This window comes from Vagococcus sp. AM17-17, from assembly GCF_003471765.1.
Classification (GTDB): Bacteria; Bacillota; Bacilli; order Lactobacillales; family Vagococcaceae; genus Vagococcus; species Vagococcus teuberi.
Genome location: NZ_QRJY01000003.1, coordinates 115,343 through 230,685, shown reverse-complemented (window position 1 = coordinate 230,685; position 115,343 = coordinate 115,343). Strand labels below are relative to the sequence as shown.

Genomic DNA, 115,343 nt, shown 5'->3' with positions numbered 1-115,343 from the left:
GGATGTAATAAAGTTTCGCACGACGAACTTTACCATAACGGATTACTTCAATTTGAGCAACACGTGGTGTATGGATTGGAAAAGTACGTTCCACACCAACACCGTTAGAAATTTTACGTACAGTGTAAGTTTCGCTAATTCCAGCACCACGGCGTTTAATTACAACACCTTCAAATAACTGGATACGTTCACGACTACCCTCAACAACTTTAGCATGTACACGTACAGTATCACCAGGTCTAAAAGCTGGTATATCAGAGCGTAATTGTTCTTTTGTAATTTCTTCTATTAATGGATTCATGTCCACATTCTCCTTATTCTAAACACTCATATGCATCTGGCACAGCGGAATGTTGTAATAGATGAGCCATTTGACTCACTAAATTATAATAGCATAATTACTCTTTTCAGTAAAGGGCTAAATACTTTTTTCTTCCTTTTTCACTTCTTCAAGTAATTTTTCCATTTCTTTTGTCATTTCAAGTGATTCTAACATATCTGGTCGTCTTAAAAAAGTTCGTCTTAACGACTCTTTTAATTGCCATTCTGCAATTAATTTGTGGTTACCATTTGTCAGAACACGAGGGACTTCCATTCCTTCATAATTTGCCGGTCTTGTATATTGTGGGTGTTCTAAAAGTCCAGTTGAGTGGGAATCTGTTTTGGCAGACTCATCATTACCTAACACTTCAGGTAACAATCTAACTGTCGCATCAATCATCACCATCGCACCAAGCTCGCCACCTGTTAATACGTAATCACCAAGGGATACCTCATCTGTTACTAATGAACGAATTCTTTCATCGTATCCTTCATAATGACCACAAATAAACACTAAATGTTCTTCTTCGGAAAAATCTTCTGCCATCTCTTGATTAAATGGTTTTCCTGCTGGGTCTAGTAAAATGACGCGCGGCTGAGTCCGTGCCTCTTCTTTAATAAATGTTAAAGCATCATGAATTGGTTGAACTTTAAGTAACATTCCTGCTCCACCACCATAAGGATAGTCGTCTACTTGTTGATGTTTGTTGGTAGAAAAATCGCGAAAATTTCTAACATGAACATCTAGCAACCCTTTGCCGATTGCTTTACCTAAAATTGACTCTGTTAGTGGACCTTCAAACATTTTTGGAAAAAGAGTTAAGACATCAATTCTCATCGTCAATCAACCCTTCTGGAATTTCAACCGTAATCTTTTTATCTGTGACATTAACGTCTAACATGACTGACTCAATGTAAGGTAAAAGTATATCTTTTTTACCGTGTTGTTTGTGTTTTACTACCCATACATCATTAGCTCCAGGAGATAGAATTTCTTTCACTGTTCCTAACAATTCACCTGTTTCATCTACCACTTCACATCCGATTATTTCGTGATAATAAAAGGCATTTTCTTCTAACTGACCTACTTCGTCTTTTTTAACTTTTAAAATACCATCTCGATACTTTTCAACATCATTAATATTAGGATGATTTTCAAAGCTCACGATATCAAAGTTTTTATGCTTTCTATGTGATTTTATCGTTAGTTCTGCTACATCTTTTCCCTCTCGAAAGAGATATAAGACGTTTCCTTTTTCATATCGTTTTTCAGGAAAATCTGTTTGAGAAATTACTCTGACTTCACCTTTAATTCCTTGCGTATTCACAATTTTCCCAACATTTAAATACTCTGTCACCTTTATTCCCTCATTTCTCATATTCATTTTACTTATTGTAACATTTTGATTTACATTACGAAACATAAAAAAAAAAGCATTGACATGACTTGTCAAATACTTTTTGATATTAATTATCTTTAATTTGTACTGATTTAATTGAGGCTCCAGGGACTTGAGGTGGTATTGAATATGTCAATGCAGGTGTTTTGGTCAACGTAAACTCTACTAATGCGCCTTGCTTAAACTTTTCTTTGTGTTTTGTTTTATCAAATATTGTTTTATCTACATTCAATACTACACCATTTGAATCTAAAACGTCATGGATGGATTCAGGATCATTCACCGCATCAACTGACTCAAATGATAGAATGACTGCATTCTTATCTATCACTGGGTCACTGATTAATCTACCTTCAAAAATAGGATTGCTTTCATAGTTTATTTCATTCGTAGTAGACGTTGATATTTCAACTGTACGTTTAGTAGTTTGACCTTCACTTGCAGACGTGCTTAATCCAGAAGAACATCCAGATATGACAAACACACTACTAAGTAACATACTACCTATGACCATTTTTTTCATTTTACCCTCCCATAATAAACTAGTTTTTATAATACAATTCCATGATACATCTAAAATACATATTTTTTAATAATAAAGTATGAATTTTATGTTAACTTACTCTCTAAATATTTTTTTAACAAGACATCGAATTGTATAGAATATAGGAATTGCTAGGAGCATTAATGGTATATACACAACAGCTAATTTTATATTATATAAATTAACTAACGAAAAAATTCTATCAAAAAATGTAAAAAGACACAAGAAGAATAATAACAAAGCACTTAAAAGTACATTAATCTTCGTAGTAAGAGGTTTTGAAATTTCTCTTAAAACAATAAAACCAATAAACCCTGCTAATAAGACTGTCACGGTTGATTTTTCTTCATAACTCCAAGCAAATACATTTCCAAACACTTCAATAAGCAATGTTGTGATAACCACAGTCAACCCACTTGCTAAAGGTGGTTCAAAGACATTCTTTAAAAACATTCCTTTAATTGGTTGTGTATTTGGTCGCAACGCTAAGAAAAACGACGGTATTCCGACTGTTAAGGCATTTATTGGACTCAATTGAATTGGCTGGAACGGATAAGGTGAACTCACAAAAATAAAAATAGCAGCTAAAAATAATGAGTACACTGTTTTAGTTAAGTAAAGAGATGACACACGTTGAATATTGTTAATAACTTGTCTTCCCTCCAACACCACGTCAATCATGGAATCGAAATTAGAGTCTAATAAAACAAAATCAGCAATTCCCTTAGCTGCATCGCTACCATTAGCCATAACAATGCTACAATCAGCTTGTTTCAATGCTAAAATATCATTCACACCGTCTCCTGTCATTCCCACAACATGATGGTCATCTTGGAGTGCTATAACTAGTTTTTTCTTTTGTTCTGGTGAAACTCGCCCAAAAATGCGGTGAGTCTTCACTACTTCTGGAATTTTATCATCAGGTATTTTACTCATATCAATTGATTCCTCACCATGTGATACACCCGATCGCTTCGCAATTTGTGCTACCGTTTCAGGATGATCGCCAGAAATGATGCAGATATCTACTTTTTCTTGTTTAAAATACTCAAGTGTTTGCGGTGCTTCTGGTCTAATCTCATCTTCCAAATAAATAAACCCTAATAACTCTAAATCATTTGGTAAGACTGTTGTTGCCTCATCAACCTGACTACGTGTAATGGCAATGATACGCAATCCATGACTAAATGCTTCAGACATTTTAACTGATTGAGCTTCAGAAAAATCACCAAATAAATATTCAGGTGCTCCCATGAAATAAGTATAATCATTTTTAAACGTAATCGCACTCCATTTTCTAGCAGAAGAAAACGGAATTTGTTTTGATGGTATTAACTGCTCATCTACTTCATTAAAGTAGTGCATCAAAGCAAGGCCCGTTGCATTATCTTCATCCAGACCTTTAACCATCGATCCTATCATTGCTGAAAATGTTTCTTTCGATAAATGATTTTCATCAACTGTATCAAATTCTACCACTTTTAATTGTCCGCTTGTCAACGTTCCCGTTTTATCAAGGCACAATACATCTACTCTAGCAAGTGTTTCTATTGCCCCCATCGTTTGAACAAGAACCTTCCTACGACTTAACTTTATGACCCCAACAGCTAATGCAACAGTGGTAAGTAAAATTAATCCTTCTGGAATCATTCCCATAATAGCAGCCGTACTACCAAGTATCGCTTCGTTTAATTGCGTTCCGCTTGTTAGACTTGTAATCATTAGAATGGCACCAATTGGAATGATTACCATAGTAAGAAGACGAATCAGACGATTCATCATCATAATCAACTCACTATATATGCCTTTTGTTTGCTTTGCTTCTATACTCAATTTATAACTGTAACTATCTTTTCCAACATGTGTAGCTTGCATCAACCCACTACCACTCACAATGAAACTTCCAGAATAGACTTCTGAACCATTGGTTTTAATGATTGGGTCTGACTCACCTGTCAATTGAGATTCGTCACACTCCATGCCTTCAGTATCCAGCACTATACCATCAACAACAATTTGTTGTCCTCGTTTTATATTTATTAAATCATCCTTAACCACTTCATTTTGCGGAATCTCTAATACCTTATAGTTTCGTATAGCACTGACTTTCGATTCACTTAACAAACTTAATCGATCAATATTATTTTTTGCTTTAATTTCTTGATATACACCAACTAATGTATTTGTAATAATTACTCCAAGAAAAAGTAAATTTTTGTAACTACCTGTATATACGATAAAGCCTGCTATCACTAAGTTAATAAAATTAAATAATGTAAAACTATTTTCAAACACAATTTGTTTAAATGAACGTGTTGTCTTAGGGATTGCTTGATTTACTTCTCCTCTAGCTATCCTATTTAACACTTCTTCATCTGTCAGTCCTGGATAGGATTTTCTTTTTGACATATTATCCCACTCCTAACACTTGTTATACAATAAGAATACCATTAATTATCTTATCTGTCTGTTTACTAATTTAATTTTAAAAATCTTTACCTATATTTAAAAAAAGAGATGATTCTCTCATCCCTTTTACTTTACTTATTCATAATAATCTGTGTAATGCGTTGAATACAGAATGAGATACCATCTGTTGCCGCATCTTGTTTTGCTTCAGATAGATCAAACGCTTCACTATCAACCTTAGCGTTCTCAGCATCAATCGAATCAATCATTTCTTGACACCCTTCAACATACTCTTTAAATGCTTTTTCCAATTTTTTATGAATCCCTAAAACTCTAACAGGTGCTTTTAAGTGGCTCAAAGTGTTTTCCATTACTCTATATTCTTCTGTACCTTCAGAAAAATGGCTCTTAATATCTGTTAATTGTTCAACTGTCAAATCTGATAAATTTTCCTCATCAATTGCGTTACGAACAATTTCATATGATGGATTCATCTTTTCTCCAACGTTTTCAGATTCTGTGACAACTGCATTAATAACTTGCAAATATTGGCCAACATTTGGTTTTTTCAATGATATTCCCCTCTTTCATTAACTCTTATTTATTTTACCTTTTTTTAACATTTTTTTAAAGGATTGTCTGCCATATTTTTCTTCAAATTGCAACACATTAACTCCAATATTATAGATATACTCTTATTTTGTCAACATAAATGAAAAAACTATCCAAGAAAATATGGATAGTTTAAACATCCTATTTATAAATCGTTTTTCGTTGAATCCATTTAACAATTTCTACTATTGGTAGAATAGCAAATGAACCAATTAATACTGCCAACCATTGATGACCATCTAAGTGAGCTACTTTAAACAAATCATTAAATCCTGGTACAACGATTGTTGCTGCAAGTAAAACAAATGAAAGTAAAATCGCATAGTTAAAGATTTTATTTCTAAATGCCCCAACTTTAAAGATTGATTCATGAACAGATTTCACGTTAAATGCGTGAATCAATTGAATTAATCCAAGTGTTGCATAAGCCATCGTTAACGCATCTGCATGGATAGCATCATAGCTTGAGTGGACCGGGTTATTAATGGCATACATGTACACACCAAGTGTCAATCCTGCCTCTAAAATACCCTGATAGATAATACTACTCATAACACCACCTGAAAAGAAGTCTGAATCTCGACCACGTGGTTTGTGTTTCATAATACCTTTTTCAGCAGGTTCCAATCCTAAGGCAATCGCAGGGAATGTATCAGTTACTACGTTAATCCATAATAAGTGGACTGGTAATAATGTATCCCAACCGAGCATTGTCGCAATAAATAAGGTTAAAACTTCCCCTAAGTTTGCAGCAAGTAAGTATTGAACTGTTTTTTGAATGTTTGAGAAGACTTTACGTCCTTCTTCAACGGCAACGATAATAGTGGAGAAGTTATCATCAGCTAAGACCATATCACTTGCCCCTTTAGATACTTCCGTACCAGTAATACCCATACCTATACCAATATCAGCAGTTTTAAGAGCTGGTGCATCGTTTACTCCATCTCCAGTCATCGCGACTACTTTCCCATCTTTTTGCCATGCTTTAACAATACGTACTTTATGTTCAGGTGACACTCTAGCGTAAACGGAATATTGTTCAATAGAATTAGCTAGTTGCTCATCTGACATATTATTCAATTCGCCACCAGTAATAACAGCATCATGTTGACCTTCTTTTAAAATACCAAGACGCACAGCGATTGCTTCAGCTGTGTCTTTATGGTCACCAGTAATCATGATTGGACGAATACCGGCTTCTTTGGCAACACGTACAGCTTCAGCTGCTTCTTTACGTTCTGGGTCAATCATCCCGACTAAACCTGAGAAGATTAAATCCGCCTCAACATTTTCACTTGTTAATTCACTTGGAATCTCATCTACAATTTTATAAGCCATAGCAAGTACACGTAATGCCTGTGTCGCTAATTGTTTATTAGTCTTTAAAATCAAGTCTTCTTCTGATTTATCCATTGGTTTAATGTCGCCATTGACGTCATAGTTTGTACAACGTTTCAATAATTCATCAGGCGCACCTTTTACAGCTACAAAGAAACGACCGTCAGGTAATTTATGGAATGTCGACATTAATTTTCTATCAGAATCAAATGGCACTTCGGCTAATCGTGGTTCTTCTTTTAATTTTGATGCAATATCATAACCACGATCTTCACCATATTTAATTAAAGCAGTTTCTGTTGGGTCACCAATTAACGTGCCATCATCAGAAATTTTTGTATCATTACAAAATGTCATGATTTTTAAGGTTGTGTTATCTAATGGAATATCTTTTGAATCACGAATTGATTCATTGTTTGTAAACACTTCTTCCACTGTCATTTGGTTTAATGTCAATGTACCTGTTTTATCAGAACAGATAATATCTGTACTACCTAACGTTTCAACAGCCGGCAATTTTCTTACCAAAGCATTACGTTTAGCCATTTTTTGAGTTCCTAAGGCTAAAATAATCGTTACAATCGCAGGTAATCCTTCTGGAATTGCCGCAACGGCTAATGATACAGATGTTAATAACATTTCCATCCAATTATGTCCACCACGTAACATTCCCACTCCAAACATCACAATACAGATGAAAATAATCGCAATAGATAACACCTTACCTAATTTATTTAGATTTTCTTTTAATGGTGTATTTGTTTCGTCAGCCTGAGCTAACATGTTAGCAATCTTACCAACCTCAGTATTCATTCCTGTACCTGTTACCACACCAACACCACGACCATATGTGACATTACTGTTCATATAGGCCATATTGATGCGATCACCAATACCAATATCTTCTTTTTCTAAAACCACATCTTCTTTTTCAACTGGAACGGATTCACCAGTTAAGGCTGCTTCTTCAATTTTTAACGACGCTGTTTCAATCAAACGCATATCAGCTGGAATCACATCACCTGCTTCTAGCAACACAATATCACCAGGTACTAGATCTGTACTTCTAACTGTTTTAGTTGTGTTATCACGACGTACATTAGCATTTGGTGTTGACATATCTTTCAATGCTTCAATTGCTTCTTCAGCTTTTGCTTCTTGCACCACTCCAAAGATTGCCATAATAAATACTACGACAATAATCATAATCGCTTCAACTTGGTCTCCCATGAAAAATGATAGCACCGCTGCCGCAAGTAAAATGATAATCATAAAATCTTTGAATTGGTCTAAAAATTTACTAAATAAACTTTTTTTCTTTCCCTCATCCAATTGATTATGACCATACTCCTTAAGACGTTTTTCCGCCTCCTCAGTACTCAACCCATTAGGAGTTGATTGCAGTTTTTCTAGCACTTGTTTCTCATCTTCAACATAAAATGCATCATTCAACTGCTTCTTTTTTTGCTCTGACATCTCTTTTCCTCCTTTTATTTGTCGCTATACATAAGTCAAATAAAAAAAGACCTACGTATGCTTAACTACATACATAAGTCTCACTATTTAAGGCAACACCAGAAATACGTAATGATTTCGATTGGTGGCATTACCGCAGTATGTAGAACTGCCAGTTACTCCCTTATGAATAATCCCATTTGATTATATCATGAAAATTTTTAACTTACAATTAATTCACTATTTTCTTAAAAATTTCATATTATGTTTCGACATCAAACATCTTCTGACCATACTTTTTACCTGAAACCAAATCATAAACCATTAACTGATAGTCCTCATAGAGCTCTCTTTCTTCTTTAGTAAAAGATACTTCTTTTTCCCATTTTCCATTTACATAATACATTTGTTTTTCAAATGCTGGTAATACTTTCTGTAATTCAAGTAATAGAGCATTAAATCCTGTTTGTTCAACAGATGAAAAATGAGTAATCAAACTTGAAAAGTAAAACGGACTCATGACTTCTTCTTTATGTGATTCCTGAGACAATGTATCATAAATTAAATACTCTGTTAAATGAGTTGTAATTGGGTTGTTTTTTTCAACAATATCATCTGGATAGATAGACGGTAAGTGATCCCCCCAGAAAACCACAATTGTCTGTCTATCTAATTTATTAATGTCCTCAATAAATTGTTTCAATGCTTTTGATGTGTATGAAATATCTAACGCATAATTATCAATTGAGGAGCTAGATGCTGAGTTCGTCAATGTATAAGGTGAATCCGTGTATTTATTATTATATGGCATATGCGTTTGCATTGTCACAAGATGGACAAACGATGCTTTATCAGATTTCTCCATCACATCTAGTACTTCACTAAACGCTGAGGCATCTGAAATATAACCATTATTTGACAACCTTTCCTTATGAGTCATGGTATTTTCATCTAAAAACTGATTAAATCCAAGAACATTATAAACATCTTTGCGTTTATACATAGATGTATTGTAAGGATGGATAGCTACTGTTTGATAATCCTGTTGTTTTAAACTCGAGACAATCGATGGAAATTCCGTTTTCTTAGGTAACATCATAGTATATGGTGTCGTCATTTGAGGATTAAGTAATCCCATTGAAATTCCTGTCAATGCTTCAAATTCGATATTTGCTGTCCCACCACCATAGTTTTGCGACAACATCTCGCCAGAATAAACAGACTGGCGTGCCACACTCCTAAAATCAGTAATAGGATTTTTATTTAATTTAATGCCATCTAACTTTTCAGGATCAGAAAAACTTTCAGACATAATAAATACAACATTAGGTTTTTCTTTGTTTTTCTTTTTAGCATTATTCTCTTTTGCTTTTGTATCATATTTTTTGACGATTTTGTCGATTGTTTCTTTTGAATAGTTTTTTGGTTCATCCATGGCTTCAACTTTTAAATTATATAAAAAGCCACCCATAAAACCTGTATTATAGTAGTTCATTTTTTGACTATATGGAATCCATAGCGCAGTTTTATTGTACTCTTTTCGTAATAGATTGTTTGGTTGGTTAAATAAACTGGCATAAAATAGCCCTGTGATTGAGACAACAAAACATACTAAACGAATGATTTGTTGACGTTTACTTAAACGAATTGAGCGATATAAGGCGTAGACTAGTCCTGCTAATGCTAAAGATATCAGCACTAACGCTAAAATAAAATACGTATTTCCAATGATATCTTTCATCATCGTAAACTCAAAAATCATTTTTAAATCATCTGGGTAGATAGGTTCCATCCTCAATGCCATTTTCTGACTGTTAGCAATACCAAGTAACCCAATACTCGTGATATAAATGATATTTCCTATTAAAAACGACCCGCTTAAACTCATAAGAAACATATCTAAAAATAGCAATACTAGCGTCCCTAGTAGAAATTTCTCAACATGCCACTCCATAGCAAACTTCCACGCAAGCGAGAAGCTCCAAGTATTTTGACTTAGTTGTAAATAGAAATTACTTAAGTAAACAATAATTAAAGTTAGTAAGATTTTGGTAATTGGATTAGTAAAAATCCTTTTTAGCCATGATTTTTTTTGATTTTGCTCTACTCGTCTTTGAACCATTGATTCTATTTTACCCAAAATGTGTCTCCTAACGTAATCGGTAAATGACGTTTATGTTCTGACTTTTTATACCATCTCTCAATTGTTTCTCTATCTTTATCACTAACTTCTTTACCTTCTAAGTAATCATCAATTGCCTCATAAGTCACACCTAAAGCATCTTCATCAGCTATCATTGGTCTATTTTCTTCTAAATCAGCTGTTGGAATTTTCTCATACAATGATTTATCAGCACCCAGTTCTTTTAGCAAGGCTTTTCCTTGTCTTTTGTTTAGTCCAAATAAAGGTAAAATATCTGCTGCGCCATCACCAAATTTGGTGAAAAAACCTGTTATATTTTCAGCGGCATGATCTGTCCCAATTACCGCGCCACTTCTTTGACCGGCCACCGCATATTGCGATACCATTCTTTGACGAGCTTTAATATTTCCTTTATTAAAATCACTCACCACGATATTTGAACCTTCATTTAATTCTTTCACTAAAGCATCCACGCTAGATTTTATATTTATAACTAATGACTCATCTGGTTGAATAAAATTTAATGATTTTTGTGCGTCATCTTCATCTTTTTGAACGCCATAAGGCAAACGAACGGCAATAAATTTATAATCATTATCACCCGTTTCTTCGCGTAATTCACTGATTGCTAGCTGTGCTAGTTTACCGGCTAAAGTGGAGTCTTGTCCGCCGCTAATGCCTAAAACATATGTTTTTAAAAACGGATGTGCTAACATGTAGTCTTTTAAAAATTGCACACGTTTTATGATTTCTTCGTTTGCACTAATCTGAGGGGCTACTTGTAAGTTTTTGATAATAATTTGTTGTAATTCGCTCATTTCTATCTCTCCTTATAATTAACCTATATTTTACCACAAATTTATAAATCATATATAGTTATTCTATTTTTTTGTCATTTTAGATACCAGTTGAGATGATACAATTTCTTCTGCCTTACTAATCGGTAACCAATAAATAATTTGGCTATGTGTCAATTTTGGTAAAATCTCATCTTTTTTCAAGGAAGCTCTATATAGAAATAACGTTTCAGTTTGATTAAAATGTTCATGTGTCGTTTGTTCGATCAAATCAACAAAATTTACTACATCAAAATGTAAATCAAGAATTTCTTCCCCGTAACGTTCAATGGCTTCAAGAGTTGTTTCTGCATAATTTGGTGACACTTCTAATAACTGTTTTTCACCAGTTTTAGAAGTGGTAACTAATAGATGATTATTGTGCTCAATCCAAATAAGAATTCTGAATTGTTGATTCATTATACTCTCATTCCTTTCACAAAAAAAAGAGTCCTGATAAGATACCAGAACCCTGTTTAACACTGAGATTATTCTGCAGCGTTTTCGTCTTTGAGACCATATTTTTTGTTGAAACGATCCACACGTCCGTCTGCTTGTGTAAATTTTTGACGTCCTGTATAGAATGGATGTGAATCTGAAGTGACTTCCACACGGATGACTGGGTATGTGTTACCATCTTCCCATTCAACAGTTTCTTCAGATGTTTTAGTTGATCCAGATAAGAATTTGAACCCTGTTTGTGAGTCCATAAATACTACTGGATGATATTCTGGATGAATTCCTTGTTTCATATTTCTCTCTCCTTTGCCCTGATTCATTTGCTGAAACAGAGTTATTATTATAACGATACTATAGTAACATGTTCAAACTATTTTAGCAATTTATTTTTTTAAAAAAGAAACGTCTTTAAACGACTCAAAAAATGTCGTATTATTCTTTGTTTTCTTTAAAAAGTTTAATAGCTGGTTCGTTGAGTTAATTGAATCACCTTTCATATGACGACGTAATTTCCATATCTCTTCTAAATGTTCAGGTGACATTAACAATTCTTCACGCCTTGTACCAGATCGCTTGATATCAATCGCTGGAAATACTCGTCTTTCAGATAACTCTCTAGATAGATGAAGCTCCATATTACCAGTTCCTTTGAACTCTTCATAGATAACATCATCCATTCGACTTCCTGTATCAACTAAAGCGGTCGCCAGAATAGTTAAGCTACCGCCTTCTTCAATATTTCGTGCAGCTCCAAAGAAGCGTTTTGGTTTATAAAATGCTGCAGGATCAATCCCTCCACTTAGCGTGCGTCCACTTGGTGGGATAACTAAGTTGTATGCTCTGGCCAAACGCGTAATACTATCCATTAAAATCACAACATCACGTTTATCCTCAACTAACCTTAATGCTCTGTCAAGGACTAACTCAACGACACGTGTATGATTTTCAGGCATTTGATCAAAAGTAGAAGAAACTACTTCTCCATCAACACTTCTTTCAATGTCCGTTACTTCTTCAGGCCGTTCATCTATTAATAGCACAATCAATTCAACATCTGGATAATTTTTAGAAATACCATTCGCAATTTCCTTAATGACACTCGTTTTCCCTGCTTTTGGTGGTGCGACAATTAGACCTCTCTGGCCAAAACCAACCGGTGCGAATAGGTCTATCATTCGTGTAGAAAGATCTGTTTTAGTGGTTTCTAAAACAATTTGACTATCCGGATAAAGAGCTGTTAATGCAGGAAAATGTGGGCGTTGTTTTGCATCTTCTGGATTTCTTCCATTAACTGTTTCAACGTGCATTAATCCATAATAACGTTCCGACTCTTTTGGTGGTCTTGCTTTTCCTGATACTTTATCCCCATTACGTAAACCAAACCGTCTAATTTGTGAAGATGAAATGTAGATATCTTCTTTACTAGGCGTATAGTTAATCGGTCTTAAAAAACCATAACCATCATTCGATACAATGTCTAAGACACCTTCCACCATGAAAAAACCTTGTTTTTCAGCTTGTGCACGAATAACTGCTAAAGATAATTCTTTTTTATTCATTTGACTGTAATAAGGTATTTTAAAATCTTTTGCATAAGCATAAATTTCTTTTAGGGTCTTATGTTCTAACTCACCCATCGTTAAATAATCGCGCATATTATCCCTCTTTATCTGTGCCTTCTTCCATTCGAATATCAGCACCTAGATTTGTTAGTTTTTCAATAATGTTATCATACCCTCTTAAAATATTATCAACATTAGATATTCGTGTTGTCCCACTTGCCAGCAGTCCAGCAGTCACTAAACAAGCACCAGCTCGTAAATCACTCGCCGTAACGTCTGCTCCAACAAGTTCTAAATCTTCCTGTCCATTCAAGACAATCATTTTACCTTCCACACTAGCATCAGCGCCCATTCGAACTAATTCAGGAATGTGGTTTACTCGTTGCTCATATATGGTATCTGTCACGATACTTTTTCCATTGGCTTTTAATAATAGAGGTGTAATTGGTTGTTGTAAATCTGTGGCAAATCCTGGATACGGTACAGTGGTTACGTTAATTGGTTTTAACTGTTTAGCAGGATGGACTTCAATACTATCTTCACGAATCGTCATCGGTACCTCCATTTCATCTAATTTGGAAATAAAGCTCTCTAGATGTTCATAAATAACATTTTGCACGACAACACCTTCACCACATGCTGCGGCCATCGCTAAATATGTTCCGGCTTCAATTCGGTCTGGAATGATTGAATGACGACAACCTTTTAGTTCATCTACACCATCAATACGAATTTCATTTGTACCAGCTCCACGAATTTTTGCTCCCATATTATTAAGTAGAGTTGCCACATCAATAATTTCAGGTTCTCTAGCAGCATTTTCAATCACAGTGCGTCCTTTTGCTTTTACTGCCGCTAACATCACATTAATTGTTGCACCAATTGACACCATATCCATATAAATACGTGTGCCTTCTAAGCCATTTGGTGATTTTAAATAAGTTGCACCATGTTCAGTTGTTACAACAGCTCCCAGTGACTCAAATCCTTTGATATGTAAATCAATTGGTCTAGGACCTAAGTAACATCCTCCAGGTAATCCAACAACGCCTTCACCAAATTTTCCAAGCAAAGCACCCATAAAGTAATAAGATGCTCGCAAGCTATTGATTTTTCCACTTGGCATAGGAATTGATACCATATTTGTTGGATCAATTATCATCGTGTGATTTTCAAATGTCACTTTGACTCCCATAAGTTCTAATATTTCTTTTAATGAATGCACATCTTTAATATCAGGAACACCTTCTAAAATAACAGGTGAGTCAGCTAATATTGCAGCTGGAATTAATGCAACCGCACTATTTTTAGCCCCACTAATTGTTACAGTTCCTTTTAATTTTTTTCCACCATTTATAATTAATTTTTTCATTTTGTATTAATGACCTCACTTTAGTCTTGAAAAAAGCCGCTTATATTAAGCAGCCATATATAGTTTCATATTCACAATGTATAGTTGTATTCTATCATACTCTATAAATGAAAAAAAGTGATTGAAAAATTTATTTAATTACAAAAAAAGAGCGTCCAACATTTAGTCGGACACTCTTATCTTTTTACATCATTAAATTACGCTTTATCGTTTGATCCAAACCATTGGATACGTTCTTTAACTAACTCAGTTACTGCAGTAGTACCTGGAGCTAATAATTTACGAGGGTCAAAGCCTTTACCTTCTAAGTCTTTACCTTCTTCAATGTATTTACGTGTTGCAGCAGCAAATACTTCTTGACATTCCGTATTAACGTTAATTTTTGATACGCCTAAAGAGATTGCTTTTTGGATTTGATCTAATGGAATACCAGAACCACCATGTAATACCATTGGTTTACCGTCGATAACGTCAGCAATTTCAGCTAAACGATCAAAGCTTAAACCTGCCCAGTTTTCTGGATAAGAACCATGGATGTTACCAATACCTGCAGCTAAGAAATCAATACCTGTTTCAGACATTGCTTTACATTCAGCTGGGTCTGCTAATTCACCAGAACCGATAATTCCGTCTTCTTCTCCACCGATTGATCCAACTTCACACTCTACTGAAACACCTTTAGCATGAGCTTTAGCAACAACATCTTTTGCTTTTTCTAAGTTTTCTTCAAATGGTAAGTGAGAACCATCAAACATTACAGATGTGTAACCAATTTCGATACATTTTAATGCATCTTCGTATTCACCATGGTCTAAGTGTAATGCTACTGGAACTGTAATTCCCATTGAGTCAATTAAGTCTTTAACTAAATCGTAACATACTTGGTAGCCACCCATATATTTTGCAGCTCCCATAGAAGTTTGAATCATTACTGGAGAATTAGATTCTTGTGCACCTTGTAAGATAGCTTTAGTCCATTCTAAGTTGTTTGTGTTGAATGCACCTACTGCATATTTACCCTCTTTAGCTTTTTTTAACATTTCTGTTGCTGATACTAATGCCATAATTAAATTCCTCCTATTATGTTATCACTCTATTTGGTATAGGTGATACTTAACTAACACCATTATTTTAACACTCTTTAGTTATTTTTGCTAGTCAAATCACAATCTTTGATACTATTTTCAGAAAATTTTATTAAAGTCCTTTTTTAATAAAGATTGAATCCTGCTTCTTTTATGTCGATGTAAATATTTTTAAATTGACTATACGCATCAAGGATAGCTTTATGCGTCTCACGTCCTATACCAGATTTTTTATAGCCACCAAATGGCGCTCCAGCAGGAATTTGATTATAGGTATTGACCCAAATACGCCCTGTTTCAATACCACGACTCACTTTCAGTGCTGTATTGATATTCTTAGTCCAAACACCACCACCTAAACCGTATTCAGAATCATTTGCCATTTGGATTACTTCATCAATTGTTTTAAATTTAATCACTACTGCAACTGGACCAAAGATTTCTTCTTGAGCCACTTCCATATCATTAGTCACATCAGTTAATAAAGTTGGTGCCACATAACATCCTTTACCTAAATCACCATCAAGACGTTTTCCACCTGTTAAGATAGTTGCCCCCTCTTTACGTCCTACTTCAACTGCTTCTAAAATTTTGTTAACTTGGCTTTCGTTTACTTGAGCCCCCATTTGGACATTTTCATCCAATGCATCTCCAACAACAACAGCTTCAAATTTTTCTTTCAACTCAGAAACAAATTTGTCATAGATTCCCTCTTGAACAAAAATTCTAGAGCCTGCACAACATACTTGCCCTTGGTTAAATAAAATACCAAGTTGTGCTCCTTCAACTGCCTTTTCAAATGGCATATCATCAAAGAAAATATTTGCTGATTTTCCACCCAATTCAAGTGTTGCTGGAATTAATTTATCAGCTGCAGCTCGAGCAACTTTATATCCAACTTCAGTTGATCCAGTAAAGGCTAACTTGTTAAATCCTTCATGCCGTAACATGTAGTCTCCTGACTTAGAACCTTTACCTGTTATCACATTTAACACACCCTTTGGTAACATCGGACCAATCAACCTAGTTAATTCTAGTAAACTTAATGATGTTGAAGATGATGGATGAATGACAATTGTATTACCTGCAGCTAATGCTGGAGCTAATTTCCATGCTGCCATAAGAATTGGAAAATTCCATGGAATAATTTGTCCTACTACACCAATTGGTTCTCTTAAGATAAGTGTTAAGGTATCTTTATCTAACGCTTGTGCTGATCCTTCCTCACTGCGAATAACACCTGCAAAGTATCTAAAATGATCTGCACTAAGTGGCACATCAACCGTTTTAGTCTCACGAATTGGTTTGCCATTATCAATAGACTCTATATAGGCTAAATGCTCCATATTCTCATCAATAACATCTGCAATTTTTAATAATAAATTACTTCTATCCACAAGTGACCAATCGCGCCAAGCTGGCAATGCTTCTTGAGCAGCTTCTACCGCTGCATCAACATCTTCATCAACTGCATCCACGAATGTTCCAATTTTTTCACCGTTTACCGGTGAAAAACTATCAATTGTTTCACCCTTAACACCTTTTGTCCATTCACCATTAATAAACAACCTATATTCTTTGTATATGTCATTAATAACTGTCATAACAATTCTCCTTTAACATTTTTTTATTTTGGTATAGTTAAAATTGTATAGGTTTTCATTTTAAAACTCAAGTCTTATGCTCGACAAAAAAAGAAAGGGTTAATTTCCCCTTTCTCCTTTATGTGTTTGTTCAATTTCTTTCCCTAAGAAATATGATATAGCTGTGCGTATTACAACTATTCCTCCAAGAATGATAATATCTTGTGTCGATGGATTTAGAATTGTTTCAATAATATCTGAGGCTATAAGCACTTCTAAACTTAATAAAATATATGAGCCCAGATAACGTTTTATGCCATTGTTTCTAACTGAAATTTCTTCTCGAGTGCCACCACCAACTTCATTTTTAATAAAGTCAATAATTGCTTTGGCTACGCCGACTAATAAAATGATCACTGAAAAAGCATTTAGTACAAAAATAATCGCATCAACTACTTCATGTATCATGACTATTCTCCTCTTCTTTCATATATAAGTAAAAACAAGCAAAAAAGAGCATCAATCGACACTCTTTTTTTCTATAATTCTTCTTCTTCGTCACTTTCGTATAAATCATCTTCTTCAACGATAGTTAAATCTTCTTCTACACCTTCTGGCACATCGTCATCAACATCATTGTCAGCACCGATTTCTGATAAATCAGTTGTGTATTCTTTGATTTCTTTTGTTTCATCTTCTTCATCTTCATACAACTCATCATCTTCTTCATCATGATCAACTAAGTCTAAGTCTTCTGGATCATCATCGTTATAATCAATCGCATCATCGTCCATTCCGATAAATGCATTAACTTTTTTACGTTTTTTACGACGTGGTGTTTCTTCTTCATCTTCATCCACACCAGAAACTTCTTCGTCAATTGAATCGATTGGATACCAACTACGTAAGCCCCAACGATTGTCTCCTAAAGAAATGAAACTTCCGTCAATGTTTAAGTCTGTATAAAATTGCGGCAAAATGTCACGAATTTCACTATCTGCTTTTTCTAAGTAGTTTTGGATTTCATTTACTAAATCACTAAAATCAATGATGTCTCCGCGTTGATTTAAAATTGCATGTGCAACTTCAATCATCGACAATTCATCTTTATTTATGCCCTCAAAAGCTTTAATTTCCAACTGACACACGTCCTTTCACAGTCTATTCTTTATCATACAATAACTAGTGTTTCTTTGCAATTGAAAATTTTTGTAAAATATCATTTGGCTGTAAAATTTATAACCAAATGATACATTCCTAATTTTTCTTCCCCAGCAAACAAATCATAATCAATCGCAATATCACCTGAAGTCGGGTTATCTTTTAAACTGACATGTAAGTGATTAGTGAGAGTAAAAATACTCATCATGCCATATGGCGTTGAATAAGTGGTTTCTCTTCTTTGTTCAAAAGAAAAGTTCAATTTCATTTTTACTTCTCCAGACCTAATCAATGTCACATCACCATCTGGTAATACTTTGATCGTGACTGGCACTGGTTTGTCAACGCCTTCCAGTAGTTCGTCATATCGTAAATAAAGGACATCGTTTATCACAACCATGTGACCATTGACATCAATTAAAAATTCTTTGAATTCACCTTCTTGGGTTACTTCTGTTTTTACTAAAATATTAACTGGTGTTTTTTCTCGTTGAGACACACATGCCACCTCTTTGCTTTTTTATTTATTTTGGTCTTTTTCACGTAGTTTGTCAAACCTTTGTGATTATTCTTAAATCCTTTTCGTTTCACAAGAGAATCGGTATAATGAGAGAAGAATATAAAGGAGTTGTACATTATGTCTTCAAAACCACCTGTTGTTTTATTTGAACAACCTCAATTAACAAACGAAAAAAAATATGATCCATTTATATTTACTGATATATTGGCTGATTATTCAGGAAAACACCAAATTCCTATTATTCATTTTTGGACCATGACAAACGAATTAATCTTAGGTATGCAAGATACTAGGGTAACACACCTATCTGATGCGATACAATCTGTGAGAAAAAATGACTATCATCCAGTTGTTAGAAATTCCGGTGGTCTAGCTGTGGTAGCTGATGAAGGAATATTAAATTTTTCGATTATTCTACCACAAGAGTTTACTAATCAAACAAGTATTAATCATGGGTATGAAACGATGAAAGACATTATTTCAAATGCCCTATCTTCATGGGATGCTACTGTAGAATCTTTTGAAGTAACTGACTCATATTGTCCAGGTGAATTTGATTTAAGTATTAATCAAAAGAAATTTGCTGGTATTGCCCAACGTCGTATAAAAAAAGGATTGGGTATCATGATTTATATCAGTATCAATGGCAATCAAGAAAAACGTGGGGAATTAGTGAAAGAATTTTATTTATCAGGACTAAAAGAAGATTTCGGAAAAGATCCTTTCCCACCAGTAAATCCTGACTCAATGAAAAATTTATCCGACTTACTTTTAGAAGATCTATCTGTCGAACGAGTAAAATCACTTATAATAGGAGCAATCAGTCAAACCTTTGTTTTGGATAAAACGGCACAACAACAATTTGAAATGTTTTTAGACTCTGTTGAATTAAAAGAAACTTACGATAAAGGGTTTAAACGCATGGAGCAACGCAATGAAGGCATCACGACTATTTTAAAGGAGACTAATTAATTGATTGAAAAAGTATTTAGAGACCCTATTCATCATGATATAAAAGTGGAACACCCCATCATATTAGAATTAATCAATGCAAAAGAATTTCAACGTTTGAGACGAATCAAACAACTTGGAACGACTTCTTTAACATTCCATACAGCCGAGCATTCTCGCTTCGGGCATTCGCTTGGTGTGTATGAAATCACTCGTCGTATCTGTAATTACTTTAAGCGAAATTATGATGTGGCAGAGTTTGGTGAAGATGGCTGGGATGACTCTGAAAGACTCATCACGTTATGTGCGGCACTTTTACATGATGTAGGACATGGGCCTTACTCCCACACATTTGAATCAATCTTTAAAACAAATCATGAACAACTTACTGTTGATATCATCACATCTAGTGACACTGAAATCAACAAAATATTACGCCAAGTATCTGATGATTTTCCAGAAAAAGTAGCAAGTGTCATTGCAAAAACTTATCCAAATAAGCAAGTCGTCCAACTCATTTCAAGTCAAATAGATGCTGATAGAATGGATTACTTACTAAGAGATGCTTATTTCACTGGAACAGAATACGGAACCTTTGATTTAACTCGTATATTACGTGTCATCAGACCGCATAAAAGTGGAATTGTTTTTAAAGTTAGCGGAATGCATGCGGTTGAAGACTATATCGTTAGTCGATACCAAATGTATATGCAAATTTACTTTCATCCTGTTTCTCGTGGTATGGAAATGGTATTAGATCGTTTACTACAACGAGCGCAAGATCTGTATCAGGACAATAAACACTACTTTGTCAAAGCATCACCTCTACTCGTTCCTTTTCTGTCACATGAATTTAACCTAGAGGATTATTTAGCTTTAGATGATGGTGTGTTAACAACAGCCTTCCATCTTTGGAGTCAATCAGATGATGCTATTTTAAATGATTTATCAAAACGATTCTTAAACCGTGTACCATTCAAGTCAGCAACATTTTCAAAGGAAACTTTTATTCTATTACCTGAGTTACAAGAACTAGTAGAAAAAGTTGGCTTTGACGAAAGATATTACACAGCGATTAACTCGAGTTTTGATTTACCTTATGATTTTTATAAACCAGAAAAGTTGCAGAATAAAACACAGATTGAACTTATCTATCCTGATGGGCAATTGATTGAATTAGCTAGTGCGAGTGAACTTGTTAGAGCAATTGCTGGTGAATCTAAAGGTGATCAACGTTTTTATTTTCCTAATGAAATGCTTGCATCCAATTCGTTAGACAATTATACTTTATTTGAAGACTCTATTAATTTATTCAGCAACTCCATTAAAAATGGAGAAATAATCAAAAAGGACGTGTAATATTTGGGTATTAAAATGGTAACTATAGATATTGACGGAACATTGGTCAATTCAGAAAGAAAGTTAACACCAAAAGTGAAAGAAACAATCAAAAAAGCATCTGATTTAGGAATCGATATTGTCTTAACAACAGGACGTCCTTCGATTGGGGTTATTGATTTAGTAAAAGAATTAGGTCTTGAAAATGACCATAGTTTTATTATTACATACAATGGCGGCATGATTCAAAATGCCGGAACAAAAGAAGTCATTTTACGTCATTCATTATCATTAGAAGACTATCAAGATGTGGAGCTTTTATCTAGAAAACTCGGCGTGCATTTTCATACTCAAGATGCCGATACTATGTATACAGCTAACACTGACATTAGTCCCTATACTATTAATGAAGCAGTGATTACTGGTATTCCACTACAATATAAACCCGTAAATGACATGACAAAAGATATCAAACTTGTAAAAGCTATGATGATTGATCATGAAGATATTCTTGATGCCGCAATTAAAAAAATCCCTCAAGAGTATTATGACCGTTTTTCAATCGTTAAAAGCGCTCCTTACTACTTAGAAATACTTGACCCTAAAGCAACTAAAGGAGAATCAGTCAAAGAACTGGCTGAACATTTAAACATTAAACAAGAAGAAGTCATGGCCATTGGCGACAATGAAAATGACTTATCTATGATTGAATATGCTGGTATTGGGGTTGCAATGGGAAATGCGCTAGAGAGTGTAAAAAATATTGCAGATAAAATTACTAAAACAAATGATGAAGATGGTGTAGCACATGCTATTAACGAATGGGTGCTTAACGATAACTAAAAAAATCCAGTTACTATTTTTCTAGTAACTGGATTTTTAATATGCTTATTTATTTTCTTCACCATACCAATCATAATGGAACACGCCATCACGATCTTTACGTTCGTATGTATGAGCACCAAAGTAATCTCTTTGTGCTTGAATGATGTTAGCAGGTAAATCTTTTGTACGATAAGAATCGTAGTAAGAAATAGCTGATGAGAATGTTGGGACAGGCACACCTGTTTCAACAGCTAAGGCAACAACATCACGAACTGATTGTTGGTATTTTGTTGTGACATCTAAGAAATAATCATCTAAAATAAGATTTTTAATTTCTGGATTTCGTTCATAGGCATCCGTAATTTTTTGTAAGAATTGGGCACGAATAATACATCCAGCTCTAAAGATTTTCGCAATATTACCATAGTTTAAATCCCAGCCGTATTCTTCACTAGCCATACGCATTTGAGCAAATCCTTGTGCGTAACTCATGATTTTACTAAAGTATAATGCTTGACGAATTTTTTCTACAAATTCTTTTTTATCTCCAGTAAATTCTTTCACTGGTGGTGCAGGAATAATTTCACTTGCCGCTACACGTTCAGTTTTTAATGCTGATATGTAACGAGCAAAAACAGATTCTGTAATAAGTGGTAGTGGTGTTCCTAAATCAAGTGCGTTTTGACTTGTCCATTTACCAGTTCCTTTGTTACCAGCAGCATCTAAGATAACATCAACAATTGGTTTACCAGTTCCTAAATCATCTTTACGCGTTAAAATATCTGACGTGATTTCGATTAAGTAGCTATCTAACTCACCTGTATTCCATTCTTTAAAGATAGCAGCAACTTCTTCAACTGATAATCCTAAAACACGAGTTAAGATATCATATGATTCAGCAATTAATTGCATGTCTCCATACTCGATTCCATTATGTACCATTTTTACATAGTGACCAGCTCCATTTGGTCCAATATAAGTCACACATGGCTCACCATCTTCTGCTTTTGCTGCAATTTGTTCAAAGATTGGGGCTACTAATTCATACGCTTCTTTTTGTCCACCCGGCATCATAGAAGGTCCTTTTAACGCTCCCTCTTCTCCACCAGATACACCAGTACCAATAAAGTTAATACCAGAAGTTGCTAGTGCTTCATTACGACGGATAGTATCTTTGAAGTAAGTATTCCCACCATCGATTAACACATCACCTTCATCTAAAAATGGTAGTAAACTTTCGATTGTTAAATCAGTCGCTTTACCTGCTTTTACCATTAATAAAATTCGTCTTGGTGTCTCAAGAGAATTAACAAATTCTTCGATAGAATAAGTTGCAACTAAATTTTTATCAGGATGCTCTTTGATAACTTCCTCTGTTTTTGCTGATGTACGGTTAAAAATAGAAACAGTGTATCCTCTACTTTCTATATTTAACGCTAAGTTTTTACCCATGACTGCCATACCGACAACACCAATTTGTTGTTTAGACATACATCTTCCTCCAATTCTGTTTTCAAAAAATGATACTTTTTTATCTATATTATATCTTGTAAATAATTATAGCCTATTTTACCTAAAATATAAATAGACATGACCTTTCAAATTAAACATCACATCTAGACAATAGAAAAACAGCAAAAATAATCAATAACATACTGACTATCTCGATAGGTTTTAAAACCAACCCTAAAAATAAAACTGAAAATAAAGCTGAACTTAATGGTTCAAATGATGTTAATAAACTCGAAAACTGTGGTGGTATATATTCTGTACTTTTAAGTAAACAGATATATGAAAAAACGGTACCAATAATCACTATAACTAAAATTCCTAGTAACACACCAGGGGTAAAAGTAGGTACATCTTGCCAAATCGGTTGATAAACTTGAAAAGACATCCCACCTATTAACATACCCCAGCCTATAATAAGTGTTGTCCCATATTTTGCCATAAGTTTTCTTGGTTGAATAATATAAAAAGCGCCAAAAAATGCGGATAATAATCCCCAAAACAACCCATTCGGTGAAATAGCTAATTCATTTAGATTTCCTTTAGTTACTAATAAAAAAGTTCCCAATAATGATAGCACAATACTGACTACACTTAATTTATTGGGTAGCTCTTTTTTTTCGATAATAAAATAAACGACTAATAATATTGGTGATAAATATTGTAATATCGTTGCAGTCGCTGCATTACTAACTTGAATAGCCTTGAAAAAAGAATACTGTAACCCAAGTACTCCCAATACACTAAAAATAATTAATTGAATTAATTCAGTTTTATTTTTTAGAGGAGATAAGCTATCTTTATTCCCTTTTCCCATTTGATACATTAAAATTAAAAAACCTGCCACAATCATTTTAACAGCTACAAGCCAACTAGCTGATACGTGTTTTGTTGTCATCAAATATTCAGCCACTACTCCAGATGCACCCCAAAAAACGCCACCTAAAATAGCTAAAATCATACCCTTTAATTTACTACTTCTTTTTTCCATTTTTTCACCTCCCCTTGTCGCTTTATTCTACAGCTTTAAGGCCCATAAAAACAATAAAAACCTAGAAATATTCTAGGTTTCCATCGTTTATTTTATGGTTAATTTTAAGTGTTCCAAATTCGTATACATAACAGACAGATAATCTTCTCCCCCATCCATCTCTTTTTTAGTTAAACTCTCTAATGGATTAAGTTCTGAAAGTGTCGCTCCAGTTGCACTAGTAATGGTTTCGGCTACTTTTGATGACGCGCTACTTTCTGTATAAATCACTTTAATATTATCTTTTTTGACTAAGTCTTCAATATTTTTTAATTCTTTAGGTGTAGGTTCTTGATCAGGAGAAATGCCAGAAATTGCCACCTGTTTTAATCCATATTGTTTAGCTAAATATGAAAAGGCAGTGTGTTGTGTGACAAATGTTTTTTGCGTGGCATCTTTTGTTGCATCCACGTAAGCTTCATTTAATTTATTTAGTTTCTGTGTAAAGTCAGTTGAATTCTTTTCATAGATATCTTTATTTGGTGTATCAACTTCAACTAAGCCTTTTGTAATCGTCTCTACTTCTTTTTTAGCCAAAACAGGATCTAACCACACATGCGGATCTAATTGATGATCATGTGAGTCTTCTCCTTCATGCTCATGTTCTTCAGTTGCTTTCATCAAATCAATACCTTGGCTTGCTTCAATCACTTTCACTTTTTTCGTATCAATAGATGCAAGGACATCTCTTACCCATGTTTCCATCTCATTTGAATTATAAATAAATACATCAGCATTTTGAATTTTAGCTAAATCTTTTGCACTTGGCTCATAATCATGAGGTTCTACACCAGCTTCTGTTAAAACCGTCACCTCTGCTTTGTCTCCTGTTACTTTTTTCGCAAAATCATACATTGGATAAAAAGAGGTTACCACTTGTAGTTTATCTGCTTCTTTTTTATCTTTTTTTGCCGTATTACCGCATGCAACAAGTAAACTAGTCAAAGCCACACCTAAAATAATTTTGGTTAATCGTTTCATTAACTCATTCCCTACTTTCTTTTAAATCGTAAACATTACTATCTAATGATATATCATAAACGTTTTTGCAATTTATTTCAAGTAAAAATAAAAAAAGTAAAACAGCTAAACAGTTTTACTTTTTTTATTTACTTTATTTTTTCTTTTTCTTATGATTTGAGGAAAAAGCATCTTTCATTTTATCAAAGAAACCTTCTTCTTGCTCAACGGCTGCTTTTTCACCATTTAGTTCAGCAAATTGACGCAATAATTTCTTTTGATCTTCGTTTAGTTTTGTCGGTGTATCGACTGTTACAGTAACTTGTTGATCCCCGTTACCATTTCCACGAAGTTTAGGTGCTCCTTTACCTTTTAGTCTAAATGTTGTACCAGTTTGAGTTCCAGCTGGAATTTTTAATTTCACACGACCGTGAACTGTTGGTACCTCAATTTCATCTCCTAATGTTGCTTGAACAAAGGTAATGTGATGATCATAGTAAATTTCAGACCCATCTCTTTCAAAGATAGGGCTATCTTCCACACTGAAGACAACATATAAATCACCATAAGGTCCACCATTGTATCCTGCTTCTCCTTGTCCAGATAGACGCATTTGTTGTCCATCTTCAACACCAGCAGGAACTGTAACCTTAACAGAATGCGATTTAATCATGCGGCCTGCGCCATGACATGTTTCACATTTTTCTTTGATGATTTTTCCTGTTCCTTGACACTCATCACATGGTTGTTGACTCATCATACGACCAAGTGGCGTTTGTCTTTCAACATTGATGACACCAGAGCCATGGCATTTAGGACAATTTTCAGGATGTGTTCCTGGTTTTGCTCCAGTCCCATGACATGTCGCACACTCATCTTCACGATTGTAACGAATACTTTTTTCTAACCCGAAGATTGCTTCATTAAATGTTAAGTCTAATGTGTATTGTAAATCTGAACCTTGTCTTGGCGCATTAGGATTACTAGAACGTCCTCCACCGCCAAAGAATGATTCAAAGATATCTTCAAACCCTCCGAAACTACCACCAAAATCTTGGAAACCACCACCGCCAAAACCACCAGCACCAAAGTTTGGATCAGTACTTGCATGGCCATATTGGTCATAAGCCGCACGTTTTTGTGCATCGCTTAATACTTCAAATGCTTCAGATACTTCTTTAAACTTCTCTTCTGCATCGGCTTCTTTATTTATGTCTGGATGATATTTTTTGGATAGTTTTCGATAGGCTTTTTTAATCTCATCATCTGTTGCTGTTTTAGATACTCCTAAAACCTCATAATAATCTCTTTTGGCCATATATAACTAACCCTCCATTTTTCTAAAACGTCTAAATTCGTTTAAATCATACCACAAATCAATCAATTTTAGAATGCTTTATCGTGATAATCAAGAGAAAAAGCCAAAAGCACAATGCTTTGGCTTTTTTCTTGGCTCATCATTATTTCTCGTCGTCGTTGATTTCTTCAAAGTCCGCATCAACAACATCATCCGCGCCACTTTGTGCTGCTTCTGGATTTTCTTGTGCTTGTTGCGCTGCTGCTTGTTCATACAATTTTACAGTTAAAGATTGTACGATTTCATTTAATGCATCGCGTTTAGATTTCATATCTTCAATGTTATTAGCTTCTACAGCTGCTTTTAATTCATCACGAGCATCTTCTGCTTTTTTCACTTCGTCCGCATCAACTTTACCTTCTAACTCGCCTAAAGTTTTATCAACTGAGAATAATAATGCATCGATGTCGTTACGTAAATCAACTTCTTCTTTACGTTCTTTATCTGCTTCAGCATTTGCTTCAGCATCTTTTACCATACGTTCAATTTCTTCATCTGTTAAACCTGAAGATGATTTGATTGTAATAGTTTGTTCTTTTTGAGTACCTAAATCTTTTGCACTTACGTTAACAATACCGTTTTTATCGATATCAAATGATACTTCGATTTGTGGCACACCACGTGGAGCTGCAGGAATATCTGTTAATTGGAATCTTCCTAATGTTTTGTTGTCAGCTGCCATTGGACGTTCACCTTGTAAGACATGAATATCAACGGCTGGTTGGTTGTCTGCTGCTGTAGAGAAGACTTGTGATTTACTTGTTGGGATTGTTGTGTTACGGTCGATTAATTTAGTGAACACACCACCCATTGTTTCAATACCTAATGACAACGGTGTAACATCAAGTAAGACCACATCTTTCACATCACCAGTGATTACCCCACCTTGGATAGCAGCACCCATTGCGACTACTTCATCAGGGTTAACTGATTTGTTAGGTTCTTTTTTAGTTTCTTTTCTTACAGCTTCAACCACTGCAGGAATACGAGTTGATCCACCAACTAAGATAACTTCATCAATTTCTGAAGTTGAGATACCAGCATCTTTGATTGCTTGACGAACTGGAATTTTAGTTCTTTCAACCAAATCAGATGTTAATTCATCAAATTTCGCACGAGTTAAGTTTAACTCTAAGTGAAGTGGTCCAGCTTCTCCAGCAGTAATAAATGGTAAGCTAATTTGAGTGCTTGTTACACCTGATAAATCTTTTTTCGCTTTTTCAGCTGCATCTTTCAAACGTTGAACTGCCATTTTATCTTTAGATAAATCAATGCCATTTTCTTTTTTGAATTCTTCTACTAAATAGTCGATGATTTTTTCGTCAAAGTCATCCCCACCTAGGTTATTATCCCCTGCAGTTGATAATACATCAAATACGCCATCACCTAATTCAAGGATAGACACGTCAAATGTACCACCACCTAAGTCAAATACTAACACTTTTTCGTCACGGTCAGTTTTATCTAAACCATAAGCTAAAGCCGCTGCAGTTGGTTCATTGACAATACGTTCAACTTCTAAACCAGCAATTTTACCAGCATCTTTTGTTGCTTGACGTTGAGCATCGTTGAAGTAAGCTGGAACAGTAATAACTGCTTTATCAACTTTTTCTCCTAAATAATCTTCAGCAAATCCTTTGATGTATTGTAAAATCATTGCTGAAACTTCTTGTGGAGTATATGTTTTCCCTTCAACTTCTACTTTATATCCAGGTTCACCCATATGACGTTTAATAGAAGAAATTGTATTTGGGTTTGTTACTGCTTGACGTTTAGCAACTTCACCTACTTGAATTTCCCCATTTTTAAATGATACAACAGATGGTGTTGTACGGTTACCTTCTGGGTTAGTAATAATTTTTGCTTCTCCGCCTTCCAATACAGCTACTGCAGAGTTTGTTGTTCCTAAGTCAATACCAATTATTTTACTCATATTAAAAATCTCCTTTATCTAATTAATTTATTTTTAAATGTTAAATTTATATTATTGTGTCACAATAACCATTGAAGGTCTTAAGACACGGTCATGTAAGATGTATCCTTTTTGTAACACTTGAACAATTACATCTGAATCTTGTCCATCTTCAGCTGGGACTGTTTGAACAGCTTGATGTAAGTTTGGATCAAATACTTCACCTTGGGCTTTTATTTCCTCAATACCTGATTCCTTGAAGGCATGTAACATGCTTTCGCGAACCATCTCAATTCCTTTTTTCATTGCCTCACCGTGCTCGTCACTTACTTCAATCGCTAAGGCACGATCTAAGTTATCTAAAGCTGGCAACAATTCTTTTGCTAATTCCTGCGCGCGATATCTTGATGCTTCTTCACGCTCTTTTTTATGACGATTACGCATATTAGCAATTTCTGCTTGCGCTCTTAAGAATTGATCTTCCATTTTGTCCAACTCTTCTTGAAGTTTTTCTTCTAAATTTTCTTCTGTTTCGACGTTTTCTTCTGCTTCAACTACTTCTTCTACAGTTTCATTTGTTTTTACTGTCGATTCGTCTTTTTTTTCTTCTTCCTCATTAACTTTATCAACTGATTTATCTTTCTTCACTTATGTCAGTCTCCTTTCACTCTCCACTATTTTCCAAATGTCGATAATATGTTTCTAGATGCCTAGAAAGCTCATCTGTTAAAACATCCATTACTCCTAACAGTTTCGAATAGGACATGTTAGCAGGTCCTAAAACTGCGACTAAACCTTTACCTCGTTGAAAAACATCGTATGATCCTGTCACTAAACTCATGTTTTGCAACAATTCGTTGTTTAGCTCCTCTCCAATCTTGATATCAATCTTTTCATCTGTGTCTGAGATAAGTAATTCTGTTAGCTTATCTGTATCACTAATTAATGAATAAACCGATTGAAATTCGTTTGGATTAGTGATGGCTTCTGAACTTAATAAATTCATCCCACCACCAACATAGATTTGCTCATCAAATGCTTGATTGAACACATCCTCAAACAAGTACAAGATATTACTAGAATTACTAAAGTAACGTTGGAGTACTAAAGGAATCTCTGTTCGAAGTTTGTGGTAAACTGTCAAAAGTGTTTCTCCCAACAATCGATCATTGATTATTCGAATCATTTTTTCGATATCTTCAGTTGACACTGAATGTGGAATTGAAAACACTTGACTCTCAACATATCCTTGATCAATCACAATAATCGCCATTAACTGACGGGCATTCAATGGAACAATTTGAAAACCTGTAAGCCGTCTTTCTTTTACTTCTGGCCCTAACGAGAAAGCTGTGTAACTCGTCAACTCCGATAAAATATTCGCCGACCATTCAATAATTTCATTTGTCGCATTAAATTTGCGATTAAATAATCGTTTGATGTGTTGAACATCGGTAGAACTAACCTTACTAGGATCCATTAAATGATCCACATAATAGCGATAACCTTGCATTGAAGGGATTCTACCAGAAGACGTGTGCATTTTTTGAATAAGACCAAAATCTTCCAATTTAGATAACTCATTTCGAATGGTTGCTGAACTGACAGTAATGCCACTATTCATCAACGTCTTCGATCCAACAGGTTGCCCCGTCTCAGTATAGAGCTGAACTAATAGTTGTAAGATGTGTTCTTGTCTACTACTCAACATGCGAATCACCTTCCTTATTAGCACTCTTTCTTATTAAGTGCTAACTACATTATCAAATATATCAAGGATTAATTTTTTTGTCAACTAAAAGCACCTCTTTTTTAGCACTCTTTTATTAAGAGTGCTAAACCCAAACGCACAGATCTTAAAAACATTGATATATCAATGTTTTGACTCTATTATCCCATAATATTTTTTTAGCAATCACAAAAATTTGTCTGTTTATTTTGCCAAAAAAACGAGAATAACAAAAAAACAGCCTAAATTCTTCGCTTTAGACTGTTCTTTCTTATTTTTCTAATAAAAACTTCTCAAAAACATCATTCCCTAAAATCAACCCTTTATCTGTTAGAGAAATATATGAGTTTTTAATTTGTAGCATTTCTTCATCTATTAGTTGTTGTGCTATCTCACCATAGACTGAATCAAACTTTTGCCCAAACTTTTCTTCAAAGTTAGTTAATGATACACCTTGTTTTTTTCGAAGACCTAAAAACATTTCTTCTTCCATCTGATGTTTGATCGTTAAATTTTCAGTTGTGATAGTTGGCAACTTATCTTGTCGCAATGGTTCCAAATAATGTTGGATTGGCCCATGATTTTTATATCGTACATTACCTAAGTAACCACTTGCCCCTGCTCCTAAACCATAGTAGTGATCATTATTCCAATAAACCAGATTGTGCTGACTTTCTTTTCCAGGCTCACAAAAATTACTCACTTCATATTGGTGTTTACCAGCTAATGTCATACGCTCAATCGCTCGTTCAAACATATCTCCTTCAACATCAATCCCCGGAAGATGCAATCTACCTTGTCTTGCCCAATTATAAAACATCGTCTTATTTTCTAAAATAAGTGAATACATTGAATAATGTGGTAAATCAAGCCCGATTGCTTTATCTAATGTATCTTCAAAACTTTCCATTGTCTGATTTGGTAAAGCATATATTAAATCTATGCTGACATTTGAAAAAGCCGCTTTTTCTAAAAGAGTCATAGTATCAAATACATCTTGAGCAGTGTGTTTACGTCCGATTTTCTTTAATAACCTGTCGTCAAACGTTTGAACTCCCATAGACAAACGGTTCACACCATGAGTTTGCATGACCTTTATTTTATCGAGTGTTAAATCACCAGGGTTTGTTTCTACTGTAAATTCATCAGTTTGATTAAAAGGTAATAACTCCTTTACTCCACCAAGTAAACGATCTAGCTGTTTAGCCGATAAAGAAGTTGGTGTCCCTCCACCGATATAAATTGTTTCTGTTGTATCAGATGGATATAATTCTTTGGTTAATTTTATTTCTTTTAGTAGCGCTTCGATGTATTCATCGACAGGTTGTCCTTCAATAAATACTTTATTAAAATCACAATAAAAACAAATGTGCTCGCAAAAAGGAATATGAATATAAGCCGACGTCATACGAGCCCTCCTAAGTTATCAAAATATTCCCTTGTATCTTGTTCATCTTGTTTTAATTGCGCGATCAATCCGTCAACATTATCAAATTTTTTCTCGCCACGTAAAAAGTGTAGCCATTCCACACTGACTTGCTCTCCGTATATGTCATCAGAAAAATCTAAAATATTTACTTCAATCGTCATTGGGCGATTAGTTTCAAATGTAATATTGTAGCCAATTTGAGCCATACCCATATACCATTTGTCGGCAACTTTTATTTTTACTACATAAACACCCACTTTAGGCAATAATGAATACGATGGTGCTTTTATATTAGCCGTTGGGAAACCTAATAATCGTCCACGTTTATCGCCATGAACAACCACACCCGTTGTTTCATAAGCATAGCCTAATAATTGATTAGCCGCTCGCATGTCTCCGATTTTCATGCATTCACGTATTGCTGTCGAACTGACTTTCTCTTCTCTATCACTCAACTTTTGTACTTCGACAATTTCAAATCTGTCTTTAGCATATGTAGGTAATACGCTCATATTGGCAGTATCTTTTTTACCATATGTGTAATCAAATCCTGCCACAACGACTTTTGCATGTAAGCCAACCATGTACTCATCAACAAACTCTTGCGGTGATAATCCTGCAAAAGATGAGGTGAACTCAATGACATATAAATAATCGACACCTAAACGCGTCATACGTTCTTCTTTTTGTTCAATGGTTGTGATATATTTCATTTTTTTATGATCAATTTTTTGAAACACAACTGCTGGATGATGATTAAAGGTCATAACTGCTAACTTTAATCCTTTTTCATTCGCAATTTTTTTTGCTGTATTGATTACTTCTTGATGTCCTCTGTGAACACCATCAAAAAAACCTAATGCCAATACAACATCATCTTGTGGTAATTTTTCTGGGTCATATGGATGATGAATGTTAATAATTTGCATAACAAAATACTCCTTTAATCATTTCGTATTACTTTGATTGGTTTGAACATCCCTGGTTTACTTGGATGTTTACCATATAAACTAACTACTTGCTCATTAAAAAATAAAGCAATTGGTTGCACTGGGTCATATCCGTCAAAAAACGACTCTGGCATGACCAAACCATTTTTAATTAATTGATAATCCTTTGAACTTAATGTCTTTTTTTGAAAAGATTCAACTGCTCGCTCAAGAGGATAGAAAATATCGTCTGTTAGTCCTTCTTCAACTTTTGAACGAATATCGTCTAAAGTTATCGCTTCTTTTGAGGTAAAACCACCACTAGAAAGTCGTGTTAAATCTGACATGTGAGCGGCATAACCTAGTTTTTCTCCTGTATCGACTGCAAGAGTCCTCACATACGTTCCTTTAGCACAATCTACTTCAAATTTCCATGACTGTGTTTGAGTTTCTTCATTATACTCGGGTGTCGTAAGTCTTTTATAGTGGTGAATCGTCGTCTGTCTTACTGGACGTTCTACTGTTTCACCTTTTCTAGCATAATCATATAATCTTCTACCATTCACCTTTACAGCAGAATACATAGGAGGAATTTGTTGAATATTCCCCGTCAACAGTGACATGGCATCATCTATTTCTTTTTCAGTCAGTGGAATAGTAATTGGAGTGGTGTCAACGACCTCTCCACTTGCATCTTCTGTTTCTGTCGAAAAGCCAATTGTCACTTCACCAATGTATACTTTATTTGATTCTTGTAAATACTCCACAACTTTTGTGGCTTTACCGACACAAATAGGCAACACACCATCAACATCCGGATCAAGTGTGCCACTATGACCTACTTTTTTTGTTTTTAAAATTTTTCGTAATTGGAAGACACAATCATGACTTGTCATGCCTCGTGGTTTCCATAGAGGGATAATTCCTTCCATCAATCTTCTCCTACTCTTTTCGTCATTTCCCCAATATTATAGCATACTTACATACCTAATTAAGACAAAAGGCTTTTATAAGCAACAAAAAAAGGAGGAGAATCCCCCCCATTTCACTTTTATTAAAGTTCCCATCCCCAAGCTTGTCTCATGGCATCCATTAATTCAACAACTCGTTGGCTAACTTCACGACAATCTGGTACATGATTTAACCCTTTTTCACTTGCTAAGTGGTTTAACATATCTAATTCATAAGTAAAGAAATCGCGGTCATTTCCATCTTCAATGACTTGTGTTGTCCCATTATTATAGAAAATTTCTGCTGTTGTCGCTCTTGGGAAGTCATTAATTTTTAAAAATCCTTCGTCACCTGTAATCAGAATTTGCTTTGGTAGTTTTCCTCTGAAAGATAGCATGACACTTGCTAACTCATTATTTTTAGTTTTTAATACTGTGACAGATTTCTCATCCACTCCAGTTGGTGCCATCACAACTTCTGATGAAACAAATTCGATGTCTGTTCCAAGTAAATAAACAGCCGCTGAAAGAGCATAAGGTCCAATATCAAATAAAGCTCCGCCACCTTTTTCAAGTGAGAAGAAACGATTATTCTCATCATATTCTTTACAACTTCCGAATGTGATGTTAGCTGTACTGATTTTTCCTAAAACATTTTCTTTTAATAAACGACTTACTTCGTGATACATCGGCATATAAAATAACGTGACGGCCTCTAAAATCACGACATGATGTTTTTTAGCTAACTCAAATAACTCTTTGGCTTCTTCAGCTTTTAAAACCATGACTTTTTCACACAAGACATGTTTTCCTTTTTCAATAGCTTTTTTGGCAAATTCATAATGTGTTTGGTTAGGCGTAGCGATATACACACATTCTAACTCATCGTCATCAAGAAATTCATTGTAGTCAGTATAACCATTGTGTAGATTATGTGTCTCTCTAAATGTACGCAAAGAGCGTTCATTACGATTATAAACTGAGTGAATCGCGTACTTAGAAATATCCACCTGTGTGACAAATTCTGTTGCAATCACACCTGTTCCAACTATTCCGATATTTTTTATCAATTAAATCGCCTCCTAATTAATCTTCTTTTAGTTTATCACAATTATTTTTTTACCGTTAATGATACACAAACTCATGTTATAACATAAAAAAGCTAGAGAAAAATATTCTCTAGCTAATTGACTTAGTCTTTATTTAATCCTCTTAATAATTCATCAATATGATTTCCGTATTCTACTGACTCATCTCTAACAAATGCTATTTCTGGCGTCTTGTAGATACTTAATCTATGACCTAACTCACGTCGAACTAAACCTGTGACTTTATCTAATCCTTCTTGAGCTTTTTGTTTATCTGAGGCTTTATCGCTTAATAAACTATAATAAATTGTTGCTTCTTGTAAATCACCTGTTACTTTTACGTCCGTGATACTTACATTTTGTACACGTGGATCACGTACTTTTTTATGTAAAATATCATTCACTTCTTTTAATATTTCTTGAGCGACACGACGATCTCGGTAATTTGCCATATGCTTATCCTCCTCATATAAATGAGCTGAATTATTTTTTAACTTCTTCCATGATATATCCTTCGATTACATCATCAACTTTTACGTCGTTGTAGTTTTCTATGGTTACACCACATTCAAATCCCATTTTAACTTCTTTAGCATCGTCTTTAAAACGTTTCAAGCTTGCTAAGTTTCCTTCATGAATTACAATGCCATCACGAATCAAACGAATACCACAATCACGACGAATAGATCCTTCCGTTACGTAACATCCTGCAATCGTACCAACTTTAGATACATTGTAAGTTTCACGAACTTGCATTTGTCCTGTAATTTTTTCAACAAATTCAGGATCAAGCATCCCTTTCATCGCTGTTTCGATTTCTTCGATAACTTTATAGATGATTCTGTGTAAACGAATATCTACTTGTTCTTGTTCTGCTTGTGTACGAGCTTGTGCTGTTGGTCTAACATTGAATCCGACGATAATCGCATTACTTGCAGAAGCTAATGTGATATCACTTTCGTTAATTGCCCCAACTGCTGAATGGACGATTTTAACACGTACGCCTTCAACATCAATTTTGGTTAAACTAGCAGCTAATGCTTCAGCTGATCCTTGAACGTCGGCTTTGATAATAACATTAACTTCTTTCATTTCGCCGTCTTTAAGACTTTCGAATAAATTGTCTAATGTCACACGTTGGCTAACTTGACGTTGTTCTAACAACGCACGTTTTGCTCTTTCTTCACCGGCTGCACGAGCTGTTTTTTCATCTTCAAAGGTCACAAATCTGTCACCAGCTTGTGGCACATCATTTAACCCTGTAATTTCAACTGGTGTTGCTGGTCCTGCTGCTTTATCACGGCGACCAATATCATTTGTCATCACACGCACACGTCCATGAGTGTTACCAACAACGATTGGGTCTTGAACATGTAGTGTTCCTTGTTGTACTAATAATGTTACAACAGGTCCCTTGCTTTTATCTAAACGTGCTTCAATAACTGTTCCGATTGCACGTTGTGTTGGATCAGCTTTTAAATCTTCTACTTCAGAAACAAGTAAAATCATTTCTAATAATTCTTCAATATTATCCCCAAATTTGGCAGAGATTGGAACAAAAATTGTGTCTCCTCCCCATGATTCTGGAATCAAGCCATATTCACTTAATTCTTGCATCACACGATCTGGATTGGCACTTGGTTTATCAATTTTATTGACCGCCACAATAATTGGGACTTCTGCTGCTTTAGCATGATTAATGGCTTCAACCGTTTGAGGCATCACACCATCATCAGCTGCAACAACTAAAATAGTAATATCTGTGATACTTGCTCCACGCGCACGCATACTTGTAAATGCCGCATGTCCTGGTGTATCTAAGAACGTAATTGGTTTGCCATCAATATCAATTTGGTAGGCACCAATATGTTGCGTGATACCTCCAGCTTCACCTGAAGTTACTTTAGCATTTCTTAATGTATCTAACAGGGTTGTTTTACCGTGGTCAACGTGCCCCATAACAGTAACAACTGGCGGACGACTAACTAATTTGTCCGGATCAACGACTTCAGATTCAAAGAATTTATCAATATCTGCTACGTCTTCTTGAACTTTTTCTTCTGCTTCAATACCATAATCAGTCGCTAATAATTCAATTGTGTCTTTATCTAACGCTTGGTTTTGGTTAACCATCACACCTAATAGGAATAATTTTTTAATAATTTCTGCTGGTTCACGGTAAATTTTCTTAGCAATATCTGCTACGTTCATCCCTTCAGTGTAAACTAACACTTCTGGTAATTCTTTAAATTTACGTGGTGGTACAGCTGGTTTATTAGATGTTTGATGTTTCCCTTTTTTATTGTTGCGTCGTTTGTTATTTTTGTTATAACGGTTGTTTTGATTACCTTGATAAGGACGGTTACCATTGTTATTACGGTTTCCACCTTTATTTTGGTTGTTATTATTGTTTCCAGTCGAATTATTATTTCTGTTTGGTTGACTATTAGTATTTCCAGCTGGTTTTTTAGTTCCGTTAGCTGATGCATTTTGATTATTGTTTGATTTATTCGTTGGTTGTTGTTTGTTTTGGTTCTGATTATTCACTCGATTACCCTTACTGTTATCATTATTTTCTGATTTTTTATCAGAATGATTATTTTTTTTAACTGGTGCTTGACCAGGTTTTTTATTATCTTGTCCCTTAGCTTTTGAAGGTGCTAATAGGTGTTTGACTTTACTAATGTCTGAGTCAGTTAATGTACTCATGTGATTTTTTACATCAACACCTGCGGACTGAGCTTTTTCTACGATATCTTTACTAGGAACATTTAGTTCTTTTGCTAATTCATATACGCGTTTTTTACTCATTCTCTCACCGTCCTATTCTGTCATTAGTTCACACATCTTTCGAGAAAATCCGGTGTCACATACCCCGACAATCATACGATTTTTGCCAATAGCTGAACTCAGTTCGGCTGAGGTGCATGGCGAAATCAATTTTGTATGATAGCTATGACACTTGTCTCTCATTTTTTTTTCGGTATTTTCACTTGCGTCACTTGCTAAAATTACCAAATTTACAGTATTTTTTCTGACTGACTGTAAAGTAGTTTCTTCGCCGGTAACAAGTTTACCAGCTTTCATTGCTAAACCTAAGAGATTAAGAAATCGTTGTTTATTTTCCATTTCCGAATAATTCTCTCCTTGCCTTTTGGTGTGACACATAGTCTAGCAACTCTTGATAGAATTCATCTGTCAACGTATCGTTTAGCACTCTATCTAAAATCTTGTGATCCCAACTTTTTTGGACAACTTCTGGTTCCATAGATAGATATGCCCCTCTACCAGGCATTTTTCCAGTTGGATCAATTGAAATGTCGCCCTCTTTAGAACGAACGATACGAATCATTTCTTTTTTAGGTTTCATTTCATTCGATACAACACATTTACGCATTGGAATTTTTCTTTGTTTCATCTATTTCGCCTCCCAAAAAGTGGTTTTATTCTTCATCTTCTTCTACTATGATACTATCTTCTTCAACTACTTCAACCTCTTCAGTTACTTCTTCAGAGATGTCATCAATAGCATCTTCTAGAATTTCTTCTACAACTATTTCTTCGTTTGCTTCAAGAACTTCTTCTATTAATTCTTCTTCATTTTCAGCTGCAATTTTTTCCCATTCAGACTCAGGTTTAATATCAATCTTATAACCTGTTAATTTTGCTGCTAGTCTAGCATTTTGTCCACGTTTACCAATTGCTAATGATAATTGGAAATCTGGCACAACAACTGTACAAGCACGTTGGTTTGGTTCAAAAATAACATCTATTACTTGTGCTGGATTTAGTGCATTTGAAATAAAGACAGCAGGGTCTTCATTCCACTCAACAATATCCATGTTTTCGCCTTTTAATTCATTAACAATCGCTTGAACACGTTGCCCTTTAGGTCCAACACACGTTCCAACTGGGTCGATGTCTTTATTAGCCGCTGTTACAGCAACTTTTGCTCTGTCTCCTGCTTCTCTTGCAATGCTAACAATCTCTACTTCACCATCATACACTTCTGGAATCTCTTGTTCAAACAAACGTTTTAAAAGATCCGGATGGCTACGACTCACATATACTTGTGGGCCTTTTGATGTGTTTTCTACTTTTGAAATATAAACTTTGATGCGATCGTGTGGTTGATAAACTTCATTTGGGATTTGATCTTGTTTTGATAATACCGCTTCGATTTTACCTAAATTGACATAAATGTAACGACTATCTTGACGTTCCACAATTCCTTGCATAATTTCATTTTCATAAGCACTAAACTCATTGTAGATGATTGAACGTTCAGCTTCACGCACACGTTGCAAAATAACTTGTTTTGCTGTTTGAGCTGCTATACGACCAAAATCTTTTGGTGTCACTTCAAAACGAATCATATCACCAATTTCGTATGCACCGTTAATTGTCAATGCTTCTTTTAAGCTAACTTCAAGTTGAGAATCCATTACTTCTTCTGTTACTTCTTTGACAGAAAAAATATGAACATCTCCTTTTTTCTCGTCAAACTCAACCTCTACGTTTTGTGCTTGTCCATAATGACGCTTGTAAGCTGATACCATTGCTGCTTCTAGTGCTTCAATGACAATGCTTTTTGAAATACCTTTTTCGCGTTCAAGAGCGTCTAATGCTCCTAACATTTCCTTGTTCATGTATTTCCTTAACCTCCATTTTAAAATTGAATAGCCAATCTCGCTTTGGCAATATTTTTTCTATCAAATGTCATTTCTTTTTCTTGCGTTTTTATTTTTACTAATAGGGTTAGCGTCTCAGGGGTAACTTCTTTTAAGAAACCTTGATACTGCTTTTCTCCTTCAACAGCTTGATAAAAAGAGATATTTATATAATCATCAATTGCATTTACATAATCTTCTTCTTTTTTCAAAGGTCGCTCAGCCCCAGGTGAAGACACCTCTAAAAAATAGGCTTGTGGAATCGGATCTGGCTCGATTGTGTCAAGTTTTTCACCTAATGCTTCACTGACTAGTGCACATTCATTGATATCAATACCACCATCTTTATCAATAAATACTCTTAGAAACCAATTTTTCCCTTCTTTAACATACTCAATATCTACTAAGTCAAATTGATAGTCTTCCAAGATTGGAGTAACTAAGTCAGTGACTATTTCGACTACATTTGCCAATATTTTCGCCTCCCTATACATTTTCGAGAAATTCATCAAAAAGAGTGAGCGTCAACACGCTCACTCTTTCCACTCATATCACACATTTTTATATTAGCATATTTTTCATAACTATTCAATGTTACTAGCTTTTTTTTGAAAATACGGTTAAGATTTTTCTAAGATTTTTATTTTTAATTCTTTATTAAAAAATTTTTGTTAATTTAACTAAAGATATTGATTCTTTAAAAGGAGTACTAACATGACTAGAACTAAAAAAATTATTACTGGATTACTAATTGGACTACCTCTCTTTATCGTGACAGAAGGCATTCGTGAAAACAGACAGCTTGATGTTGAATCAATTGTCCTCACCAGTAATAAAACTAAAGATAAACAAATCAAAATAGCCCATATTTCTGACCTACAGTTTCCTAGACTTAGAGTTGATAAACAACAACTACTTGATGAATTGGAAAAGGAAAAACCAGACGTTATCTTTTTAACTGGGGATACAATAGACCGAACAGAAGATGTTAGCCAGACTGATTTTTTTAACTTTTTGGCAAAACTAACTGCATCTTATCCTACTTACGTAATTAACGGAAACCATGAAGAAACGAATCCAAACTATGATTTATGGCTTAAAAAAATAAACCAAAGCGATGCTATCTACTTAGAAAATGACGTAACCAACTTAACAATCAAACAAACATCATTTAATCTAATCGGTTTAAGTAACCGTCAAACAGCCCTACCTATAAATCAGATACATTCAATCGATCCAACCATTGATACACTTATACTTGCACATCATCCCGAGTTATTTAATCATTATATTGTATCTTTCAATCAGCCGCTTGCTATTTTTAGTGGGCATGCTCACGGTGGTCAGTGGAGGCTACCTGGAACAAATGGCCTTCTTTCGCCAGACCAAGGTTTCTTACCTAAATTAACAAGTGGGCTTTATATCAAAAATAATTCTCACTTAATTGTTAGTCGTGGACTTGCTAATAGCAAATTCCCTCTACGACTCAACAATTATCCTCACTTGATTTTTACGACTATTAAGCAAGCATAATAAAAAACAGACGCTTTTATCGAGCGCCTGTTTTTTATTTTTTTAATGTGTTTGTCGTTTCATGAGTAATGTCTCTACCTCGACCTTTATAGATGTCGGAATATCAACATCTAATAACATCAACAACTGATTAACTGCTATACTTCCCATAGATTCTGTTGGAACATGTATTGTCGTTAAACTTGGTGTTACATATTTAGCGACACTAATATCATTAAATGACACTAAGGCAATATCTTTTGGGATCTTTATTCCTTTTTCATTCAATGCTCTCAATGCTCCTACAGCTATGACATCGCTTTCCGCAAAAAAGATATCGACAAATTTTTCAGGAGAAGTCTCCTCTAGATAATCTTTCATAATTTTATAGCCAGATTCCACACTAAATATTGTTTGTAACACAGTATCAATTGAGACGTTTTGCGGTAATTGGTGAGTTAATTTATTAAGACGGTAATCTTCTATTGCCTCATGCAATGTTTTAGTGTATTCCAATCCTTGTAATATCCCAACAGATTGATACCCTTTTTCTTCTATCAATCCAGCTACTAGTGACATGGCTTGATTCATATCAACTATAACAGATGAAAAACCATAGTGGGATGCATCAAAATCAATGAAGACAATTGTCTCAACGACATCTGACATTTTTTTGATCTCTACTTCATCAAATTTACCTAGAGCTAGTAACCCATCTATCTCTTCTTTTCCCAAAGATTCTATCTCACATTTTACCAATTCAACAGAAAGTTCCTCAGCTCTTTTTTCAATCCCTAAACGAATAGCCAAATAATAGATATCTTCCAACTCTTCTTCAGGTTGGTACCATTGAATAAGACCGATTTTTTTGGTTTGTTTTGGTTTCTTTTTATGATGTTTTGTATAATTTAACGCTTCTGCAACTTCAAAAATACGACGTTTGGTCTCTTCATTTATAGATAACGTTGCATCATGATTTAACACACGAGAGACGGCAGCTGGTGACACCCCTGCTTTGTTTGCAATATCCTTTATTGTAGCCACCTGTGTTATCCCCCTTTCATTTTATAACGTTGACATAAATCGCTTGAAGCCATCTTGGCCTTCTTGCGTTCGTTTATATACCCCAGCATCTTCTAACACATGTAAGAAAACTTCGCCGATAGCTTCTTCTATTTTTTCATCAACATTTTTTTCCGTAATGTCTTGTGTTGATTTTATTTTTTCGGCCCACTCTTTATGGTAATCTACCATGTTATGTTCCTGATTTAATAAAAACTTTTTCACATCTTGCATCTCTTCTTTTAAACGTGGTGGTAAAATAGCTAAGCCCATCACTTCAATCAAACCGATATTTTCTTTTTTTATATGATGATATTCTGGATGTGGATGGAATATGCCATCTGGGTATTTGTCTGAAACATTATTATCCCGCAACACTAAGTCCATTTCATAAAGTCCGTTTTTTCTTCTTGCGATTGGCGTAATAGTATGATGTCGTGTCCCATCATCACTAAAGGCCTTTATTTCTAACGACAAGTCTGAATAATCTCGCCATTTTTTTAATATATAATCTGCTGCATCAATAACATCCTCTTTACTATCACTAGTTACACGGATAACAGACATTGGCCATTTAACCGTACCAACTGATACATTTGGAAAATCTAGTATATCATAACTGGTTTCAATTGGTGAGCTTTCGATTGGAAAATGAAAACGTCCCCCTTGATAATGATCATGAGATAAAATAGAGCCACCAACAATCGGTAAATCAGCATTTGAGCCAACAAAATAATGTGGAAAGACATCCAATACATGAACTAATCTTGTAAAGGTTTCTTTATTGATAGACATTGGTCTATGAACAGCTGAGAAAAAGATACTATGTTCATTGTAATAAGCATAAGGCGAATACTGAAATGCCCATGGTTCATCACATAAATTAAACTGAATCACTCGATGATTAAATCGATTTGGGTAACCAATCCGTCCTGAGAATCCTTCATTTTCAATACACAGCATGCACTTTGGATAATTAGCTGTCTTCATAGTGGCTGCTTTTTTTATTTCTTCAGGATCTTTTTCCGGTTTTGATAAATTAATTGTGATATTTAATGTGCCGTACTCACTGTCATACGGAAACTCAATATTTTTTGCAATTGCTTGAGTCTTAATGTAATCATTATCTTTACAGAGTTCGTATAAGTAATCTGTCGCTTTTTCAGGTGATGTTTCATAGTTTTTATTGAACTGTTGATTCACTTCTTTTGGACTTGGTGTCACGATATCCATCAGCTGACCAATTAGCACATCTTTTTCATGAGCAGTTGATTTAATTTTTCCTGAATCAATAGCTACCTCTACAAGTTTTTCGACAATCTCTACGGGGAGTGTCCCTTCTATTTCTCGGTCATCTTCATAATCATCTAATCCAATGAGATATAGCACTTTGTTAGTTAAATACACTCTATCCAATTCATCCCAAAGACCTGTTGATATGGCATATGAAACAAATGTTTTAATCCATTGATTTGTCATACTATCTCACCTCTTTTTCATAACCATTTGGATGAGTACTATGCCACTTCCATGCAGTTGAGATAATCGTTTCAATATCAGTATGAGTTGGATTCCAGCCTAATATTTTTTTGGCCTTGTCGTTTGACGCAACTAATATAGCTGGGTCACCAGCTCGCCTTGGCGATACATCATATTTTATATCTTGTCCGGTCACGCGGATGGCTTCATCTAATAGCTCTTTCACCGAGAATCCATGACTACTTCCTAAATTGATGATTTGACTTTCTTCATTTTTATCCAGATAGTCAAGTGCTAAAATATGTGCGTCAACTAAATCCAATACATGTACATAATCTCTGATACATGTGCCATCTGGTGTTGGGTAATCATCACCAAAAATATGTAATTTATCACGTTGGTGAAGTGCTACTTGTAAGATAATAGGTAATAAATGTGTTTCAGGCTGATGTGCTTCTCCGATTGTCGCATCAGGCATTGCGCCAGCCACATTAAAATATCTCAGTGACACATATTTCATGTCATAAGCATTGTCACACCACTTCATCATTTTTTCCATCATTAACTTACTTTCACCATACGGGTTTTTAGGATTTGTTAGTGTTGTTTCACTAATTGGTGTTTCTTCAGGCTCACCATAAGTTGCAGCAGTTGATGAAAAGACAATATCTTTCACATCAAACTCATACATCACTTCAAGTAAACTTTGCATACCATACACGTTATTATTAAAATATTTCAATGGGTTTTCTACTGACTCTCCCACCAAAGAACTTGCCGCAAAATGAACGACCTGCTCTATCTTTTCTTGTTCAAAAACATGAGATAAAAACTCTTTATCTCGAATATCACCTTCGTAAAAAGTAGCATTTGGATGTACGGCTTCAATATGTCCCGTCAATAAATTATCTACCACTACAACATCTCGACCGCTCTCAACTAAACGTGCAACGGCATGAGAGCCAATATATCCTGCTCCTCCTAAAACGAGTACTTTTTTCATACTAACTCTCCTCTACGATAATTTTCTAGTTCCATCTCCAATGGAAGCTTCATAAAAATCAGCAGCATAACCGATTTTTTCTTTGTAGCCATTCCCAACAACCTCTTTAAAAGAATCAACATTGTTCTTGTTGACTAAAGCAATCGCACAGCCACCAAAACCAGCTCCCGTCATTCTTGTACCAAGCACGCCGGGTTGCTTTTGAGCATAATCTACTAATGTATCTAGTTCAATACCTGTCACATCATAATCATTTTTTAGTGATTCATGTGATGCATTAAGTAATTTACCAAATGTTTCTAAATCACCATCTGTTAGAGCTTTTTTCGCTTCAAGTGTGCGTTCATTTTCAGTGATAGCGTGTTTAGCACGTTTTCTGACAGTCTCATTATCAATGTATTGGCTATTTTCGTTAAACTCGGCCACGCTTAAATCACATAATGTTTTTATATCAACATGTTTTTGTAATTGTTTTAGCGCGTCTTCACATTCACTGCGTCGTTCATTGTATTTTGAATCTGCTAACTCACGGCGTTTATTCGTATTCATAATCATAATGACATACTCACCAAATACGGCTGGGACTAAGTCATAGTCTAGTGTATTAGTATTTAATAAAATTGCGTTGTTTTCTTCTCCCATACCAATGGCAAATTGATCCATGATACCAGAATTTACCCCGATATAATTATTTTCAACTTTTTGGCCCAGTTTTACTAAATCAAGTCTTGGAATATTTAACCCACACTCATCAGAAATGACCAATCCTGTTAATAATTCAATCGAAGCTGATGATGATAAACCTGCCCCATTTGGAATTGTTCCATAAAATAAAATATCAAATCCATGACGAATATCATAGCCAGATTGTTTTAGTAAATAAATGACTCCCTTAGGATAATTTGTCCAGTCATCCTCTTCTTTATATTCAAGTTCTGAAAGTTTGATATCTTTCACGCCGATATCAGGGAAATTCATCGAATAAAAACGAATTAACTCATCATCACGTCTTCTAACTAATCCATAAGTTCCAATCGTAATTGCTGCTGGAAATACATTTCCACCATTATAATCTGTGTGTTCACCTATTAAATTAATTCTTCCTGGAGAAAAATATTCTGAATCATTTTTTTCTTTAAATACGTCTAAAAAAGTTTGTCTTAATTTCGTTAACATCGTTTCCGCCTCCTAGTAAATATTTACTAAATTAATTATAACGTTTACTGAATGCGGTTGCAAGAGGAAACAAAAAAAGAGTCAAACTGACTCTTTTAATCTCTGTTAAGTGGAAGGAGTTCTTCCTCCATAACTTGTACTAAATCTTTTTTAAAACTTTTCCAATATCTTAACTTACTTACTGGGTTATCATGATTTTTTTTATACGTATCGTAATCAGAAGAATCTCTTAACTCCTGTTCGCCAACTTGTTTTTCTTTTTTAGGATTATAGTTGTTAACGACATATCGCAAATCACCTTCATTAACTGACCATTTTTCAGCAAGCTGAGAGGTTTCATTTAGCTTTTTATCTTGTATTAAACGATTTAATAAGATAGATATATCTTTATCACGATAATGTTCAGGATTTTGACGAATATCTTCCCATAACGTTTTGATTAACGCTGACAGTTTTTGATTAGATTGAGACAATTCTTCTAGGTAGTTATCAATTTCTTTAGCTGATTTATCATCTTGTCTTCCCACTAATTCATACTCATCATCCCCTATAGGAACATAGAGTTGAATTAACATCAAGATGTAATCATAATTAATATTTTCAGTTTTGACCGACTCTAACTCATAGGAAATATCAATATCTATTTCAGGTAACTCGGGATCATCAGATAATTCTCTAATTTTTTCTAGAGTATTCTTATACTTACCTGTGTACTCTTCAAATTCTTTTTCAGTCATCGGGAATAAAGTACCCATTTGTGTCTCAGAAAACTCTGTATAGACTTGAGAAGATGCATAGTATTTATCAACTTGTTGAAACGATCTAGCAAACTTCTTTAATTTGACTATACTAGCTGTATCTATATCAATCTCACAAGCATTTGGTTCAATTAGTTTCAGTTCTTCTATTGCATCAATAAACCTATCTCTAGTTTCTTCCCAACTAGGTGCTAACACTTCATTCTCGCCACCATTTGAATATAATACAAGCGCATGGGTGACAGCAGCTTCAAATGTTGCCGGGTCTTGAAAGGTAACTATTTGCCCGTAGCGTTTAGATTTATTAAATAATCTATTGGTACGTGAAAAAGCTTGAATTAAATTATGTTCCTTCATCGGTGGTCTATCAATAAACAACGTTGATAAACAAGGAGCATCAAAACCTGTCAGTAATCTATCGACCACAATAACCAAATCTAATTGCTCGCTACGTGATTTATATTGGTCTTTTTTACGTGCTAAGCGGTCATTAACATTTCTGTTATATGCACGCATTGTTTCTAACGTGTAGTGTGTTCCAAATTCAGTATTATAATCTGATAACGCTTCTTTCATTTTCTCTTGATTACTAATTGAAGATTCTTCATTTTCTGAAATTGAATACGTTATAGCCATTTTAGGAAAATCAGGAAGTACTTTTTTTGTTGCTTCTGACACTTTTACCGAATGTTTTCCCTCTTTCACCTGTTTTATCAAATTATAATATCTTTGAGCCTGTGAAATAGATGTTGTCGTTAAAATAGCATCATACGTTTGTCCCGAACCAAGATTAAAGCCTAATTTTTTTCGAGATTTATTTATAATGGAGTCAATCACTTCCAACATATGCGCTTCATCTAAATAAACTTCATTTGGTACATAAAACTCTCTGTCCATCAAACTCATTTCATTAATATCTAGTTCAGAACGTTTATCAGAGTTTTTAACAATTTCATCTAATTGTTCTTCAGAAAAAGTCGTCTTGTACTCCACTTGAAATCCTAAAACTGCTTTGTCATGAATTGCTTCTTTTACAGTATATTCATGTAAACTTTCTCCGTATTGTTGTTGAGTAGTTCTAGGAAGATTCCCTTTAACTTTTTTTGCATTTTCAACAAAAATAGGTGTCCCTGTGAATCCATACCATAATGAATCAATAAAAAATGTTTCCAGTTCTCGTTTTTTCTCAGGACTAACTGCTCTATGACACTCATCTACTACAAATGCTAAACGAAGATGACGTAGTTTTTGAAATGTTTTACTTTCTGGTTTTTCATCATAGCGACGCATAACATGATTTAGTTTTTGTATCGTTGTGACTATAACCGTTCTTTCATCTGATAATAATTTTTTTATTAATTCAGATACATTATTCGTTTCATCTACATCAATCACATCATTTTCTGCATAAGAAGTAAATGACGTGGTTGTTTGTTGATCTAAGTCTACTCTGTCCACAATAAATATGGTTTTATCAATAGATGAGATTTGTAATAAATTTCTAGCTACTTTATATGATGTTAATGTCTTTCCGGAACCAGTTGTATGCCAGACATAACCCGACTTAGATTCTTTAGATGCTTTTTTTACAGCTTCAATCGCATGAATCTGATAAGGGCGAAGTAGAATTAATGCTTTTTTATCATTATCAATCACAGTGTATTGAGTCACCATCTTATGAGCCATTGGAATAGACAACACATGTTTTGAAAAATCCAAATAATTATCTACTGCTTTGTTGTCTTCATCCACCCATTTTGTTAAAAATTGGGCATTAAGTTTAGTATCTTGTGCTGAAGCAATATAACGCGTGTCTGTCCCGTTTGAGACCACAAACATCTGAACACAGGAAAATATTCCCGTAAACTTTCCTTCTTTTAAATATTTTGAAATTTGACGAAATGCATCCATGTAGGCATTATTCTTATTTTTTAATTCAATATGAATCATGGGTAACCCATTAATCAATAACGTGACATCAAATCTTCTATCGTTATCCATGTATTCTTTTCTAGTTGATACATATTGATTAATTACTTCATAAGACGAGATGCCTCCTGCAACATCTTCACGATTTAGTACACGTAGTCTTATTGTTCCTAATTTAGCATCTTCACGCTGAACTTGAACTTTTGCTACCCCATTTTCTCCTGACAACCATTTAGCTGCTTCATAGAAATTAGGAAAACTTAACTGATTTTTTATCTGACGAAATTCTTGTTCTGTTAATAAATGTTCGCCCAATACATCAATATTATTTGATTCTAATTTATCTTTAAAATTATCCCATAAATCATCTTCTGTCTTTAAATCTTCTCTATAAGTCCATTGTGATTCACCGGAAATTAACTGTTCGATTAATTGTTTTTCTAAATCCAATTCTGAAGTAAACTTCCCCAATATCCTTCCCCACTTTCTATCTTTTTACGTATTTTTATTATACCATCATTTCGCGTCTTTCTACACACGCTTGGGAACAGCGAGAGTTAGGTTCAATAGCTCAAATTGTAGATACTAAACATGCTACTGCCCCAATTACTGATGAAAAAACTAATTATTTAATGATACGAACTTCGACAGTTAGGAACGGTGCTCTTTTTCCTAATTTAATGGATCATGTAACACAATTAACGTATATGAAATGGTCGGAAAGAATTGTTTTGCAGCCAGAGGATGTAGTATTTACTCGAGAAGCTCCTATGGGCGAAAGTGCTGTTATTCCTGATGATTCCAATAATTATTTTTTAGGTCAGCGTGTAGTAGCAATCCGACCAACTAAAGAATTAAATGCTAATTATCTTGTAGCAAATTTTTTAGCGCCTTCCTTTAAAAAAAAAATAACAGTTAGAAATTCTGAATCTACAACTGTTGCTAATTTTGGTATTGGTAGCTTGAATAAACATTTAATTGACCTACCAACAAATGAAGAACAAAACCAAATTGGCAACTTCTTCAAGCAACTAGACGACACTATCGCACTTCATCAGCGTAAGGTTTAAAAGTTGGATAAATATCTCATTATTTTATCGTTATCTTGATTTTCTAATTCTTGAATGATATGTAAATAAATCTGTTGAGTTGTTGTCATATTAGCATGACCTAATCGTCTTGCTACACTCGCAATAGAAACACCTGCAAATAACAATAACGACGCGTGTGTATGCCTTAACCCATGGATAGAGATTACAGGAACATCTGCTTTTTCACATAGTCTTTTTAAACGATGATTAACTGTGGAATTAAAAACACGTCCATTAATAAAAATTGGTTGATGACTAGACAGCCCTTCAACCATCTGAGCAAATTGCATGGTTGTTTTCCAATCTAATTGGATATGACGTTTTGAGGAATGATTTTTTGTTTCTTGAAAGTGTCCATTAGCTTCCTTATAATTCCAAGTTTTAGAAATAGAGAGTGTTTGATAAGCGAAGTTAAAATCACTAGGAGTAACAGCTAATGCTTCTGAAAAACGCAATCCAGTTTTAGCGATTAATAATATTAACCAATCATGATTAAAAACTGTTGGTAAAAATAATTCATCCAATAATTTCTGTAAATCAAACTGACTAATGTATTTTGTTTTCTTCTTTCTAGGTATCTTACCTTTTATTACTACTTTACGAGTTGGATTAGTTGGAATGAGATTTTCGTCCATTGCGTCTAACAACGCCCCTTTTAACTGATGATGAAAATCCATTGTAGTCTGTTTCTCATGTGTTTCAGCATAGTTATTTAAAATTCGCTGATACTCCCTCCTATCAATATTTTTTAATAAAACATCAGGTGCTAATTCTTTTAATCTCGTATAAGACATTTGATACTTTGATAACGTCACTTCTCTTACTGCCCCAACCTTGTATAACTCTATCCACTCTAAGAAATATTCATGAAATAACAACCCTTTTCTATTACTCATTCTCTTTCCTCCTTAAATATTTATAAAAAAGTAAAAGTAGACATACGACAAATTTTAAAATTTGTCGCATATCTACTTTTAACTATTTATTAAACAAACATTTTTTGTAGGAATGCTTTTTTCATTTCTTGTAATTTTTCTAACTCACACTGATGAAGTGCGATAGTGTCGTCAAGTTGTTTGAAGAAATTACCAATTTTGGTTTGTTCATCTAAACTTGGTACAGATACTTCCATTTCCATAACTTTTGTTTTTGATATATTATACCGTGAAATACCTTGTGCAAGGAACATGAACTTCTTACGAATACTAGGAGAACGTAACATAAATGCCATGTAGTATGGATTTAATTCTGCAGTTGGACGATATCCAAAACAAAAGCTATTTAAGTAAACATTGACTTCATTACCAAGCCATACCGATGACATTCCTACTTCTTCTGGTGTTTCTGAAGAGGTTGTAAAGAATATATCACCATAATTTATTGTATTTTGTTTATCATCGATTTCAACATTTTCTGTCATCTCCAAGTCAGTAATCGAATTGCTAAATACATTGACATACGTCACAAATTTAGCATTACCATGACCGAAGTCTTCTTTTGTTTTTCCTGTCAATCCCGTAAATGTATTACCTAACTTACCAAGTTTACGCTGTTCCCAAGCGTCAGTATATCCTGCAAAACGAATTTCAGGTACTACTTCATCTTTTTTAGGGAACATTTTTTGTAAAAATCCTTTTTTCTGCTCTTTCAATAAATCTAACTCACGCTGATGAAGAGCGATAGTGTTGTCCAATTGTTTGAAGAAAGAACCAATTTTAGTTTGCTCCTTAACCGAAGGAGCTATTATTTTTAAATCGGAAATAATTTGTTTGTTTAAACCGCCTCTACTACCGTCTCCTGATGATGCTAATCTTAGCTCTTCATATCGTTTTTCAAGGTTTTGAAATAAAAATTCAGAATCTAATTTATCATCAGGTTCAATTGCAGCAATAGACTGGTTTGTAGTTAACGGAATCTCATTAATAGCAACTGTTCCCCGGGTTTTCCCTTGCCCTGCGAGCGCGATAAGAACAGAACTTTCTTTAACCCATCTTGCACTAGAGTTTTCAAAACCTAATTTTGAAATCTGATTATCAGTGGAAAATAGTCTTTTTTTATTGATTTCACCGGATGACATCCACGGAATCTCTTTTGGCTCCCAATATTCTTTAATTTGTGTTTTAGGCGTTCCTCCGGCCAGTATTTGAGAATGCTCACCTAACTTACACTGTTCCCAAGCGTCAGTAAATCCTTTAAAACGAATCACTGGTACATGATGATTACTTGTCATGGTTATCACCACCACGTGTCAATATGGATTTAAAAGCATCTAATTCATCTTTGGCATCATCAGTTGTCGCAACTAAGTCATCTAAAAATGTCGCAAGCACTTGATGAGCTTCTGCAATATCTTTTTGAACAGCGGTCAATTCAGTCGCAACATGTTTTAGTGAGATAGGTTCTTCTTCTTCAAACGTATCAACATAGCGTGGAATATTTAAGTTAAAATCATTTTCTGTAATCTCATCAAATGTGGCAAGCTGTGCGTATTTATCCACGTTTTCACGTGCCAAATAAGTTTGAAGGATGTTATCTATGGCATCATTGGTTAACACATTTTGATTTTTTCCTTTTTCAAACTCTTTTGATGCATCAATAAAGAAGACATCACGATTTTTACGATTTTTCTTCAATACAATGACAGTTGTTGGAATGCTTGTATTGAAGAAAATATTTGCCGGTAATCCAATCACTGTGTCTATTGCACCATGTTCTAACAATATTTTACGAATTTTTCCTTCTGCTGCACCACGAAATAGCACACCATGAGGTAACACAATCGCCATCACTCCTGTGTCTTTCAAATGATAATAACCATGTAATAAAAAGGCAAAATCAGCTTTTGATTTAGGAGCTAATACACCGTAGGGAGCAAATCTTGGATCATCTAAAAAGCCTTTGTCTGCTGTCCATTTAGCACTGTACGGTGGATTCATTAGTACGGCATCAAAGTTCGTGGGCTCTTCTGTCGGCCAATCCGCATCCAATGTGTCACTATTATGTAAATGCTGATTTGCCACATCAACACCATGTAAAATCATATTCATACGAGCTAAATTATAGGTGGAGGTTTTTAATTCCTGTCCAAAATAATTGATCGTACCAGGTTCATTCGAAAATTTTTGAACATTTAATAATAAAGAACCTGATCCCATCGCTGCGTCATACACACTAAATCCTCGTTTATCCTCTTTACCACTTAAGACAATTTGAGTCATTAAGGTCGAAACAGCTTGTGGTGTATAAAACTCCCCAGCTTTTTTCCCAGAATCAGAGGCAAACTGACCGATTAAATACTCATACGCATCTCCAAGTGCATCTCCTTCGTGGGCAATATCTAATGAATCAAGCTCCACCATCACTTCAGAAATGGTTTTATTTTGTTTTTGTGGTGTGGTTCCCAAACGTTTTGAATACAAGTCAATGTCCTCAAATAAGTTAACAAACAACTCACTGCTTTGCTCGATATTTCTAAACCCTTGAGCCAAATCTTCTAATTGAAATTGTCCCGTATGGATTTTATCCACTAAAGAAGTAAACGTTAAACCTGGTTCTAAGGCATAGGAATACATATATTTCAATTCAGAAATCAAATCATCTCTTAACTCATCATCTTTAAACGCTTCTTCGTAAATTGCTTGAGCTTCTTTTAAACTGTGAGCAGGTTGTTCCAACAAATCAGCGGCACTATACAACATTCTATCTGATAAATATTTATAAAAAACCAAGCCTAATAAATAGTCCTTATAATCTGCCGCGTCCATTTTAGAACGTAGAATATCCGCACTATTCCATAGAGCTTGGTATAACGTTTTTGATTCTTGCTTACTCATTGTGTGTCTCCTTATAAGTTCATCTTTTTTCCTTATTATAGCATAGAAAAAAGCCAAGAACGATGACCGTCCTTGGCTTAACATTTACTCGCTATTTTTCGTATCCATGTGGGTGACTTTGATGCCATTGCCACGCACTGGAAATAATCGTTTCCACATCAGTGTATTGAGGATTCCACCCTAAAATAGTTTTCGCTTTTTCATTTGAAGCCACTAACATTGACGGGTCTCCTGCACGTCTTGGTGCAATCTCAGAAGGAATAGCTTTTCCAGTTACTTTGATGGCTTCAGTCAGCAATTCTTTTACTGAAAAACCATTGCTACTACCAAGATTAATAATTTGGCTTTCTTCATGTGTGGATAAATAGTTTAAGGCTAAGATATGCGCGTCAACTAAATCTACGACATGCACATAATCACGAATGCATGTGCCATCTGGAGTTGGATAATCATCACCAAAAATCATTAATTTTTCACGTTGATTTAGTGCCACTTGTAAAATGATTGGGAGTAAATGCGTTTCAGGGGTGTGATCTTCACCAATTGACGCATCAAGCATTGCACCTGCCACATTGAAATAACGCAATGATACATATTTAATCCCATATGCGTTATCACACCATTTCATCATTTTTTCCATCATGAGTTTACTTTCACCATATGGATTCGTTGGATTCGTTGGCGTGTCTTCCGTAATAGGCGTTACATCAGGTTCACCATAAGTTGCAGCAGTTGAAGAAAAAACAATTTCTTTTACGCCAAACTCGTTCATCACTTCAAGCAATGTTTGCATGCCATACACATTATTATTAAAGTATTTTAGTGGATTTTCAACTGATTCTCCAACAAGTGAACTTGCGGCAAAATGAACCACTTGGGAAATGTCTTCTTTCTCAAAAACATCTGTTAAAAAATCTTTATCACGAATATCTCCTTCATAAAACGTGGCACGTTCGTCCACTGCTTTTTTATGTCCTGTCAATAAATTATCAACCACAATCACTTCTTTGCCACTATCCAATAACCGTTTTACTGCATGAGAGCCAATGTACCCTGCTCCTCCTAAAACTAACACTTTTGACATTTGTCTTCCTCCTAAATTTTTTCTTATAACATATCAAACAAGGATAATTGATTCTCATCTGGTAAATCTTTCAATACACCATTGTCTGTCATGTATTCGATCAATGTTTTAGATACTTTTCCTCTATTAGATAAATCTTCCTTAGATAAAAAGTCTTGTTCTTCACGAGCTGCCACAATTTGTTTCGCTACGTTCAATCCTAAACTTGGTACAGAACGAAATGGTGCAATTAACGTATCACCATCAATTACAAAATCTTCTGCATCTGATTTGTATAAATCAATCATTTGGAATTTAAAGCCACGTTCTAACATTTCATTAGCAATTTCCAAAACGGTTAATAAGTTTTTCTCTTTGGTTGATGCGTCCATTCCTTTATCCGTAATTTCTTTCATGCGTGCTTTTACTGCTTCTTTTCCTTGTGACATCGCCACAATATCAAAGTCATTGGCACGGACTGAGAAATACGCTGCATAATAAAGGATTGGGTAATGCACTTTAAAGTAAGCCACACGTAACGCCATCAACACATATGCTGCGGCATGGGCTTTAGGGAACATATATTTAATTTTTAAACATGAGTCGATGTACCACTCTGGCACATTATTCGCACGCATCTCTGCTTGCCACTCATCTGGTATCCCTTTTCCTTTACGCACACTCTCCATTATCTTAAACGCTAAGCCATCTTCTAAACCGGCATGCATTAGGTACACCATGATATCATCACGACACCCAATCACATCAGCAAGTGTGGTGGTTCCTTGACGAATCAACTCTTCTGCATTTCCTAACCAAACATCTGTACCATGTGACAGTCCAGAAATTTGTAATAACTCGGCAAACGTTGTTGGTTTTGTTTGTTCTAACATACCACGAACAAATTTCGTTCCAAACTCTGGTATACCAAGCGTTCCAGTTTTTGAATAAATTTGTTCTGGCTTGACCCCTAACACTTCTGGTCCAGAAAAAATCTTCATGACTTCTGGATCATCAGCTGGAATAGTTTTTGGATCAATTCCAGATAAATCCTGTAACATACGAATGACTGTTGGATCATCGTGTCCAAGTATATCAAGTTTTAGCACATTATCATGGATCGAATGGAAATCAAAGTGAGTCGTACGCCATTCAGAATCTTGATCATCAGCTGGGTATTGGATTGGGGTAAAGTCATACACATCCATATAATCAGGAATAACAATAATTCCTCCCGGATGCTGTCCAGTCGTACGTTTCACACCAGTTGAGCCTTTTGCTAGGCGGTCAATCTCTGCTCCCCGAAAACTCAAATCATTGTCTCGCTCGTATCCTTTAACAAATCCATATGCTGTTTTATCAGCTACCGTACCGATTGTTCCGGCACGGAAAACATAATCTTCCCCAAATAACACTTTCGTATAATTATGTGCTTCTGGTTGGTATGTCCCTGAGAAGTTCAAATCAATATCAGGTACTTTATCACCGTGGAATCCTAAGAACGTCTCAAATGGAATATCGTGTCCGTCTTTTGACAGTTTAGCCCCACATTTAGGACAGTCTTTTTCTGGCAAGTCAAAGCCTGAACCATAACTACCATCTTCAAAAAACTCTGAATACTGACATTCAGGACACAAATAGTGTGGTGGAAGTGGATTTACTTCTGTAATACCTGTCATGGTTGCGACAAAACTTGACCCAACTGATCCACGAGACCCAACTAAGTAGCCATCTTCTAAACTCTTATGAACCAGTTTTTGAGAGATTAAGTAAATAACGGAGAACCCATTCCCATTTATACTTTTTAGCTCTTTTTCAATTCGTTTCTCAACGATTTCTGGCAACTCTTCACCATAAAGTCGATGTGCTTCATCATAACTTAATTTCGTAATCTCATCTTCTGAACCTTCAATTTTCGGCGTATATAAATCTTGTTTGACAGGCACAACGTCTTCACACATATCCATAATTTTTCGTGTGTTGTCTACCACAATTTCTTTGGCTTTTTCTTCACCAAGAAAACTAAACGCATCCAACATTTCATTCGTTGTTAAAAAGTGGACGTCCGGTAATTCATAGCGATTTAGAGGATTCGCTCCTCCCATAGAATTTATTAAAATTTTACGGTAGATTGCATCTTCTTTATTTAAGTAATGGACATTTCCTGTTGCCACCACTATCTTACCTAAATCGTCCCCAATCGACACCAGATTAGTCATGATGTCTTCTAAATCTTCATCATTTTTAACGAGTTCTGCTTCAATCAATGGAGCATAAACTTGTTTTGGCATGACTTCGATATAGTCATAAAATTTTGCACGCTTTTTGGCTTCTTCGACACCTTTTTGCATCATCGCTTCAAAAATTTCACCATTACTACATGCTGAACCCACTAGCAATCCTTCTCGAAATTCAGATAACTTCGAGCGTGGAATACGTGGTACACGGTAAAAATAATTAACATTTGACATAGAGATTAACTTAAATAAATTTTTCAACCCTGCTTGTGTTTGAGCGAGAATCGTTGCATGGAATGGACGTGCTCGCTTATACGCATCTCCCTCACCAATATGTTGATTAAACTCATCATGATAATACACACCAAATTCTTCTTGTGCTTTTTTGACAAATATCCAACACAAATGACCTGTTGCTTCCGAGTCATAAATCGCACGGTGATGTTGTTCTAAATTGATATTGTACTTTTTAGATAAACGATTCAACCGATGTGATTTCAATTCAGGATGTAATAATCTCGATAATTCTAATGTATCAATGACCGGATTAGGAGCTTCTGGCATATCATATTTTTCATAACTAGTATTCAAAAATCCCATATCGAAACTAGCATTATGTGCCACTAAAATACTACCGAGACAAAATTCTTCAAAAAGCGTTAAGACTTCTTTTTCAGATTTTGACCCCTTTACCATATCATCTGTAATTCCCGTCAGATGAATTGTTGTTTGAGATAATGGATGACCAGGATCAATAAACTGCTCAAACGTATCAATAATATTCCCTTTATGCATTTTTACAGCAGCTAACTCGATAATCGTGTCATAAACCGCTGATAGTCCAGTTGTTTCCACGTCAAATACGACATATGTCGCATCTGTTAAACTTATGTGTTCTGGATTATATGCAATCGGCACACCATCATCCACGATGTTTGCCTCTACACCAAACAACACTTTTACGCCATGCTTTTGTCCGGCAAAATAAGCATCTGGATACGCTTGTGCGCCACTATGGTCGGTAATCGCAATTCCTGGCATCCCCCATTTTCCAGCTTGAGCCACTAAATCTGTGGCACTATTGGTCGCATCCATCGTACTCATATTCGTATGGACATGCAACTCCACCCGTTTTTCATCTTCTGGCGCTGTGTCTTTTCGTAACTCTTTTTTGACCTCAACTAAATCTTGACAGTTCATTACTAAGTCACGCATAAACGTGTCTTCCTGAATGCTTCCTCGTGCTCTTAACCAGCCACCTGGTTTAATCGCTTCAAACACTGCGACATCTTTTTCGTTATTCGAAAATTTCTTTACAGCAAACGATGAAGAGTAATCTGTCATTTTTACAATTAATAGCTTTCGTCCAGAACGTAACTCACGAATTTCTTTATCAAACACATACCCTTCAATGGTAACGCGTCTTTCTTCTTCAATGATGTCTTCCATTCGTGTAATCATTTCATCACTTGGTATTGTTCTTCCAAGTTGGATTGGACCATCAAGCTCCATTGTTTCTTGTTTTTTCTTTTGTTGCTGATTTTTTTCTATTGCTGCAGCTGTTTGTTTTTGTAACTCTTCTGCTTGCTCTTGTTGTCGTTGCTCAAACGCTTTTTGAATATCTGACTCTTTTGTGTCATCAATTCGCACCACAAATTTAAAATCAGGAAATCCGAAACGTCTATATAATTCACTCAAATAACCTAAATGTTTTTGACTTAAATACTTTTCTACACCTTCATTTTCTACCAACAAAATAATTTGTTGGTCTTCAATAAATGGTGGTGTCTGTAATAATGAATTTTTTACAACATTGGTCATCTCTTCGTTGTCTTTTAAGACTTGATACCAATAATCAGCTAATAAATCATCATTTATCTCTTTGTCTTGGCTCGTTACGATTAAAGATGTATTAGCAATTTCTTTAAATGCCGTTTCTAAGTGCGTAGATAAAAGCTGATAATGTGACATTGGTAAAATATGATGAAACCCTAAATTAAACTCCCATAGTCGACTTTTTTTATGTACAGTGACTTTTTTCACTTCACCTGTTTCTAAAAGAGGATAGTTGGATAATTGGTCATCTAATGCTATTTGTTTTACTAATTGAGCATACAATTCTACTGGTGAAAGGCTCATATTCATCCCCACTTTCCTTTTTACATTATACATTAAAAAGGTTCTTAGTAAAAATAGACTAAGAACCTTAAAGGTATTGTTACTTATTCAAAATATTTAATGTTGCGTATAATTCATCACGACGAATTTCTAATTCATCTTGTGTTTTCTTAATTTTCACTTCAACAATCTCTTCTTCTGCTTTTTTGCCAACAGTGATTCTAAATGGTGCACCTACTAAGTCGGCATCTTTAAATTTCACTCCTGGACGTTCTTTACGATCATCTAATAATACATCTAAACCATAATTTTCAAGTTCTTTTTCGATATCTAATGCAAGATTCCATTGATGCTCATCTTTTGGATTGATTGGAATGATATGAACGTCAAATGGTGCAATTTCTGCTGGCCAGTTGATACCATCTTCATCAGATAATTGTTCTGTAATAGCTGAAAGTAAACGACTCACACCAATACCATAAGAACCCATTTGAACTGGAATTGCTTTTCCATTTTCATCTAATACTTCGGCTTTCATTTTTTCTGAATAGAACGTACCGAGTTTAAAGATATGGCCTAACTCAATACCTCGCGTGAATTGTAATTTTCCACGTCCATCAGGAGAAATTTCGCCTTCTTTTACTAAACGTAAATCCACGTATTCTTTTGGTTCAAAGTCACGTCCTGGATTTACATTTGTAATATGATAGCCTGTTTCATTTGCCCCTACAACTGTGTTAGACAAATCTTCAACATAAAGGTCAGCAAGTAACTCAATTGTCTCTGGTAAGCCTACAGGTCCCAACGAACCAAATTCAGCACTTAAAACTTCTCTAACATCATCGTCTGTAGCTGGTTCTAAGTTAATCGCATTTAAATAATTTTTTAATTTCACTTCATTTAATTCATGATCACCACGTAATAAAATCATAACAGGTTTATCATCTGCCATATAAAGCAATGATTTAATGGTTTTTTCTTCTGGTATTGATAAAAATTCTGATAACTCAGCAATTGTTCCAATGCCTGGTGTTTCAATTTTTTCCATTTCAAGTGGTGTTTCATGTGATTTTTTAGAAGCATAGAAACTTGTTGCCATTTCTAAGTTGGCTGCATAATCACTTTCGTTAGAGTACACAATCGTGTCTTCTCCAATTTCAGCAATCGCCATAAACTCTTTTGAATCATTACTTCCCATTGCACCACCGTCACCAATGATAACGCGGTAGTTTAAGCCACAACGATCAAAGATTTTTTTATAAGCTTCTTCGAAATCTTTAAATCCTTCATCCAAACTTTCAACTGAAGAGTGGAAAGAGTACGCATCTTTCATGATAAATTCACGACCGCGCAATAATCCGAAACGAGGGCGTTTTTCTCCACGATATTTTGATTGGATTTGGTATAAGTAAAGTGGTAATTTTTTATATGAATTAACATCTTTACTAATTAAGTCTGTAAAAGTTTCCTCATGAGTTGGTCCAAGAAGATATTCTTTGTCGCCATCTGCTGTGAATGTCATTAAAGAATCACCATATGTTTCATAACGACCACTCTCACGCCATAAGTCAGCTGGGATAACAGCTGGCAATAACATTTCATTTGCATCAATTTTTGCAAATTCTTCACGCATAATTTTTTCGATTTTTTGAATCACTTTATAAGCTAGTGGTAAATAAATATAATACCCACTTGATACCTGTCTGATATAACCACCACGAAGCAAGATTTTATGACTCATTGCTTCTGCTTCACTTGGCACTTCACGCAAGGTTGGCATAAAAAATTTCGATTGTTTCATAAATAATAAACTCCCCTAAATAAATGTATTATTGAATAAAGAAACGTTGAATATCATTCCACGTTACAGCGACCATCAACACAACTAATATAACAACCCCAGCCATTGTGATCATTACTTCTTTTTCTTGACTTAATGGTTTTCCACGCACCCCTTCAAACAGGTTTAACATTAATTTTCCACCATCAAGACCTGGTAAAGGAATCAAATTCATAATACCTAAGTTGACTGATAGCATTGCTGTAAATGATAAAATAGCAATGATTCCATTTTTGGAAACTGATTCAGACAATTTAAAAATCATCACTGGACCACCTAGTTTATTGATACTAAACCCAGTGATCAAATCGCCTAAAGCTTTAAAAATAGTTAATGAGTTAGCAGCCATCTGTGTTATTCCATATTTGATTTTACCAAAGAAAGATAACGGCGTAAACTTATTACTCATTTGAATACCAATCATTCCAATTTTTGGATTTTGTTCATTCTTTTCTGGTACCACTTCAATTGTTGATTTTTCACCAGATTCTTTTTCGACCACTAAAGATACAGTCTTATTCAAGTTCGATGAAATTTCCTGTTGAATATCTGTAAAATCAGGCGTTTCTTTACTGTTTACTTGAAGTATTCTATCACCTGGTTTAATGCCTGCTTTATCAGCTACACTATCTTGCATCACTCCACCAATAACATTAGAAGGATCTTCTGTGTATTTCCCGCCTTGCATAAACGCAACTAATATAAATAACACCGCAGCTAAAATAAAGTTGTTTAATGGACCGGCAAAGTTGGTCATAACGCGACGACCTAATGATGCTGATTGGAATTGAACATCGCGTGGTGCAATTTGTGTCTCTATTCCATCTTCTTCAAGAATAATAGCTTCATGAGAGACTGGGAACACTTTTTCCTCAGATTCGTCTCCATTCTCATATCCTTTAATAAATAATTCATCCTCTAAATCAAAAGCAATTAATTCAACTGGAATACTATTTGGTAATTGAATTTTTTTTGTGGGATTAATCTTTGTTACAATACCGTTTTCATCCACTACAAGTGATAAGTGCATCCCTGGAGATAATTCTCCTTCGTCTTCTCCCTCACCTGCCATACGTACATAACCACCAAGTGGTAACAAACGAATAGTATACGTTGTCCCATTATGACGATGATAAAACAGTTTAGGTCCCATACCAATGGAAAACTCACGTACTAGTATTCCACCACGTTTTGCGAAGATAAAATGCCCGAACTCATGAACTAACACGATTAAACCAAATACAAAAATAAATGTTAAAAATGTTTTCATCAGAACATCCTTTCTACCATAATCAATTTTCTATATTTTAAAATAATCCTACTAAATGCATAAATGGAAAAACAAATAATAAACTATCAAATCTATCTAAAATGCCACCATGTCCTGGTAAAATATTACCTGAATCTTTTACACCGTAGTATCGTTTATATGATGACTCGACTAAATCACCAAGTTGCCCTACTATTGAAAATAAAATCGTTAGTAATAACATCGCAAATATATTATAAGTCATCGGCCAAATCATAGTATAAACTAATGATACCACCATTGCAGATGCGATACCTCCAAGAGAACCTTCAATTGTTTTATTCGGCGAAATATCTGGTGCAAGTTTTCTTTGACCATATTTTCTACCAACCATGTAAGCCCCAATGTCAGTTGACCAAACAATAAACAACGCATACATTAAAACATGTAATCCTGTCTCTCTAGCAGAGATGAAGTTTTGGAAACCTGTTCCAATATATAGACTAACTAATACAGGAAAACCAACATTATCAAAAGTAAATTCATTTTTTGAAAAAACTGGTAATACTAATAATGCCATCACAATTAAATAAAATAATGTATTTCCAGTTACTGTACGTGGTAAAAACTCATACCAAGTCGAACGAGGTAAAATAAGAAGTATCGTCCCAATAATCGCTAGTATCCCTTCAGGTGTCTTGATTTCAAGACCTTTCATTCTAAACAACTCATAAACCGCAATTCCACCTAACATGGCCATCACGATTTGTAGCGGCATTTGTCCAATCACAATTAATGGAATAAATAAAATCAATGCTACTACCGCAGTAATCACTCTTTGTCTCATTTACTTGCATCTCCTTTTGTTTTCAATCCTCCAAAACGACGTTGACGTTGTTGGAAGGATCCTATTGCCTCTTCTAGATTCTCCAAACTAAAATCAGGCCAATAACTATCAGTAAAGAATAGTTCACTATAAGCAATTTGCCAAAGTAAAAAGTTACTGATTCTCTCTTCCCCACTTGTTCGAATTAACAAATCCGGGTCTTGCATCTTTTTTGGTAAACTAGCTGTCATTAAGTAATTAGAAAACATTTCCTCATCGACTTCTTCAATATCATTTCCTTGTTTCACTTCTTCTAACAACTCATTTACAGCAGTTAGTATCTCAGCTCGACTACCATAGTTTAACGCGAAATTAAGGACCATTCCAGTGTTATCTTTTGTCTGCTCAATTGCATTTTCGACTGCTTTTTGAGTGTGTTTTGGCAAATACTCTTTGTATCCCATAACCGTTACCTTAACATTCTCTCTGACAAGTTCTGGTACAAACACATCAAAAAAATCAACGGGTAACTTCATCAAAAAATCTACTTCGCTTGACGGTCGTTTCCAGTTTTCTGTTGAAAAAGCATATAGTGTTAATACTTTTACACCTAGCTTACTGGCATAGGTTGTTATTTTTTTGACAGTATTCATGCCTTCTTTGTGACCGGCAATTCGTGGTAAATGTCTAGCCTGGGCCCATCGCCCATTGCCATCCATAATAATTGCTATATGCCTTGGAATGTCTCCATCCTTAGAAAAAGATATTTTATTTTCTTCTCCTATTTTTTCCTTCGCTTGTTTTGTAAATAAATTAAACATAAAAAAAGCCCCCTCTAAAGACTTGAGCATAAACATGCACTCATCTTATTGTAGCAAATGGGACTAGAAAAACCTATAAAAAAAAGGATAATCCTACTTTTTTTAAAAGAATTTATAAAAAAACAAGGTGTGAATTTATTCGCACCTTGTTCTTACGGGCTATACGTCTAAAATTTCTTTTTCTTTATCACTAACAATGGCTTCAATATTTTTAGCACTTGAGTCTGTTAATGATTGAACGTCTTTTTCTAATCCACGTAACTCATCTTCTGAAATTTCTTTATTTTTCTCTAATTTTTTTAATTCATCAATTGCGTCTCGACGGATATTACGGATAGCAATCTTAGCATTTTCACCTTGTTTACTTACTTCTTTTGCAATTTCTTTACGACGTTCTTCTGTTAATTGAGGAATCACTAAACGAATAACAGTTCCATCGTTTGTTGGTGAGATGCCGATATCACTTGCTAATAACGCTTTTTCAATGTTTTCCATTGCTGATTTATCAAACGGTGTAATCATTAACACGCGTGCTTCTGGAATTGTAATAGAAGACAATTGATTAAGTGGTGTTGGAGCACCGTAGTAATCTACAGTGATGCGTTCAAGCAAACTAGCATTAGCTCGTCCTGCTCTAATTTGGCCTAATTCGCGTCTCAAACTTTCCTCAGATTTCTTCATTTTCTCTTTTGCATCATTTAAAATCACTTGACTCATAATTTATTTCCCCCTTACAGTTGTTCCGATTTGTTCACCTAAACAAACTCGTTTGATATTTCCCGGTTCATTCATATTAAAGACAACTAATGGTATATCATTATCCATACTTAAACTGCTTGCAGTCGAATCCATTACTGATAATCCTTTTGATATAACCTCCATATGAGTTAATTCTTCAAATTTTGTAGCATTCATATCTAGTTTAGGATCCGCAGAATACACACCGTCTACATTATTTTTAGCCATTAAAATAACATCTGCACCTATTTCTACTGCTCTAAGCGCTGCTGTAGTATCTGTTGTGAAGTAAGGGTTACCCGTTCCTCCAGCAAAAATAACTACACGACGTTTTTCTAAATGACGAATTGCACGACGTCTGATATAAGGTTCTGCAATTTGTCTCATTTCGATAGATGTTTGAACACGAGTTGGTACACCTAAATTTTCTAGCGTGTCTTGAAGCGCTAAACCGTTCATCACAGTTGCAAGCATTCCCATATAATCTGCTTGAGAACGTTCCATCCCCATCTCAGCACCAATATTACCGCGCCAAATGTTTCCGCCACCAACAACTATTGCCACTTCTACTCCTAAGGCGTGAATTTCTTTGATTTCCTTAACCAAACCATTTACAACAGATGGGTTAATTCCAAATCCTTTTTCTCCGGCCAATGCCTCTCCACTGACTTTTAGCAATACTCTGCGATATTTAGGTTCTACCATTTTTATGCCTCCGATTTTATACTTATGTTTTACTAAAAATAATTCTTTTCAGTAAATTTTTCAAAAAAAAGGAGCGCATATATTATACTACAATAAATGCGTTCCCCGATGATTGACTATTTACCCATTTGACTTGCAACTTCGTCAGCAAAGTTTTCTTCGCGTTTTTCCATACCTTCTCCAACTTCAAAACGCACGAATTCTTTCACTGTTCCACCTTTAGATGCAACAAATTTTTCAACAGTCATATCTGGATCTTTAACAAATGGTTGGTCAACTAAACAAATTTCAGCTAAGAATTTATTCATACGGCCAATAACCATTTTTTCAACGATATTTTCTGGTTTACCTTCATTTAAAGCTTGCTCAGTTAATACTTTTTTCTCGTGATCTAACTCTTCTTGAGATACTTGATCTTTAGATACATAGCGAGGGTTAATTGCAGCAACGTGCATAGCAACGTCTTTAGCAACAGCTTCGTCAGTAGTTCCTTCTAAAACTGTTAATACAGCAATACGTCCGCCCATATGTAAGTATCCACCAAATGCAGCGTTGTCGTCTTTTTCTAAAATTTCAAAACGACGGAAACTAATTTTTTCTCCAATAACTTGAGTTGCTTCAATCACTTCAGACTCAATTGTTCCTGCTTCTGTTTTGATTTTTAAAGCCTCTTCCATATTAGCCGGTTTGTTTTCAGCTACCAATTTAGCAATATTTTTAACTAAATCTTGGAATTTTTCATTTTTAGCAACGAAGTCTGTTTCAGAGTTTACTTCAACAATAGCAGCTGTATTTCCATTAACGTATACATTTGCTAAACCTTCAGCAGCGATACGGTCATTTTTCTTACCAGCTTTTGCCATTCCTTTTTCTCTTAATAAGTCGATAGCTTCTTCCATTTTTCCTTCAACTTCAACTAACGCACGTTTAGCATCCATCATACCGACACCTGTACGTTCACGTAATTCTTTTACCATAGAAGCACTAATTTTACTCATTTATTGTTTCCTCCCAAGTGTTTAATCTTTTATTCTAATGAAAAAGCTATCTAAGACAAATGACAAAACCATTGGCTACTTTGTTCACCTTTGCCAGCAGCCCTAGACAGCTTCAATTTATTTATTATTCAGCGTTACTTCCTTCAACAACTTCAACGATTTCTTCGATTGAAGGAGCTTCTTCAGAAACAACTTCTTCTGTAAATACTTCTTCTACGATTTCATCTTCACCTTGACGACCTTCAATGAATGCGTCAGCCATTTTTCCAGAAATTAATTTAACCGCACGAATAGCATCATCGTTAGATGGGATAACAACATCAATCTCATCTGGATCACAGTTAGTATCAACCATAGCTACGATTGGAATATTTAATTTATGAGCTTCTTGAACCGCAATACGTTCTTTACGTGGGTCAACAATAAACATAACATCAGGAATTCTTGGCATATCAGCGATACCGCCTAAGAATTTTTCTAATCTTTCACGTTCTTTCATTAAACCAGCAACTTCTTTTTTAGGTAAGACTTCAAATACACCGTCTTCTTCCATAGTTGTGATTTGTTTCAAACGAGCGATACGTTTTTGGATTGTATCCCAGTTAGTTAATGTTCCACCCAACCAACGATGGTTAACATAGTATTGACCTGAACGGATTGCTTCGTCTTTGATTGCTTCTTGAGCTTGTTTTTTAGTTCCTACAAATAAAGCAATTCCGCCTTCTTCAGCGACGTTTCTCATGTAGTTATAAGCGTCATCTACTAAGCGAACTGTTTTTTGTAAGTCAATGATATAAATACCATTTCTTTCTGTGAAGATATATTTCTTCATTTTTGGGTTCCAGCGACGAGTTTGGTGACCGAAGTGTACACCAGCTTCTAGTAACTGTTTCATACTGATTACTGCCATTTTGTGTTTCCTCCAATGTGGTTTTTATTTTTCCCTCTTAACAGCATCACTTTCTTTGTGGACTTAAAGTAATTAAGCACCTCACAAAAAATCAACTGAAAATGTGGATTTGATACTACTTTTACTGTAGCACCTTTGTTAGTATATAACAGCTAAATAAGAAAATCAAACTTTTTTCACTGATTACTATCCTCTTTTTTACTACTTATTCATTTTCTTGTATACTAAACTTAATATGATAAGGGAGGATTTTTACTTTATGACGACATTTTACTGTATGAGACATGGAAAAACAGAATTTAATCAAGCAGGTATTTTTCAAGGAGGTCTTGTTGACTCACCTTTACTAGATGAGGGAATTAAAACCGCTAAAAAAGCGGGTGAATATTTGAAAGATGTTTCGTTTGATCGCGTCATTATTTCACCGCAAAAACGAGCACAAGATACTGCTGAAGCATTTCTTTCAGTTCACCCTTCAAACCCTGAAAAAGTCATAGAACCTAATATTCGTGAAATGGAGTTTGGTTCATGGGATGGCACACTAGAAAAAAATTATGATGGACAAACTCAATTTGAGCATCTAAAACATCGTCCTCATTTATATGACCCAAGTGAATTTGGTGGAGAGGATTTTAATACTTTATTAACTCGAACAAAAAATGTATTTAGAGACTATGCACAAAAACACCCGAATGATACTATCTTAGTTGTTTCTCATGGTTTAACACTACAAACTCTATTGAAACATTTTCAAGGCCTAGATTTAAGCAAAATTAGAGAAGGTGAATTATTAGGTAATACTAGTATTTCTATTATTGAAACTGATAATGCTGAAGATTTTTCTGTCACACGATACAATGATTTAACTCACGTTCTTTAATCTTTTTTATCTACTCAGCCACGTCATTTCGTGGTAGAATAGAAAAGTTCGATTAGATTAAAGGAGAGTCAAAAATGAGTCAGCTTAGCAACACACTTTTACGATATGCAAAGAAAATAGAATGGCATTCATTTTTAATGGGTGGTTTGATGGTTATCTTTGGTTTTATTATGGTCTTCCATCTAGACTTACAAATCAAACAATATAGTATTATTATTGGTCTAATTGCCATTTTGAAAGGTTTTTTAAATTTCAATTACTACTCAACTAATACGCGATTAGAACCCAAAGAAAAATGGCACATTCTTTACCTTTTTTCTGGAATAGTCAGTATCATCATTGGATTGTTTATCATTTTTAACTTTTCAGCTACTAATAATGTACTATGTGTTATCTGTGGTTTTTGGTTCATTTGGGATTATATTCCCCAAATTATTCTAACAGAATTAGAATTTATCAATCACAGACAACTGCTTATAACATTTAGAATAATTCAAGGAATCGCTATTTTATGTGGGATTATACTAGTGTCCCAATCATTTATCCCCTATATTAATCCCTTGATGTTTGTTATTTGTTATTATCTTCTCTCAGGAGGCGTTCTCCTTTGGGAAAATTATCAAGTCTTTAAAAAAAGAAGCTAATCTTTTACTTAGAAAAGATTGCTTCTTTTTTTTGTCCTCTATATAAGAAAACGAGTATCACGATAAATATCAACAAGATACTGTACTTGCTCACATCTAGTACTTCTATTGCTTTAGTATCTATTTCTTTAAAACTATAGCTATGTAAAATATTATTCAATGATACCTTGTGTGACGTATTCGTCACTATAAGTAACACAGCCATCATAATTAATTGATGAACGATACTTCCGATATTTCCTAATCGGTACTTGGCAATCAATCTAAAATCACGAGGTAATACAAGATACTGATAAACAGCTTGGTTTAATTGTTGATTATAAATTGAGGTTGTGATGCTTAGTGTGAACACACCGATATAAAATAATTGATGCGTTGAAAGTAGTAAAAAACTAATAACTAAACCATAAACAATGACGTGTTGCTTGTTTTTAATTTTTTTGCCAATCATTGGAGAAATAATAATAGACGTTAAGTATAAACTATACACAATCATTAACGATGATTTACCATGATTAATCATTTGATACAATGTGCAAAACACTAAAATAAAATTCGTTAGCATCCCCTTATATATCATTAAAGCACTCTCCAAAGGTCTGAATTGACGTTGGCTTGTTATTTTCTTGTAGTAAACAAAGTAAATGACCAATAATACAAGCATAATCAGCATTAAACTAATTAAAAAATTCGTCACTCCTAATTTCTTGTCTCCTTTAATAATGAAAACCGTGAAAAAGCCAACAAAGAATAATACGAGTGTTTCAATAGTTGAATAATTGGGGTATGGAATAGTCTCATCAATCGTATAATCAGGATAAGTTGATATCACACTATACAGCAGAATTAAATTTAACCCTAAAAATAAAAACGTTTCTACCATTGATACATCAATTAGTCTAAATAAAGCGGCTGAAAAGACTAGTCCATATCCAAGAGAATATAACTGACTACTCCCTTTAAACTCATTTAAACTACGCTCATGAAACATCACTGTGGTATAACTTGGAAACAACAATCCTGAACATATTCCTAACAAACTTCCTGCTATCCAACCAAATATAATTGACTGAGTGATAAATAAACCAAATACACAACCGAGAATCCCTACGACAATTGAAACAGGTAATAATTTCTTCATTGGGAGTGTTTTTAACCTAATTAGAAAAAGAATGGTTGTCTTAAAACAATAAAAAAATAATAATGGCAACAAATAACTAAATTCTCTATTATGTTGCAAAAACACATGTACTAAAATAAAAATTGGAAATAAATTCATCCCATTAACTAATACAAATGGAATAAATTGTAATGATTCAAATCGTTTTTTTATATTTTCCATTATATCACCTCTTCTGTCCTCACTTAGTTTACAATATTTTTCTTTGTATCACAAAATTCTTTATATTTTGGAAATCAATCTTTTTTCGTTATAATACATATAAACTCAAAGGAGGAATGAATGTGTTAACTATTAAACAAATTCCAACAGGTACCATTCAAGAAAATTGCTACTTAATCTATAATGATAAATCGTTACTGGTGGTTGATCCGGGTGACGAAGCTAAAAAAATAGAAGCTGAAATTGATGCTTTAGATGTTAAACCTGAAGCTATTTTAATCACTCATGCTCACTATGATCATATTGGTGCAGTTGACGAAATCAGAGATAGATATAATATCCCTGTCTACATCAGTCCTATCGAGCAATCATGGTTAACTGATCCACAACTAAACTTATCTGGTTTAAGTCGTCACGATGATATGGCTGATGTAACCGCTAGGGAAGCTGAGTTTGAATTAAAAAACTATGATAACTATACAATTGGTGATATGACCTTTAAAGTTGTTCCAACTCCTGGACACTCACCTGGTAGTGTTAGTTTCATCTTTGATGACTTTATAGTTTGTGGTGACGCGTTATTTAGAGGCAGTGTTGGACGAACTGACTTACCTTTTGGTGATTCTCAAACTCTTTTATCAGGAATTAAAAAAGAACTATTTACCTTACCCGATGACACAAAAGCTTATCCAGGACACGGACCTGTCACAAGCATCGGTCGAGAAAAACAAGAAAATCCATTTTTTAATTAGATTTATATTAGTACCTATAGATACCTACTTATCTTAGGTACTTTTTAATTTCCAAAAAAAGATTTGGTTTTAAAAAAAGATAATGTATACTTAATTGTGATAAAAAGGAAAAAAGGGGAATTAATAATGGATTTTTATAACATATTAAAAGTAATCTTTTTAGGGATTGTTGAAGGGATTACAGAATGGCTACCTATTAGTAGTACAGGTCATCTTATTCTAGTGGATCAATTTATTAAACTAGATGCTTCAAGTGATTTTAAAGAAATGTTTAATGTTGTCATTCAATTAGGTGCCATCCTAGCTGTTGTGGTTTTATATTTTAATAAATTAAACCCTTTTGCTAGAAATAAATCAGGTATCGAGAAAAGAGAGACTTGGTCGTTATGGTTTAAAGTAGTCGTGGCGTGTATTCCAGCAGGTGTTTTAGGAATTTTATTTGATGATTTTCTAGAAGAACATTTTCATAAATTCGTTCCTGTGGCAATGATGTTAATTCTTTACGGCGTCTTGTTCATCATTGTCGAAAATCGCAATAAAACGATGAAGCCAACTACAACAACTCTAAATCAACTAACTTATAAAACAGCCTTTATTATTGGTTTATTCCAAGTTCTATCATTAATACCTGGGACATCTCGCTCAGGTGCTACTATTATTGGGGCAATGATTATTGGCTGTTCACGTTATGTAGCAGCTGAATTCACTTTCTTTTTAGGTATTCCTGTTATGTTTGGTGCTAGTGGTGTTAAAATTTTGAAATTCTTGTTAAAAGGAAATTCATTCGGTTCTCCTGAAATCATCTTACTATCAATCGGAACGATTGTTTCGTTTGTTGTCTCAATTTTAGCTATTAAATTTTTGATGGGTTATATAAAAAAACACGATTTCAAAGTATTCGGTTGGTACAGAATTATTCTTGGTACCATCATTCTCATTTACTGGTTAACAACATTATAATAAATACAACCATTGAAGAAGCGATTTTTCGCTTCTTTTTTTATAATCATTCTCATTGATAACGACTATCAATCCCATATAGATTATAACTATTCTAATCTAGTTTTTTTTGTGTTACACTTGATTCATAAGGAGGTAATACAAATGAGTTATCTTAAAGAAAACAAACAAATGCTTGCAACAATCGTCTGTGGCGTCCTTATGTTACTAGGGTTTATTGTAGACAAAAATAACATGAATTTCGCTCCCATCATCTATATCGTCGGTATGATTATTGGTGGATTTTCACAGACAAAAGAAGGTATTGAAGACACAATTGAGAATAAACATTTAAGTGTCGATTTATTAATGGCTCTAGCTGCTATCGGCGCATGTACGATCCAATTTTATTTTGAAGGTATTATGTTAACATTTATTTTTTCATTAAGTGGATCATTAGAAGAGTACACAACAAGTAAAAGTAAAAAAGAAATTGAAAATTTAATGGCGATTCAACCAGAAAATGCCTTTTTATTATTGGCAGATAATACAACAAAAGAAGTTCCTGTAGCTGAACTAAAAATTGGTGATAAACTTCTTGTTCCTAAAGGTGCTAGTGTCCCAATAGATGGTGAACTACTTAGTGAATACTCATCAATTGACGAAGCTGCCATTACTGGAGAATCAATTCCTGTTGAAAAAATGTATCATGACTCACTTTTCGCTGGAACAATAAACGTTGGTAATGCAATTTCAATGGTTGTAACAAAAGAAGCAAAAGATACTTTATTTAGTAAAATTATTCAATTAGTTGACGAAGCTCAAAATACACCATCCAAAACAGCAAGCTTTTTAGATCGATTTGAAAATGTTTATGTTAAAGCGATTTTAGTTATTGTACCTTTGATGATTTTTCTTCCCTACTTCTTTTTAGGTTGGAGTTGGAGTGAAAGTTTTTATCGTGGAATGGTGCTACTTGTTGTTGCCTCACCTTGTGCTTTGGTTGCATCAGCAACACCAGCAACACTTGCTGCGATTTCTAACGGGGCAAAAAACGGGGTTCTTTTTAAAGGTGGCGTCTTTTTAGAATCACTCTCAGATTTAAAAGCTATTACGTTTGATAAAACAGGTACTTTAACTAAAGGTATTCCCGTTGTCACGGATGAATTTTTTATAGACTCACAATGTGACCATGCTGTCTCTACTTTAGTTACAATTGAAAAAAATTCAACACACCCTTTAGCAAATGCGATTGTCCGTTTTTATCAAGATTCATTTGTTACAATTAATGACTCTTTAGTTGTCGAAGAAATTGCGGGATCAGGTATGCAAGCAACAGAACAAGATACATTATGGAAAGTTGGAAATAGTGATTTTGTCACTGATTCCGAATTAGATGAAAACACAATGGAACAAACTTTACAGCTACAAAAAGAAGGAAAAACTGTTATTTATCTATCAAAAAATAATCAAGTCGTTGCGTTCTTTGGCTTATTAGACGTTCCAAAACCTGAGGCAATTGAGTGTGTTCGTTACTTTAACGAAGCGGGTATCACAACGACTATGTTGACAGGCGATCATCATCAAACAGCTAATGCCGTAGCAAAAATTGTTGGTGTGGATCATGTCATTGCAGATTGTTTACCAGAAGATAAAACAATTTTTATTAAAGAGCAAAAAGAAGAAGTTGGAACAAATGCTATGATTGGTGATGGTATCAATGATGCTCCTGCCCTTGCTAACGCAACAATCGGTGTTGCAATGGGACAAGGAACAGACATTGCAATTGACGTTGCTGATATTGTCTTAATGCAAAATGACTTGAATAAATTGGCAATGAGTCATCAACTATCTTTAAAACTCAAAAAAATTGTCACAGAAAATATGATTTTCTCTATTTCTGTTATTGTCTTACTTATTATCTCAAATTTTTTACAAGCGATTAATTTACCTTTAGGTGTAATTGGACATGAAGGAAGTACCATTCTAGTTATCTTAAATGGATTACGAATGCTTAAACCCATAACACCAAAAGAGCACCATTCACATTACCACACTCATACTAAAACAAAAACAGCTCACTAAAGTTTGGACAAATTGTCCAAACTTTTTTTATTGTCATTTCATAAACTTTATGATATAGTTTTAAAAACTAGATAAAGGAGTTTTTAATATTGAAAGAGTCTAACGAACTAAATTTAACAGACTTTTCTTTACCTTTATGGCATGAGTTACCTGACATTGATGTTTACATGGATCAACTAGTTACTATTGTTGAGAAATATTTGCATCCTTTATCAGCAAATGGGATTCCATTTAAACCACTTACACCGTCGATGGTAAATAATTACGTTAAATTAAAGTTAATTCCAAAACCAATTAAAAAAAAATATAGTAGAAAGCACCTTGCAAGAATTATTGTTATCACGATTTTAAAACAAGTCTTTGATATTCCGTCTATTCAAAGAAGCATTGATTTACAAACTGAAAATACAAATTCAGAAGATGCCTACAATCTTTTTTGTGAGTACCTACATGAATCATTGCATGCTTTTTCAACTCAAGGACAAACTATCGTCTTCAATAATCCAAAAACAGATATTGCCCCTATACGTTGGGCTTGTATTACCATTATTAGTAAACTTTTTACTGAAAGTGCACTAACTTCAACATTAAAACAGATAGATGAGAAGGAGATTGACACACAACATGACTGAAAAAATTGCATTATTAGTAGATTCCGGTATGGATACACCAACAGAAATTACTCAACTAGATGGTGTTTTTGTTGTTCCTCTAAGTGTAAATTACTCAAATGGTAGCTTTCTTGATAACATTGACATTACGGCAGACGAAATCTATGCTCGACTAGATGAAGAGATTCCCTCTACCTCTCTTCCCTCACTTGAAATCATTGAAGATACTATTAATCAAATAAAAAAAGAAGGTTATACTCATATCTTAACAGTCACCATTTCAAGTGGATTAAGTGGGACTCACAACGCATTAAGATTACTATTAGATGATCACAACGATATTCACACACATATTATTGACACAAAAAGTATTGGTATTGGTGGAGGAATTCAAGCAGCTTATCTAAAAGAGCTGATTGATAAGCAATACAGTTTTGATTCTCTTGTAGAAATCGGTGAACTTTTACCTAAAAAGGGACGAGTTTATTTTAGTATTCCAACCTTAGAATATCTAAAAAAAGGTGGAAGAATTGGATTAGTTACTTCCATTATAGGAACAGCTTTGAATTTAAACCCGGTTATTTCATGTAATAATGAAGGGATTTATTATACGGTCACTAAAGCACGTGGCAGGAAAAAAAGCTTGCAAAAAATGATTGATCAACTAGTCGAATTTGCTGGTGAAAGCAAAGACTATCGTATTGGTATTGCTTATGGAACGTGTATTGAAGAAGCTGAAACAGTCAAACAAAACATTTTAGAGAAATTACCTTTTGCTAGCAACGTTTACTTCGATGATGTGAGTCCCGTCTTAGGTGTTCATACTGGACCAGATGTGGTTGGGGTAACTATTTTAGATTTAAATTAGGAAACATTGTAATTAATTTATTGCAAACTGATTATGGTTTCTGTATAATGAGAATGTTGATTACATATGATTTATCAATGTAAACTCTATGTCGGAGGTGAAAACAAATGCCAAATATTGAATCTGCTATCAAACGTGCTCGCACGAGCCAAATTGCAAACGAGTCTAACTCTGCAAAATTAAGCAAAATGCGTACTGCTATGAAAAAATTTGAAAAAGCTGTAGAAGAAAATGCTGATAACCAACAAGAATTATTAGTAGCTGCTACACGCGAAATTGATATGGTTAGTGCAAAAGGATTAATCCATCAAAATAAAGCAAACCGTGAAAAGTCACGTTTAGCTAAAAAAATCGCTAAATAAAAAAACTTGATTGACTGAATCTTTTGATTTCCAGTCATCAAGTTTTTTTATTTAAATTCTTTCATCAAAAATAATTCAAACAATAAATTAGCATCCATGTATCCGGACTTCATCTTATAATCATTCTCCACTAGATAATCGAAAATTGCTCCCAGTGTCTTCAACTCAAATCGTTTTGCTTCCTGTAATGATAACTTAATACGATACGGATGAATCTTTAAGACATCAATCATATTACTTTGTTGATAATGTCTATCAGCCATAATCTTCACTTGAACTAATAATCTAAATTGACTAACTAAAATGGCATTAATTTTAATAGGCTCTTCACCTTGAAGGAGCAACTCTTTATATAATGTCAATGAGTTGTCTTTTTGACCAGATAAAACGTATTTCAATAAATCAAAAATACTATGCTCTAGCGTTCTTGGTATCAACTGATGTACCATCTCTTTTGAAATCTTTTTAGAATCAGTTGCTGCTAAAAACAATTTATCTAATTCATTCATCATCTGACTTAGATTAGCATTAGTTAAATAAATAAATTCTTCAAATGCTTCCTTACTAATCTCGTACCCTTCTGCTTTAATCGTGTCAGCTACATATTTTTGGGCCAAACGATTATCCATGTCTGAAACATCAATCATTATCGCTTCTTTTTTTAATTTTTTCACGATTTTTTTGCGCTCATCTAATTTATCATATGGTGCTAGGAATACTAAAATTGTCGATGGTGATGGTTCATCTAGATACTCAAGTAATGTGTTTAAATCATGTTCGACATCTGTTTTCTTTTTTTCACCCGTCAAAAAATAAGGCTCTTGAATGAAAATAATTTTCCTATCACCAAAAAAAGGAATCGTTTGTGCCTCAATCATAACATTGTCTAGTAAATCTTGTTTCATATCGAATGTCATCAAATTAAAAGATTGTTCTTCTTCATTCATTCCAGACGCAACTAGTTGTTTTTTAAATTGTTTCGTTAAATAGCGTTCCTTTCCAAGCAATACATAAACGGAATCAAATTTTTTCTCTTTTATTTTTGCTAGTTCTGTTTGAAAACTCACTTCTACCCACTCATCCTTTTCATCTTCTCCTACTCATTTTAACAGATTTTCATTTCACTGACCGTATTTTTAACATGTCTTTTTTTAGTGGTAGCCATTTTTGATAGATCATGCCCTGTTCATCCGTTCTAAAAATCTGAATATTTTCTTGATTAAGTGTATCGAGTGTTTCAGGTGATGGATGTCGAAATCGATTCGCTTCTCCTACTGAAATAACTGCTTCTTCAGGATTTACTGCGTTAATGAATTGTAATTGGCTTGATGTTTTACTCCCATGATGGCCTATTTTAATGCAATCTGCTGCTAACTCACTTTCCGAATATTTAGTTAATAATACTTGTTCTCCCTCTTTTTCCAAATCCCCCATCAGTAAAAATGTTTTTTCATGAATACTGAGTTTTAACACTATTGAATCATTATTTTGCCCATCACCCATAGTATCCGGAAAAAGTATCTTCATATCGATTCCTGGAAATTGTATATTGGTTGCTGATGTTACTTTGTTAATCTTTTCTATCTGTGTGCCCTCTATTTTTCGTCTGACATTTTCTTGTTCATGTGTTCCTAGCGTCATTATTAATTGTTTAATGTCTATCTCTTTAGCTAAACGATCTATGTCACCAAAATGATCTTCATGGGCATGTGTGATAAAAACACCATCTAACTTTGATACGCCCTTACTCTTAAGAAATGGAATCAAGGTATAGTCTGCTTGTCGTTTTGCGTTTCTTTTTTGTTTCCATTCTTCTTGTGGGAAAGACAAACTTCCTCCCGTATCTATCACATAATTTCCTCTATGAAAAGGCAACTGAATAAACATAGCATCACCTTGGCCAACATCAACAAAGGCAATCATTCCCATTGGATTTAAATATTTAAAACTAAAACACAGACAAGGACTAACAAATAAAAATAATACACGAGATTTAGAAAATTTAGGATGACTTTCCCAATACATTAAACAATACAATTGTGCAGTGATGATAGCTAACAATATATAAATAGGAAACGTGCCTGTAGTCAACTGGAAAAACGTTACTTTTTCACACCATTCCGCAAGTAAATGAATGCTTGAGATAATCTGTTCCAATAAGTTAATCAAAATAGTTGGTAATGTCATAGAAAACAACAGTGCCAAACACAATATTGGTAACAAACATTGAAATAAAATCGGCGTGAACAGCAAACTAAAGACACTAGACAATACATTAAACTCGTAAAAATAATAACTTAATAATGGAATCGAGAAAAAAGTTAAAAGTAACTGAAATAAAATGAATTGGTTAGATGCTTTTTTGTCCTTCAAAATTGGTTGAATAAACAAAATTAAGAAACTTAGGTAATAGCTGAGTTGACCACCAATATTAAATAATAAAGTTGGAACAAATAAACTATGACTAATCAATGTCAGACTCCAACAATCTAACGGGCTAAGTTTCCAATGATTGCGACCATTTGCTTTTTTAATGATATGTTGCAGGGTTGCACGAACTACTCCAATACTATATCCCGTTAAGCCAATGAAAACACATAAAAATACTACTTCAATAATTGATACCTTTTCTTTTGTCAAACCAATTCGTAATAAAAGCGATTGAATCATGGTTATAAAAAATGTCACATGTAAGCCTGATAATGCAAAAAGGTGCGCTAAACTTAGTTTATTCCACACTTCTCGGTTATCACCATCATTTATACCAAGTATTAAGCTAGACATATAAAAAGATGTATAGGGCCCAAATGTTTGATTTATTTTTTTGAATAACCTTGTTCGAAAAGAGGATACTATCTCAATTGGTTGTTTAATGGTTAATGTTTTTTCTGATACCTTTTCTACTTCTGTCAGTTTATAGACTCCTAGAACTTGCTTATTCTTCAAATAATCTGTGTAATCAAATCCACTTAAATTTCGTCTTGTTTGAGTTTTGACTCTTTCTTGGTAACTTGTTACAATCAGGGGATTTTTTACATTTAGTAAATAATCTTTGTCCTCTTTTGTTTTTAATTTGTATTGAAGTAAATATGTTCGTTGATGATTTTTAGCCTTAGCTTTAACAAAATCTCCATCAACTTGTATAGTGTCTGGTAATAGTGTCCACGTTTGTTTGGTTTCACTATTTAATGTGTCTGTTCTTAAAGGTTTGGTCGCAAAAAAATAACCATTTGCTAGTAAAAAAAATACTAAACAAATCGTTATGAGTCGTTTATTTTTAGAAAAACCTATCCGAAATCCTATAACTAAAAAGAACACAGCTATGCCCCATAGTGGCTTTAATAAATACAATAACCATAGCATATAAAATATAACGGGATAAAAAAAATACCCCTTGATAGAAGTATTTTTCTTATTCATTGTCTGTTCCAAAAGCTAATGTTTCAAAATACTCTTGTGATAGAGTGACTTGGTGAATCGTTGCACCAGCTTGCTCAATCAGTTTAATGGCATAATCATCATTTCGATAATCTTTTAAATAGTGAATCTTTTTAATGCCTGCTTGCAAAATCATTTTAGTGCATTGAAGACAAGGAAAATGTGTCACATATATTTCTGCACCATCTGTTTCAACACCAAATTTAGCACATTGTAAAATAGCGTTCATTTCTGCATGAATCGTGCGCACGCAATGGCCATCAACTAAATAGCATCCTTCATCAATACAATGCACATCTCCTGTAACAGAACCATTATATCCACCTGCAATAATTCGTCTATCTCTCACAATCGTTGCCCCAACGGATAATCTAGTACATGTACTTCTTAAAGATAATAGCATACTTTGGGCCATAAAATATTGATCCCATGGAATTCTTTCTCTGCTCATTTTCTGACCTCTTTTTCTATGAATTAAGTTTATTGTAATGGATTTTACTTGATTTAACCAGTTTATTTATGTTAGTCCGTCCATTCCCCCAGCATGACCTCCTACTAAGTGACTCCGTTCAATCGCTGTGGCGCCTTCCAATAAACTCGACGCATGAACAATTGCGTCAAAACCAAATCGTTTACGAATCACATCAATCGTCTGATCTAGTAATCGGTCATTAAGTGTTGTCCTTGCTTCTTCAAATAGATTAAGTTGAATTGCTTGATTTCCCACTAGTTTTGAATAACTAACTGCAACACTACGAACAGCTTCACCATTATAATGAGTATCAAATAGTTGTAAACAATGCATTACTAACTCTTTTGATGAATCCGTCGCATCAATTTTGATTTGTCGTCTAAATCCTGTACTTTCACTGTATTTTGAATAACCAATGGATAAAGCCACACATTCGGTTTGAAACGACTTTGCACGTAGCCTTGTTGCGACTTGTTCTGCTACTTCTCGGATAACGATTTTTATCTCATTGATTTTGGTATAATCTTTTTTTAAAATTTGACTGTTGCCAATACTTTTAGATACTGTTTATAAGTTTCATTGATATTCGCTCGATCAATCCCCCAAGCATGTGCCACTAATTGTTGCCCAATTAGTCCTAAAGGATGTTTAATATGGAAAAAATCATAATGTGCTAAATCATAAATACTATAAATACCTAATTGATTCAATCTTTTCTCCATCGCTTTATTGATACCCCAAAAATCTGTTAGCTTTGGTATACGCCACACTGTTTTAGAGACATCTTGATAACGCCATTCTGCAATCATGTCAGGATTATTTTTGGCTTCATTATCTAGCGCTAGTTTACTAAGCAACATATTATCACCAATACCAATCGTGCAATACAATCCCATCTCGTGATAAATATCTCGTTTTAACTGTTGAGCAAACTCATACGCTCCCATACGAAAAAGTTTTTTTGAGGCACTAATTCTGACAAATGTTTCATCAATTGAATACACTAAAATATCCTCATCAGCGACATATTCTTTAAACAATTCGTTTATCTTTATATTTTTTTCAATGTATAAATTCATTCTGGGTGGCACAATCAATAAATCTGGATGATGGGGTATTTCAAAACGTCTCGATACATTGCTAATCCCTAATTCTTTTTTTTGCCCTTGGAGAAGCAGCTAATGCTAATCCTCCAGGTGAGTCAGCTCCACTCATCACTACAAGTAAAGTATTTAAAGGGTCTAGCCCTCTTGCCACACATTCAACAGAGGCATAAAAACTTTTCATATCAACGCATAAAATATCATCTTGCTTCTCTTTTGTGTAATCAAAAAATTGATTATTATTATAACTCATCGGCTCTAGTCTAACCCTTGGTACCATTTCATTTCAGATGCTAATTCAATGTGTCGAATTAACGATAGTTCTATTGGCAATTCATCAATATAAATTGTCGTCTCTGTATAACCTTGTATTTTTCCAACTAATTCATTTGAAAAACTACCATTATCACTATTTGCAATATTTGGTTGAATGCGAACAGGAACTTGTTTTAAAATCGATTCATTAATGACTGAAAGAATCTCATCAAAATCCATCATTGATTTGCCAACATGATAGGTTGAATGCTTCTCATCCATATGATGTAATTCTCTTGTGTGTTCGGATAGATAAAAACCTAAATATTTTTTTATCCCTCGATCATGATAATGATGATTTAACTCAATTGGTTCATTAGCCATATCATTTCATCTCACTTTTCTATTAACTCTCATTTCTTAAAACAATTATACGAACACATGTTCTAAAAGTAAAGAGGAAAATTAGACAGTAATGGATGATTTTAATTGTTCAAAGGTTTTTTCTCCTATTCCATCCACTTCTTTTAACTCCTCAATTGATTTAAAAGAGCCTTTTTCTTCACGATAACGCAAAATATTTTCAGCTTTTTTCTCACCAACACCATTTAATGTTTTTAATTCCTCAATCGTTGCTGTATTCAAATTAACTAGAGTATTTGTTGTTTCATCTTTTGATGACGCATTTTTAGAAGGAGTCACCTCAGCTAGTTCTTCTCCTTTTTTGGGTATATAAATTACCATTTGGTCACTCACTCGTTCGGATAAATTTACTTGTCGATCATCTGCCTCAGGTAAAAATCCACCTGCCATCTCGACGACTGTCAATACACGCATTGTTGCATTGACTTTGTAAATACCTGGCTTTACAACAGCTCCTTTAATATCCACATACATCTCATCACTCATCTGTTCACTTGATGACACCGTTGAGTATGTAGTCGAATTCTGTGTTGTCTCCATCACTAAATCTGGCTTAGGTTTGAATACGTTATAAAGCAGCATGATAAAGACTATTAGCCCAAAGATTCCTCCTATGACTATATAGTGCTTTTCTTTTAATTTTTCTATGATATCCATATCTTTTCTCCTTTCAAAGATAAGATACGAAAAAAACACACAACTTTTTTAAGTCGTGTGTTTTTCTAAATAGCCGATAGCATCTTGAATAGTTTTAACTGGAACAATGGTTAAACTTAGCTTATTTTTTTTAGCTGATTCTTTTGCTACTTCATAATTTGTTTTCCCATCAGTTTTATTATTAGGAGCAAAAAAGATAGTTGCTCCAGCTTTTTCTGCCGCCACCACTTTTTTCTCAATTCCACCAATGTCGCCTACTTCTCCTTTATCATTGATGGTACCTGTTCCTGCAATATTTCGTCCTTGTTTTAAATCTTTATGACTTAACATACTATATAATTCTAAACTAAACATCAAGCCTGCTGAAGGTCCACTGACACCTTTTGTATTAAATTCAATCTTTTTATCTGTATCAATAGTTGTTTGATCAACAACTGTTACCCCAATGCCTGGACGGTCTAGTTTAGGTAATTTAATAACTTTACCTTTAGCACTTCCTTCTTTTCCATCTCTTTCAAACCCAATATTAACTGAGTCATCTACTGATAATTTTTGCAATAATTGAATAAATTCATCTGATTGTAAAACTGTACGATTATCTAGTTTTTGGATCAAATCTCCCACTTCAAGTTTCTGATAAAAACTTGAATAATCAGCCACAGATAATACATAAATCCCTTTATATACACGTTTATACGGTATATCAGCTAACTCAAGTGCGATTTGAATCGCTTCATTTTTCGAATTTTCCATATTATATGTTTGAATTCGGTTATATTCTCTTGAATCAGAGTCACCCAAAATATCTTGCTTAGGAACCAGTTCAGAATTTTTATTAAATTGACTTAGTAAAATAGTCAGGACATTGGCATTTTGAACTTGAACGGTGGTCATCATGAATGAGCCTTTCTCTGTATCTTTTTTACCATCTACCGTGATGATATCATTTAGCTTATCAGCACTACCTGGAGACTCAATATAATAAGGGAGGGGATAAACTAAAACGACAATACCTATTAATAAAACAATAAGTTTAAGATAAAATGATTTGTTTTTTAAATGCTCTTTTTTCATGACTCTAACCTTCTTATTTAAATTTTAACTGTAATTCTTCATTCACTGTTTCCGGAACAAAGTCTGACACATCCCCTTTAAATTTTGCAATTTCTTTCACCATACTTGAGCTAATATGATTATACTGCTCATCAGAAAGTAAGAAAATTGTCTCAATGTTAGAAGATAAATGTTTATTTAACACAGCGATACTTTTTTCATACTCATAATCGAGTTGATTACGAATACCACGAACTAAATAATCTGCTCCTAGCTCATTGGCTATTCTAATAGTTAAATCATTGTCGCAAACATGAACAGATACGTTTGCTAACGAATGAATCTCGTCTTCTATAAACTGTTTTCTTTCTATCGCTGTAAAAAGATTTCTTTTTGTTGTATTTGTAAACACTCCTACCACTACTTCATCAAATAATTTACTCGCTTTTTGAATGGTATTAAGATGTCCCTTCGTTACCGGATCAAAACTTCCCGGAAATAATGCCACTCGCTTTTTATTCATTTCAAACCTCCTTTAATTGATAAATCCTGACTTTCGTCATGCCATATTGTTGTTCTTTTTGTAAAACTAATTGGTCAATTATATCTGGTAATATAACATGTTTATCCATCTCACAAATGATTTTTGCGTGTTTTTTTAATAAATTTAATGATTGTAAATCCATCATATTTTTTTCTAACTCTTCTTTAGCATAAGGTGGGTCTAAAAATACATAGTCACACAGCACGCCTTGTTCAGATAAAAAATGAAGTGCTTTAGATGCATCTAATTTTTTTACAACAAAAGAATCTGGTTGTTTTGTCATTGCTACGTTTTCTTCTATAACTTTTACAGCGGGAAAAAAAACATCAAAACAATACGCTTTGTCCATACCGCGTGAAACACTTTCTACTGCTAGGTTACCACTACCACTATATAAATCTAAACACACACCACCATCAAAATAAGGCCCAATCATGTTGAAAATTGATCCTTTTATTTTATCAGATGTGGGCCTAGTATTATCCCCTTTTAATGATTGTAATTTTCTTCCCTTAAATTCACCTGCAATCACTCGCATGATATTTCTTCCTCTCTATATAAAATTGGCGATAAAAAAAAGTATTTGTCTTATGTCAGACAAATACTTTAATCATCAAATTCTGCTAAGCGAATTTCTGTTTTTTGCTCTTCAAAATCTAACGGTTCATCATGACAATCTTGATTTCCTAATCTATTAGTAAAATTCATATTAATATCTGGTCTAAATGATTGCTCTACACTTCTAACAAAAAACTGTTTATTTAATTTTTCAATTGTTTCTTCAACAGACTCTTCATCTACATATAAAACCACATATTTCATTTTTTTTGATACATAATAAACATAGCCAAATCGTTTTAGATTTCTTAATTGTTTTAAACTATAAACCCAAACGACTAATCCACGTCTGGGTGTTAATTCTAACTCATTTGTTAACATGACATGTCCCTCCACAACCTTTTTTAGCAAATTCAAAAAAGGGATTTCCTGCATCAACCTTTATCGTGTCTGATATTGCTTGTGCGATATCTAGACTAATATAGTCTAACACATTTTGAACATTTGTTTCATTTACTTTGAACGTTGCAACTAAATCATTCACATCTAGTGAGCGTTTGGCTCGTCTTAAGGCTCGTCTTGTCTCTTTAAAGTCTGGTGCATATTTACCATAAGGTTCAATTTTTTCAAATGCCTCTTTTTTAGCTAGAAATTCTTCCATTAGATCTGACACATCTTTACTCTCAGCCATACTTTTATATGACGCTATATAATCTTGAACAGTCTGACTACTAAGTACGTCTCTTGCTACTTGACTGGCTTTATCTTCTAAATCAAATAATTCATCATTATAAATCATCTCTTATCGCTACTTTCAGTGGTTGATGATGCATTAGCTGCCTTTTGATTAAATAAAACTAACACTTGATTTTTATTATAGGCTATGCCAATATACTCATCTTTTGAATCTTTAATTTCACGTTGATCAAAACGATTGACAAACCAATTGGTGACAATAAACGGGACATCTCCCATGCTTTGCACAAATAAACCATGTGTATTTTTATCTACTGGTTTCCCTAATTTTAACAAACACTCCATCTCTTCATTAACTAAAAGGAAACTATCACTTGGATTACTTGATTCAACTTTTTCTTGCCATTGTTCCAATCGGTCATCTTTTTTTATCACTAACTTAGGATCTTTATTGAATTCAGCTAACGCTTTTTTACTTTCAAGTACAAGTTCTGTATCAAGTTTATAAGGTTTACGATTAATTCGTTGGCGTACAATATTTAAAATAGTCAATAATTGTTCTGTATTAGCTTGATTGACCATTTCCCACTCATCATCTGTCAGCTCAACAGGCGGATTGGTTGTTTCCTCACTAAACTGATAAGGAATCATATCCACTAACGTGCTTTTACTAACGTATCTCACACCTAGTAATTTACCTGTATCATAGTTAAAATGAAGCAAAGCATACGTGCCATTATCAAATGAAATCAGTGGACGATAATTCATATCATCTTCTGTCAGTTCAATTTTATATTTTTTGTCCTTATAGTCAAATTCAAAAGCGGGATAGATTGTTGTGATTTCAGAAATATCACCTAGTGTCGTTTCTAAATTAAATGGAGCAATATCAACTTGTGTTCCTAAAACAAACACGCTTGATACTGTACCTTTTGTCAGTTCAACTTGATAATAATCGGTCGCATTATCGCCATAAACCAACCACTTTCTATCACTCCCAACTACCCATTCATTTTTAGGGTTTGGCATTTTTTCTTTCAGTTCTTTTTCTGACAAACCAATAATAGTTGCCATCCCTGTTGCATTTAATTTGTTATGTTGTGTCGATTTTATTTGAGGTTTAACTTCATTAACCACTAACTCATCTACAGGCTTAGGAGATTTTTGTGACAAGACGACTGGTTTCATATAAAAAAATGTTAGCACAATTACAAATACTACTATAAATTCTCCTACACGACGCACCTTGTCACCTCCTACTCTCTACATTAAATCGTTAATTCAACTAATAAATCTCCCGCTTGAATGGCGTCTTCGTCTGCAACTAGAACACGCTTCACAATACCATTGCGTTTAGCATAAATGGTTGTTTCCATTTTCATCGCTTCTGTAATCATAATTGGATCACCTTTTTGCAATGAATCACCTGGTGCTACTAACACTTTTAAGACAGATCCGGGCATTGTTGCTGCAACGTGTGCATCATTTGTTGGTTCAGCCTTTTCTTTTGCCATAATAGTTGATTTGATATTGCTATCTTTAATCACAATTTCACGACGTTGACCGTTTAAATTAAAGAATAAGACGCGATTTCCTTCAAGGTTAGGCTCACCGATTTCATCTAATGTGATAATCAATGTTTTTCCTTTTTCAATACGCACTTCAACTGTTTCTCCCACACGCATTCCTTGGAAGAAAGTTGGTGTATCAAGTAATTCCACATCGCCATAAGTATTATACATTGTCATATAATCTAGAAATACTTGTGGATACATGATATAGCTGATTACTTCTTTATCTGTCGGTTCACGGTCAATTTTTCCAGCTAGTTCTTCTTTCACTTGATCAAAATCTACTGGTTCAGCTAAACTACCAGGTCTTACTTCAATAGATGGACGGCCATTTAAAATAGTTTCTTTTAATTTCTTAGGAAATCCTCCAGTTGGTTGTCCTAAATCTCCTTGGAAGAAACTAATCACTGACTCTGGGAAGTTTAGCTCACTGCCTCTTTCCTCTATATCTTCTTCAGTTAAATTATTTTGAACCATAAATAGTGCCATATCCCCTACAACTTTTGAAGATGGGGTAACTTTAACAATATCACCAAACAAATAATTAACGCGTTCATACATTTTTTTAATATCATCCCAACGCTCACCAAGACCAACTGCTTTGGCTTGTTGTTGTAAGTTAGAATATTGTCCACCTGGCATTTCATGTTGATAAACTTCTGTTTGAGGAGCATTAATGCCATTACCAAATGGCGTATAGAAAGCACGAACATCTTCCCAATAATGATTGATTGTTTGAACAGATTCAATATTAACATCTAAATCACGATCGCCATTTTCTAGTGCGTAATATAAACTACTCATACTTGGTTGACTTGTTGAACCACTCATGGCACTCATTGCCACATCAACAATATCCACTCCAGCTTTAGCAGCAGCAGAATAAGTAATAATTCCATTACCGGCTGTATCATGAGTATGTAAATGAATTGGCACATCAACTGTTGCTTTTAATTCTGAAATCAAATGATAAGCTGCTTGTGGTTGTAATAAACCAGCCATGTCTTTAATCGCAATAATATGAGCACCCATATTTTCTAAATCACGGGCCATTTGTTTGTAATAAGCCATATTATATTTTGGACGACTTGGATCAAGAACATCCCCAGTATAACAAATAGCTGCTTCTGCAATTTTATCAACATCTCTAACATATTGAATACTTTTTTCCATTTGAGGAAGCCAGTTTAAACTATCAAAAATACGGAAAACATCAATACCTTCTCTAGCGGCTACCGTAATAAATTCTTTAATGACATTATCAGGATAGTTTTGATATCCAACAGCATTAGAACCTCTAAACAACATTTGGAACAATGTATGTGGCATTAATTTACGCAATTTTTTCAGTCTAATCCATGGGTCTTCATTTAAGAAACGATATGCCACGTCAAACGTCGCACCACCCCACATTTCAAGTGAGAATAATTCTGGTACAAGCTCACTTGTTTCTTTCGCAATATGTTTTAAATCAGTTGTTCTAACGCGAGTTGCAAGTAAACTTTGATGTGCATCTCTAAACGTTGTATCTGTTACTAAAACAGATGATTGATTCTTAACCCAATCAACAACAGCATCCGGTCCTTTAGCATCCAAAATCATTTTTGGTGTTTCAATTCGTTTTTCTGTTGTTGTAATAATTTCAGGAATTCTAGGAGAAGAATGGTATTTTTTCTCATGTTTTCCAATTCCAGGGAAACCATTCACTGTGACTTCTCCAATATATTTCATTGTTTTATTTCCACGGTCTCGCATTTTAGGGAAATTAAATAATTCGTCTGTTGTATCAATAAATGTTGTTGTTGCTTCACCGCTCACAAATAAAGGATGAGACAATACATTATAAAGAAACGGAATATTTGTTTTTACGCCGCGAATTCTAAATTCTTTTAATGCACGTAACATTTTTTGGACAGTTTGTTCAAATGTAATACCATGTGTACATACTTTAACCAATAATGAATCAAAGAATGGTGTAACCATCGCACCAGCAAACGCGTTTCCTACATCTAAACGAATACCATATCCACCTGGAGAACGGTATGTATCAATTTTACCAATATCAGGTAAAAAGTTATTCAAGGGATCTTCTGTTGTAATACGACATTGGATCGCATATCCATGAATATGAATCCCATCTTGTTTAGGTAAGCCAATATCTTTATGTAAATCTTTACCCATTGCAATTTGTAATTGACTAGTCACAATATCAACGTCTGTAATTAGCTCGGTAATAGTGTGCTCTACTTGGACACGTGGGTTCACTTCAATGAAATAGAAACTGTCTTTATCAACTAAAAACTCAACTGTCCCTGCATTTATATATCCAACATGAGCCATTAATTTTACAGCGGCTTGACATATTTCTTCCCGTTTTTCTGGTGACATTGACACACAAGGTGCAACTTCAACTACTTTTTGATGACGTCGTTGAACAGAGCAGTCACGTTCAAAAAGATGGATAACATTGCCATGTTCATCCCCTAAAATCTGTACTTCAATATGTTTTGGATTCACAATGTATTTTTCAACATAAATTTCTTCACTACCAAATGCCGCTTTAGCTTCACTTTTAGCCCGTTCATATCCATCAAGTGCTTCGGCTTTATTGTGTGCAACACGCATACCGCGTCCGCCTCCACCTAAAGCGGCTTTAATCATAATTGGGTATCCAAATTCTTCCCCAAATGCGACAACATCATCTACGCCACTTACAGGTCCATCAGTTCCAGGGATAGATGAAATTCCTGCTTCTTGAGCTGCTAATTTTGCTTTAATTTTATCTCCAAAAATATCTAAATGATGTAAGCTTGGCCCAATAAATTTGATACCTTCTTCTTCACAACGTCTTGCAAAATGAATATTTTCAGATAAAAAGCCATATCCCGGATGGATGGCATCAGCACCACATTCTTTTGCGATACGAATGATATCTTCAATATCTAAATAAGCGTCAATTGGTTTTTTCCCTTTCCCAACTAAATAGGCTTCATCTGCCTTAAAACGGTGAATGGAACGATCATCCTCTGTTGCATAAACCGCCACTGTTTGTAAATTTAGCTCTGTACACGCTCGAAATACTCTGATAGCTATTTCTCCACGGTTAGCTACTAATACTTTCTTCATATTACATCCCCCACATTTTTATTACTAATTGAACATCAATAATAACTGAGATTCACTATACTTGCCATTATCAAATTTTTTACGTTTTTCATCTGCACTAATGTTTAGTGCAAATCCTACACCAATAGATAAAGTTACTAAACTAGATCCTCCTTGACTCAGAAATGGAAATGTCACACCAGTTAAAGGAATGATTCCCGTAATACCTCCAAGATTAACAAATACTTGTATCAACATCATGCCTGCTATACCAATACACATCAATGAATTAAAATTATCAGTTGAACGAATGCCTATCGTCATAATTCGTAAAATTAAAAAAAATAATAACATTAATAAAATTAGTGAAATAAATAGCCCTAATTCTTCTACAACAATCGAAAACATAAAATCGGTTTGAGCATTTGTTAAAAAACCCTTTTTTTGAATACTCTTACCAAGACCTAGTCCAAACCATCCACCATTGCTTAATGCAAAATAAGAATTAATCATTTGATGACCATCACCAAGTGGATCGGCAAACGGATTGGTAAAAGTTTTAAACCGTTTATATACATACATCATTCTCTGTGGAAATAAAGAACTACCCAATAAAGAAATAAACTGAATCACTAGTGTTGAAACAACAACGCCACCTCCAACGACCACTAAAGTATAGAGATACGGGATACCACTTGCCAACACCATAACTAATGCAATTAAAATTAAAATAGCCGCCCCACCAGTATCAGGCTGGATTAAGACTAACACGATTAAACTTCCAATTAAAATCATTGGTTTAAATATAGCATCTTTAAAATGCCCCAGTATCATATCTTGCCGTCGCGATAGAATATAAGCTAAATACCAAATAATAATGATTTTTAGAAACTCTACGGGTTGAAGACGTACAGGACCAATTTGTAACCATCCGTCTGCACCACCACCACTAACTCCTAAACTAGTAAATTTAGTTAACACAAGTAAGGCACCAATAGTAAGAATTGCAGTCATAATAAACTGTTTATTTTGAAATACCTTTGTTTTCATTTTATAAGTAAACAAAATGGCTAATAATCCAACTATAAAAAAGCCACCTTGTTTTATCGCTTCTAAAGCCAATCCTTGAGAATTAACAGAACTTGCACTATAAACCATTAAAATACCAACTATTGATAAAATTAAATAAGGTACTAAAATGAAATAGTCCAAAAAATACGTTTTCTCTATCTTCCTATGCACCGATTAAATAACCCCCACATCCATTTTAACTACCAGCATCCTTTTCTTCCTGATACACCATGTTATATACTTTATTTAACTCTTTCTCTAACTCAATAATCATATCAAGACCTTCTTGCCTATTAATCAAACCAATGGATTGAGCAAATTCAACTTGTTTTGAAAAGCCAAACATTTGTGTATCAACAACTTCTTCAAAGGCTTTACATTGGGCTATGCATTGATGATTTCTTTGGTTCGTTAATAAGTGTTTAATTTTATTTGCTTCAACTGTTAGTGCACTTAAAATCGATTCTTTTGATATTTCTAGCATATTAACTGCCCTCCCTTTTATTTGGTTCATTATACCACATTCTTTTCGCTCATATGTTTAACTTTTTAAGTATGCATAAGAATTTTTATAAAAAAAAAAGGAAAGCACACTCGCTCTCCTTAAAAAACTTATTTTTGAACTGCTTTATAACGGTTGTTTACTTCATCCCAGTTAATAACATTAAAGAATGCTTTCACGTAGTCAGGACGAACATTGCTATATTTTTTATAATAAGCATGTTCCCAAACATCAATACCTAATAAAGGAGTTTTTCCTTCTGTTAATGGAGAATCTTGATTTGGAGTTGACATAATTTCTAATTTTCCATCATTATCAACTAACCAAGCCCAACCTGAACCAAAACGACCAGTTGCCGCTGCTAAAAATTGATCTTTGAAATTATCGTAGTTACCAAAAGCACTTTCAATTGCTCCTTTAATAGCGCCAGTAGGTTCGCCACCACCATTAGGTCCCATAATTTCCCAGAAGAATGCATGATTTGCGTGTCCGCCACCATTGTTTCTAACAGCCATACGGATATCTTCAGGTACGTCATTTAAATTAGTAATCAATTCTTCAATTGATTGTTGTCCTAATTCTGGATGCTTTTCAATTGCCGCATTTAAATTAGTTACATATGTGTTGTGATGTTTGTCATGATGTAATTTCATTGTTAATTCATCAATATGTGGTTCCAACGCATCGTATGCATATGGTAAATCTGGTAAAGTATAAGTCATAATAATAATGCCCCCTAATTTTTTTGATAATTATGAACAATTTCAATATACCACTGAAACAATACAAAAAGCAAAAAATAAAACCCAGAAACCTTCAATTTCTCGTTTCTTGTATTCATTTGCTAAAAGCGTTACAATGAGTAGTAATTCAATTTATACTACAAAGGAGTTATTATGCGAACATTTGACTTAATAAAAGCGAGTTTTAAGCAACCTACTTTGCTATTAGAAGGTAGAAATAAAAAAGGATTTCATGTTTTTTTATATTTGTTATTACTAGCTGTTATACTCTCGTTACCTGTTATTTATCAAGCAACATTAATTACTAAAACAATTCAAGATGATGGAAAAAAAATCATTCAGAAACTTCCAGAATTTTCGATTGAGGATAACACGCTAGTCACAAAGGAAAAAAATGATGGGTTTATCTATCAAACAAACTCACTTATCTTTACGTTTGACCCTAATGATAAAAGAACCAAAGAAGAGATTGAAACTGACGCAGCAAGTAATGTCCTTGTTGTCGGATTACTAAAAAAAGAAATCATCATGATTTTACCTCGAGTTGGAACGACAACAGATATTATGGAAGATAATGTATTGACGATTCCTTACTCAATGCCACAAGCAAATATTTTAAGTAAAAACGTCCTTGAACAACTTTTTGCAAGCAATACTAGTCGTTCAATGTGGTTTAGTATCATGTTCTTTGTCACTTGGTTTATGGTGTTCTTTAATTTATTGATGGATATTGTCATTCTTTCTTTCTTTGCCAATATCTTTACTAAATTTAGATTAATTGGGTTTAAGTACAAAGATGTATTTAAAATCGTCGTTTACTCTGCAACACTGCCTAGTATTTTAACGGCTATTTTACAATTTGTATGGCCTAGTATTTCATTTGGATCAGTTGGTGTTGCACTAACCTTATTGATTTATTTCAATGCTTTACCTAAACGAATTAAAAAATAAAAAACTGTAGAACGATTAATCGTTCTACAGTTTTTTATTGATATGTAAAGCTTGGTTCATTTAATTTATCATCTATATCAACAGTTAATGTATAATCGGTAAAAAACCAATCATCTGCTTGTTCTGTAAAATAAGTGATGCCGTCAATAACAGTTGTTGTACGAGCGTCTTCAGGTTCTACAAGAGAAATACCCGTTGAAAAACCAACGTGAACATTCGTACTACCACCATACTTTCCAAAAATACGGACAAAATCACCAGATTCTAGTCCTAGTTCTTCCACAAACCACTTGTGGGCGCTATCTGTTACAATAAGTTCCATTTTATCTTCCTCCAACTATTCGGATGTCGAACTTATTGTAACACAACCATTAAAATCCTTTTAATTTCATGCTCATTTGTTATTTCATTTTCGCATCTAGGTAATCTACATCATCATTATGACCAACAACTAATAAAACATCACCTTCTAAAATTACCTGTTCAGCAGGAGGGGACACAATCAAATCATTTTTCCCACGTCTAATGGCCACAATAGTAACATTATAATGTTTTCTGAAGTTAATTTCTTGAATCGTTTTGTTGAAAAATTGTTTATAACTCACCCGAATCTCAACTAAAGAATAATCCTCTGATAGTTCAATAAAATCAATCATGTTTTTTGAAGTTAATTTATGACCCAAACGATACCCCATATCACGTTCTGGATGGACAACTAAATCTGCCCCAACTTTTTCCAATACACGACCGTGATACTCATTTTGTGCCTTAGCCGTAATATGTGGGACACCCATTTCTTTTGCCATTAATGTTACTAAAATACTCGCTTGGATATCTTCACCAATTGTGACAATCACATGATCGAAGTTTCTTAATCCTAATGAACGTAACGTTGCTTCATCTTGTGCATTAGCTAAAACAGTATGCGTCGCTATGTTCATGTATTCATTCACACGGTCCTCGCAATTATCAATTGCTAATACCTCTTGGTTTGATTCAACTAACTCTCGACACACACTTCCGCCAAAACGTCCTAATCCAATAACTGCAAATGTCTTTCTCATGTAAATTGTCTCCTTAAAGGTTTAATTAATTATTTTACTATCCCATGCTTAAACGCATAAATCGCTGCTTGTGTTCGGTCATCTACATCTAATTTAGACAAAATATTTGACACATGGGTTTTCACAGTTTTTAACGTGATAAATAATTCATCAGCTATTTCTTGATTACTCTTTCCTTCAGAAATTAGTAACAAAATCTCTTTTTCACGATTAGTTAAATCTTCATGCAAATCATGTACTTTAGGCTTAGATAAACGCTCCATCATTTTACTGGTCACTTCAGGTTCTAACACTTTTTCTCCATTATATGCTGAGCGTATGGCATTAGCGATATCTTTAGCCGATGATGTTTTTAATAAGTACCCTGCTGCTCCTGCTTCAATTGCTGGATAAACTTTTTCATCATCTATAAAACTCGTTACAATGATAACTTTAGCTTCAGGCCACTCAGACAGTATTTTTTGTGTAGATTCAATACCATCCATAACCTCCATGACCAGATCCATCAAAATAACATCCGGTCTTTTCTCCAGTGCCTGTTCATATCCCATCAATCCATTTTCAGCCTCACCAACTACTTCAATATCCGATTGGATTGATAAATAAGATGACACACCTAAACGTACCATCTCATGATCATCTACTAATAGTACTTTAATCATCATGTTCCTCCTTTAGAATCGGCACTTTTATTTCGATACTGGTACCTTGTCCTTTAAAACTGACAATACGACAAGTTCCTCCCATTCCTTGAACACGTTCCCGAATATTTTGCAATCCATAACTACCTACCTTTTCTTCTTTTACATCAAACCCCACACCATCATCAACTAATCTTAATAAAACTGTTTGATCGATTTTTTTAAGATAGACTTCCAATAAATGGGCTTTAGCATGTCGTAAAGTATTAGACAGTAACTCCTGTGTGATTCTAAACAAATTATCTTCGATTGAACTTGGAAGGGTAACATTTTCAATTTGCCACTTTAACTCTATATTAATCTTTGTTTGTAATTCTTTCAATAACATTTCGATTCCTTGTTGAAGTGTTTTTTCTTCCAAATTAATAGGACGTAAATGAAGTAATAACGCACGCATTTCTGACTGAGACGTATTAATAATAGAAGCCACTACTTGGAGCTGTGTCTCAATAACTTCAGGCACGTCCATTTCCTCAACCATCTCATTTAAAGTAGATAACATCATTGTAGCGGCAAATAACTGTTGGCTTACTGAATCATGCAACTCTCTTGCAATGCGGTGACGCTCAGACTTTATAATATCCTCTTTTGATTCTCCATCAACGTATTTAGGGATTGAACTAAGTTCTTGTAGTTCTTTAGACATTGATAACATTTTTGAACGAACATTTTGAACATCTTGCTCTAACTCATCAACTAAACCATCTTCTTGATATTTTTTTTCTTTATTTGAAAAGATAGTATGCTCGTAGTTACCCACACTTAAAAAATGAAGTTGTTCTTCTATTTTCCCATAAGTATATCGATTGACTAGATACAGAATAGAAAATGCTATTCCACTAACAGCAATAGCTATTACAATAATATAGACAATAATTGGAACTTTAAATAAACGCGTTGTTATTAACTCAAGCATCCATTTCCGTTGGTTATTCGCGAAAAAGTATGTATATAGTGTCAAAATTAATACAATAAAAGTTAGAAAAAATGTGTAAAAAAAGATAAGTGGTCGGCTTTTTTTAGACATCATACACGAATCACCTCAAGATCTCCGAACAATGTATTAGTAATCACTTTCAATCTTCTTGTTGAATCATCATAATCTTCACTATAAAGTTTTAACGACTCATTATTTAAATGATACACTTCTTGATCAAAATGAACCGCCCCACGCATACTGGAATGTTCTAATAAAATACCAATTCCTGTTGGCACCAAAATACGAGTTCGGCCAAATACTTTTCGAATAATCACGACATTATCTTCTTTTGGTAATAATGTATTACCTAAGTCAATAATCGTATCACCAATCATCAAAGAAAAATTAATATCATCCCACTCATATGTATCACTACCCAAACGCTGACTACCAATCCACGAACGTTTAAATCGTTTTCCAGCACGTTTACTACGACCTGTCGTTTTAATCATTTTAATTTGTTTTTTATTCCAAGGAGCAAAATTAAAAAAACGAACTTCTGAAATCTCTCTCATCACTAAACCAAAATAAATAACTGCTAAAATTAACATCAACCATACAGCCGGGCTATTAAGTAAACTTAACACCATGATGATGATGGAAGCAACTAGTTGAAACTGATTAAATGATGTTTTGTATTTTTTATTTAATACATAAAAAAGGTTTACAACGGAAAATGTCAAAAATATAATAGCGGGGATATTACCCAATAATTGATATAGAGCCCACAACAATAGTAATAACTCAATTACAATAAATACTCTCCATGAGCTGCGCATAACTAATCGGCTCCTTTTTATTTCATTTGATTTATTATAACGTTTCTTTTAACATACATAAAACTTCAAAAGATTGAAAATTATCTAAGACTTAAGACCTATACTCAAAATAAAAAGTTATGCAATTGCATAACTTAAGAAATTTTTTTAATTTTTACATTCATGCTACCACCAGGTGTTTCAATCGTTACAGTATCATTTAGTTTACAACCTAACAATGCTTTAGCAATTGGTGAATCATTTGAAATTTTCCCTTCAAATGGATCAGCTTCTGCACTACCTACGATTGTATACTCTTCTTCTTCACCATCTGGTAGTTCGACAAATGTCACCGTACGACCTAATGAAACAGTATCTTTATCTGCACTATTATTATCGATTATTTGAGCAAAACGAATCATGTTTTCTAAGGTTGTAATACGTCCCTCAACAAATGCTTGCTCGTCTTTTGCTGATTCATACTCAGAGTTTTCTGATAAATCCCCAAAACTTCTAGCAATTTTTATGCGTTCGACAATTTCTTTACGCTTAACTGTTTTTAGCATTTCTAATTCTTCTTCTAATTTTAGTTTACCTTCTAAAGTCATAGGATAGACTTTTTCCATAGTACTCTCACTTCTCCTTAACTAATCTATATCAGTTTATTTCTTATAAAGGAATAGCTTTCCTGAAATCATCAGAAAAGCTTATCCTATTTAATATACACAACACAATACCACGTTGATTGAAAAATGTAAACTCTTTATTCTATGAAAATTTTTTATCATTTAAAATCAATTGTTTTTATCATCTATATACTCTTTTTTATTCACTAAATGCTCATCATATGTTTTTGCATAATAAACTTTTCCCGTCGACACATCGGCTAAGAAATATAATGCATCTGTCTCTTCAGGATTTAATACAGATTCAATTGCCTGTTGGCTTGGATTATTAAACGGTCCCGGTCCAGTCCCTTTATTAATATACAAATTATAGGGTGAGTCAATTTGTGTATCTTTTTCTGATAGATGAACTTTATGCTCCTCCATTGCATATAAAATTGAAATATCTGATTGTATTGGCATATCAATGGCTAGTCGATTTAAGAATACTTGAGCTATCTTACGTCGATCTTCAGGCGTTACTCCTTCTTTTTCTACTAATGAAGCAAGTGTTAAGACTTCTTGTACGGTCATTTTTTTTGCTTTGATTTGATCATAATAAGGTGCTAACACTTGATTTGTCTTATCAACCATTTGCGTGATCATATCTTTAATTGGCACATCTTTATAGTAGTAATAAGTGGCAGGATATAGATAGCCTTCTAAACGGTACCGTGTATCCTTAGCATTTTTTGCACTCTCAAGCAAGTCTGGGTATTTCGTTACTAATTCATTAAAGAATTCTTCATCCTTCACTACATCTAAGAAATCATCTTTAGATAGTTTTGTTTCTTTACTAAATAATTCAGCAATCTGATCTACGGAATACCCTTCAGGAATGGTAATTTTAGCATCTGCTAATGAGACTGGTTCATCTGTTCCACCCTCTTGTAAACTATCTGTAATTGCCTCAAGTGTCATACTAGGTGACATTTGATAATATCCAGCTTGAAAATCAGCTTTATTGTTCATTTTTACATAATAAGAAAACACTAAACCACTTTTGATAATTTTATTTTTTTCTAAGATTTGTCCAATTTGTTTACTACTACTTCCTTGCGGGATTTCAACTTGAATTAATTTTTCATTTTTACTATCTAATGGCTTCAAACTAGAAGTAAAGTACTGATACGCAAAAAATCCAGCAATAGACAATGTCATAATCAATACAGCAACAATAATTAGTACAATTTTTTTCACCATATTATTTTCTTTCTTACGTCCTTTGTAACTTGTTTGTTGCCTTCTATTTTGCGTTCTATCTCTATTTCTTTTTTGTAATTCTTGCTCATCAGGTATATGTTTAGACTGCTCTTCTTCTTGGCTTATAGTGTCATCCGACTTCATCGAATCTAACACATAGCCTCTTAGCTCTTTACCCGTTTTATGTTCTTGTTCACGATTAAGGTCATCATTTCTATCCGTCAAAAAAGGGCCTCCTTTTATTTAAATTTGCTCTTACTATTATACATGATTATTATGAAATTCCAAATACCTTAAACAAATTATAGATATATTTTTACGTTTTCTTCCTCTTTATTTTTCATACTAAATAAGATACAATAAAATAAATCGTCGAAAGGAGGGTATGACAGTGGAAACATTGCCAAATTGCCCAGAATGTAACTCATCATACACTTATGAAGATGGACTAATGTATATTTGTCCAGAATGTGCTCATGAGTGGTCAACACAAGACTCAGAAACCGTCGAAACGGTCAAAACAGATGCTTTTGGTAACCCGTTAGCTGATGGTGATTCTGTCACAGTCATCAAAGACTTAAAAGTAAAAGGTGCCAGTCAACCAATCAAACAAGGAACTAAAGTTAAAAATATCCGTTTAGTTGAAGGCGATCATGACATCGATTGTAAAGTTGATGGATTCGGTCCAATGAAATTAAAATCTGAATTTGTTAAAAAACTATAAAAAAATGTAACTGGGAATCTTCCCAGTTACATTTTTTATTTTAAGCCACCTGTCGGACTTGAACCGACGACCCCCACCTTACCATGGTGGTGCTCTACCGACTGAGCTAAGGCGGCATATTTGAAATACAAATTATATAATACTTAGTTTATCAACGTTTGTCAATAATGGAATACAACAATAAATTATCATATAATAAAATACGAGTAGTAAATAGTATTTTATTGAAAAAACTCACTAATTATTATACGATATGTATAGAACAATTGACTGGAGAATAGATACAGGATGAAAATACGAATTATCGGTTATGCGGGTAGTGGTAAGACGTCACTTACTATAAGGCTACAAGAAAAATATCGAATTCAAGGAATTTCCTTAGACGACTATTTAAAAATTAAAGATAAAAATCAACGTTATAACCAACTTAGTGAACGTTTACAAAATCTATCTAACTGGATTGTGGAAGGCGTTCAAGTCAGTCGATGGACCGAACAAAGCATGAATGATGCTGATTTAATCATCATTTTGGATTATCCTTTATCTCTTTGTCAATATCGCGTTACCAAAAGAGCTATGACACAATGCTTTCAAAAACAGAAATCTTTTGCTCAACGAAAAAAAATAATAAAACGTATGTTTAAACTCTATAAATGGAATCGTAGATTTAAAAAAAGATTACCTGACATCAAGCAGAATTTATACATGAATCACGGAAAGCTTCTCATTCTTGAATCTCCGAACGATGAGAAGCGTATCCATAGAGAAATAAAATCTGATCGTAGTAAACTAAGTAATAATAATAGAAAAAAAAACAGCAAGAAATGATGAATTTCTCGCTGTTTTTTATTTAAAAGTCCATTAAAGCTAGCATATCATAGCCTTTAATTTTTTCACGACCGTTTAATTCATTTAACTCAACTAAAAAGGCACAACCAACAACTTCGCCACCTAATTGTTCAACCAATTCGATTGTTGCAGCTATTGTTCCTCCAGTTGCTAATAAATCATCACAGATAATCACTTTTTGTCCTGGTTTAATCGCATCTTTATGTAGAGTTAATGTTGCTTTACCATACTCTAATCCATAATCAACTTCGATTGTTTCACGAGGTAATTTTCCTTTTTTACGAGCTGGAGCAAAGCCAATTCCTAATTCATAAGCCACTGGACAGCCAATAATAAATCCACGAGCTTCAGGTCCTACAACCATTTCAGCGCCACGTTTTTTTGCATATTCAACAATTTGATTAGTTGCTTCTTGATAAGCAGCCCCATCTCCCATTAACGGTGAAATATCTCTAAAAATAACTCCTTCTTTAGGGTAATTAGGGATACTAGCAATATAATCTTTTAAATTCATCTGTCTTCCTCCTGTTGCGATATCCATTGACGAATATCTGCTACATTACTATATAAAAATAGTCTTTCCATGTCAATTTTATGTAAGTAAGCTTGATAAACGTCGCTTTCTTCTAAAGCTTTTTCACTCGGATTAGCAACCTTGCTCATCAAACCATCTTCTATTGTAACAAATCCTAAATCAAAAAACACTTTTATGATAAAAATTAAATGATTTTTAGATATTTGTAAATAATTAGATAAATCATCTAATTTATATCTCACATCAAGGTTTCCCTGAGCATGCAACAATTTAAATACTTTTCCAAATTGTTCCCTTGTCGGAATGCCTGATAGATAATGTTCCGTTGTAATATTCAACCACAAATATAAGCGTTCAATGTCACAGCTAGAGACCAGTTTAGATACAACTTCTAAGTCATATGGGCAATCAACAAAAACCAATTCCTTAAAGCCGACTAACTTATCAACATCTTGTAATTCATGAATATAGTAAACTTTATCTTGCGGCAATGAATCCACTTTTGTTTCCTTATTAAACACAACGAAAATAGGATGAATCGCTAAACTATCAAATTCATCTAACTTGCCACCACGCATATCAAATATTTGAACCCCTGACACACGGTAATCTTCAAGCATTAATTGTGCTTTTCTAAACCCATTCCACTCATTTATGGATAATTTTCCAACAACATCGAGTAAGCCTCCTGTTGTCATTTCACCAATTTCAGCTCCCTTCCCAAAAGCAATACAATCTAGCTGATGACTTCCTTGTACGAGCTGACCTTTCAAGTGATTACCATCTGCTCCAATTTTTTTCATCCCTTCAGCTCTAACATCGGACACCATCATAATAGGTGAAGGATTATCTGTTCCAAAAGGCGCCAGTTTTTTCATCTCTTCTATCACATCTACTGAAACGTCTTCAATCGAAATATCTGTTTCTATGTCTAAACTGTCTTTTGAACCACCATCTATCAAAGGATTCACAATTGGTATAAGAGACTGTCTTATTTCATCTAAATTATCACGTTCAAATGATAATCCTGCTGCCATATGATGGCCACCAAACGAAGTAAATTTTTCTTTTACTTCAGACAGAACATGGAACAAATCAATATCCGCGATACTTCTACCTGAACCTTTCAATAGTTCGCCATCACTTGCCGTAGTCATAATAATCGCAGGACGTTGCGTTTGTCTTACAATGTGACTGGCAACAATCCCTAAAACACCTTCATGCCAATCATCTTTTTCTAAAAGATATATAGGTTGTTCTCCCATCTCCTCAACCATCTGAAGAGCTTCTTTAGTAATTTTTTTTACTAATTGTTGTCTTTGGCTATTGGTTTCTTGAATGTCCTTTGCGATAACCATTGCTTCTTCATCATCAAACGTTGATAGCAACTCAACGGCTGGCATAGCATTTTTTAATCGACCCATCGCATTAATACGTGGTCCAATACCAAATCCGACCGTTTCTTCATCCGCTGTTGCTAAGTCAATGCTTCCAACCTCTGCTAACGCATGTAAACCAACACGTTCTGATTGATTTAAAATCTTTAGTCCTAAACTAACAAGTGCACGATTTTCTCCAGTCAAAGAAACCAAATCAGCAATTGTGCCAATCGCAACTAAATCTAAACTTTCCATCGGCAACTCACCTAAAAGAGCTGTCGCAACTTTAAACGCAACGCCAACACCTGCCAAATCTTTAAATGGGTAGTCTCCTAAAGGGTGTCTGGGATGAATAATGGCGTAAGCTTCCGGTAATTCATCGGGTAATTCATGATGATCTGTTACAATGACGTCAGTCCCTTGTTCTTTAGCATACGCTAATGCCTCATGACCACTCACACCATTATCAACTGTAATGATTAATTGAATTCCTTGCTCAATAAAGTACTTATACACATCTAAATTTGGACCATAACCATCAGTAAAACGATCAGGCAAATAATACTCTACCTCACCACCAATTAATTCGATGGCTTCTTTTAACACTGTCGTACTCGTCACACCATCAGCATCATAATCTCCATAAATTAACATCCTCTCACCTGATGCAACCGCCTCTTGTATTCGTGTCACCGCTTTTTCCATGTCATACATTAAAAAAGGATCGTAACAATCTTCTAAAGAAGGGTTTAAAAATGCATTAACCTCATCTATTGTCGTGAGTCCTCTGTTAACTAAAAGGTGACTCATTAAAGGAGATAGGTTTTGTTGTTTAAACTCTTCAACTGTGGTTTGTTGTTCGTCAGTTAGTAATTTTTTTTCCCATTTAAATTGAGATTGTTTCACTCAAACACTTCCATTCTATTTCATTCATTTTATTTTAAATTTCTGAAATCTCACCTTTCACAGTTTAACATAGCTCAATTCTTTCAACAAATACTTGCCAATATAAATAACCCTTTGATACTATAGAAAAGACAAGGAGGCTCTCTTATGAAGAAAAAAGCACTATGGACTATCGTTATTTTATTATTAATTGAATTGATACTAGTTGGTGTTTACTTTACTAAAAACACTAGCCAAAACAAAAAAATAAAAACGGAAGAATCATCTATTCTAGCCAAATCATCTAGTCGTGAAATTAAAGAAACAACGACTACCTCTGAAACAAAACCTGGTGAAATTGATACAACGGATTGGCTAACAAGTGACACAGACATTTCATTTCCAATACTTATGTATCATAGTTTAACTGTCAGTAATGACGGAAACACACTGAAACTACCACCTGAAGAATTTAAGGAACAAATGGAATGGCTGAAAGAAAATGATTACTACACATTAACACCTGAAGAGGCATATATTGTCCTAACTGAAAATAAAAAACCAAAAGAAAAAATCGTTTGGATAACATTAGATGACGGTTATCTTAATAACTACACCGACGGCTTTCCTATTTTAAAACAATTAAAACTAAATGCGACAATTAACTACATTACCTCAAAACAAGACAATCAATATTACTTCCACCAAGCAGACATGGAAAAAATGAAACAAAGTGGGCTTATTTCAATTGAAAGTCATACTGTTAGTCATCTTGATTTAAATACATTAAGTGACGAACAAATCCATACAGAATTACTTGATTCAAAAAAATGGCTTGATGACACACTTAAACAGCAAACAAGTGTTATATGCTATCCAGCTGGTAGATATGATGAACGTGTTGAAAAAGAAGCTGAGTTAACCGGCTATAAACTCGGCCTAACCACTGAACCTGGGTATGCAAGTAAAAATGATGGCTTATTTGCATTAAAAAGAATTAGAGTGTCTCCAGGTTTTGATAAAGAATCCTTTGGAAATTATCTTACTTCAAGTAATCAATATGCTAACAACTAATAAAAACGTATTAACTTAGTCAATTAGATTCTAAGTTAATACGTTTTTATTTTTTCAGCACCAGTGCTTTCTTTAAGCCATAGCTTTTCGTTGAACTAATGGGCGTAACTTTTGAGAAATTAATCCAATCAAAAGCACTTTAATGATAGTTGTTGGAATAAAAGGTAGCACCGTTGCAATAAAGGCTACAGATAGACTACTTCCTGTAACAAAATGAAACATCACAAATCCAACTACGAAATTTATAATAGCACTTAAACTTAGTCCCAGATAAAGAGAAAATGGATTATCTCGTTCTGCAAAAACTCCTGAAATATAAGCCATTATTGGGAAACTTAAAATAAATCCTCCAGTTGGTCCAAACATAACAGCAGCTCCTCCAGAAAATCCTGCAAAAACAGGTAAACCAATTAATCCCAATAATACATATAACAATGTAGCTACTGTCCCTGATTTTTTCCCAAGTAATACCCCTGTTAATGGAATAATAAATGTTTGTAGTGTCATCGGTACGCCGTAAGGCATTGGAATACTTATTTGTGATAGAACCACAATCACTGCCGCAAATAATGCAATTTTTGTTAAATCTGATGTTTTAAATTTTGTCATAGTCTCTCCCCTTTTCTTTTTTTATTATAGCAAAAAGAAAAGGTTAGTCAACTTTTTTATAAAAAAAGTTGACTAACGTATTTTTAAAGAAACTTCTCCAAAACGCAGTTCTCGCGTTTGCCCATCAGAGCGCTTTACAACAAGCGAGCCATTATCTAATATATCTTCTGCGATTGCGTCATAATTTGTGGTACCTGATACAACAGAAACAGGATGTCCAATCACAATTGATTTTTGTCGATATATGTCCATCATTTTTTGCTGTGTCATACTATTAGCTTGTAAAAAGAACTGATTAATAATCTCTGCAGCAATATGATTTCTAACCACGTTTTTATCATCAAACAATGCAGTTGCAACTGATTGCACTTGATCTGAAAATAGTCGAGAATCTGTCGAAACGTTTATCCCTATCCCTACTACAATCCAGTCTAGTTTACCTGTTTCAAGATTGGTTACAGCTTCAGTCAAAATACCACAAACTTTTTTTCCTTTAAGAAACAAATCATTTACCCATTTAATCCCAATATTTTCACCTGTGACATGTGATAATACGTCTGCTACTATCACTGCCGAATAAGCTGTCATAAGTGAAGGTTCGATATTAGGTAACTCATCTGGTCGAATAATCAAACTCATATAAATCCCTGTGTCCTTTGGTGATTCAAATACTTTCCCGTATCTTCCTCTACCTTTAGTTTGTTCATTGGCAATAATGACTGTTCCATGTTCTGCCCCAGCAACAGCTAATTCTTTTGCTCGATTATTGGTCGAATCAATGGAATCATAAACATTAATCTGAGTTGCATCAATTGATTGGTCGAGATAAGGTGTCATGCCTTGTAAAGATAGTTTATCACTAGACTCCTCTAACGAGTAACCTTTACTTTTTACAGCTTTAATTGGATAGCCTTCACTTTCTAATTGTTTGATGGCTTTCCATACAGCGTTTCTAGATACACCAATTGTCTCTGCTAGTTTTTCACCGGAGAAAAATTCTCCCCGATGATTTTCTAGCATTTCTAATGTTTTACTCTTTACTGTCATTTTATTTCCTCTTTATTTAAATACTTGTCGAACCAATTTGCAATGTCCGTTAAACGAGCGACCCTTAGATTTGGTATGCCAACTCTTGATAACCCATGACTTGAATTAGGGTAAACAATCATTTCTGTTGGCACATCAAATCGTTTCATTGCCGTAAACATTTGTTCACCTTGTTCTTTTGGACAACGTAAATCTTCTTCTCCATGTAAAACTAATAAAGGTGTCTTAGCATTTTCAACATAGGCTAACGGAGATAGTTGCCACATCTCTGAAATATTTGGTAAATCTGTTAATAATTGATACTTAACAAAGAATGCTCCAATATCACTTGTTCCATAAAAACTAATCCAATTTGAAATAGAGCGTTGTGTCACTGCCGCTTTAAATCGTTTTGAGTGACCAACAATCCAGTTTGTCATAAATCCACCATAACTACCACCAGCTACAACCAATTTTTTTTCGTCAATTTCGGGGTGTTCTGTTAATACAACATCTAATCCTGTCATCAAATCTGTATAATCTTTATTGCCATAATCTCCTAATATTGCACTAACAAATTTCTGACCGTAACCTTGTCCCCCTCTTGGGTTTAACATAATTACCCCATAACCATTTGCTGCATGATACTGCATCTCATGGAAGAATGTTTCACCATAACAAACTTGTGGTCCGCCATGAATATATAAAACAGCTGGATGATTTTTTTGTGTCGTTACAGGAGGCACATACCATCCTTGAACAGACACATCTTTTTCTGATTCATACCAAAATTCATGTGGTGTTGATAATTCAAGTTCAGTTAAAACCGATTTATTTGGATTATAAACAGTTTTTAACTCTGATGTACTTAAAGACAATACACCTAAAGCTGATGGTTCTACTAAAGTTGAATATGTCACAGTAAACTCATTTCCATCAAGATAGGCATCTGTTAAATGATTTTTTTCATCATAAATTTTTTCTAAATGACCTTCTAAGTTTCCTTGATAAAGGAGTATTTTCCCATGATGTGTGACTGGAAAAATAAATTCTTTAGGAGATAGCCATTCAATGTCGACTCCTCTAACTTGTTGTTGGAAATCACCAACAATCGCATCTCCCACTTCCTCATCCAAGTGTTCAGTTAAACAAGCTAACTGTCCTGTTTTCATATTGTAGTGATACAATTTATTTTGTGAAACAAAACCAAAATCAAAAGTATTCCCTGTAAGGAGTAACTCTTCTTCTGTTGCATTCATTTTCCCATAGTAAAAACTTCCTGTAGGTAATGAATTGGTTAAGCAAGTGAGTGAGTGAGTTGAAAATTCAAGTTTATAAACAGTACTTCCATAATCCCACTCATCTTTTGGGTCTTTTTCTCTTCCAATAATGGCATAACTTTCGTCTTTTGACACATAGTCTAAACTAAACTCATCTTTTGTTTCATAAAGAATCGTTTCCTCTTTTGTTGCTACCATCACTTTACTCAATTGATAAGTCGCATCTAAATCTAATAGACCAGATCCATCTAGTTTATAAGTTAGTTTGTCCCATTTTTTAGGTTGTTCAAATGATGTTTCTGTCGTTTCGTTTTTTGATTTGGTCTGAATAAAATAAATCGCACTGCTTGAAGTATTCCAAGTATAGTTTGAAAAGGACTCTTTTTTCATTATGCTAAAGCTACTACCACCATCAAGAGCCTGAATATTCAAGTGTAATTCTTTTTCTTTTTTACTTACAAAACTTAGCCATTTTTTATTAGGAGATAGTTTTAACTGACTAATTGAAACGTCTTCTCCACTCCATAATCGTCGTTCGTTGGTTGTTTTATTCACACTATAAATTCTTGATTCGTATTTGTTTGTTTCTTTATTGATTGAGTGCTCCATAAAGAAAATCAACTCACCAGAAGTTACAGGTTGAGATAAACTATTTAATTCAAATAAACTATCGGTTGTCACTTTTTTCATCTAATCAGTCCTTTCATATTACTATCATTGTAAAACAAAGAATTATAATATACTAGCCAAGACACAAAAAAGATGACCTCATCTCTTGATAAAGTCATCTTTCTCTTATCCCCTATTTTTTAATGCTAATTTTACCGTTTCTTCAGCTAATACATTTTGTGGATCTATGACATGCTCATTCATTTGGTTTTCAGCATCTTCCATCATAGATAATTCTGTACAACCTAACACAATCACGTCACAATTTAACGTGTTAAACATGTCATCAAGCACTTCATGATACAAATCATGGTCTAATTGATTTAAATGTTTTATTTTTTCAAAAATAAGTTTGCTCACCTTATCTTGAATGTCTTGTGTTGGATGAACAACCTCAAATCCAGCTGATTCAATAAATGGATCATAAATTTTATTTTTAATCGTTCCTTCTGTTCCGATGATACCCACACGTGCATTTTTTTCATAAGCATCACTCACACGATTAATCGCAAGTTTTGGCATATGAAGTAATGGCTTGTCTGTCGCTTGTTCCAACTCATCAAAAAAATAATGTGCTGTGTTACAAGTTAGGACGAAAAAATCAGGTGATAATTTATCATATGTTTCAATCACATCAAGTAAATATGGTAATGGATTCTCATTGTTTTCTTTATCTAATATATAAGAACTTCTATCGGGAATTGTTGCATAATTTACTAAAACATAATTTAAATAATCTTGGTCTTTTTTGGCAGGTGTTTTATCATTTACCATTTTGACATATAATTCTGTCGCTTTTGTTCCCATACCACCAATGACGGTAAAGAAATGTTTCATGTCATCCCACCTTACTTACCATATTTTTTAAAGGCTTTTCGATAATATCTAAACATGCGTTGAAGTAGCATATAACGTTTAATGCTACGGTCACCATCATAATAGAATGTGTAGCCATAGCGTTTATCAGCAATCATGTCTCGGGCAATATCTTTATATTGCGTTTCAGGCACGTATTTGTCAAAAATATCGATTGGGACATTTAGCCATAACTTACCTTGTTCTTCCGGAATATTCGCAAAAACAGGTTCGCTATCCTTTAAGTCATCATAGATATAATCTCTTACTACCCACTCAGCTAAATTCAAGCCGTTTAACGTGACAAAGAAACTACTTCTACCTTGTCTTAAATTAATTTCAAAGAATTTATATGTATTATCTTTGATGTCATATTTCAAGTCAAAGTTTGCAAATCCAGTGTATTCAATATCTTCTAAAAAGTCTTTTACTTGCTTGTAAATAGCTTCATTGTAATCAGGCATAATGGCTAAATAATTCCCAATACCAAGTGGTGTTGGGTCTTCAAGTAACGGATGACCTAAGCACATCATTTTTACTTGATGATTTTTATCAACATAACAATTTAACACACGCATCGGGCTTTCGTTGCCTTCAACAAATTCTTGTAAAATTAAGTTATCTTTATAACCTGCACCATATATACCATGGATGACACGGTTATATTCTGTCATATTATCAATGATATAAACTTTTTCTTTAATTGGGTCAGTAAAATCGTTCCAAGACACACTGTTTGCTGGTTTTAACGCAATCGGAAAATCAAAAGGCTGTGTTGCCTCTGAATTTTCTACCATACGGCGAGTGATAATTTTTGTTTTAGGATACGGCAAATTGTATCTCTCACAAACCTCGTAAAAATCTTGTTTATTAACTAATTGTTTTTCCAACTCTTTGTTGATGTAGGGACAAACAAACGTTTCAGATAATTCTTCAAGATGTTTTGAGATAAGTTCAGTATACCAATCTCCCATCCCCATCAAAATGACTGGGACATCAGAATTTTTATATTCTTTTGCAACTTCTCTCATTGTTTCGATAAATGTTGGGTCTGTGTCAAAATTCGGCACTACTTCAATAGCCAGTATTTTTGTGTGTTTGGTTGGCGCAATCGATGCACTGGCGATTGTCCGGACAGGTTTATTGGTAATGTCATAAAATGAGCGGGCCATGCCATATAGATTCAAGTCTCCACCGAGTAATACGGGGATAAACTCTTTTTTCTGAGTCAATACAATCGGTTCCCTTCTTTTAATTAATTTTCAATAAAATAAACTTGATACCAAACAATAAACGTGTAAATAGTAAATATTTTTTGCATATTTGCTATTCCTTGTTTTTGTTCTTCCAATAAACGATTTAGGTAGTCCACATTAAAGAATTTTTCAGCTATATCAGAGTTAAATGCCTCTTTTAACATCTCTTGGTATTTATCTTCTTTTAACCAAGAAGCTAGAGGTGATGGGAATCCTAGTTTTTCACGATTGACAATACGATCTGGTAATTTTGCTTCTGAGGCTTCACGCCAAGCAATTTTTGTGACACCGTTTTTCATATCTACACGTGTATCTGTAGGCATTCTTTTCGCAATTTCAGCCACTTCTTTATCAACTAAAGGTGTTCTAACTTCTAAAGAATTCGCCATACTCATACGGTCTGCTTTATGTAAAATATCATAAGCTAACCAACCATGAATATCAAAATGTTGCATTTTAGTCACATCATCTTTACTTTTTGCTTCATCAAATAAATCTTTAACATAAAGAGATGAAGATTTATTGTAACGCGTATTTTTCAATAAATCATTTCTTTCAGCTTCGTTAAACACATAATTCACACGATAATAACGTTCGCTAATATCTTGAGCACCACGAATTAAGAATCGACGACCATGGAAATGTGGCAAACGTTTCGCTGTTTGAGCAAACAATTGACGCATATTACGTGTCGTAAATTTCTCATATTTTCTAAATGTTCCTGCTTCTAAGTAAGTATTATACCCACCAAAGAATTCATCTGCACCTTCACCTGATAAAGCAACTTTTACATGCTTACTTGTTTCTTTTGATAAGAAATACAATTGAATCGCAGAAGGATTAGATAAAGGCTCATCCATGTGATACATTGCTTTAGGAATAATTCCAAAGAAATCTTCATCATTAATCATGATAGCTGTATTTTTTTGGTCAATTTCTTTTGCAAATTCTTGTGCCCATTCTAATTCGCTGATGTTTTTATCTTCAAATCCTAATGAAAATGATTGGATATCTCTATCTTGTGATGCTTCATTTAAAATGTAGCTTGAATCAATCCCACTTGATAAGAAACTTCCCACTTCAACGTCAGCAATCATATGTTTTTTCACTGATTCATCAACTGTTTCAATGATGTCACGTTTTGCTTCATCCATTGTCATTTTTTTCTCTTCTTCAAATGTGAAGTGATAGTATTCATTCACTTCTAAATCGTTATCTTTAAATTTGAAATAATGACCTGGATTGACTTTATAAACATTTTTGAATAATGTTTCGTCACTTGGAATGTATTCAAAACTTAAATGAATTGGTAATAACTCTTCATTTAATTCTTTAACGAATGATGGGTGATCTAAAAAGGCTTTAATTTCTGATCCCCACATAAAGGTGTCTTCATTTTTAAAGTAATAAAGTGGTTTGATACCAAAGTGATCACGAGCACCAAATACTTCACCCGTTTCAGAATCATAAATAACAAACGCGTACATCCCACGAATACGGTCTAATAATCCTTCTTGCCAAGCATCATAGCCATGAATCAATACCTCAGAATCCACTTCTGTTTTAAATTCATACCCTAATTCTTGTAACTCTTCTCTTAATTCTACATAATTATATATTTCACCATTAAACGTTAATACTTTTGTGTTTGTTTGGTTAGTCATAGGTTGTTGTCCATGATTTAAATCGATAATTGATAGGCGTCTAAATCCCATTGAGATAGCGTCATCTTGGTAAAATCCTTCATCATCTGGTCCTCTATGTACAATTCGATCCGCCATTTTTTTGATGACTGTTGGATCAATACCTGGTTGGTTCATATATCCGACAAATCCACACATGTTTTCGTCCTCCAATTTTATAAATAAAACTTCTAATCATAAGTAACGCATGATTCCTCAACTATCAAGTATACTGCAAATTACTTGTAAATTAAAGTATATAATAGATACTTCCAAATTAAAATAAAATAACCCTATAATTCTGTTAATATTTTATTAAGAATTTACCCAAAAAAACATACTTCAAGAAATAAAAATCCCCTAAAGTATGGTTGCCTCACTTTTTTCTTGGGCTAGATACTGTAACTTTTTACCAATATCTATTAAATCTCTTTCTTTTATAGGATAGTCAAATAACTGAACATGAGATGAATAGCGATTCATCTCTTCCAATGTATTGGGAATATTCGTTAACATCAAGTCAATTTTATGTGTGTCAGTCAATTTCTTGAATACAATATGATAATCATACTTATAACGATATAAAATCCGTTCTTCAATATCTTTAGCAATAAAATAAGGTAAGTCAGTATCCAAATAAATTACAATTTCTGGTTCATAATATGTTAAAGGTAAAACCGATGAAAATAATAAAATATACTTTTGTAGTAAAAAGTCTTCCATTAAAAATAAATCATTACCTGTTTGATCATACAACTGTCTTATGGTAGATAATACCTTATGTTTTAATACAGGGTATCTATCATTCACCTCACTCATAACGTAATAACCATCAACATCTACATGAACACGCTTAAATAAGCGACAAAACATATGAGCACAAAAACTCGTAATAAAAAAACGTTCCTTTAAATCTTTTGGTATCTGTACGAAAGTCTCTTGAAACACTTTCATGAATTCCATCGTTGCTTGATATACATCAGACTGTTTCATTTTATGATAGCCTAATATTTCTTGTTTAAAGACACTTGATTCATAAAATTTTGTTTTTATTTGAGCTACAACAGCATAAAAATAAATTTCAGATTCACAATAAATATGAAACTCCTGCATCACATTTTTTAAAAATGATAACTTTTCGATTAAAGTACTAATGTCAACATAATTCTTCCAAGATTCCTCCATCATCACAAAATGCTTTTTTCGTAAACGGATTAAGTTAGTTGATAACACATACGCCAATTGTTTACGCTGAATAACTGAAAATTGGAGATGATTCGTTTCGGAAAATAAATCTACTGTTTGATAAATAATGGTTTTATTAATTGTTTTAAATGGCCATTTAATTCCTTTATAAAGCGTCCACATCATAATATAAATAATTAATCGAATCTGTTTTTCATTTCCTACTATAGAATATGTTTGCCTTGATAAGCTTAAATCATATAATTCAAACATTAATTTAATTTTTTTTAAAGATGCCTTCACAGCATGGACGCTAGTGTAATTATCCAATGCATATCGTTCAATATTTATCCCATCTTCTACTATAAGATGCTTCAACAACTGGATGGTTTCATCTTTTTCAAAAATATAATTTTTTAAATCAATATAACCTGATTCACTATCTAAACAAATCCCCCGATATTTTTCATATTTAATAATAACTTTGACTTTAGATGTCTGATTAAATATATCCGTTATATCACGAATTTGCTGGATATACCTTTGTACCGTTCTTTCAACCATATTAATGTGAAGTCCTATTTCTTTAGTTGTGTACCATCGCTTGTTTTCCGAAATAAAAGATAATATTTCTAATAATTGTTGATTTGTCGGATTTAATAATCGAAACATTTGCTTTTCCATCATCTCACCACTTTATTGTATACTATTTTTTCATCATATCATGATTATATATTATTTTTGATACATTTTTGTAAATAATATGTCTATTTAATTAAATATGTTAAGAGATAGTTCCTCTACAACATCTTTTAATAACTTCATCCCTGCCAAACTATTACCTGATTTATCAAGAGGTGGACTAAATACACCAATGCCATATTTATTAGGAGCAACACCCATCAAGCCGCCACCAACACCACTTTTTCCCGGTATTCCAACATGAGCTGAAAATTCTCCCGACTCATCATACAAACCAGCAGTTGTCATAACAGACTTTACTAAAGTAGCTGATTCTTCAGATATTAGTCGTTTGTTGTCCCAAGGCTTTACCCCTTTATTTCCTAAAACACTCGCCATCATCGCAATATTTACTGTCGTTACATTTAAAGAACACTGTTTAAAATAAACCTCTAAAATACTATCTACATCACCTGATAACATGTGATTACCTTTTAAATAATAAGCAAGCGAGCGATTAATATCACCCGTTTTTGACTCCGACTCATAGATTTCCTCATTCAAACTAATACTTTCATCATGACAAATTTCTTTTACAAATGTCAACAAACGACTAAAACGTGTGTCAGGTGAATTGCCTTTAATCAAAGAGGTTGTTTCAATCGCCCCAATATTAACAAATGGATTTAGCGGATGTTTGTCGTGATTGATTTCCATATTAAGTGGTGAATTAAACGCAAAACCAGTTGCTTCCGTATTGATATGCTCTAATACAGTAGTTAAGCCATTATCTTCAATAGCTAATAAAAGTGCTGGGACTTTTGACATGCTTTCAATCGCAAATTTTACTAAAGCATCCCCAGCTGAAATAAGTTCTTTACTTTCTATATGATAAAGAGATATCCCTAGTTGATTAGGGTTTACACTGGCTAGTGCTGGAATATAACTAGCATTGGCCCCCATAGAACAATATACTTTATTCTTTGCAATCAATTCATCTAATGTTTCCACGTTCATCTTATTCATCTTCTTTCGTAGTTTCCTTTATTGTGACGAAAAGAAACGAAAAAAAAACGTTATTTTTACAAACCTTCTAGGTATTTTTCATAAACCATCTATAGCTTGGCTTAAATAAAAAAGATAGTCTATTAATTTTGATAATAAAACACTGATATTTTCATTTGTTTTTCAATAAATCAGCGTAATCTATATACTATATTTATTTTAAGGAGGACTCATTATGGAAAATCCCATCGTCAAAATAAAACATCGTAATTTACTCGTGGTGACGATTATTATCGGTAGCTTTTGTACTGTTTTAAATCAAATGCTCCTAACCACTGCTTATCCAGATTTAATGAGACAATTCTCAGTTTCAACTTCTACCATTCAATGGTTAACAACTGGTTTCCTACTAGTTAATGGTATTATGATTCCACTCAGTGCATATTTGATGAATAACATTCGTACTAAAACTTTATATATTGGCGCTATTTCTCTTTTTCTAGTCGGTACCATCATTTGTTTAATAGCAAATTCATTTGATATGCTTCTACTTGGACGAATTATTCAAGCTATGGGTGTTGGAATTTCACTTCCCCTACTACAAACCATTATGTTGAGCATCTATCCAGAAAACGAGCGGGGAAAAGCACTTGGTATAGCAGGTATTGTTATTGGACTTGCTCCTGCAATTGGGCCAACTTTATCCGGTTGGATCATTGATACTTTTAACTGGCGATATCTTTTTGGGTTACTCATCCCGATTGTCGTATTAGTCATTGTCTTGTCCTTTATTTTTATGCAAGACGTATTACCTCTACATCCATCAAAAATTGATATTCTCTCGCCCGTCTTATCAACTTTAGGATTTGGTAGTTTACTTTATGGTTTTTCATTAGTTGGCGATCACGGATGGACAGATCCATTAGTTCTAATTCTTCTATTAGCTGGAGCGGCACTTGTTGTTCTTTTTAGTCGAAGACAAAAGAACATCAAAAACCCTTTTTTAAGTATGGCAGTATTCAAATCAAAACTGTTTACCAACACCACCATATTAAGTGGGATTGTAAACATGGCTATGGTTGGAGCAGAAATGGTGTTACCTCTTTATATCCAAAATGTCCGTGGGTATGATCCCTTTCACTCTGGTTTAGTTTTACTTCCTGGTGCACTTATTTTAGGTATCATGATGCCCATTACTGGAAAGATGTTTGACAAATACGGCGCTAAACATTTAGCGATTATTGGCATGAGTTTACTAACATTTGGGACAGCTTGTTTATGTACTCTAAATGAAAAAACTCCCATGCACTTTATTACCATTATTTACGGTATTAGAATGCTCGGGGTTGGGATGGTCATGATGCCAGTTACTACTGCCGGTATGAACTCTCTTCCTGATAATCTAATCAGTCATGGTTCTGCGACAAATAACACAGCAAAACAACTATTCAGCTCAATTGGAACAGCGATTCTCATTAGTTTTCTCTCGCAAGCAACACTTAGAGATATGCCACACAAATCTCTTTTGTTAACTTCTCCACTCACTTATAAATCCGACGTGTTATCTGCCACTCTGCATGGATATAACATCGCCTTTATTGTAGCAACACTATTTTGCGCGATGGGCTTAACACAAGCAATTTTGATGGGTGTCAATAAATCATTCAACAAAACAAAAAAACCCCAACAATCATAAAAATTGTTGGGGGTATTTCAATTATGTATATAATTTTTGGAAGCATTCAAAACAACATAGCTCTAAAACATGGGCGATTACTACAAAATTGATTTCCCTGTTTTGGAAGCATTCAAAACAACATAGCTCTAAA

103 protein-coding genes, 1 tRNA gene, 3 pseudogenes and 1 CRISPR repeat array (2 of these 108 running past the window's edge) are annotated in these 115,343 nt (G+C 34.0%); of the genes and pseudogenes, 18 read left to right on the top strand and 89 right to left on the bottom strand.

What is annotated here, in order from left to right:
• The 18 genes from rplS to DW196_RS06670 form a co-directional block, all read right to left on the bottom strand.
• Positions 1 to 301, bottom strand: partial view of a 50S ribosomal protein L19 gene (rplS, locus tag DW196_RS06755; RefSeq protein ID WP_071456612.1) — the 5' portion only. It extends 47 nt beyond the left edge of the window; the window shows 301 of its 348 coding nt (coding positions 1-301); its start codon is at positions 299 to 301; its stop codon lies beyond the left edge, outside the window.
• A 117-nt stretch (positions 302 to 418) separates the two neighbouring features.
• The gene (gene trmD / locus DW196_RS06750) at positions 419 to 1,159 is read right to left on the bottom strand and encodes a tRNA (guanosine(37)-N1)-methyltransferase TrmD (RefSeq protein WP_118250712.1); all 741 of its coding nucleotides are present in this window, start codon (positions 1,157 to 1,159) and stop codon (positions 419 to 421) included.
• Positions 1,149 to 1,679 (bottom strand): ribosome maturation factor RimM, encoded by a 531-nt coding sequence (gene rimM / locus DW196_RS06745; protein WP_118250711.1) that lies wholly within the window; start codon positions 1,677 to 1,679, stop codon positions 1,149 to 1,151. The genes trmD and rimM overlap by 11 nt, the downstream gene beginning before the upstream one ends.
• Positions 1,680 to 1,788: 109 nt before the next feature.
• Positions 1,789 to 2,244: a hypothetical protein gene (locus DW196_RS06740; RefSeq protein WP_071456609.1), complete on the bottom strand. Its 456-nt coding sequence runs from the start codon at positions 2,242 to 2,244 to the stop codon at positions 1,789 to 1,791.
• Between the two features lie 96 nt (positions 2,245 to 2,340).
• Positions 2,341 to 4,674 (bottom strand): HAD-IC family P-type ATPase, encoded by a 2,334-nt coding sequence (locus tag DW196_RS06735; protein WP_118250710.1) that lies wholly within the window; start codon positions 4,672 to 4,674, stop codon positions 2,341 to 2,343.
• Positions 4,675 to 4,805: 131 nt separating this feature from the next.
• Positions 4,806 to 5,246, bottom strand: a complete 441-nt coding sequence (locus tag DW196_RS06730) for a hypothetical protein (protein WP_071456607.1) — start codon at positions 5,244 to 5,246, stop codon at positions 4,806 to 4,808.
• Between the two features lie 181 nt (positions 5,247 to 5,427).
• Positions 5,428 to 8,100, bottom strand: coding sequence for a calcium-translocating P-type ATPase, PMCA-type (locus tag DW196_RS06725; protein WP_118250709.1), 2,673 nt, complete (start codon positions 8,098 to 8,100; stop codon positions 5,428 to 5,430).
• 241 nt (positions 8,101 to 8,341) lie between these two features.
• Positions 8,342 to 10,201, bottom strand: a complete 1,860-nt coding sequence (locus DW196_RS06720; RefSeq protein ID WP_118250725.1) for an LTA synthase family protein — start codon at positions 10,199 to 10,201, stop codon at positions 8,342 to 8,344.
• Positions 10,202 to 10,206: 5 nt separating this feature from the next.
• A complete protein-coding gene (nadE, locus tag DW196_RS06715) occupies positions 10,207 to 11,040 on the bottom strand; it encodes an ammonia-dependent NAD(+) synthetase (protein ID WP_118250708.1) in 834 nt (277 codons plus the stop codon).
• A 63-nt stretch (positions 11,041 to 11,103) separates the two neighbouring features.
• The gene (locus DW196_RS06710) at positions 11,104 to 11,478 is read right to left on the bottom strand and encodes a hypothetical protein (RefSeq protein WP_071456604.1); all 375 of its coding nucleotides are present in this window, start codon (positions 11,476 to 11,478) and stop codon (positions 11,104 to 11,106) included.
• 68 nt (positions 11,479 to 11,546) lie between these two features.
• Complete coding sequence (locus DW196_RS06705) at positions 11,547 to 11,810, bottom strand: type B 50S ribosomal protein L31 (protein ID WP_071456603.1); 264 nt, start codon at positions 11,808 to 11,810, stop codon at positions 11,547 to 11,549.
• Positions 11,811 to 11,900: 90 nt separating this feature from the next.
• Positions 11,901 to 13,172, bottom strand: a complete 1,272-nt coding sequence (gene rho, locus DW196_RS06700; RefSeq protein WP_118250707.1) for a transcription termination factor Rho — start codon at positions 13,170 to 13,172, stop codon at positions 11,901 to 11,903.
• 1 nt (position 13,173) lies between these two features.
• Positions 13,174 to 14,451 (bottom strand): UDP-N-acetylglucosamine 1-carboxyvinyltransferase, encoded by a 1,278-nt coding sequence (locus DW196_RS06695; RefSeq protein WP_118250706.1) that lies wholly within the window; start codon positions 14,449 to 14,451, stop codon positions 13,174 to 13,176.
• 197 nt (positions 14,452 to 14,648) lie between these two features.
• Positions 14,649 to 15,515 carry a class II fructose-bisphosphate aldolase gene (locus tag DW196_RS06690; protein WP_118250705.1) on the bottom strand — a complete coding sequence of 289 codons (867 nt, stop codon included), beginning with the start codon at positions 15,513 to 15,515 and terminating at the stop codon, positions 14,649 to 14,651.
• Positions 15,516 to 15,661: 146 nt separating this feature from the next.
• Positions 15,662 to 17,140: an aldehyde dehydrogenase family protein gene (locus tag DW196_RS06685; protein WP_118250704.1), complete on the bottom strand. Its 1,479-nt coding sequence runs from the start codon at positions 17,138 to 17,140 to the stop codon at positions 15,662 to 15,664.
• 99 nt (positions 17,141 to 17,239) lie between these two features.
• On the bottom strand, positions 17,240 to 17,587 hold the full coding sequence (locus DW196_RS06680) for a DUF1622 domain-containing protein (RefSeq protein ID WP_118250703.1): 348 nt from the start codon (positions 17,585 to 17,587) through the stop codon (positions 17,240 to 17,242).
• 71 nt (positions 17,588 to 17,658) lie between these two features.
• Positions 17,659 to 18,258 (bottom strand): DNA-directed RNA polymerase subunit delta, encoded by a 600-nt coding sequence (rpoE, locus tag DW196_RS06675; RefSeq protein WP_118250702.1) that lies wholly within the window; start codon positions 18,256 to 18,258, stop codon positions 17,659 to 17,661.
• Positions 18,259 to 18,338: 80 nt separating this feature from the next.
• Positions 18,339 to 18,779, bottom strand: a complete 441-nt coding sequence (locus DW196_RS06670) for a DUF1934 domain-containing protein (RefSeq protein WP_118250701.1) — start codon at positions 18,777 to 18,779, stop codon at positions 18,339 to 18,341.
• A 138-nt stretch (positions 18,780 to 18,917) separates the two neighbouring features.
• Between DW196_RS06670 and DW196_RS06665 the strand changes: the two genes are divergently transcribed.
• The 3 genes from DW196_RS06665 to yidA are packed head-to-tail and all read left to right on the top strand — an operon-like array spanning position 18,918 to position 21,932.
• The gene (locus DW196_RS06665; protein WP_118250700.1) at positions 18,918 to 19,772 is read left to right on the top strand and encodes a lipoate--protein ligase family protein; all 855 of its coding nucleotides are present in this window, start codon (positions 18,918 to 18,920) and stop codon (positions 19,770 to 19,772) included.
• The gene (locus DW196_RS06660) at positions 19,773 to 21,110 is read left to right on the top strand and encodes an HD domain-containing protein (protein ID WP_118250699.1); all 1,338 of its coding nucleotides are present in this window, start codon (positions 19,773 to 19,775) and stop codon (positions 21,108 to 21,110) included.
• 3 nt (positions 21,111 to 21,113) lie between these two features.
• Positions 21,114 to 21,932 carry a sugar-phosphatase gene (yidA, locus tag DW196_RS06655; RefSeq protein WP_118250698.1) on the top strand — a complete coding sequence of 273 codons (819 nt, stop codon included), beginning with the start codon at positions 21,114 to 21,116 and terminating at the stop codon, positions 21,930 to 21,932.
• Between the two features lie 45 nt (positions 21,933 to 21,977).
• Here yidA and gndA read toward each other — a convergent pair whose 3' ends face one another.
• From gndA to rimP, 18 genes and pseudogenes are all read right to left on the bottom strand, one after another.
• Positions 21,978 to 23,405, bottom strand: a complete 1,428-nt coding sequence (gene gndA / locus DW196_RS06650; RefSeq protein WP_071456592.1) for an NADP-dependent phosphogluconate dehydrogenase — start codon at positions 23,403 to 23,405, stop codon at positions 21,978 to 21,980.
• A 112-nt stretch (positions 23,406 to 23,517) separates the two neighbouring features.
• Positions 23,518 to 24,414 carry a DMT family transporter gene (locus DW196_RS06645; protein WP_118250697.1) on the bottom strand — a complete coding sequence of 299 codons (897 nt, stop codon included), beginning with the start codon at positions 24,412 to 24,414 and terminating at the stop codon, positions 23,518 to 23,520.
• Positions 24,415 to 24,501: 87 nt separating this feature from the next.
• Complete coding sequence (locus DW196_RS06640) at positions 24,502 to 25,434, bottom strand: metal ABC transporter substrate-binding protein (protein WP_118250696.1); 933 nt, start codon at positions 25,432 to 25,434, stop codon at positions 24,502 to 24,504.
• A gap of 133 nt (positions 25,435 to 25,567) precedes the next feature.
• Positions 25,568 to 26,731: a molecular chaperone DnaJ gene (gene dnaJ, locus DW196_RS06635; protein ID WP_118250695.1), complete on the bottom strand. Its 1,164-nt coding sequence runs from the start codon at positions 26,729 to 26,731 to the stop codon at positions 25,568 to 25,570.
• Between the two features lie 142 nt (positions 26,732 to 26,873).
• On the bottom strand, positions 26,874 to 28,703 hold the full coding sequence (gene dnaK, locus DW196_RS06630; protein WP_118250694.1) for a molecular chaperone DnaK: 1,830 nt from the start codon (positions 28,701 to 28,703) through the stop codon (positions 26,874 to 26,876).
• A gap of 51 nt (positions 28,704 to 28,754) precedes the next feature.
• Positions 28,755 to 29,330, bottom strand: a complete 576-nt coding sequence (gene grpE, locus DW196_RS06625) for a nucleotide exchange factor GrpE (RefSeq protein ID WP_071456587.1) — start codon at positions 29,328 to 29,330, stop codon at positions 28,755 to 28,757.
• 16 nt (positions 29,331 to 29,346) lie between these two features.
• Positions 29,347 to 30,393 (bottom strand): heat-inducible transcriptional repressor HrcA, encoded by a 1,047-nt coding sequence (gene hrcA, locus DW196_RS06620; protein ID WP_118250693.1) that lies wholly within the window; start codon positions 30,391 to 30,393, stop codon positions 29,347 to 29,349.
• Between the two features lie 289 nt (positions 30,394 to 30,682).
• Positions 30,683 to 31,819 (bottom strand): radical SAM family heme chaperone HemW, encoded by a 1,137-nt coding sequence (hemW, locus tag DW196_RS06615; RefSeq protein ID WP_118250692.1) that lies wholly within the window; start codon positions 31,817 to 31,819, stop codon positions 30,683 to 30,685.
• The gene (locus tag DW196_RS06610) at positions 31,816 to 32,769 is read right to left on the bottom strand and encodes a bifunctional riboflavin kinase/FAD synthetase (RefSeq protein ID WP_118250691.1); all 954 of its coding nucleotides are present in this window, start codon (positions 32,767 to 32,769) and stop codon (positions 31,816 to 31,818) included. Before DW196_RS06610 ends, hemW begins: the two co-directional genes overlap by 4 nt.
• A 14-nt stretch (positions 32,770 to 32,783) precedes the next feature.
• Positions 32,784 to 33,701, bottom strand: a complete 918-nt coding sequence (gene truB / locus DW196_RS06605; RefSeq protein ID WP_118250690.1) for a tRNA pseudouridine(55) synthase TruB — start codon at positions 33,699 to 33,701, stop codon at positions 32,784 to 32,786.
• A gap of 122 nt (positions 33,702 to 33,823) precedes the next feature.
• The gene (locus DW196_RS06600) at positions 33,824 to 34,789 is read right to left on the bottom strand and encodes a Gfo/Idh/MocA family protein (RefSeq protein WP_118250689.1); all 966 of its coding nucleotides are present in this window, start codon (positions 34,787 to 34,789) and stop codon (positions 33,824 to 33,826) included.
• A gap of 122 nt (positions 34,790 to 34,911) precedes the next feature.
• A complete protein-coding gene (gene rbfA / locus DW196_RS06595) occupies positions 34,912 to 35,259 on the bottom strand; it encodes a 30S ribosome-binding factor RbfA (protein WP_118250688.1) in 348 nt (115 codons plus the stop codon).
• A 31-nt stretch (positions 35,260 to 35,290) separates the two neighbouring features.
• Positions 35,291 to 37,267 (bottom strand): annotated as a pseudogene (infB, locus tag DW196_RS06590) (translation initiation factor IF-2); the annotation flags it as partial.
• A gap of 239 nt (positions 37,268 to 37,506) precedes the next feature.
• Positions 37,507 to 37,618: pseudogene (locus DW196_RS11755) on the bottom strand (translation initiation factor IF-2 N-terminal domain-containing protein); the annotation flags it as partial.
• 12 nt (positions 37,619 to 37,630) lie between these two features.
• Entirely contained in the window at positions 37,631 to 37,936 is a 306-nt protein-coding gene (locus DW196_RS06585) for a ribosomal L7Ae/L30e/S12e/Gadd45 family protein (RefSeq protein WP_071456580.1), read from the bottom strand.
• Positions 37,926 to 38,225: an RNase P modulator RnpM gene (rnpM, locus tag DW196_RS06580; protein ID WP_118250687.1), complete on the bottom strand. Its 300-nt coding sequence runs from the start codon at positions 38,223 to 38,225 to the stop codon at positions 37,926 to 37,928. The genes DW196_RS06585 and rnpM overlap by 11 nt, the downstream gene beginning before the upstream one ends.
• A 25-nt stretch (positions 38,226 to 38,250) precedes the next feature.
• A complete protein-coding gene (gene nusA, locus DW196_RS06575) occupies positions 38,251 to 39,456 on the bottom strand; it encodes a transcription termination factor NusA (protein ID WP_118250686.1) in 1,206 nt (401 codons plus the stop codon).
• A gap of 20 nt (positions 39,457 to 39,476) precedes the next feature.
• Complete coding sequence (rimP, locus tag DW196_RS06570) at positions 39,477 to 39,950, bottom strand: ribosome maturation factor RimP (protein ID WP_071456577.1); 474 nt, start codon at positions 39,948 to 39,950, stop codon at positions 39,477 to 39,479.
• 241 nt (positions 39,951 to 40,191) lie between these two features.
• On the opposite strand from rimP, the gene DW196_RS06565 reads away from it, so the two are divergent.
• Positions 40,192 to 41,010, top strand: a complete 819-nt coding sequence (locus tag DW196_RS06565; RefSeq protein ID WP_118250685.1) for a metallophosphoesterase — start codon at positions 40,192 to 40,194, stop codon at positions 41,008 to 41,010.
• A 42-nt stretch (positions 41,011 to 41,052) separates the two neighbouring features.
• On the opposite strand, the gene DW196_RS06560 is transcribed toward DW196_RS06565, so the two are convergent.
• From DW196_RS06560 to DW196_RS06540, 5 genes are all read right to left on the bottom strand, one after another.
• On the bottom strand, positions 41,053 to 42,033 hold the full coding sequence (locus DW196_RS06560) for a LacI family DNA-binding transcriptional regulator (RefSeq protein ID WP_118250684.1): 981 nt from the start codon (positions 42,031 to 42,033) through the stop codon (positions 41,053 to 41,055).
• Positions 42,034 to 42,054: 21 nt separating this feature from the next.
• Positions 42,055 to 43,530 carry a UDP-glucose--hexose-1-phosphate uridylyltransferase gene (gene galT / locus DW196_RS06555; protein ID WP_118250683.1) on the bottom strand — a complete coding sequence of 492 codons (1,476 nt, stop codon included), beginning with the start codon at positions 43,528 to 43,530 and terminating at the stop codon, positions 42,055 to 42,057.
• A 1-nt stretch (position 43,531) separates the two neighbouring features.
• Positions 43,532 to 44,533: a UDP-glucose 4-epimerase GalE gene (gene galE, locus DW196_RS06550; RefSeq protein WP_118250682.1), complete on the bottom strand. Its 1,002-nt coding sequence runs from the start codon at positions 44,531 to 44,533 to the stop codon at positions 43,532 to 43,534.
• A 12-nt stretch (positions 44,534 to 44,545) separates the two neighbouring features.
• Positions 44,546 to 45,709 (bottom strand): galactokinase, encoded by a 1,164-nt coding sequence (locus tag DW196_RS06545; protein ID WP_118250681.1) that lies wholly within the window; start codon positions 45,707 to 45,709, stop codon positions 44,546 to 44,548.
• A 95-nt stretch (positions 45,710 to 45,804) separates the two neighbouring features.
• A complete protein-coding gene (locus tag DW196_RS06540) occupies positions 45,805 to 48,867 on the bottom strand; it encodes a type I restriction endonuclease subunit R (RefSeq protein ID WP_118250680.1) in 3,063 nt (1,020 codons plus the stop codon).
• Between DW196_RS06540 and DW196_RS06535 the strand changes: the two genes are divergently transcribed.
• Positions 48,867 to 49,466 carry a restriction endonuclease subunit S gene (locus tag DW196_RS06535; RefSeq protein ID WP_118250679.1) on the top strand — a complete coding sequence of 200 codons (600 nt, stop codon included), beginning with the start codon at positions 48,867 to 48,869 and terminating at the stop codon, positions 49,464 to 49,466. The genes DW196_RS06540 and DW196_RS06535 overlap by 1 nt on opposite strands.
• Here DW196_RS06535 and DW196_RS06530 read toward each other — a convergent pair.
• The 13 genes from DW196_RS06530 to rpsB all read right to left on the bottom strand — a co-directional run bounded on the left by DW196_RS06530 (position 49,463) and on the right by rpsB (position 66,825).
• A complete protein-coding gene (locus tag DW196_RS06530; RefSeq protein ID WP_118250678.1) occupies positions 49,463 to 50,383 on the bottom strand; it encodes a site-specific integrase in 921 nt (306 codons plus the stop codon). The genes DW196_RS06535 and DW196_RS06530 overlap by 4 nt on opposite strands.
• Before the next feature lie 89 nt (positions 50,384 to 50,472).
• Positions 50,473 to 51,717 carry a restriction endonuclease subunit S gene (locus tag DW196_RS06525; RefSeq protein ID WP_118250677.1) on the bottom strand — a complete coding sequence of 415 codons (1,245 nt, stop codon included), beginning with the start codon at positions 51,715 to 51,717 and terminating at the stop codon, positions 50,473 to 50,475.
• The gene (locus DW196_RS06520; RefSeq protein WP_118250676.1) at positions 51,707 to 53,320 is read right to left on the bottom strand and encodes a type I restriction-modification system subunit M; all 1,614 of its coding nucleotides are present in this window, start codon (positions 53,318 to 53,320) and stop codon (positions 51,707 to 51,709) included. Before DW196_RS06520 ends, DW196_RS06525 begins: the two co-directional genes overlap by 11 nt.
• A 91-nt stretch (positions 53,321 to 53,411) precedes the next feature.
• Positions 53,412 to 54,404, bottom strand: coding sequence for a UDP-glucose 4-epimerase GalE (gene galE, locus DW196_RS06515; RefSeq protein WP_118250675.1), 993 nt, complete (start codon positions 54,402 to 54,404; stop codon positions 53,412 to 53,414).
• Between the two features lie 23 nt (positions 54,405 to 54,427).
• Positions 54,428 to 58,759, bottom strand: coding sequence for a PolC-type DNA polymerase III (locus DW196_RS06510; protein WP_118250724.1), 4,332 nt, complete (start codon positions 58,757 to 58,759; stop codon positions 54,428 to 54,430).
• Between the two features lie 79 nt (positions 58,760 to 58,838).
• A complete protein-coding gene (locus DW196_RS06505) occupies positions 58,839 to 60,539 on the bottom strand; it encodes a proline--tRNA ligase (protein WP_118250674.1) in 1,701 nt (566 codons plus the stop codon).
• Between the two features lie 28 nt (positions 60,540 to 60,567).
• Positions 60,568 to 61,848 (bottom strand): RIP metalloprotease RseP, encoded by a 1,281-nt coding sequence (gene rseP / locus DW196_RS06500; RefSeq protein WP_118250673.1) that lies wholly within the window; start codon positions 61,846 to 61,848, stop codon positions 60,568 to 60,570.
• A 37-nt stretch (positions 61,849 to 61,885) separates the two neighbouring features.
• Positions 61,886 to 62,674: a phosphatidate cytidylyltransferase gene (locus tag DW196_RS06495; RefSeq protein ID WP_118250672.1), complete on the bottom strand. Its 789-nt coding sequence runs from the start codon at positions 62,672 to 62,674 to the stop codon at positions 61,886 to 61,888.
• Complete coding sequence (locus DW196_RS06490) at positions 62,671 to 63,474, bottom strand: isoprenyl transferase (protein WP_118250671.1); 804 nt, start codon at positions 63,472 to 63,474, stop codon at positions 62,671 to 62,673. Before DW196_RS06490 ends, DW196_RS06495 begins: the two co-directional genes overlap by 4 nt.
• A gap of 159 nt (positions 63,475 to 63,633) precedes the next feature.
• Positions 63,634 to 64,191, bottom strand: coding sequence for a ribosome recycling factor (gene frr / locus DW196_RS06485; protein ID WP_118250670.1), 558 nt, complete (start codon positions 64,189 to 64,191; stop codon positions 63,634 to 63,636).
• Positions 64,192 to 64,194: 3 nt separating this feature from the next.
• The gene (gene pyrH, locus DW196_RS06480; RefSeq protein WP_071456565.1) at positions 64,195 to 64,917 is read right to left on the bottom strand and encodes a UMP kinase; all 723 of its coding nucleotides are present in this window, start codon (positions 64,915 to 64,917) and stop codon (positions 64,195 to 64,197) included.
• A 116-nt stretch (positions 64,918 to 65,033) separates the two neighbouring features.
• The gene (tsf, locus tag DW196_RS06475; RefSeq protein WP_118250669.1) at positions 65,034 to 65,915 is read right to left on the bottom strand and encodes a translation elongation factor Ts; all 882 of its coding nucleotides are present in this window, start codon (positions 65,913 to 65,915) and stop codon (positions 65,034 to 65,036) included.
• A 124-nt stretch (positions 65,916 to 66,039) separates the two neighbouring features.
• Positions 66,040 to 66,825 carry a 30S ribosomal protein S2 gene (gene rpsB, locus DW196_RS06470; RefSeq protein ID WP_071456563.1) on the bottom strand — a complete coding sequence of 262 codons (786 nt, stop codon included), beginning with the start codon at positions 66,823 to 66,825 and terminating at the stop codon, positions 66,040 to 66,042.
• A gap of 259 nt (positions 66,826 to 67,084) precedes the next feature.
• On the opposite strand from rpsB, the gene DW196_RS06465 reads away from it, so the two are divergent.
• Together DW196_RS06465 and DW196_RS06460 are read left to right on the top strand one after the other, a co-directional pair.
• The gene (locus tag DW196_RS06465; protein ID WP_158563538.1) at positions 67,085 to 67,705 is read left to right on the top strand and encodes a histidine phosphatase family protein; all 621 of its coding nucleotides are present in this window, start codon (positions 67,085 to 67,087) and stop codon (positions 67,703 to 67,705) included.
• 74 nt (positions 67,706 to 67,779) lie between these two features.
• The gene (locus DW196_RS06460) at positions 67,780 to 68,349 is read left to right on the top strand and encodes a DUF308 domain-containing protein (protein WP_118250667.1); all 570 of its coding nucleotides are present in this window, start codon (positions 67,780 to 67,782) and stop codon (positions 68,347 to 68,349) included.
• Between the two features lie 4 nt (positions 68,350 to 68,353).
• Here DW196_RS06460 and DW196_RS06455 read toward each other — a convergent pair whose 3' ends face one another.
• Positions 68,354 to 69,691: a hypothetical protein gene (locus DW196_RS06455; RefSeq protein ID WP_118250666.1), complete on the bottom strand. Its 1,338-nt coding sequence runs from the start codon at positions 69,689 to 69,691 to the stop codon at positions 68,354 to 68,356.
• Positions 69,692 to 69,813: 122 nt separating this feature from the next.
• Between DW196_RS06455 and DW196_RS06450 the strand changes: the two genes are divergently transcribed.
• From DW196_RS06450 to rpsT, 6 genes are all read left to right on the top strand, one after another.
• Positions 69,814 to 70,443, top strand: coding sequence for an MBL fold metallo-hydrolase (locus tag DW196_RS06450; RefSeq protein ID WP_071456559.1), 630 nt, complete (start codon positions 69,814 to 69,816; stop codon positions 70,441 to 70,443).
• Positions 70,444 to 70,569: 126 nt separating this feature from the next.
• Positions 70,570 to 71,403 carry an undecaprenyl-diphosphate phosphatase gene (locus DW196_RS06445; protein ID WP_071456558.1) on the top strand — a complete coding sequence of 278 codons (834 nt, stop codon included), beginning with the start codon at positions 70,570 to 70,572 and terminating at the stop codon, positions 71,401 to 71,403.
• Positions 71,404 to 71,547: 144 nt separating this feature from the next.
• Positions 71,548 to 73,467 (top strand): heavy metal translocating P-type ATPase, encoded by a 1,920-nt coding sequence (locus DW196_RS06440; protein ID WP_118250665.1) that lies wholly within the window; start codon positions 71,548 to 71,550, stop codon positions 73,465 to 73,467.
• Positions 73,468 to 73,556: 89 nt separating this feature from the next.
• Positions 73,557 to 74,099 carry a DUF1836 domain-containing protein gene (locus DW196_RS06435; protein ID WP_084657160.1) on the top strand — a complete coding sequence of 181 codons (543 nt, stop codon included), beginning with the start codon at positions 73,557 to 73,559 and terminating at the stop codon, positions 74,097 to 74,099.
• The gene (locus DW196_RS06430) at positions 74,092 to 74,946 is read left to right on the top strand and encodes a DegV family protein (protein ID WP_118250664.1); all 855 of its coding nucleotides are present in this window, start codon (positions 74,092 to 74,094) and stop codon (positions 74,944 to 74,946) included. The genes DW196_RS06435 and DW196_RS06430 overlap by 8 nt, the downstream gene beginning before the upstream one ends.
• A gap of 107 nt (positions 74,947 to 75,053) precedes the next feature.
• Positions 75,054 to 75,308 carry a 30S ribosomal protein S20 gene (gene rpsT, locus DW196_RS06425; protein ID WP_071456554.1) on the top strand — a complete coding sequence of 85 codons (255 nt, stop codon included), beginning with the start codon at positions 75,054 to 75,056 and terminating at the stop codon, positions 75,306 to 75,308.
• Positions 75,309 to 75,355: 47 nt separating this feature from the next.
• On the opposite strand, the gene holA is transcribed toward rpsT, so the two are convergent.
• The 16 genes and pseudogenes from holA to DW196_RS06345 all read right to left on the bottom strand — a co-directional run bounded on the left by holA (position 75,356) and on the right by DW196_RS06345 (position 91,478).
• The gene (holA, locus tag DW196_RS06420) at positions 75,356 to 76,375 is read right to left on the bottom strand and encodes a DNA polymerase III subunit delta (RefSeq protein WP_118250663.1); all 1,020 of its coding nucleotides are present in this window, start codon (positions 76,373 to 76,375) and stop codon (positions 75,356 to 75,358) included.
• A 49-nt stretch (positions 76,376 to 76,424) separates the two neighbouring features.
• Positions 76,425 to 78,626 (bottom strand): DNA internalization-related competence protein ComEC/Rec2, encoded by a 2,202-nt coding sequence (locus DW196_RS06415; RefSeq protein WP_158563537.1) that lies wholly within the window; start codon positions 78,624 to 78,626, stop codon positions 76,425 to 76,427.
• 94 nt (positions 78,627 to 78,720) lie between these two features.
• Positions 78,721 to 79,197 carry a ComE operon protein 2 gene (locus DW196_RS06410; RefSeq protein ID WP_118250661.1) on the bottom strand — a complete coding sequence of 159 codons (477 nt, stop codon included), beginning with the start codon at positions 79,195 to 79,197 and terminating at the stop codon, positions 78,721 to 78,723.
• A gap of 66 nt (positions 79,198 to 79,263) precedes the next feature.
• Positions 79,264 to 80,574, bottom strand: a pseudogene (locus DW196_RS06405) (Y-family DNA polymerase).
• Positions 80,575 to 80,579: 5 nt separating this feature from the next.
• Positions 80,580 to 80,960: a hypothetical protein gene (locus tag DW196_RS06400; RefSeq protein ID WP_118250660.1), complete on the bottom strand. Its 381-nt coding sequence runs from the start codon at positions 80,958 to 80,960 to the stop codon at positions 80,580 to 80,582.
• Positions 80,961 to 81,041: 81 nt separating this feature from the next.
• A complete protein-coding gene (locus DW196_RS06395) occupies positions 81,042 to 81,656 on the bottom strand; it encodes a helix-hairpin-helix domain-containing protein (protein WP_118250659.1) in 615 nt (204 codons plus the stop codon).
• 48 nt (positions 81,657 to 81,704) lie between these two features.
• Positions 81,705 to 82,730 (bottom strand): SepM family pheromone-processing serine protease, encoded by a 1,026-nt coding sequence (locus tag DW196_RS06390; protein WP_118250658.1) that lies wholly within the window; start codon positions 82,728 to 82,730, stop codon positions 81,705 to 81,707.
• A gap of 13 nt (positions 82,731 to 82,743) precedes the next feature.
• Complete coding sequence (gene coaD, locus DW196_RS06385; RefSeq protein ID WP_118250657.1) at positions 82,744 to 83,232, bottom strand: pantetheine-phosphate adenylyltransferase; 489 nt, start codon at positions 83,230 to 83,232, stop codon at positions 82,744 to 82,746.
• A gap of 1 nt (position 83,233) precedes the next feature.
• Positions 83,234 to 83,791 carry a 16S rRNA (guanine(966)-N(2))-methyltransferase RsmD gene (rsmD, locus tag DW196_RS06380; protein ID WP_071456545.1) on the bottom strand — a complete coding sequence of 186 codons (558 nt, stop codon included), beginning with the start codon at positions 83,789 to 83,791 and terminating at the stop codon, positions 83,234 to 83,236.
• A gap of 68 nt (positions 83,792 to 83,859) precedes the next feature.
• Complete coding sequence (locus DW196_RS06375) at positions 83,860 to 84,192, bottom strand: YlbG family protein (protein ID WP_071456544.1); 333 nt, start codon at positions 84,190 to 84,192, stop codon at positions 83,860 to 83,862.
• Positions 84,179 to 84,610, bottom strand: coding sequence for a YlbF family regulator (locus DW196_RS06370; RefSeq protein ID WP_071456543.1), 432 nt, complete (start codon positions 84,608 to 84,610; stop codon positions 84,179 to 84,181). Before DW196_RS06370 ends, DW196_RS06375 begins: the two co-directional genes overlap by 14 nt.
• Positions 84,607 to 85,752 (bottom strand): CAP-associated domain-containing protein, encoded by a 1,146-nt coding sequence (locus tag DW196_RS06365; RefSeq protein ID WP_118250656.1) that lies wholly within the window; start codon positions 85,750 to 85,752, stop codon positions 84,607 to 84,609. The genes DW196_RS06370 and DW196_RS06365 overlap by 4 nt, the downstream gene beginning before the upstream one ends.
• A gap of 23 nt (positions 85,753 to 85,775) precedes the next feature.
• A complete protein-coding gene (locus DW196_RS06360; protein ID WP_071456541.1) occupies positions 85,776 to 89,204 on the bottom strand; it encodes a pyruvate carboxylase in 3,429 nt (1,142 codons plus the stop codon).
• A 24-nt stretch (positions 89,205 to 89,228) separates the two neighbouring features.
• Entirely contained in the window at positions 89,229 to 90,425 is a 1,197-nt protein-coding gene (locus tag DW196_RS06355) for an FtsW/RodA/SpoVE family cell cycle protein (RefSeq protein WP_071456540.1), read from the bottom strand.
• A gap of 25 nt (positions 90,426 to 90,450) precedes the next feature.
• Positions 90,451 to 90,738, bottom strand: a complete 288-nt coding sequence (locus DW196_RS06350) for a DUF1507 family protein (protein ID WP_071456539.1) — start codon at positions 90,736 to 90,738, stop codon at positions 90,451 to 90,453.
• Between the two features lie 128 nt (positions 90,739 to 90,866).
• The gene (locus DW196_RS06345; RefSeq protein WP_071456538.1) at positions 90,867 to 91,478 is read right to left on the bottom strand and encodes a superoxide dismutase; all 612 of its coding nucleotides are present in this window, start codon (positions 91,476 to 91,478) and stop codon (positions 90,867 to 90,869) included.
• Positions 91,479 to 91,652: 174 nt separating this feature from the next.
• Between DW196_RS06345 and DW196_RS06340 the strand changes: the two genes are divergently transcribed.
• Entirely contained in the window at positions 91,653 to 92,450 is a 798-nt protein-coding gene (locus tag DW196_RS06340) for a DUF1189 domain-containing protein (protein ID WP_118250655.1), read from the top strand.
• A gap of 34 nt (positions 92,451 to 92,484) precedes the next feature.
• Here DW196_RS06340 and DW196_RS06335 read toward each other — a convergent pair whose 3' ends face one another.
• The 7 genes from DW196_RS06335 to mltG all read right to left on the bottom strand — a co-directional run bounded on the left by DW196_RS06335 (position 92,485) and on the right by mltG (position 98,045).
• Positions 92,485 to 92,772, bottom strand: coding sequence for a HesB/YadR/YfhF family protein (locus tag DW196_RS06335; RefSeq protein WP_118250654.1), 288 nt, complete (start codon positions 92,770 to 92,772; stop codon positions 92,485 to 92,487).
• Between the two features lie 79 nt (positions 92,773 to 92,851).
• Positions 92,852 to 93,514 carry a TrkA family potassium uptake protein gene (locus DW196_RS06330; protein WP_071456535.1) on the bottom strand — a complete coding sequence of 221 codons (663 nt, stop codon included), beginning with the start codon at positions 93,512 to 93,514 and terminating at the stop codon, positions 92,852 to 92,854.
• 29 nt (positions 93,515 to 93,543) lie between these two features.
• Positions 93,544 to 94,176 carry a response regulator transcription factor gene (locus tag DW196_RS06325; protein ID WP_079345271.1) on the bottom strand — a complete coding sequence of 211 codons (633 nt, stop codon included), beginning with the start codon at positions 94,174 to 94,176 and terminating at the stop codon, positions 93,544 to 93,546.
• On the bottom strand, positions 94,169 to 95,245 hold the full coding sequence (locus tag DW196_RS06320; protein ID WP_071456533.1) for a sensor histidine kinase: 1,077 nt from the start codon (positions 95,243 to 95,245) through the stop codon (positions 94,169 to 94,171). The genes DW196_RS06325 and DW196_RS06320 overlap by 8 nt, the downstream gene beginning before the upstream one ends.
• Positions 95,242 to 95,973, bottom strand: coding sequence for a cell wall-active antibiotics response protein LiaF (gene liaF / locus DW196_RS06315; protein WP_071456532.1), 732 nt, complete (start codon positions 95,971 to 95,973; stop codon positions 95,242 to 95,244). Before liaF ends, DW196_RS06320 begins: the two co-directional genes overlap by 4 nt.
• A gap of 134 nt (positions 95,974 to 96,107) precedes the next feature.
• Entirely contained in the window at positions 96,108 to 96,578 is a 471-nt protein-coding gene (gene greA / locus DW196_RS06310) for a transcription elongation factor GreA (RefSeq protein WP_071456531.1), read from the bottom strand.
• A 168-nt stretch (positions 96,579 to 96,746) separates the two neighbouring features.
• The gene (gene mltG, locus DW196_RS06305) at positions 96,747 to 98,045 is read right to left on the bottom strand and encodes an endolytic transglycosylase MltG (protein WP_233541931.1); all 1,299 of its coding nucleotides are present in this window, start codon (positions 98,043 to 98,045) and stop codon (positions 96,747 to 96,749) included.
• Between the two features lie 160 nt (positions 98,046 to 98,205).
• On the opposite strand from mltG, the gene DW196_RS06300 reads away from it, so the two are divergent.
• A complete protein-coding gene (locus DW196_RS06300) occupies positions 98,206 to 98,544 on the top strand; it encodes a zinc ribbon domain-containing protein YjdM (RefSeq protein WP_071456530.1) in 339 nt (112 codons plus the stop codon).
• A 43-nt stretch (positions 98,545 to 98,587) separates the two neighbouring features.
• On the opposite strand, the gene DW196_RS06295 is transcribed toward DW196_RS06300, so the two are convergent.
• Positions 98,588 to 98,660, bottom strand: a tRNA-Thr gene (locus DW196_RS06295).
• 172 nt (positions 98,661 to 98,832) lie between these two features.
• Here DW196_RS06295 and DW196_RS06290 point away from each other — a divergent pair.
• Complete coding sequence (locus DW196_RS06290; protein ID WP_118250652.1) at positions 98,833 to 99,372, top strand: hypothetical protein; 540 nt, start codon at positions 98,833 to 98,835, stop codon at positions 99,370 to 99,372.
• 22 nt (positions 99,373 to 99,394) lie between these two features.
• Here DW196_RS06290 and DW196_RS06285 read toward each other — a convergent pair whose 3' ends face one another.
• A complete protein-coding gene (locus DW196_RS06285; RefSeq protein WP_071456528.1) occupies positions 99,395 to 99,907 on the bottom strand; it encodes an adenine phosphoribosyltransferase in 513 nt (170 codons plus the stop codon).
• Complete coding sequence (recJ, locus tag DW196_RS06280) at positions 99,904 to 102,213, bottom strand: single-stranded-DNA-specific exonuclease RecJ (protein ID WP_147408673.1); 2,310 nt, start codon at positions 102,211 to 102,213, stop codon at positions 99,904 to 99,906. The genes DW196_RS06285 and recJ overlap by 4 nt, the downstream gene beginning before the upstream one ends.
• A gap of 147 nt (positions 102,214 to 102,360) precedes the next feature.
• Here recJ and DW196_RS06275 point away from each other — a divergent pair, with 147 nt between their 5' ends.
• On the top strand, positions 102,361 to 103,266 hold the full coding sequence (locus DW196_RS06275) for a polysaccharide deacetylase family protein (protein ID WP_118250651.1): 906 nt from the start codon (positions 102,361 to 102,363) through the stop codon (positions 103,264 to 103,266).
• Positions 103,267 to 103,338: 72 nt separating this feature from the next.
• Here DW196_RS06275 and DW196_RS06270 read toward each other — a convergent pair whose 3' ends face one another.
• The 8 genes from DW196_RS06270 to glsA all read right to left on the bottom strand — a co-directional run bounded on the left by DW196_RS06270 (position 103,339) and on the right by glsA (position 113,526).
• Positions 103,339 to 103,875, bottom strand: coding sequence for a biotin transporter BioY (locus DW196_RS06270; protein ID WP_118250650.1), 537 nt, complete (start codon positions 103,873 to 103,875; stop codon positions 103,339 to 103,341).
• A 72-nt stretch (positions 103,876 to 103,947) separates the two neighbouring features.
• Positions 103,948 to 104,922 (bottom strand): biotin--[acetyl-CoA-carboxylase] ligase, encoded by a 975-nt coding sequence (locus tag DW196_RS06265; RefSeq protein WP_118250649.1) that lies wholly within the window; start codon positions 104,920 to 104,922, stop codon positions 103,948 to 103,950.
• Entirely contained in the window at positions 104,919 to 106,871 is a 1,953-nt protein-coding gene (locus DW196_RS06260; protein WP_118250648.1) for a S9 family peptidase, read from the bottom strand. The genes DW196_RS06265 and DW196_RS06260 overlap by 4 nt, the downstream gene beginning before the upstream one ends.
• A 105-nt stretch (positions 106,872 to 106,976) precedes the next feature.
• Positions 106,977 to 107,687: an aspartate/glutamate racemase family protein gene (locus tag DW196_RS06255; protein WP_071456522.1), complete on the bottom strand. Its 711-nt coding sequence runs from the start codon at positions 107,685 to 107,687 to the stop codon at positions 106,977 to 106,979.
• Positions 107,688 to 107,698: 11 nt separating this feature from the next.
• A complete protein-coding gene (locus DW196_RS06250) occupies positions 107,699 to 108,877 on the bottom strand; it encodes a carboxylate--amine ligase (RefSeq protein ID WP_233541934.1) in 1,179 nt (392 codons plus the stop codon).
• Between the two features lie 83 nt (positions 108,878 to 108,960).
• Positions 108,961 to 110,802, bottom strand: coding sequence for an asparagine synthase (glutamine-hydrolyzing) (gene asnB, locus DW196_RS06245; protein ID WP_118250646.1), 1,842 nt, complete (start codon positions 110,800 to 110,802; stop codon positions 108,961 to 108,963).
• Between the two features lie 201 nt (positions 110,803 to 111,003).
• Positions 111,004 to 112,512 carry a helix-turn-helix domain-containing protein gene (locus DW196_RS06240; RefSeq protein WP_158563536.1) on the bottom strand — a complete coding sequence of 503 codons (1,509 nt, stop codon included), beginning with the start codon at positions 112,510 to 112,512 and terminating at the stop codon, positions 111,004 to 111,006.
• An 87-nt stretch (positions 112,513 to 112,599) separates the two neighbouring features.
• Positions 112,600 to 113,526, bottom strand: a complete 927-nt coding sequence (glsA, locus tag DW196_RS06235) for a glutaminase A (RefSeq protein WP_071456518.1) — start codon at positions 113,524 to 113,526, stop codon at positions 112,600 to 112,602.
• Between the two features lie 223 nt (positions 113,527 to 113,749).
• Here glsA and DW196_RS06230 point away from each other — a divergent pair, with 223 nt between their 5' ends.
• Complete coding sequence (locus DW196_RS06230) at positions 113,750 to 115,210, top strand: MDR family MFS transporter (protein ID WP_118250644.1); 1,461 nt, start codon at positions 113,750 to 113,752, stop codon at positions 115,208 to 115,210.
• Between the two features lie 33 nt (positions 115,211 to 115,243).
• Positions 115,244 to 115,343: a CRISPR direct-repeat array (repeat unit 36 nt); it runs 201 nt beyond the window's last position.

What these genes read in the sequence shown, in the direction of transcription:
- gndA (WP_071456592.1), bottom strand. Translation starts at nt 23,405, where the DNA reads ATGTCTAAACAACAAATTGGTGTTGTCGGTATGGCAGTCATGGGTAAA.
- truB (WP_118250690.1), bottom strand. Translation starts at nt 33,701, where the DNA reads ATGGAAGGAATTATCCCTCTATGGAAACCACGAGGCATGACAAGTCAT.
- DW196_RS06520 (WP_118250676.1), bottom strand. Translation starts at nt 53,320, where the DNA reads ATGAGTAAGCAAGAATCAAAAACGTTATACCAAGCTCTATGGAATAGT.
- galE (WP_118250675.1), bottom strand. Translation starts at nt 54,404, where the DNA reads ATGTCAAAAGTGTTAGTTTTAGGAGGAGCAGGGTACATTGGCTCTCAT.
- DW196_RS06300 (WP_071456530.1), top strand. Translation starts at nt 98,206, where the DNA reads ATGACAGTGGAAACATTGCCAAATTGCCCAGAATGTAACTCATCATAC.
- rseP (WP_118250673.1), bottom strand. Translation starts at nt 61,848, where the DNA reads ATGAAAACATTTTTAACATTTATTTTTGTATTTGGTTTAATCGTGTTA.
- liaF (WP_071456532.1), bottom strand. Translation starts at nt 95,973, where the DNA reads ATGCGCAGCTCATGGAGAGTATTTATTGTAATTGAGTTATTACTATTG.
- DW196_RS06370 (WP_071456543.1), bottom strand. Translation starts at nt 84,610, where the DNA reads ATGATTTATAATGATGAATTATTTGATTTAGAAGATAAAGCCAGTCAA.
- trmD (WP_118250712.1), bottom strand. Translation starts at nt 1,159, where the DNA reads ATGAGAATTGATGTCTTAACTCTTTTTCCAAAAATGTTTGAAGGTCCA.
- hemW (WP_118250692.1), bottom strand. Translation starts at nt 31,819, where the DNA reads ATGACGTCGGCTTATATTCATATTCCTTTTTGCGAGCACATTTGTTTT.
- DW196_RS06430 (WP_118250664.1), top strand. Translation starts at nt 74,092, where the DNA reads ATGACTGAAAAAATTGCATTATTAGTAGATTCCGGTATGGATACACCA.
- DW196_RS06410 (WP_118250661.1), bottom strand. Translation starts at nt 79,197, where the DNA reads ATGAGCAGAGAAAGAATTCCATGGGATCAATATTTTATGGCCCAAAGT.
- DW196_RS06275 (WP_118250651.1), top strand. Translation starts at nt 102,361, where the DNA reads ATGAAGAAAAAAGCACTATGGACTATCGTTATTTTATTATTAATTGAA.
- rnpM (WP_118250687.1), bottom strand. Translation starts at nt 38,225, where the DNA reads ATGAAACAAAGAAAAATTCCAATGCGTAAATGTGTTGTATCGAATGAA.
- DW196_RS06270 (WP_118250650.1), bottom strand. Translation starts at nt 103,875, where the DNA reads ATGACAAAATTTAAAACATCAGATTTAACAAAAATTGCATTATTTGCG.
- DW196_RS06680 (WP_118250703.1), bottom strand. Translation starts at nt 17,587, where the DNA reads ATGATACATGAAGTAGTTGATGCGATTATTTTTGTACTAAATGCTTTT.
- rpsB (WP_071456563.1), bottom strand. Translation starts at nt 66,825, where the DNA reads ATGGCAGTAATCAGTATGAAACAGTTACTAGAAGCTGGTGTACACTTC.
- DW196_RS06455 (WP_118250666.1), bottom strand. Translation starts at nt 69,691, where the DNA reads ATGGAAAATATAAAAAAACGATTTGAATCATTACAATTTATTCCATTT.
- DW196_RS06460 (WP_118250667.1), top strand. Translation starts at nt 67,780, where the DNA reads ATGAGTCAGCTTAGCAACACACTTTTACGATATGCAAAGAAAATAGAA.
- DW196_RS06290 (WP_118250652.1), top strand. Translation starts at nt 98,833, where the DNA reads ATGAAAATACGAATTATCGGTTATGCGGGTAGTGGTAAGACGTCACTT.
- DW196_RS06495 (WP_118250672.1), bottom strand. Translation starts at nt 62,674, where the DNA reads ATGAGACAAAGAGTGATTACTGCGGTAGTAGCATTGATTTTATTTATT.
- DW196_RS06360 (WP_071456541.1), bottom strand. Translation starts at nt 89,204, where the DNA reads ATGAAGAAAGTATTAGTAGCTAACCGTGGAGAAATAGCTATCAGAGTA.
- DW196_RS06335 (WP_118250654.1), bottom strand. Translation starts at nt 92,772, where the DNA reads ATGGAACTTATTGTAACAGATAGCGCCCACAAGTGGTTTGTGGAAGAA.
- DW196_RS06255 (WP_071456522.1), bottom strand. Translation starts at nt 107,687, where the DNA reads ATGAAACATTTCTTTACCGTCATTGGTGGTATGGGAACAAAAGCGACA.
- DW196_RS06445 (WP_071456558.1), top strand. Translation starts at nt 70,570, where the DNA reads ATGGATTTTTATAACATATTAAAAGTAATCTTTTTAGGGATTGTTGAA.
- DW196_RS06740 (WP_071456609.1), bottom strand. Translation starts at nt 2,244, where the DNA reads ATGAAAAAAATGGTCATAGGTAGTATGTTACTTAGTAGTGTGTTTGTC.
- DW196_RS06725 (WP_118250709.1), bottom strand. Translation starts at nt 8,100, where the DNA reads ATGTCAGAGCAAAAAAAGAAGCAGTTGAATGATGCATTTTATGTTGAA.
- dnaK (WP_118250694.1), bottom strand. Translation starts at nt 28,703, where the DNA reads ATGAGTAAAATAATTGGTATTGACTTAGGAACAACAAACTCTGCAGTA.
- galE (WP_118250682.1), bottom strand. Translation starts at nt 44,533, where the DNA reads ATGAAAAAAGTACTCGTTTTAGGAGGAGCAGGATATATTGGCTCTCAT.
- glsA (WP_071456518.1), bottom strand. Translation starts at nt 113,526, where the DNA reads ATGAACGTGGAAACATTAGATGAATTGATTGCAAAGAATAAAGTATAT.
- DW196_RS06400 (WP_118250660.1), bottom strand. Translation starts at nt 80,960, where the DNA reads ATGGCTAATGAACCAATTGAGTTAAATCATCATTATCATGATCGAGGG.
- DW196_RS06610 (WP_118250691.1), bottom strand. Translation starts at nt 32,769, where the DNA reads ATGCAAATTATTAACATTCATCATCCATATGACCCAGAAAAATTACCA.
- DW196_RS06250 (WP_233541934.1), bottom strand. Translation starts at nt 108,877, where the DNA reads ATGGCCCGCTCATTTTATGACATTACCAATAAACCTGTCCGGACAATC.
- DW196_RS06375 (WP_071456544.1), bottom strand. Translation starts at nt 84,192, where the DNA reads ATGTTAACAAATGAGTTAGAATTAACACCCAGACGTGGATTAGTCGTT.
- DW196_RS06645 (WP_118250697.1), bottom strand. Translation starts at nt 24,414, where the DNA reads ATGGAAAAAAGAAGTAGTAAATTAAAGGGTATGATTTTAGCTATTTTA.
- DW196_RS06440 (WP_118250665.1), top strand. Translation starts at nt 71,548, where the DNA reads ATGAGTTATCTTAAAGAAAACAAACAAATGCTTGCAACAATCGTCTGT.
- DW196_RS06720 (WP_118250725.1), bottom strand. Translation starts at nt 10,201, where the DNA reads ATGGTTCAAAGACGAGTAGAGCAAAATCAAAAAAAATCATGGCTAAAA.
- DW196_RS06230 (WP_118250644.1), top strand. Translation starts at nt 113,750, where the DNA reads ATGGAAAATCCCATCGTCAAAATAAAACATCGTAATTTACTCGTGGTG.
- hrcA (WP_118250693.1), bottom strand. Translation starts at nt 30,393, where the DNA reads ATGTTGAGTAGTAGACAAGAACACATCTTACAACTATTAGTTCAGCTC.
- asnB (WP_118250646.1), bottom strand. Translation starts at nt 110,802, where the DNA reads ATGTGTGGATTTGTCGGATATATGAACCAACCAGGTATTGATCCAACA.
- rho (WP_118250707.1), bottom strand. Translation starts at nt 13,172, where the DNA reads ATGCGCGATTATTTAACGATGGGTGAGTTAGAACATAAGACCCTAAAA.
- DW196_RS06665 (WP_118250700.1), top strand. Translation starts at nt 18,918, where the DNA reads ATGTCTTCAAAACCACCTGTTGTTTTATTTGAACAACCTCAATTAACA.
- nadE (WP_118250708.1), bottom strand. Translation starts at nt 11,040, where the DNA reads ATGAGCGAATTACAACAAATTATTATCAAAAACTTACAAGTAGCCCCT.
- galT (WP_118250683.1), bottom strand. Translation starts at nt 43,530, where the DNA reads ATGACAAATCAATGGATTAAAACATTTGTTTCATATGCCATATCAACA.
- DW196_RS06695 (WP_118250706.1), bottom strand. Translation starts at nt 14,451, where the DNA reads ATGAAAAAATTAATTATAAATGGTGGAAAAAAATTAAAAGGAACTGTA.
- DW196_RS06640 (WP_118250696.1), bottom strand. Translation starts at nt 25,434, where the DNA reads ATGAAACGATTAACCAAAATTATTTTAGGTGTGGCTTTGACTAGTTTA.
- rbfA (WP_118250688.1), bottom strand. Translation starts at nt 35,259, where the DNA reads ATGGCAAATTACCGAGATCGTCGTGTCGCTCAAGAAATATTAAAAGAA.
- DW196_RS06320 (WP_071456533.1), bottom strand. Translation starts at nt 95,245, where the DNA reads ATGATGTCTAAAAAAAGCCGACCACTTATCTTTTTTTACACATTTTTT.
- DW196_RS06735 (WP_118250710.1), bottom strand. Translation starts at nt 4,674, where the DNA reads ATGTCAAAAAGAAAATCCTATCCAGGACTGACAGATGAAGAAGTGTTA.
- tsf (WP_118250669.1), bottom strand. Translation starts at nt 65,915, where the DNA reads ATGAGTAAAATTAGTGCTTCTATGGTAAAAGAATTACGTGAACGTACA.
- DW196_RS06285 (WP_071456528.1), bottom strand. Translation starts at nt 99,907, where the DNA reads ATGAATTTAAAAGATTATATTGCTAGTATCCCTAATTACCCTAAAGAA.
- DW196_RS06330 (WP_071456535.1), bottom strand. Translation starts at nt 93,514, where the DNA reads ATGAGAAAGACATTTGCAGTTATTGGATTAGGACGTTTTGGCGGAAGT.
- frr (WP_118250670.1), bottom strand. Translation starts at nt 64,191, where the DNA reads ATGAGTCAAGTGATTTTAAATGATGCAAAAGAGAAAATGAAGAAATCT.
- DW196_RS06525 (WP_118250677.1), bottom strand. Translation starts at nt 51,717, where the DNA reads ATGACAAGTAATCATCATGTACCAGTGATTCGTTTTAAAGGATTTACT.
- DW196_RS06265 (WP_118250649.1), bottom strand. Translation starts at nt 104,922, where the DNA reads ATGACAGTAAAGAGTAAAACATTAGAAATGCTAGAAAATCATCGGGGA.
- DW196_RS06325 (WP_079345271.1), bottom strand. Translation starts at nt 94,176, where the DNA reads ATGATTAAAGTACTATTAGTAGATGATCATGAGATGGTACGTTTAGGT.
- DW196_RS06340 (WP_118250655.1), top strand. Translation starts at nt 91,653, where the DNA reads ATGCGAACATTTGACTTAATAAAAGCGAGTTTTAAGCAACCTACTTTG.
- rsmD (WP_071456545.1), bottom strand. Translation starts at nt 83,791, where the DNA reads ATGCGAGTGATTGCAGGTGAATTTAAGGGAAGAAAATTACAATCATTA.
- DW196_RS06585 (WP_071456580.1), bottom strand. Translation starts at nt 37,936, where the DNA reads ATGGAAAATAAACAACGATTTCTTAATCTCTTAGGTTTAGCAATGAAA.
- nusA (WP_118250686.1), bottom strand. Translation starts at nt 39,456, where the DNA reads ATGAACAAGGAAATGTTAGGAGCATTAGACGCTCTTGAACGCGAAAAA.
- DW196_RS06240 (WP_158563536.1), bottom strand. Translation starts at nt 112,512, where the DNA reads ATGGAAAAGCAAATGTTTCGATTATTAAATCCGACAAATCAACAATTA.
- DW196_RS06545 (WP_118250681.1), bottom strand. Translation starts at nt 45,709, where the DNA reads ATGTTAACGAAATTAAGACAAACTTTTTTAGACGTATTTAAAGAAAAA.
- DW196_RS06390 (WP_118250658.1), bottom strand. Translation starts at nt 82,730, where the DNA reads ATGAAAAAAGAGCATTTAAAAAACAAATCATTTTATCTTAAACTTATT.
- DW196_RS06565 (WP_118250685.1), top strand. Translation starts at nt 40,192, where the DNA reads ATGACTAGAACTAAAAAAATTATTACTGGATTACTAATTGGACTACCT.
- DW196_RS06505 (WP_118250674.1), bottom strand. Translation starts at nt 60,539, where the DNA reads ATGAAACAATCGAAATTTTTTATGCCAACCTTGCGTGAAGTGCCAAGT.
- DW196_RS06345 (WP_071456538.1), bottom strand. Translation starts at nt 91,478, where the DNA reads ATGACTTATACTTTACCAGATTTACCATATGCATACGATGCGTTGGAA.
- DW196_RS06465 (WP_158563538.1), top strand. Translation starts at nt 67,085, where the DNA reads ATGACGACATTTTACTGTATGAGACATGGAAAAACAGAATTTAATCAA.
- DW196_RS06260 (WP_118250648.1), bottom strand. Translation starts at nt 106,871, where the DNA reads ATGAAAAAAGTGACAACCGATAGTTTATTTGAATTAAATAGTTTATCT.
- greA (WP_071456531.1), bottom strand. Translation starts at nt 96,578, where the DNA reads ATGGAAAAAGTCTATCCTATGACTTTAGAAGGTAAACTAAAATTAGAA.
- DW196_RS06690 (WP_118250705.1), bottom strand. Translation starts at nt 15,515, where the DNA reads ATGGCATTAGTATCAGCAACAGAAATGTTAAAAAAAGCTAAAGAGGGT.
- rpsT (WP_071456554.1), top strand. Translation starts at nt 75,054, where the DNA reads ATGCCAAATATTGAATCTGCTATCAAACGTGCTCGCACGAGCCAAATT.
- DW196_RS06395 (WP_118250659.1), bottom strand. Translation starts at nt 81,656, where the DNA reads ATGGATATCATAGAAAAATTAAAAGAAAAGCACTATATAGTCATAGGA.
- coaD (WP_118250657.1), bottom strand. Translation starts at nt 83,232, where the DNA reads ATGAATAAAAAGCGAGTGGCATTATTTCCGGGAAGTTTTGATCCGGTA.
- DW196_RS06510 (WP_118250724.1), bottom strand. Translation starts at nt 58,759, where the DNA reads ATGAGCCTTTCACCAGTAGAATTGTATGCTCAATTAGTAAAACAAATA.
- DW196_RS06710 (WP_071456604.1), bottom strand. Translation starts at nt 11,478, where the DNA reads ATGAATCAACAATTCAGAATTCTTATTTGGATTGAGCACAATAATCAT.
- dnaJ (WP_118250695.1), bottom strand. Translation starts at nt 26,731, where the DNA reads ATGGCCAAAAGAGATTATTATGAGGTTTTAGGAGTATCTAAAACAGCA.
- DW196_RS06350 (WP_071456539.1), bottom strand. Translation starts at nt 90,738, where the DNA reads ATGCTAGAAATATCAAAAGAATCGATTTTAAGTGCACTAACAGTTGAA.
- pyrH (WP_071456565.1), bottom strand. Translation starts at nt 64,917, where the DNA reads ATGGTAGAACCTAAATATCGCAGAGTATTGCTAAAAGTCAGTGGAGAG.
- DW196_RS06530 (WP_118250678.1), bottom strand. Translation starts at nt 50,383, where the DNA reads ATGAGTAATAGAAAAGGGTTGTTATTTCATGAATATTTCTTAGAGTGG.
- DW196_RS06685 (WP_118250704.1), bottom strand. Translation starts at nt 17,140, where the DNA reads ATGACAGTTATTAATGACATATACAAAGAATATAGGTTGTTTATTAAT.
- DW196_RS06705 (WP_071456603.1), bottom strand. Translation starts at nt 11,810, where the DNA reads ATGAAACAAGGAATTCATCCAGAATATCATCCAGTAGTATTTATGGAC.
- DW196_RS06490 (WP_118250671.1), bottom strand. Translation starts at nt 63,474, where the DNA reads ATGTTTAATTTATTTACAAAACAAGCGAAGGAAAAAATAGGAGAAGAA.